The sequence below is a fragment of the Paenibacillus sp. S33 genome, from assembly GCF_053615415.1.
The window spans coordinates 2,798,529-2,913,871 of sequence record NZ_JBSIEZ010000001.1 but is presented as its reverse complement, the minus strand read 5'-3'; the positions used below and the strand labels follow the sequence as shown (position 1 = coordinate 2,913,871).

Annotated in this window: 104 protein-coding genes and 7 pseudogenes (2 of these 111 cut by a window edge); 75 read left to right on the top strand and 36 right to left on the bottom strand. The window is 44.3% G+C overall.

The features are described from left to right. From ACWGXJ_RS13300 to ACWGXJ_RS13270, 7 genes are all read left to right on the top strand, one after another. On the top strand, positions 1 to 165 hold the 3' end of the coding sequence (locus tag ACWGXJ_RS13300) for an ABC transporter permease subunit (protein ID WP_013310465.1). Its footprint begins 804 nt before the window's first position; 165 of the gene's 969 nt are visible here — the last part of the coding sequence; its start codon lies beyond the left edge, outside the window; its stop codon occupies positions 163 to 165. Between the two features lie 34 nt (positions 166 to 199). Further along, positions 200 to 1,120, top strand: coding sequence for a ribose ABC transporter substrate-binding protein RbsB (gene rbsB, locus ACWGXJ_RS13295; protein WP_452566932.1), 921 nt, complete (start codon positions 200 to 202; stop codon positions 1,118 to 1,120). Between the two features lie 218 nt (positions 1,121 to 1,338). After that, positions 1,339 to 2,346, top strand: a complete 1,008-nt coding sequence (locus tag ACWGXJ_RS13290; RefSeq protein ID WP_452566931.1) for an ABC transporter substrate-binding protein — start codon at positions 1,339 to 1,341, stop codon at positions 2,344 to 2,346. A gap of 37 nt (positions 2,347 to 2,383) precedes the next feature. Continuing rightward, positions 2,384 to 4,099, top strand: coding sequence for an ABC transporter ATP-binding protein (locus ACWGXJ_RS13285; RefSeq protein ID WP_025720642.1), 1,716 nt, complete (start codon positions 2,384 to 2,386; stop codon positions 4,097 to 4,099). Between the two features lie 68 nt (positions 4,100 to 4,167). Continuing rightward, positions 4,168 to 5,118: an ABC transporter substrate-binding protein gene (locus ACWGXJ_RS13280; protein ID WP_452567903.1), complete on the top strand. Its 951-nt coding sequence runs from the start codon at positions 4,168 to 4,170 to the stop codon at positions 5,116 to 5,118. A gap of 224 nt (positions 5,119 to 5,342) precedes the next feature. Then, positions 5,343 to 6,407, top strand: a complete 1,065-nt coding sequence (locus ACWGXJ_RS13275; RefSeq protein WP_452566930.1) for a FecCD family ABC transporter permease — start codon at positions 5,343 to 5,345, stop codon at positions 6,405 to 6,407. Position 6,408: 1 nt separating this feature from the next. Next, positions 6,409 to 7,455: a FecCD family ABC transporter permease gene (locus tag ACWGXJ_RS13270; protein WP_061828269.1), complete on the top strand. Its 1,047-nt coding sequence runs from the start codon at positions 6,409 to 6,411 to the stop codon at positions 7,453 to 7,455. Between the two features lie 115 nt (positions 7,456 to 7,570). On the opposite strand, the gene ACWGXJ_RS13265 is transcribed toward ACWGXJ_RS13270, so the two are convergent. Next, positions 7,571 to 7,738 (bottom strand): hypothetical protein, encoded by a 168-nt coding sequence (locus ACWGXJ_RS13265; protein ID WP_007432475.1) that lies wholly within the window; start codon positions 7,736 to 7,738, stop codon positions 7,571 to 7,573. A gap of 970 nt (positions 7,739 to 8,708) precedes the next feature. Beyond that, on the bottom strand, positions 8,709 to 9,464 hold the full coding sequence (gene aiiA, locus ACWGXJ_RS13260; protein ID WP_452566929.1) for a quorum-quenching N-acyl homoserine lactonase AiiA: 756 nt from the start codon (positions 9,462 to 9,464) through the stop codon (positions 8,709 to 8,711). A gap of 170 nt (positions 9,465 to 9,634) precedes the next feature. Here aiiA and ACWGXJ_RS13255 point away from each other — a divergent pair, with 170 nt between their 5' ends. Beyond that, a complete protein-coding gene (locus ACWGXJ_RS13255; RefSeq protein WP_452566928.1) occupies positions 9,635 to 10,042 on the top strand; it encodes a hypothetical protein in 408 nt (135 codons plus the stop codon). A gap of 317 nt (positions 10,043 to 10,359) precedes the next feature. After that, positions 10,360 to 11,316, top strand: a complete 957-nt coding sequence (locus ACWGXJ_RS13250) for a tyrosine-type recombinase/integrase (protein ID WP_061828272.1) — start codon at positions 10,360 to 10,362, stop codon at positions 11,314 to 11,316. A 149-nt stretch (positions 11,317 to 11,465) separates the two neighbouring features. Here the strand turns inward: ACWGXJ_RS13250 and ACWGXJ_RS13245 are convergent, their stop codons facing one another. Then, entirely contained in the window at positions 11,466 to 11,921 is a 456-nt protein-coding gene (locus ACWGXJ_RS13245) for a DinB family protein (protein WP_446674842.1), read from the bottom strand. 201 nt (positions 11,922 to 12,122) lie between these two features. On the opposite strand from ACWGXJ_RS13245, the gene ACWGXJ_RS13240 reads away from it, so the two are divergent. The 5 genes and pseudogenes from ACWGXJ_RS13240 (at position 12,123) to ACWGXJ_RS13220 (ending at position 15,227) form a co-directional block, all read left to right on the top strand. Continuing rightward, positions 12,123 to 13,124 carry an ROK family protein gene (locus ACWGXJ_RS13240; protein WP_452566927.1) on the top strand — a complete coding sequence of 334 codons (1,002 nt, stop codon included), beginning with the start codon at positions 12,123 to 12,125 and terminating at the stop codon, positions 13,122 to 13,124. 41 nt (positions 13,125 to 13,165) lie between these two features. Beyond that, positions 13,166 to 13,400, top strand: a pseudogene (locus ACWGXJ_RS13235) (MFS transporter); the annotation flags it as partial. Between the two features lie 403 nt (positions 13,401 to 13,803). Continuing rightward, a complete protein-coding gene (locus tag ACWGXJ_RS13230; RefSeq protein WP_172828244.1) occupies positions 13,804 to 13,971 on the top strand; it encodes a hypothetical protein in 168 nt (55 codons plus the stop codon). Between the two features lie 115 nt (positions 13,972 to 14,086). Beyond that, positions 14,087 to 14,266 (top strand): annotated as a pseudogene (locus tag ACWGXJ_RS13225) (HAD family hydrolase); the annotation flags it as partial. 58 nt (positions 14,267 to 14,324) lie between these two features. Then, complete coding sequence (locus tag ACWGXJ_RS13220; protein WP_452566926.1) at positions 14,325 to 15,227, top strand: ROK family protein; 903 nt, start codon at positions 14,325 to 14,327, stop codon at positions 15,225 to 15,227. Positions 15,228 to 15,425: 198 nt separating this feature from the next. Here the strand turns inward: ACWGXJ_RS13220 and ACWGXJ_RS13215 are convergent, their stop codons facing one another. Beyond that, positions 15,426 to 17,387: an endonuclease MutS2 gene (locus tag ACWGXJ_RS13215; protein ID WP_250261240.1), complete on the bottom strand. Its 1,962-nt coding sequence runs from the start codon at positions 17,385 to 17,387 to the stop codon at positions 15,426 to 15,428. 731 nt (positions 17,388 to 18,118) lie between these two features. Further along, entirely contained in the window at positions 18,119 to 19,336 is a 1,218-nt protein-coding gene (locus ACWGXJ_RS13210; RefSeq protein ID WP_250261241.1) for an MFS transporter, read from the bottom strand. A 386-nt stretch (positions 19,337 to 19,722) separates the two neighbouring features. Here ACWGXJ_RS13210 and ACWGXJ_RS13205 point away from each other — a divergent pair, with 386 nt between their 5' ends. Next, positions 19,723 to 20,820 (top strand): DUF3900 domain-containing protein, encoded by a 1,098-nt coding sequence (locus ACWGXJ_RS13205; protein ID WP_069289650.1) that lies wholly within the window; start codon positions 19,723 to 19,725, stop codon positions 20,818 to 20,820. Between the two features lie 118 nt (positions 20,821 to 20,938). Here ACWGXJ_RS13205 and ACWGXJ_RS13200 read toward each other — a convergent pair whose 3' ends face one another. Continuing rightward, positions 20,939 to 21,868: an L-lactate dehydrogenase gene (locus ACWGXJ_RS13200; RefSeq protein ID WP_029517496.1), complete on the bottom strand. Its 930-nt coding sequence runs from the start codon at positions 21,866 to 21,868 to the stop codon at positions 20,939 to 20,941. 232 nt (positions 21,869 to 22,100) lie between these two features. Between ACWGXJ_RS13200 and ACWGXJ_RS13195 the strand changes: the two genes are divergently transcribed. The 10 genes from ACWGXJ_RS13195 (at position 22,101) to ACWGXJ_RS13150 (ending at position 31,837) form a co-directional block, all read left to right on the top strand. Beyond that, complete coding sequence (locus tag ACWGXJ_RS13195; RefSeq protein WP_322172280.1) at positions 22,101 to 23,492, top strand: amino acid permease; 1,392 nt, start codon at positions 22,101 to 22,103, stop codon at positions 23,490 to 23,492. 164 nt (positions 23,493 to 23,656) lie between these two features. Further along, a complete protein-coding gene (locus ACWGXJ_RS13190) occupies positions 23,657 to 24,907 on the top strand; it encodes a WD40/YVTN/BNR-like repeat-containing protein (protein ID WP_254325547.1) in 1,251 nt (416 codons plus the stop codon). Positions 24,908 to 25,060: 153 nt separating this feature from the next. Beyond that, entirely contained in the window at positions 25,061 to 25,243 is a 183-nt protein-coding gene (locus ACWGXJ_RS13185; protein ID WP_061828281.1) for a hypothetical protein, read from the top strand. A gap of 189 nt (positions 25,244 to 25,432) precedes the next feature. Further along, a complete protein-coding gene (locus tag ACWGXJ_RS13180; protein ID WP_452566925.1) occupies positions 25,433 to 25,828 on the top strand; it encodes a DUF2500 domain-containing protein in 396 nt (131 codons plus the stop codon). Between the two features lie 136 nt (positions 25,829 to 25,964). Continuing rightward, a complete protein-coding gene (locus tag ACWGXJ_RS13175; RefSeq protein ID WP_452566924.1) occupies positions 25,965 to 26,714 on the top strand; it encodes an SDR family NAD(P)-dependent oxidoreductase in 750 nt (249 codons plus the stop codon). A gap of 119 nt (positions 26,715 to 26,833) precedes the next feature. Continuing rightward, on the top strand, positions 26,834 to 27,256 hold the full coding sequence (locus ACWGXJ_RS13170; RefSeq protein ID WP_061828283.1) for a cell wall hydrolase: 423 nt from the start codon (positions 26,834 to 26,836) through the stop codon (positions 27,254 to 27,256). A 56-nt stretch (positions 27,257 to 27,312) separates the two neighbouring features. Continuing rightward, on the top strand, positions 27,313 to 27,774 hold the full coding sequence (gerQ, locus tag ACWGXJ_RS13165) for a spore coat protein GerQ (protein WP_235309726.1): 462 nt from the start codon (positions 27,313 to 27,315) through the stop codon (positions 27,772 to 27,774). A gap of 388 nt (positions 27,775 to 28,162) precedes the next feature. Then, positions 28,163 to 29,464, top strand: coding sequence for a hemolysin family protein (locus ACWGXJ_RS13160; RefSeq protein ID WP_172828322.1), 1,302 nt, complete (start codon positions 28,163 to 28,165; stop codon positions 29,462 to 29,464). 210 nt (positions 29,465 to 29,674) lie between these two features. Then, the gene (gene bioB / locus ACWGXJ_RS13155) at positions 29,675 to 30,682 is read left to right on the top strand and encodes a biotin synthase BioB (RefSeq protein WP_348619812.1); all 1,008 of its coding nucleotides are present in this window, start codon (positions 29,675 to 29,677) and stop codon (positions 30,680 to 30,682) included. Between the two features lie 36 nt (positions 30,683 to 30,718). Continuing rightward, a complete protein-coding gene (locus tag ACWGXJ_RS13150; RefSeq protein ID WP_165176913.1) occupies positions 30,719 to 31,837 on the top strand; it encodes a glycerol dehydrogenase in 1,119 nt (372 codons plus the stop codon). 439 nt (positions 31,838 to 32,276) lie between these two features. Here the strand turns inward: ACWGXJ_RS13150 and ACWGXJ_RS13145 are convergent, their stop codons facing one another. After that, positions 32,277 to 33,509: an aminopeptidase gene (locus ACWGXJ_RS13145; RefSeq protein ID WP_069289646.1), complete on the bottom strand. Its 1,233-nt coding sequence runs from the start codon at positions 33,507 to 33,509 to the stop codon at positions 32,277 to 32,279. Positions 33,510 to 33,671: 162 nt separating this feature from the next. On the opposite strand from ACWGXJ_RS13145, the gene ACWGXJ_RS13140 reads away from it, so the two are divergent. The 8 genes from ACWGXJ_RS13140 (at position 33,672) to ACWGXJ_RS13105 (ending at position 43,117) form a co-directional block, all read left to right on the top strand. After that, positions 33,672 to 33,968 (top strand): hypothetical protein, encoded by a 297-nt coding sequence (locus ACWGXJ_RS13140; RefSeq protein WP_061828288.1) that lies wholly within the window; start codon positions 33,672 to 33,674, stop codon positions 33,966 to 33,968. 126 nt (positions 33,969 to 34,094) lie between these two features. Then, positions 34,095 to 34,898 carry an MBL fold metallo-hydrolase gene (locus ACWGXJ_RS13135; protein ID WP_069289645.1) on the top strand — a complete coding sequence of 268 codons (804 nt, stop codon included), beginning with the start codon at positions 34,095 to 34,097 and terminating at the stop codon, positions 34,896 to 34,898. A gap of 137 nt (positions 34,899 to 35,035) precedes the next feature. Then, positions 35,036 to 36,055 (top strand): aldose 1-epimerase, encoded by a 1,020-nt coding sequence (locus tag ACWGXJ_RS13130; protein ID WP_013310435.1) that lies wholly within the window; start codon positions 35,036 to 35,038, stop codon positions 36,053 to 36,055. 154 nt (positions 36,056 to 36,209) lie between these two features. Further along, the gene (locus ACWGXJ_RS13125; protein WP_061828291.1) at positions 36,210 to 36,911 is read left to right on the top strand and encodes a FadR/GntR family transcriptional regulator; all 702 of its coding nucleotides are present in this window, start codon (positions 36,210 to 36,212) and stop codon (positions 36,909 to 36,911) included. Between the two features lie 98 nt (positions 36,912 to 37,009). Continuing rightward, entirely contained in the window at positions 37,010 to 38,554 is a 1,545-nt protein-coding gene (locus ACWGXJ_RS13120; RefSeq protein WP_254349604.1) for a 2-isopropylmalate synthase, read from the top strand. Positions 38,555 to 38,718: 164 nt separating this feature from the next. Further along, positions 38,719 to 40,107, top strand: coding sequence for a class II fumarate hydratase (fumC, locus tag ACWGXJ_RS13115; protein WP_025722755.1), 1,389 nt, complete (start codon positions 38,719 to 38,721; stop codon positions 40,105 to 40,107). A 200-nt stretch (positions 40,108 to 40,307) separates the two neighbouring features. After that, a complete protein-coding gene (locus tag ACWGXJ_RS13110; RefSeq protein ID WP_446674849.1) occupies positions 40,308 to 41,774 on the top strand; it encodes a potassium/proton antiporter in 1,467 nt (488 codons plus the stop codon). A gap of 221 nt (positions 41,775 to 41,995) precedes the next feature. Then, on the top strand, positions 41,996 to 43,117 hold the full coding sequence (locus tag ACWGXJ_RS13105; protein WP_452566923.1) for a phosphodiester glycosidase family protein: 1,122 nt from the start codon (positions 41,996 to 41,998) through the stop codon (positions 43,115 to 43,117). A 220-nt stretch (positions 43,118 to 43,337) separates the two neighbouring features. On the opposite strand, the gene ACWGXJ_RS13100 is transcribed toward ACWGXJ_RS13105, so the two are convergent. After that, positions 43,338 to 43,877 carry a helix-turn-helix domain-containing protein gene (locus ACWGXJ_RS13100; RefSeq protein WP_250268463.1) on the bottom strand — a complete coding sequence of 180 codons (540 nt, stop codon included), beginning with the start codon at positions 43,875 to 43,877 and terminating at the stop codon, positions 43,338 to 43,340. Between the two features lie 269 nt (positions 43,878 to 44,146). On the opposite strand from ACWGXJ_RS13100, the gene ACWGXJ_RS13095 reads away from it, so the two are divergent. Beyond that, complete coding sequence (locus ACWGXJ_RS13095) at positions 44,147 to 44,560, top strand: DoxX family protein (protein ID WP_061828297.1); 414 nt, start codon at positions 44,147 to 44,149, stop codon at positions 44,558 to 44,560. 47 nt (positions 44,561 to 44,607) lie between these two features. Then, on the top strand, positions 44,608 to 45,474 hold the full coding sequence (locus ACWGXJ_RS13090; RefSeq protein ID WP_452566922.1) for a VOC family protein: 867 nt from the start codon (positions 44,608 to 44,610) through the stop codon (positions 45,472 to 45,474). Between the two features lie 73 nt (positions 45,475 to 45,547). On the opposite strand, the gene glsA is transcribed toward ACWGXJ_RS13090, so the two are convergent. After that, entirely contained in the window at positions 45,548 to 46,486 is a 939-nt protein-coding gene (gene glsA, locus ACWGXJ_RS13085; protein WP_061828299.1) for a glutaminase A, read from the bottom strand. A gap of 135 nt (positions 46,487 to 46,621) precedes the next feature. Between glsA and ACWGXJ_RS13080 the strand changes: the two genes are divergently transcribed. Beyond that, positions 46,622 to 47,680, top strand: a complete 1,059-nt coding sequence (locus ACWGXJ_RS13080) for a DUF1835 domain-containing protein (protein ID WP_452566921.1) — start codon at positions 46,622 to 46,624, stop codon at positions 47,678 to 47,680. A gap of 107 nt (positions 47,681 to 47,787) precedes the next feature. Here the strand turns inward: ACWGXJ_RS13080 and ACWGXJ_RS13075 are convergent, their stop codons facing one another. Continuing rightward, a complete protein-coding gene (locus ACWGXJ_RS13075) occupies positions 47,788 to 48,090 on the bottom strand; it encodes a hypothetical protein (protein ID WP_254347401.1) in 303 nt (100 codons plus the stop codon). Between the two features lie 292 nt (positions 48,091 to 48,382). Between ACWGXJ_RS13075 and ACWGXJ_RS13070 the strand changes: the two genes are divergently transcribed. The 5 genes and pseudogenes from ACWGXJ_RS13070 to katA all read left to right on the top strand — a co-directional run bounded on the left by ACWGXJ_RS13070 (position 48,383) and on the right by katA (position 53,114). Further along, positions 48,383 to 49,288, top strand: a complete 906-nt coding sequence (locus tag ACWGXJ_RS13070; protein WP_452566920.1) for an NUDIX hydrolase — start codon at positions 48,383 to 48,385, stop codon at positions 49,286 to 49,288. A gap of 28 nt (positions 49,289 to 49,316) precedes the next feature. Next, positions 49,317 to 49,799 (top strand): NADAR family protein, encoded by a 483-nt coding sequence (locus ACWGXJ_RS13065; RefSeq protein ID WP_452566919.1) that lies wholly within the window; start codon positions 49,317 to 49,319, stop codon positions 49,797 to 49,799. A gap of 5 nt (positions 49,800 to 49,804) precedes the next feature. Continuing rightward, positions 49,805 to 50,703: pseudogene (locus ACWGXJ_RS13060) on the top strand (TIGR02452 family protein). A gap of 61 nt (positions 50,704 to 50,764) precedes the next feature. After that, positions 50,765 to 51,367, top strand: a complete 603-nt coding sequence (cysC, locus tag ACWGXJ_RS13055; protein ID WP_452566918.1) for an adenylyl-sulfate kinase — start codon at positions 50,765 to 50,767, stop codon at positions 51,365 to 51,367. Positions 51,368 to 51,656: 289 nt separating this feature from the next. Then, positions 51,657 to 53,114, top strand: a complete 1,458-nt coding sequence (gene katA, locus ACWGXJ_RS13050) for a catalase KatA (protein ID WP_452566917.1) — start codon at positions 51,657 to 51,659, stop codon at positions 53,112 to 53,114. Positions 53,115 to 53,236: 122 nt separating this feature from the next. On the opposite strand, the gene ACWGXJ_RS13045 is transcribed toward katA, so the two are convergent. The 7 genes from ACWGXJ_RS13045 to ACWGXJ_RS13015 all read right to left on the bottom strand — a co-directional run bounded on the left by ACWGXJ_RS13045 (position 53,237) and on the right by ACWGXJ_RS13015 (position 61,198). Next, positions 53,237 to 54,547, bottom strand: a complete 1,311-nt coding sequence (locus ACWGXJ_RS13045; protein ID WP_348619798.1) for an MATE family efflux transporter — start codon at positions 54,545 to 54,547, stop codon at positions 53,237 to 53,239. After that, positions 54,514 to 55,356 carry an ABC transporter ATP-binding protein gene (locus tag ACWGXJ_RS13040; RefSeq protein WP_452566916.1) on the bottom strand — a complete coding sequence of 281 codons (843 nt, stop codon included), beginning with the start codon at positions 55,354 to 55,356 and terminating at the stop codon, positions 54,514 to 54,516. The genes ACWGXJ_RS13045 and ACWGXJ_RS13040 overlap by 34 nt, the downstream gene beginning before the upstream one ends. Beyond that, the gene (locus ACWGXJ_RS13035; protein WP_452566915.1) at positions 55,349 to 56,185 is read right to left on the bottom strand and encodes an ABC transporter ATP-binding protein; all 837 of its coding nucleotides are present in this window, start codon (positions 56,183 to 56,185) and stop codon (positions 55,349 to 55,351) included. Before ACWGXJ_RS13035 ends, ACWGXJ_RS13040 begins: the two co-directional genes overlap by 8 nt. Positions 56,186 to 56,192: 7 nt before the next feature. After that, positions 56,193 to 57,047 (bottom strand): nickel transporter permease, encoded by an 855-nt coding sequence (gene nikC / locus ACWGXJ_RS13030; RefSeq protein ID WP_452566914.1) that lies wholly within the window; start codon positions 57,045 to 57,047, stop codon positions 56,193 to 56,195. Next, entirely contained in the window at positions 57,044 to 57,988 is a 945-nt protein-coding gene (gene nikB / locus ACWGXJ_RS13025) for a nickel ABC transporter permease (RefSeq protein WP_452566913.1), read from the bottom strand. The genes nikC and nikB overlap by 4 nt, the downstream gene beginning before the upstream one ends. Before the next feature lies 1 nt (position 57,989). Continuing rightward, a complete protein-coding gene (gene nikA, locus ACWGXJ_RS13020; protein WP_452566912.1) occupies positions 57,990 to 59,525 on the bottom strand; it encodes a nickel ABC transporter substrate-binding protein in 1,536 nt (511 codons plus the stop codon). 209 nt (positions 59,526 to 59,734) lie between these two features. Further along, positions 59,735 to 61,198: a DHA2 family efflux MFS transporter permease subunit gene (locus tag ACWGXJ_RS13015; RefSeq protein WP_069291982.1), complete on the bottom strand. Its 1,464-nt coding sequence runs from the start codon at positions 61,196 to 61,198 to the stop codon at positions 59,735 to 59,737. A 136-nt stretch (positions 61,199 to 61,334) separates the two neighbouring features. Between ACWGXJ_RS13015 and ACWGXJ_RS13010 the strand changes: the two genes are divergently transcribed. Together ACWGXJ_RS13010 and ACWGXJ_RS13005 are read left to right on the top strand one after the other, a co-directional pair. Continuing rightward, positions 61,335 to 61,904: a TetR/AcrR family transcriptional regulator gene (locus ACWGXJ_RS13010; RefSeq protein WP_061828312.1), complete on the top strand. Its 570-nt coding sequence runs from the start codon at positions 61,335 to 61,337 to the stop codon at positions 61,902 to 61,904. A 201-nt stretch (positions 61,905 to 62,105) separates the two neighbouring features. Further along, positions 62,106 to 62,357: a YolD-like family protein gene (locus ACWGXJ_RS13005; protein WP_061828313.1), complete on the top strand. Its 252-nt coding sequence runs from the start codon at positions 62,106 to 62,108 to the stop codon at positions 62,355 to 62,357. 206 nt (positions 62,358 to 62,563) lie between these two features. On the opposite strand, the gene ACWGXJ_RS13000 is transcribed toward ACWGXJ_RS13005, so the two are convergent. After that, a complete protein-coding gene (locus ACWGXJ_RS13000; RefSeq protein WP_061828314.1) occupies positions 62,564 to 62,893 on the bottom strand; it encodes a DUF3817 domain-containing protein in 330 nt (109 codons plus the stop codon). Positions 62,894 to 63,400: 507 nt separating this feature from the next. On the opposite strand from ACWGXJ_RS13000, the gene ACWGXJ_RS12995 reads away from it, so the two are divergent. After that, positions 63,401 to 65,455 (top strand): stalk domain-containing protein, encoded by a 2,055-nt coding sequence (locus ACWGXJ_RS12995; protein WP_452566911.1) that lies wholly within the window; start codon positions 63,401 to 63,403, stop codon positions 65,453 to 65,455. A gap of 86 nt (positions 65,456 to 65,541) precedes the next feature. Here ACWGXJ_RS12995 and ACWGXJ_RS12990 read toward each other — a convergent pair whose 3' ends face one another. From ACWGXJ_RS12990 to ACWGXJ_RS12970, 5 genes are all read right to left on the bottom strand, one after another. Next, the gene (locus ACWGXJ_RS12990) at positions 65,542 to 65,718 is read right to left on the bottom strand and encodes an aldo/keto reductase (protein ID WP_250261262.1); all 177 of its coding nucleotides are present in this window, start codon (positions 65,716 to 65,718) and stop codon (positions 65,542 to 65,544) included. Further along, positions 65,675 to 65,860, bottom strand: a complete 186-nt coding sequence (locus ACWGXJ_RS12985; protein WP_452567958.1) for a hypothetical protein — start codon at positions 65,858 to 65,860, stop codon at positions 65,675 to 65,677. The genes ACWGXJ_RS12990 and ACWGXJ_RS12985 overlap by 44 nt, the downstream gene beginning before the upstream one ends. A gap of 112 nt (positions 65,861 to 65,972) precedes the next feature. Then, positions 65,973 to 66,185 carry a hypothetical protein gene (locus ACWGXJ_RS12980; protein WP_452566910.1) on the bottom strand — a complete coding sequence of 71 codons (213 nt, stop codon included), beginning with the start codon at positions 66,183 to 66,185 and terminating at the stop codon, positions 65,973 to 65,975. Between the two features lie 12 nt (positions 66,186 to 66,197). Beyond that, positions 66,198 to 66,338 carry a MerR family DNA-binding transcriptional regulator gene (locus ACWGXJ_RS12975; RefSeq protein WP_452567902.1) on the bottom strand — a complete coding sequence of 47 codons (141 nt, stop codon included), beginning with the start codon at positions 66,336 to 66,338 and terminating at the stop codon, positions 66,198 to 66,200. Positions 66,339 to 66,394: 56 nt separating this feature from the next. Continuing rightward, positions 66,395 to 66,583, bottom strand: a complete 189-nt coding sequence (locus ACWGXJ_RS12970) for a helix-turn-helix domain-containing protein (protein ID WP_452567901.1) — start codon at positions 66,581 to 66,583, stop codon at positions 66,395 to 66,397. 284 nt (positions 66,584 to 66,867) lie between these two features. On the opposite strand from ACWGXJ_RS12970, the gene ACWGXJ_RS12965 reads away from it, so the two are divergent. Then, positions 66,868 to 67,041 (top strand): hypothetical protein, encoded by a 174-nt coding sequence (locus ACWGXJ_RS12965; RefSeq protein WP_452566909.1) that lies wholly within the window; start codon positions 66,868 to 66,870, stop codon positions 67,039 to 67,041. Positions 67,042 to 67,252: 211 nt separating this feature from the next. Here ACWGXJ_RS12965 and ACWGXJ_RS12960 read toward each other — a convergent pair whose 3' ends face one another. From ACWGXJ_RS12960 to ACWGXJ_RS12940, 5 genes are read right to left on the bottom strand one after another with little or no spacing between them, the layout of a single operon-like run. Continuing rightward, a complete protein-coding gene (locus tag ACWGXJ_RS12960) occupies positions 67,253 to 68,641 on the bottom strand; it encodes a HAMP domain-containing sensor histidine kinase (protein WP_452566908.1) in 1,389 nt (462 codons plus the stop codon). Then, entirely contained in the window at positions 68,632 to 69,291 is a 660-nt protein-coding gene (locus ACWGXJ_RS12955; protein ID WP_452566907.1) for a response regulator transcription factor, read from the bottom strand. Before ACWGXJ_RS12955 ends, ACWGXJ_RS12960 begins: the two co-directional genes overlap by 10 nt. A gap of 37 nt (positions 69,292 to 69,328) precedes the next feature. Continuing rightward, positions 69,329 to 70,087 (bottom strand): lantibiotic immunity ABC transporter MutG family permease subunit, encoded by a 759-nt coding sequence (locus ACWGXJ_RS12950; RefSeq protein WP_452566906.1) that lies wholly within the window; start codon positions 70,085 to 70,087, stop codon positions 69,329 to 69,331. A 1-nt stretch (position 70,088) separates the two neighbouring features. After that, positions 70,089 to 70,820, bottom strand: coding sequence for a lantibiotic immunity ABC transporter MutE/EpiE family permease subunit (locus tag ACWGXJ_RS12945; protein WP_452566905.1), 732 nt, complete (start codon positions 70,818 to 70,820; stop codon positions 70,089 to 70,091). Between the two features lies 1 nt (position 70,821). Next, a complete protein-coding gene (locus ACWGXJ_RS12940) occupies positions 70,822 to 71,529 on the bottom strand; it encodes a lantibiotic protection ABC transporter ATP-binding protein (protein ID WP_069289620.1) in 708 nt (235 codons plus the stop codon). Between the two features lie 149 nt (positions 71,530 to 71,678). Between ACWGXJ_RS12940 and ACWGXJ_RS12935 the strand changes: the two genes are divergently transcribed. Beyond that, the gene (locus ACWGXJ_RS12935) at positions 71,679 to 72,806 is read left to right on the top strand and encodes an NAD(P)/FAD-dependent oxidoreductase (protein WP_452566904.1); all 1,128 of its coding nucleotides are present in this window, start codon (positions 71,679 to 71,681) and stop codon (positions 72,804 to 72,806) included. A gap of 81 nt (positions 72,807 to 72,887) precedes the next feature. Here ACWGXJ_RS12935 and ACWGXJ_RS12930 read toward each other — a convergent pair whose 3' ends face one another. Continuing rightward, a complete protein-coding gene (locus ACWGXJ_RS12930; protein ID WP_452567900.1) occupies positions 72,888 to 73,754 on the bottom strand; it encodes a MurR/RpiR family transcriptional regulator in 867 nt (288 codons plus the stop codon). 182 nt (positions 73,755 to 73,936) lie between these two features. On the opposite strand from ACWGXJ_RS12930, the pseudogene ACWGXJ_RS12925 reads away from it, so the two are divergent. Beyond that, positions 73,937 to 74,956, top strand: a pseudogene (locus tag ACWGXJ_RS12925) (Gfo/Idh/MocA family oxidoreductase). A 1-nt stretch (position 74,957) separates the two neighbouring features. Further along, positions 74,958 to 75,983, top strand: coding sequence for a Gfo/Idh/MocA family protein (locus ACWGXJ_RS12920; RefSeq protein WP_452566903.1), 1,026 nt, complete (start codon positions 74,958 to 74,960; stop codon positions 75,981 to 75,983). Positions 75,984 to 76,166: 183 nt separating this feature from the next. Here the strand turns inward: ACWGXJ_RS12920 and ACWGXJ_RS12915 are convergent. Then, a pseudogene (locus ACWGXJ_RS12915) lies at positions 76,167 to 76,661 on the bottom strand (helix-turn-helix domain-containing protein); the annotation flags it as partial. A gap of 199 nt (positions 76,662 to 76,860) precedes the next feature. On the opposite strand from ACWGXJ_RS12915, the pseudogene ACWGXJ_RS12910 reads away from it, so the two are divergent. Further along, positions 76,861 to 77,677: pseudogene (locus tag ACWGXJ_RS12910) on the top strand (aldo/keto reductase); the annotation flags it as partial. Between the two features lie 25 nt (positions 77,678 to 77,702). Here ACWGXJ_RS12910 and ACWGXJ_RS12905 read toward each other — a convergent pair. Next, positions 77,703 to 79,937 (bottom strand): alpha-galactosidase, encoded by a 2,235-nt coding sequence (locus ACWGXJ_RS12905; protein WP_452566902.1) that lies wholly within the window; start codon positions 79,935 to 79,937, stop codon positions 77,703 to 77,705. A 244-nt stretch (positions 79,938 to 80,181) separates the two neighbouring features. Here ACWGXJ_RS12905 and ACWGXJ_RS12900 point away from each other — a divergent pair, with 244 nt between their 5' ends. The 11 genes from ACWGXJ_RS12900 to ACWGXJ_RS12850 all read left to right on the top strand — a co-directional run bounded on the left by ACWGXJ_RS12900 (position 80,182) and on the right by ACWGXJ_RS12850 (position 91,719). Then, positions 80,182 to 81,021, top strand: coding sequence for an AraC family transcriptional regulator (locus ACWGXJ_RS12900; RefSeq protein WP_452566901.1), 840 nt, complete (start codon positions 80,182 to 80,184; stop codon positions 81,019 to 81,021). Positions 81,022 to 81,158: 137 nt separating this feature from the next. Next, positions 81,159 to 82,016 carry a GRP family sugar transporter gene (locus ACWGXJ_RS12895; RefSeq protein ID WP_254349579.1) on the top strand — a complete coding sequence of 286 codons (858 nt, stop codon included), beginning with the start codon at positions 81,159 to 81,161 and terminating at the stop codon, positions 82,014 to 82,016. 119 nt (positions 82,017 to 82,135) lie between these two features. Continuing rightward, positions 82,136 to 83,191: a LacI family DNA-binding transcriptional regulator gene (locus ACWGXJ_RS12890; protein ID WP_250268437.1), complete on the top strand. Its 1,056-nt coding sequence runs from the start codon at positions 82,136 to 82,138 to the stop codon at positions 83,189 to 83,191. A 52-nt stretch (positions 83,192 to 83,243) separates the two neighbouring features. After that, positions 83,244 to 84,416 carry a Gfo/Idh/MocA family protein gene (locus ACWGXJ_RS12885; RefSeq protein ID WP_322160987.1) on the top strand — a complete coding sequence of 391 codons (1,173 nt, stop codon included), beginning with the start codon at positions 83,244 to 83,246 and terminating at the stop codon, positions 84,414 to 84,416. Positions 84,417 to 84,452: 36 nt separating this feature from the next. Then, the gene (locus ACWGXJ_RS12880) at positions 84,453 to 85,181 is read left to right on the top strand and encodes a ThuA domain-containing protein (RefSeq protein WP_254325582.1); all 729 of its coding nucleotides are present in this window, start codon (positions 84,453 to 84,455) and stop codon (positions 85,179 to 85,181) included. Between the two features lie 49 nt (positions 85,182 to 85,230). After that, the gene (locus ACWGXJ_RS12875) at positions 85,231 to 86,337 is read left to right on the top strand and encodes a Gfo/Idh/MocA family protein (RefSeq protein ID WP_452566900.1); all 1,107 of its coding nucleotides are present in this window, start codon (positions 85,231 to 85,233) and stop codon (positions 86,335 to 86,337) included. A 298-nt stretch (positions 86,338 to 86,635) separates the two neighbouring features. Continuing rightward, on the top strand, positions 86,636 to 87,673 hold the full coding sequence (locus ACWGXJ_RS12870) for an aldo/keto reductase (protein ID WP_452566899.1): 1,038 nt from the start codon (positions 86,636 to 86,638) through the stop codon (positions 87,671 to 87,673). Between the two features lie 100 nt (positions 87,674 to 87,773). Further along, positions 87,774 to 88,346, top strand: coding sequence for a TetR/AcrR family transcriptional regulator (locus tag ACWGXJ_RS12865; RefSeq protein ID WP_061828333.1), 573 nt, complete (start codon positions 87,774 to 87,776; stop codon positions 88,344 to 88,346). Positions 88,347 to 88,654: 308 nt separating this feature from the next. Beyond that, entirely contained in the window at positions 88,655 to 89,407 is a 753-nt protein-coding gene (locus tag ACWGXJ_RS12860; RefSeq protein ID WP_322160991.1) for an SDR family NAD(P)-dependent oxidoreductase, read from the top strand. Positions 89,408 to 89,454: 47 nt separating this feature from the next. After that, on the top strand, positions 89,455 to 90,540 hold the full coding sequence (locus ACWGXJ_RS12855) for an alkene reductase (RefSeq protein WP_341161347.1): 1,086 nt from the start codon (positions 89,455 to 89,457) through the stop codon (positions 90,538 to 90,540). Between the two features lie 180 nt (positions 90,541 to 90,720). Then, positions 90,721 to 91,719, top strand: a complete 999-nt coding sequence (locus ACWGXJ_RS12850; RefSeq protein ID WP_250261282.1) for an NADP-dependent oxidoreductase — start codon at positions 90,721 to 90,723, stop codon at positions 91,717 to 91,719. 251 nt (positions 91,720 to 91,970) lie between these two features. Here ACWGXJ_RS12850 and ACWGXJ_RS12845 read toward each other — a convergent pair whose 3' ends face one another. Beyond that, positions 91,971 to 93,578 (bottom strand): mannitol dehydrogenase family protein, encoded by a 1,608-nt coding sequence (locus ACWGXJ_RS12845; RefSeq protein ID WP_452566898.1) that lies wholly within the window; start codon positions 93,576 to 93,578, stop codon positions 91,971 to 91,973. After that, the gene (gene uxuA / locus ACWGXJ_RS12840; protein ID WP_452566897.1) at positions 93,579 to 94,655 is read right to left on the bottom strand and encodes a mannonate dehydratase; all 1,077 of its coding nucleotides are present in this window, start codon (positions 94,653 to 94,655) and stop codon (positions 93,579 to 93,581) included. It abuts the gene before it with no gap. Between the two features lie 162 nt (positions 94,656 to 94,817). On the opposite strand from uxuA, the gene ACWGXJ_RS12835 reads away from it, so the two are divergent. The 3 genes and pseudogenes from ACWGXJ_RS12835 to ppsA all read left to right on the top strand — a co-directional run bounded on the left by ACWGXJ_RS12835 (position 94,818) and on the right by ppsA (position 99,530). Then, positions 94,818 to 95,471: a GntR family transcriptional regulator gene (locus tag ACWGXJ_RS12835; protein ID WP_165176826.1), complete on the top strand. Its 654-nt coding sequence runs from the start codon at positions 94,818 to 94,820 to the stop codon at positions 95,469 to 95,471. A gap of 610 nt (positions 95,472 to 96,081) precedes the next feature. Then, complete coding sequence (locus ACWGXJ_RS12830; RefSeq protein WP_165176824.1) at positions 96,082 to 96,453, top strand: hypothetical protein; 372 nt, start codon at positions 96,082 to 96,084, stop codon at positions 96,451 to 96,453. Between the two features lie 465 nt (positions 96,454 to 96,918). Beyond that, a pseudogene (ppsA, locus tag ACWGXJ_RS12825) lies at positions 96,919 to 99,530 on the top strand (phosphoenolpyruvate synthase). 326 nt (positions 99,531 to 99,856) lie between these two features. Here the strand turns inward: ppsA and ACWGXJ_RS12820 are convergent. Continuing rightward, positions 99,857 to 102,022 (bottom strand): amidase, encoded by a 2,166-nt coding sequence (locus ACWGXJ_RS12820; RefSeq protein WP_452566896.1) that lies wholly within the window; start codon positions 102,020 to 102,022, stop codon positions 99,857 to 99,859. 438 nt (positions 102,023 to 102,460) lie between these two features. Between ACWGXJ_RS12820 and ACWGXJ_RS12815 the strand changes: the two genes are divergently transcribed. Beyond that, positions 102,461 to 102,829, top strand: a complete 369-nt coding sequence (locus ACWGXJ_RS12815) for a monooxygenase family protein (protein WP_452567899.1) — start codon at positions 102,461 to 102,463, stop codon at positions 102,827 to 102,829. A 517-nt stretch (positions 102,830 to 103,346) separates the two neighbouring features. Here ACWGXJ_RS12815 and ACWGXJ_RS12810 read toward each other — a convergent pair. After that, entirely contained in the window at positions 103,347 to 104,345 is a 999-nt protein-coding gene (locus tag ACWGXJ_RS12810; RefSeq protein ID WP_250261287.1) for a methyltransferase domain-containing protein, read from the bottom strand. A 666-nt stretch (positions 104,346 to 105,011) separates the two neighbouring features. On the opposite strand from ACWGXJ_RS12810, the gene ACWGXJ_RS12805 reads away from it, so the two are divergent. The 7 genes from ACWGXJ_RS12805 (at position 105,012) to ACWGXJ_RS12775 (ending at position 110,625) form a co-directional block, all read left to right on the top strand. Then, positions 105,012 to 105,476, top strand: coding sequence for an IS110 family transposase (locus tag ACWGXJ_RS12805; protein WP_250261289.1), 465 nt, complete (start codon positions 105,012 to 105,014; stop codon positions 105,474 to 105,476). Positions 105,477 to 105,611: 135 nt separating this feature from the next. Further along, positions 105,612 to 106,912, top strand: a protein-coding gene (locus ACWGXJ_RS12800) for an IS3 family transposase (RefSeq protein WP_452566895.1) whose coding sequence is annotated in 2 segments (ribosomal slippage) — positions 105,612 to 105,882 and positions 105,882 to 106,912 — 1,302 coding nt in all. Because the reading frame shifts where the segments join, the coding sequence is not laid out codon by codon here. A 1,013-nt stretch (positions 106,913 to 107,925) separates the two neighbouring features. Beyond that, a complete protein-coding gene (locus ACWGXJ_RS12795; RefSeq protein ID WP_452566894.1) occupies positions 107,926 to 108,390 on the top strand; it encodes a hypothetical protein in 465 nt (154 codons plus the stop codon). Beyond that, positions 108,387 to 108,611 (top strand): hypothetical protein, encoded by a 225-nt coding sequence (locus tag ACWGXJ_RS12790; RefSeq protein WP_452566893.1) that lies wholly within the window; start codon positions 108,387 to 108,389, stop codon positions 108,609 to 108,611. Before ACWGXJ_RS12795 ends, ACWGXJ_RS12790 begins: the two co-directional genes overlap by 4 nt. Before the next feature lie 134 nt (positions 108,612 to 108,745). Further along, positions 108,746 to 109,090 carry a GH32 C-terminal domain-containing protein gene (locus ACWGXJ_RS12785; RefSeq protein ID WP_452566892.1) on the top strand — a complete coding sequence of 115 codons (345 nt, stop codon included), beginning with the start codon at positions 108,746 to 108,748 and terminating at the stop codon, positions 109,088 to 109,090. Positions 109,091 to 109,333: 243 nt separating this feature from the next. Then, the gene (locus tag ACWGXJ_RS12780) at positions 109,334 to 110,356 is read left to right on the top strand and encodes a hypothetical protein (protein WP_452566891.1); all 1,023 of its coding nucleotides are present in this window, start codon (positions 109,334 to 109,336) and stop codon (positions 110,354 to 110,356) included. A gap of 2 nt (positions 110,357 to 110,358) precedes the next feature. Then, positions 110,359 to 110,625, top strand: a complete 267-nt coding sequence (locus ACWGXJ_RS12775; RefSeq protein ID WP_250261291.1) for an acyl carrier protein — start codon at positions 110,359 to 110,361, stop codon at positions 110,623 to 110,625. Here the strand turns inward: ACWGXJ_RS12775 and ACWGXJ_RS12770 are convergent. Beyond that, positions 110,600 to 111,445 (bottom strand): PIG-L deacetylase family protein, encoded by an 846-nt coding sequence (locus tag ACWGXJ_RS12770; RefSeq protein ID WP_452566890.1) that lies wholly within the window; start codon positions 111,443 to 111,445, stop codon positions 110,600 to 110,602. The two genes, ACWGXJ_RS12775 and ACWGXJ_RS12770, sit on opposite strands and share 26 nt — an antisense overlap. A gap of 113 nt (positions 111,446 to 111,558) precedes the next feature. Here ACWGXJ_RS12770 and ACWGXJ_RS12765 point away from each other — a divergent pair, with 113 nt between their 5' ends. The 4 genes in view from ACWGXJ_RS12765 to ACWGXJ_RS12750 are tightly spaced (at most 1 nt apart) and all read left to right on the top strand, a layout consistent with a single transcriptional unit that may run on beyond the window. Continuing rightward, on the top strand, positions 111,559 to 111,807 hold the full coding sequence (locus tag ACWGXJ_RS12765; protein WP_061828348.1) for an acyl carrier protein: 249 nt from the start codon (positions 111,559 to 111,561) through the stop codon (positions 111,805 to 111,807). Between the two features lies 1 nt (position 111,808). Further along, positions 111,809 to 113,125, top strand: coding sequence for a hypothetical protein (locus tag ACWGXJ_RS12760; protein WP_452566889.1), 1,317 nt, complete (start codon positions 111,809 to 111,811; stop codon positions 113,123 to 113,125). After that, positions 113,118 to 114,227, top strand: coding sequence for a hypothetical protein (locus ACWGXJ_RS12755; protein ID WP_452566888.1), 1,110 nt, complete (start codon positions 113,118 to 113,120; stop codon positions 114,225 to 114,227). The genes ACWGXJ_RS12760 and ACWGXJ_RS12755 overlap by 8 nt, the downstream gene beginning before the upstream one ends. After that, on the top strand, positions 114,199 to 115,343 hold the 5' portion of the coding sequence (locus tag ACWGXJ_RS12750; RefSeq protein WP_322172235.1) for a radical SAM protein. 25 nt of this gene lie beyond the right edge of the window; 1,145 of the gene's 1,170 nt are visible here — the first part of the coding sequence; its start codon is at positions 114,199 to 114,201; the stop codon falls past the right edge of the window. The genes ACWGXJ_RS12755 and ACWGXJ_RS12750 overlap by 29 nt, the downstream gene beginning before the upstream one ends.

Genomic DNA, 115,343 nt, shown 5'->3' with positions numbered 1-115,343 from the left:
TCGGGAGGACGCGGACGAATCGTAGGTACGTTAATTGGTGTGCTTATCATCGGTACACTAAACAATGGCTTGAACTTGCTGGGGGTTAACTCATTTTATCAAATGGTAGTAAAAGGGATAGTCATCGCTATTGCTGTATTGATTGACCGTAAAAAATCCGCATAATACACCTAATCTGCGTAGAAGGAGACACATAAATATGAAAAAGCTTACATTAATCATGACTGCATTGCTGCTCCTGCTCATGACAGGGTGTTCCTTGGAACCGCCCGAATGGGCGAAACCTAAAGCGGCCGCGAACCTGAAGGACATCAAAATCGGCTTGTCGATCTCAACACTGAATAATCCATTCTTCGTATCTCTCAAAGACGGAGTTGTGGCAGAGGCCAAAAAACAAGGAATGCAGGTCATTGTTGTGGATGCACAAAATGATTCGGCGAAACAAAGTAATGATGTGGATGATCTGATTCAACAGGGAGTAAACACGTTACTTATTAATCCGACAGATTCGTCGGCCATCTCCACTGTGGTACAATCAGCGAATGCATTGAACATCCCGGTTATTACACTGGATCGTTCTGCTGACAAAGGCGCTGTAAAAGCACTCGTCGCTTCAGACAACGTAGAGGGAGGACGAATGGCTGCCAGATATGTGGTTGATCAAGTTGGAAAAGGTGCCAAGGTGATTGAGCTGGAAGGTGTTCCAGGAGCATCCGCTACCCGTGAACGCGGAAAAGGATTTCATGAAGTAGCAGATAAGGATCTGAAAGTCATAGCCAAACAATCGGCCGATTTTGATCGGACCAAAGGTTTGAACGTGATGGAAAATCTGCTGCAAGGCAACCCGGACGTTCAGGCAGTATTTGCCCACAATGATGAAATGGCGTTGGGTGCGATCGAAGCAATCCAAAGCTCAGGTAAAAACATTCCAGTCATCGGTTTTGACGGTAACGAGGATGCGCTTAAATCAATTAAGGAAGGGAAACTGACAGCCACCGTAGCTCAGCAACCCGAGCTTATTGGTCAATTGGCGGTGCAGGCAGCCAAGGATGTACTTCAAGGTAAAACCGTAAAAACATCAATTCCCGCTAAGCTGGAGTTAGTGGATCAATCGAAATAAAAAGGGCGCTTGACCCAACATATTAAGCTATTCGGACTGATGCTGTAATGCGCATCAGTCTTTTTTTGGCTATTCTACGATGACGATACATACACATAAATGGAAGTTTTTTATTTTTGTATTGTAAGAAGAGACGGTAAAAGATAGAATAACAATTGTATGATAATGAGAATCACTATCATATTATGAATTATATATATCTAAGGAGGACGTATATTGTGCAACAAAGGTACAGATTAAAATGGGAATCCACGCTTTGTCTTGTAGTTCTTTTGATGGTTGTATTGAGTGCATGTGGAAACGCAGCTAGCAACAACCAGACAAACGACAAGACCAGCACTAATGATCCTTCCGGGCAATCCAAGACGGTTGTCATGCGCGAATATACTGATGCCACTGGCAATAAGATCAGTATCCCTGCCAATCCACAGCGAGTTGTCACGACACAATATTTGGATGCTATGCTGGCCTTGGGAGTTAAGCCTGTAGGTGCTGCTTCCCATTTGTTGGAAGGCGACTATTTAAAAGGTAAGATTGACGGAGTTGCGGATATTGGGAACCCGACAAATGTAGAAAAGGTGCTGGAGTTACAACCGGACCTGATCATCACAACAGAATATACCACGCCCGAAGTAAAGGAGCAGCTAGAGAAAATTGCTCCAACCGTAGTCGTTTCGTTTGGAGAAGGCGATGTATTTGAGCAACTGCGGAGTGTCGCAGCCGTGCTGGGTAAGGACAAGGAAGCCGAGCAGTGGATCACTAGTTTCAACAAAAAGGCTGAGGAAGGTCGAAAGAAGCTGGTTGGAAAATTCAAAAAAGATGAAACGGTTACGATTTATATGGCCTACGATAAGAATGTGTTAAGGGTATACGGAGCGCGGAATGTAGGACATGTTATTTACCGTTCACTGGAATTGAATCCTCCTGAGTACATACGCCAGAAGCTGGCGAAGGACCCGAGATTTAATTATGTTTATGATGTTATTTCAATGGAAAAGTTACCTGAACTATCAGGAGACCGAATTATTATGCTGGTTTATGATGAAGCGAGCAAGGACGGAATGCTTAAGCAAATTGAGCAAAGTGCATTGTGGAGAAATCTCCCGGCTGTCAAAAACCACAAAGTGTATTTCATCAAAGCCGATCCGTGGTTTACCTACTCACCGCTAGCCGTTGACCAATCACTCGATGAGGCTGTTAAAATGTTTTCCGTTGATCCGAAGTGATCAGTTCAATTGAAATAAGAAAGGAGAAGTCATAACCATGCTTAGACGATTTTTTGAATACTACCGTCCTTACCGGACTTTGTTCATCATTGATTTCTCTTGTGCCTTGCTGGCTGCACTGCTGGAGTTAGCTTTTCCGCTTGCAGTCAACCGGGTGGTCGATGATTTGCTGCCCAGCGGGAACTGGAAATGGATTTTATATGCCTGTCTGGCTCTACTCGGTATTTATGTCATAAGTGCTGCGCTGAATTACGTGGTTACCTATTGGGGACACAAGCTGGGCATTAACATCGAATCGGACATGCGTAAAAAGCTGTTTGATCGGGTACAAAAGCAATCGTTTCGGTTTTTTGACAATAACAAAACAGGGCATCTCGTTTCACGTATGACCAACGATCTAATGGATATTGGGGAAATTGCCCACCACGGACCCGAAGATTTGTTCATCGCGTTGATGACACTGGGGGGAGCCTTTGGTATCATGCTCGGTATTAACTGGAAGCTGGCTGTACTGACTTTCATCATTGTACCCCTCATGATTTACTTGTCTCTTTATTTCAGCCGTAAAATGTCTGCTGCTTTCCATCGTATGTTTTCTGATATTGCGGATTATAACGCTCGTATTGAAAATAATGTAAGCGGGATTCGTGTTGTTCAAGCGTTCTCCAACGAAGCACATGAAATGGAACGGTTTGCTGAAAATAATGGGCGTTTCCGTAAAACGAAGCTGATCGCGTACCGGATTATGGCCTGGAATTCCTCGATTAGTTTTATACTAATGAAGCTGGTTTCATTGTTTGTGCTAGTATGTGGAACATGGTTTGTTATTGAAGGACAGATGACCTACGGGGAATTTATCGCATTTGTAATGCTGTCTAATGTATTCCTGGGGCCGATTAAACAAATTAATTCTGTCATCGAAACGTATCCAAAAGGGATTGCCGGCTTCCGACGATACCTGGATTTGCTGGAAAGTGAATCGGATGTAGAAGATCTGCCTGGGGCCAAGGCGGTTAGCCATCTTAATGGAGATATTCAATTTGCAGGTGTAACGTTTGGTTACGAAAACAAAGATAAGGTATTACGCAAAGTGGACCTATCTATCCATGCGGGTGAAACCGTAGCACTTGTGGGTCCTTCAGGAGCAGGTAAAACGACACTTTGCAGTTTGTTGCCTCGCTTCTACGATGTCGAGGAAGGTAGCATTACTATTGATGGAATGGATATCCGTGAAATGAAGCTGGAATCGCTGCGATCCATGATTGGTATCGTACAGCAGGATGTATTCCTCTTTGATGGAACGATTCGTGAAAATATTGCTTACGGTAAGCTCGATGCTTCGGAAGAAGAAATCTGGGATGCTGCTCGTCGAGCTCAGATTGAAGACCTTGTTCGCTCATATCCGGATGGTCTGGATACAATGATCGGTGAGCGAGGTGTGAAGCTCTCCGGTGGTCAAAAGCAACGTTTGTCTATTGCCCGGATGTTCCTTAAAAATCCGCCAATTCTCATTTTAGATGAAGCAACATCAGCATTGGATACAGAGACAGAAGCCGCGATTCAGCAAGCGCTGACAGAGCTATCCCAAGGCCGTACGACACTCGTTATCGCGCATCGTCTGGCAACGATCAAAAATGCTGACCGCATTATCGTAGTTGCAGATCAAGGGATTGCCGAGCAAGGCAGACATGAAGAGTTATTGGCAGTAAAAGGGGCATATAGCCGCCTGCACCAAGCTCAATACGGAACGTAAATAGGCCAATATGACACCGTAAATAGAGAGAGGAATGAACAGGTTTGACAAAGAAAATGTGGATTGTAATGATGCTTCTGTCAGTCATTTTAGTTCTAACCGCCTGTGGTGGAAATGTAAAGCAACCAGATGAAAAGCAGAATCAAACATCTAGCGAACAAAAGTCAGAGGAAATGAAAACAGTCAAAACGATTCATGGAGATATTAAAATACCGGTTCACCCTCAGCGGATTGTAGTAGATATGTACCAGAATGATTTATTAGCACTAGGAATTAAACCTGTGGGTAGTGTTAAATATTATCTGGATAATCCGTTTTCGAAGGAGCTTGTGCAGGGCATTGCAAGCATTGGAGATCGCGGCAGCGTATCCATTGAGAAAGTATTGGCTCTGGAGCCTGATTTGATTCTGATTGGTTCCAAAGATGCTCATGATTATGAAAAATATAGTAAAGTTGCTCCGACCATCGTCATTCCATATGGAACGTACAAGAATGTGCATGAGGAACTGACAGCTTTTGGTGAACTGCTCGGAAAAGAACAGGAAGCCAAAACATGGCTTGCGCAATACGATCAGCGGATGCAGGCTGCACGTGACAAGCTAAAGGGAATTGTTCAGCCTGGAGATACTTTCACCGTAATGGAAGCTTCGGAAAAAGAATACTATGTATATGGCGATAATTTTGGCAGAGGAGGACAGGCGGTATACAAAGGACTGAATTTGACACCTCCGCCGCTTGTCCAAAAAGAATTATTTGGTGAGACTCAATGGAAATCGGTGTCAAAAGAAGTCATTAATCAATATGCTGGCTCTTATATCTTTCTGACGGTTAACAAGGATTTGAGCGGTTACGAAGGAGACAGCATATGGAAATCACTGAATGCAGTCCGGCAAGGCAAGGTTTTTGAGCTCCAGGAGGATCGATATTGGTACTTCGATCCCATTGCCATTGTAGGGCAAGCTGAAGAAATCGCAGATTTGATCGTCCAGCGGAATAAAGAGAACGCCACACAGAAGTAGTCGCTTCGGTGTTGTTGGCAGCCCTTTGGTATTTATGCCGAAGGGCTTTATTTGTCCACAATAGGGCAGAGTATTAGGCATTCCTCGAAATTTGCTATTGATGCCGTTGCCACATTAATTTACAATAGTAAAGATTGCATGATAATAATTCTCATTATCAACATCATCTTCAACACAGTTCGTGATAGCTACATACTATTCAACAGTAAGGGTGAACAATAGTTATGAAATTATCAGAATCATCGGATAGCCTCGCTCAAAGTAATCATAACCAGTCGCCGACTCAATTCCACTCGCGACCATGGGCGGCTTCGCTTATCCTGACAGTTGGGCTTGGACTTTTAGCGTTCGGTATCGCGCTATCCCTATCTTTTGGTGCAGCCTCAATTAGGCTGGAAGAGGTATGGAACGCTGTTTTCCATTTTAATCCTGAGTTGCAAAATCATCAAATTATTTGGGAAATCCGTCTACCTCGGATTCTAGGTGGGGTTTTAATTGGAGTTTGCTTTGCCGTAGCAGGTGCAATTATGCAAGGAATGACCCGGAATCCGCTTGCTGACTCGGGCTTGCTTGGACTGAACTCGGGAGCCAGCTTGGCGATGGCGATTTGCTTTGCCCTTTTTCCTGGTTCTTCCTTTTTACAATTAATGTTGTATTCCTTTGTTGGTGCAGCTCTGGCTGTTGTGATGGTATATGGTACAAGCTCCATATCCAAATCAGGTCTTACGCCAGTTCGTCTTGTATTGGCGGGTGCAGCTGTCACAGCATTGCTGTCTGCCTTAGGAGATGCGATCAGTTTGTACTTTGATGTTGGACAGGATTTGGCCTTTTGGTATGCCGGAGGGCTTAGTGGAACCAAGTGGGTTCAGCTCGGTATAGTTTTGCCTTGGGTTGTGGCAGCTTTTATCGGTGCTCTCATGTTGTCGCGCTCCATTACGTTGCTCAGTTTGGGAGACGAAATTGCGTTGAGCCTTGGTCAGCGAACTGGGGTGGTAAAGGTAGTTGGAATGATTCTTGTTCTGATTTTGGCGGGTGCAGCGGTGTCGTTGGTGGGTTCTATAGGTTTCGTGGGATTGATTATTCCCCATATAACCCGCAAGCTGGTTGGCGTCGATTATCGCTGGATTATTCCATGCTCGGCCATTATGGGAGCTTTACTCATTGTGTTTGCCGATCTGGCAGCCCGTATGATTAACGCACCTGAGGAAACACCGGTGGGCGTACTTATTGCCTTAATTGGGGTTCCGTTCTTCCTTTATCTGGCGCGTAAAGAAAGGAGGGCACTGTAAGATGAATAACGTTACGAATGGGGCTATTGCCAAAGCTAGTCATCGTAAAAAAATCCATGATTGGATGGTTGTAGTCATTCTACTCGTATTGCTCATTGCTGCGTTCACCATAAGTGCGAATACGGGAACCATCCGGCTTTCGCCAATGGAGCTATTTAGAACCTTGTTTGGACAAGGGACTCCACAGCAGGAATTAATCCTATTTGAATTCCGATTGCCACGAATGGTTATTTCCCTTCTTATCGGTGCAGGTCTCGCTGTTTCTGGCTGCATCATGCAGGGGGTTTCGCGTAACGGCCTAGCGGACCCTGGTATTCTAGGCATTAATGCAGGCGCCGGGTTGATGGTCATGCTGTTTGTATTGCTTTTTCCATCTATGCAAACTACGAATTCATTGTTTTTACTTCCCGCTCTTGCACTGATTGGATCAGGAGCAGCTGCTATTCTCATCTACGCGCTTTCTTACAAGAAAGGTGAAGGAATTTCTCCGACAAGGCTACTGCTGAGCGGAATTGGCGTAGCGGCGGGTATCAGTGCTGCGATGATCATTATGACTCTTAAGCTGACACCCGAAAGTTACACGTTTGTAGCTAATTGGTTAGCAGGAAGCATCTGGGGCTCAAACTGGAAATTCGTGATGGCTCTGTTGCCTTGGCTGATTGTATTGCTTCCTTTCGCATACTACAAAGCAAATGTGATGAATGTGCTTAATCTGGGAGATCAGACGGCATCGGGGTTGGGTACAGCTATCGAAAAGGAACGTATTCTCCTTCTCGCTGCTGCGGTTGGATTGGCCAGTTCTAGTGTTTCGGTTAGTGGCGGTATCGGCTTTGTCGGTTTGGTGGCTCCACATTTGGCGAGAAAGCTGGTGGGGCCGAAGCATAAAATGCTGCTGGTAACCTGTGCTTTAGTCGGAGCACTCCTGGTACTTGTAGCGGATACGATCACACGATCCTTACCTTTACAGAAAGAAATCCCGACAGGTTTAATTGTAGCCATCATTGGTGCGCCATACTTCTTATACCTGTTGAGTCGCTCCAAAGGGTAACGTCACGAAAGAGTACCACCTGTCAATTAAGGCTACGCAAACAAATAACCTTCAACACCACTAAGGAAGTGGGGCTGAAGGTTATTTGTTTCATTTAATTTAGCAGCCTTTCATCTCAACGGGAAGTATTCAAGGCATGAGAGGTTTGATGCAGCTCTCTGATCATTTTATGCAACGTGTAATTTTCCTGACGTGTCACGCCGTGTTGATTTTCCTGAACCAGCAACTGATGGATGTTTCGTTTTAGAATTTCACTTCGACGTTCCAGCATTTCGGTACTCATAAATAAATGAACACTCCCTTTGTCATGAATAAACCTACATTTTTGAAATGAGCATAGGCTGATTTTAAGTTTGCCTTTCGACTTCTTTAAGTATATCGTGCTGGATGATCAAGGGAAAACGGAGCGAGACAGCAAATTGCTTTTTCTCATCATCCATGCCGTATCGACAGCGACTCACCCCATGAGTTCTTAGATATACTTCCTGATGCTAGCGATAACAGGGGATTAGGCGTAATTAACTTCATGTATATAATTGTTTTTTTGATATAAACGGATTAAGTGTATTAATCCATTTGAAATATTTGTAAGTAAGGGGCGTATTGGATATTGCTCAGGCTGTTCTGAACAAGCAGGGGCTTAATAGCGAGTTAATACAAAGGATCAATTGTGTATTTGCAGAAAATCAACTTGTGCGCTTAAAAGTTAGCTAGGTTTCTGAAGATCAGCATTTTACATACAGAATTTATAGATGAACCCGACCAGTTAAAGCGAATGTATATGGAATCACTTATCAGTTTGCTGAAAGCTATGGGGGGGGAGCAACTAGAACTGCAAAGTTGTATCAATGCAATCATTGGTTTATTCCATATTAGCGAGCTCAGTTAACCAAATTTTGCAGTTCTAAATGTCGGAGTCATTACAACTACCTAATGAAAAGAAAAGAATAAGAGGCTATAACATTTTGGAAGTGAGGAGATACAATAATGATTATTTAAAAATCGGATGAAGAAATTGAGATCATGAGGGGAGCTAGCCGAATTACGACTATTCTGCCAGTCCGCACCGCTTGCCTTTGAGGCTGAACTTTTCAAGTCCTGTGTTGTACGGTCATAGACGTATACTGGTAGCCATGATCCGAATGAAGCACGGCTCCGGATACGTCTATTTTGTGTGCATTCATAATACCAATTTCATCATACCCCGCACCGAAAAGATCCGGAATGGTGGAGAAATAGCTGCTTTATCAACATTATTTGTATTGTGGATATACCGGCTGAACGACTACCTGCTCAGGATCATGACCGAAGAACAACAGATTCGGCTTAACCTCCTGCACAATCTGCTGAATGCGGGCGATTGACTGGCGTGCCTGTTCACGGTTAAAGCTGTCAAACGGCACGTCGTTTGCGTAATTCTCCTGCGTGTAGGCAACATCAATCGTCAGCATGACCGGACCCGATTCCTTTGTTGTGACCAGCGCGGACTGATGACCCGGCGAATGCCCCGGAGTATAGAACAGTTGCAAACCTGGAACCAGCTCATGATCCCCTTGAAGCAGTCGGTAATTCAAGTCCGCCTGCACGCATTCCGGTGGCGCATACTCCAGATTACCGATCGCAGCGTCTGCTTCGGTCTGCTGCACATAAATCGGTGTATTCGGAAAATGCGGATTGCCTCCTGCATGATCCATATGCATATGAGAGATTACGATGGCATGGATATCGTCCGGGTGATAGCCGATCCGATCCAGTACAGCCACGATACTATCATCGGCTGACATATGGGGAATGAAGCGCCCTTCAAACGGTGTACTTTTAAAATAATTTGGATTGTCGATAAACGAATCCGGCATACCGGTATCAATGAGAATCGGACCGTGATCTGTCTCCAGCAGATACGACCAGATTTGCAGGCGCACCAGTTCACCGGGCTGTGCATGATGGTTGAGTGAGGAACGATCAATATCAAGCTGACCGATCGGTAACCAGTACAATCTGTTAATCATACAATCATCCTCCAATCGTAGTTTACATAATAATTATTATGTAGTTATTAATCAGGGTTTCGGCTGACGGAAAGTGATGTTTGTATTTTCGTTTGTAAGATCCGGGTGCTGGAGCCTCGTGCTGTCGTTGTAATCTCACTCTTTAGAAAATTAATTTTTTAATAGTTTAAATGAAAAGGCATGTAGGCGTCCAGCAGAAATTTGCCGTCAGGCAGGCCAGTTCATGCTTTTCCTGTGAACAAGACTGTTTCTACGCTCTGCTCGAAATTTGCCCAGAAGCTGGATCACACGGTCATCATCTCGAAATCGGTGAAATTCTTGGTGATCCACTGCTGCTAGTGGGTGAAAATTACAATCAGCTAGCAGGCTATCATATGGAGATGGTGCACGCACCGGAAGGTGATCCGGATAGCGAGTTGGAAGCTGCGCATGATATTCATGTTTTGGCCACTATGGCGATTTTGACTGCTACCGATCGAGAGCAGCGCCCCCAACTTGCTGATGAAGTAGAGAAATGGTGCCGCATGCAAGACTATTGGCTATTTAGTTTTGTTTTGGATATGAATGAATTACATTAGGTGAACTTTTCTTGAGCGTGTTTTAATTTGTCTACATTGTGGGATCGACCCCCTCTGACCCTATGCCACGCCGTTAAGTGCTTTGAAATGTCTGCTTGAATGCAGATACTAGGCTGGACAAGAGGAAAAACGCTCTATTTGCCCTTGAAAAGCGCTAAAAAAACAGCGTATAATATAAATTATACGCTGTTTAGGTTTAAAACGACTTTTAGAATCCCTCCTGCATAAGATGTCGATTGGATTGTCGATAAAAATCAGACGAAAATGATCGTTTTACAGTATATTTCGGAATATGAACTGAATTGGAGGCGAGCGAGATGAAAAAAGAGATGAGACATGTGGAGCTCGATACAACTGAAGAAATTGATGAAATATATACTGAGGAGCTGGAAGCTTTTTTGATCTGGATGAAGGATGCAGGATATACGATACATACGCAAAAAAATTATATGGGGGATGTGAAGCAATTTTTACGGACGTTGCGTGAAAAACCACTCGATCAGGTGAAGAAGATTCATGTTATGTCGTATTTGTCTAAAGCGCGGGAGGGAGGCGCCGGAGATAGTACGCGGAACCGGAAGCATGCAGCGGTGAACAGTTTTTTTAAAGCGCTACAGGAATTTGAGTTATGCAGCACAAATCCGGCAGCGGGAATTAAAAAAGCAAAGACTGAAAAGAATCGTATGCCCGTCTATCTGGATGAAAAGGATATTCATCCGTTTTTGCTCGCGGTGGAGGGGAAATATGCAAATCGTAATATGGCTATTTTTCTGCTGATGGTCTACATGGGATTGCGGGTGGGGGAGGTTCATTCATTGAATGTCTCGGATTACAGCCGAGAAAGACGTACCTTAGATGTGTTCGGTAAAGGGCGTAAATGGCGTACTCTCCCGGTACCGGAAGCCGTGTGTGATTTTGTAGAGCATGCGTTGGAGGAAAGATTGACGCCGTGGAGAGGTAAAGAGGATGCGATGTTCGTATCCCAAAAAGGCCGCCGTCTGGCAGTGCGCACCATTCAACAGATCGCTACAGAAACGTTCGAACGATTCCAGCAAGATAAGAGTATGGAACGCCGGGAGGCATATTCCAGCCATAAGCTGAGACATACATTTGCGACAATGCTATTACGTAAGGGAGCAGATCTGCGTACCGTGCAGGAGCTACTGGGGCATTCATCCATTCAGACAACCACAGTATATACACATGTCACTGATCGGGAAAAAGAAAAAGCAATGGATAAGCTGGATATTCAGATACCAATATCAGGATTGTGAGTATAACATGAAAGTTGAGATTAAATAAAAATGAGTTTACATAATAATTATTATGTAAACTCATTGGGCAGAATTACATCCTGACTTGAAAATCACATCAACGGCTTTAGGTCATTACGATCATGAACGTAGTATTCTTTTTCATAGCGTTAGTCTTGTTTTTGAATGATTTGCTCCAAATGATGCCGCAAATGCTGAATATAATCGTCGACTAGCCACTGTAATGTTTCGGTGGAGTGGTCATCTTTTTGAAATCTTTTCTTAGAATCGAATGATGTACATGAGTTTAATACATTTATGATTTGCTTATTTAATAGTTTCCATAGATGTATGACATCCACGTAAGAGAACACTTCCTGATACTGATTAGCTGCCACCCATTCATTTTGCGCATACGATTCAATTTTGATAGGGGATGTTGAATGCTTAATCATGATAAATCTTCGCTGATTATTAGAAGCGGAGTCGCACAGATGTCCCAGTATTTCTTTTTTGGACCATTTCTCCGAGAACGGTTTGGCATTAAATTCATGTTCTGTGATCGAAAAAAATTCTTTTTCATAATCCTCGATGATCCTTGCCAGTTCTTCAACAGCATTCTTCAATTGATTAGCCTCCTTATTTTAGCGATCGTCTTATGATTAGCATTAGAATAATTCAGAATAAGCTGGAAAGCAATGGTGAAATAAAGGCTAGTACGATATTGCCTTGACTAAGGTAATATTTTGCTGCAAAATTAGTAAAAGTACTTTATAAACATGGTTTATGAAGTGCTTTCATGATTTTATAGAAAGAAGGTGCTATGTATGGAAAAAGCTAATACAAATTTAATTAAAGAAATAAATCTGAACCTGGTTCGAAAAGTATTGAAACAGATCAATAAGACAACAAAACCCCAACTAGCCGCATTAACTGATTTAAGTGTGGTAACTATCAATACCCTTATGCAGGAATTGCTTAATAATGGAGAAATATTTGAAGATGAAATTGTCCCTTCAAACGGAGGCAGGCATGCGTTAACCTATCGTTTTAATTATGAGTATAGTCTAGCACTGATCATACATATTAATGAAAAACAAGGGACGGATGTTGTCAATACCACGGTAGTTAATTTAAATGAGGACGTTCTAATGAAAGAAGAGCATCCCTTTCAAATTTTTAATGCTACACAATTTTATTCCACGATTCAAGACATCATTTCTCACTATCCCTCCATCAAAGTTATTGGTATAGGAATCCCGGGACAATCTGTAAATGGAGAAATTACAGTCAGCAGTCATGAAAGGTTAAATGGAATTCGGTTGGCAGAGGATGTGCAAAGCAAATTTGGTTTGCCGGTTATTGTGGAGAATGACGTAAATGCCGCTATATGTGGATACGTCTATAGAGAACAAATAGATGAAGATCAATGTGTGCTGGCTATTTATTTTCCTGAGAATTCTCCACCAGGGATGGGAATTTATTTGCGAAATGGGGTGTTAAAAGGCAAACATGGATTGGCTGGTGAAATCAAATTCATTCCGTCGATAGTTTGGGATGAAAGCAAAGGAACGGAAGTTTTCTTTAATAGTATATGTGAAATTATCCGAATATTACAATCTGTATTTGATCCTGACCGAATTGTGATCTATAGAGAGAATACAGAAGAAGTGTCTTTCTTTCATTTTTTAGAATCCTACAAATCTAAGCATAAGATGCCTTTGTATCCTGACGTTATACTCTCAGATTTATTTTATGAAGATTTTAAAACAGGGTTGAGAGGGTTAACTCTAAAAGAATTGGAACGTCCGATCAGTGTCTTTAAATAATGTATATATGTGTAGTGAAGAGAGGAGAGGAGGAGAGAAATGGGTTTATTCTTATTGGGTTAGGACTTGCACCGATTTACCCTGAACTTCTTCATGAAACGCCAACTCGGTTTGGTAAAGAGAGTTCTTCCAAACTCATGGGATATCAAATGGCAGTTGCTTATACAGGAACAACATTACTCCCTCCCGTTTTTGGGGTTATAACTTCTCAGGCAAGCATAGATTTTCCCCGATTGCCGTCATTGTTTCCTTCTTTTTATGCTGTTCAGTTCCTAGCAAGTGAATCGTACATTGAAAAAGAGAATTATGAAGGGTTAATAGAAATTATCACTTGACCTGAAACGCGTTTCATCAGCTAAAGTAAACGTGTAACCTAAAAGAGAAAGCGAGGGCACTCTATGATCTCACTGATTTTACTTTGCTCAGTTATATGGGTTGGTACTTATTGGTGCTTAGTATTATCCGGGCAGCCTAGGGAAGTAAAACCTTACCGCTCCATCGATGATTTTTTTGAATAACTTTCTATGTCCACTTAATAAAGAAGCTTTTTTTACTCGCTTTATTAACATGTTTAATTAAATAATTTAATAAGTTTGCAGAATGCAGAATATGCAATGCACCTATTAAATGGATCAAGTTCTGGCACTAAGTTGGATTTACGGAATAAGGAGGTGCGACTGTGTGGGCGATAGAAGGTATCTCATGTATCATAATTTTAATTATTATGTACTTCATGATCAGTAGTTTGGCTCATTCTCCTCATGTTCAAAAGCTTGCAGCACGAATGTTTGAAGATTTTAATAGAGATTTTGATGTTGATCCATGGAAAGAAAATGAAAAGCCGTAAATTAAACTTGGCTAATAAAGAGCTTATATATTAAGGGAGGATTTATATATGTTTAAACTGGTGGTAAGTGATCTGGATGGTACTTTTCTGAATAATAGTGGCACTTTCGATGTCGACCATGTCTTTTGGAGATGATGAAAATGATGTGGAACTTATGATTATAGCAAAATATAGTTTTGCTATGAAAAACGCATGTGAGAACACTAAAAATGCAGCCAGTTTTATCACTAAATCCAACGAAGAAAACGGTGTCTTATTAACGATAAAAAAAATGATGGATTTACAAAAGCAATAATGTTAATTATCGTTATTGAGAAGACCCCAAATTGCATCATGAAAGGACTATACGTAGCATGAAAAATAAAATACTGGTTTTTGATATTGGTGGCTCTTTTATTAAATTTAGTTTGTATTTTCAAGGTGAGTTTATGTGTAAGGGGAAAGTTAAAACTCCATTGGACTCACTTGAGAATCTACTTATAGCTTTGAAGCAAATTCATAATCAGTTTATAGATGAATGTGAAGGTATAGCTGTCAGCATGCCAGGTATTGTGGATTCGGAAAGCGGTCACATGGTGCATGGCGGTTCATTAAGATATATAAATGATATAAATATGATCGAAGTTTTTAAGAAAGCGTTTCATTTACCCGTAGCAATTGAAAATGATGGAAAATGCGCTGCTCTGGGAGAAGCATGGTGTGGTTCATTACAGGGAATCGCTGATGGTGTTGTTCTGGTCGTTGGAACCGGAATGGGCGGTGGAATCATCTCTCAAGGTAAATTGCTGAAAGGCCATCATTTATCGGCTGGGGAATTCTCCTTCATCAGAACTAACAATGAGTATGCAGACAATGTTGATTATTTGCTTGGTATGCAAGGGAGTAGTTCTGTATTATCTAAAACCGTTACCAAAGCTAAAGGGCTTCCTGCAGATTCTATGACAGGTGAAAAAGTATTCAAGCTCATTGAAGAAGGTGATCACACGGTCCAAGCGATTTTTCAAGAATACTGTAGGAACATCGCAACACAAATTATTAATTTGCAAACGATTCTTGACCCTGAAAAGTTTGTAATTGGGGGAGGCATATCTGCAAATCCTTTACTGGTTATTACTATTAAAGAAGAACTAGAGAAACTTTATCTAGATTCTATCTTAAATTTTGTGCGTGCAGATATTGAGCAAAGTAAATTAGGCAATGAAGCGAATTTGCTAGGTGCTATATATAACTACAAACAAACCTATCATCTTGATTGATAACAAAAGTTATATTTCGATGTCTGATTTATCTTGTCCTGTCTAATAAAGAAGTATAAAGTTTACATAATATATATTATGTTTTTAGTGTGGTGAAATCTGCAAGTGAATCACTCTTATCAAGTGTCCACTTGCAGATTCAAGTTTCACTGACAATATAAAATAGCTTATTTTTCAGTTGAGAATATACGCATGCGTCTATATTTCATTTTCCGGGGGAGATTCAATCATCAGTCCTTCGACATGCTTACGTCCCAGCAGTTTTCGTTTTTTGCGGTTTTCCTTGGTTTCTAAAACAATATCCAGATCATAGTCGTCAGGATACAATTCAGTAGCAGCGATGTGAAGGACGAGCCTCTTTTTGTTCATGGTTAGCTTCTGTCCTTGGATCAAAATCCCGACATTACCCCGTTCATCCTCGGTTTTGTATACAATTCCAGTTCGATCCAGATAGCCTACATAAACACTATCGCCAAGGGCAAAAGGCTTGGTTTTGAGAGCAATTTCTTGTTTACCCCGTTTTGTGACTGTCTCGTCTAAAGCCTCTTTTTTAGGGAAAGGCTTATTTGCATCATCAGACTTTTCATCATCTACAGAAGGGGGAATAACAAACGATTCCTGTGTATTCCGAGACGCTCTGCCTGCAGAAATGGCCTCAGAACGCTCGATAATACGTGTCCACATGCCCAGCTTCAAGGCAATTGCATATGCATAGCTTTCTCCGGCCTCTCCAATGCGAAGTCGGTACAAAGGTTGTAGCGTTTCGGTATCAAACTCCATACGAGCATTCTGAAATCCCGGTGTGTTTTCAGCAAAATGCTTGATTTCGCTAAAGTGCGTTGTAGCCACTACTGTCGCTCGGCGGCGATGGAATTCTTCTAGCAACGCGATAGAGAGGCCTACTCCTTCTCCTGGATCGGTGCCGGATGCCATTTCATCAATCAGAATCAGAGTAGAGTTTCCTGTTGTTTCTAAAATGCTAATCATGTTGCGGATGTGTGCAGAAAAGGTGCTCAAAGCATGTTCAATGCTTTGTCCATCCCCGATATCTACCACAATTTCCTCGAATACAGCCATTCGGCTACCATGCAAAACAGGTACCAGTAGCCCAGATTGCACCATTAGTGTTAATAGACCGACGCTTTTAAGGGCCATCGTTTTTCCGCCTGTGTTCGGTCCAGTGATGATGAGTGAGGAATATCCTTCACCAATTGAGAAATCAAGCGGCACCATGGTATTGGACATCAATGGGTGACGTGCACCTTGGATGTCTATAATCCCGTCAAGGTTAAGTTCGACAGGAACAGCATCCAGAGTCATGGCGTATTTGGCTTTTGCCAATAAAAAATCCAGTACACCTACAGTCTCTGTATTGATGCTTAGTTCCCGGTTGTATGACTCAGCCATTGCCGTCAGGTCTCCCAGCACTTTCATTTCTTCTTTAGATTCTTCTGCCATGTTTGCGCTCTGATCGAATTGCAGATTCGTGATTTCGGCAGGTTCAACGTAAACCGTCTGACCACTTCCCGATTCATCCAGTACATTGCCTTTCACTTGTTTACGGAATTCTTTTTTGATTGGAAGCACGTAACGGCCATTGCGCTGACTAATCATATTTTCCTGCATAATGGATCGGTGACGGCTTGTGAGAGAGTCAAGTTTTCTCTTGATGCGTTCTTCAGTAACCGCAATTTTTTTGCGAATTTTAGCTAGTTCTTTACTGGCGATATCCGTCACACGTCCCGAATGAATACATCTTTCGATTTCGGATAGAAGTGGCTCCATGCTATACATGGAAGATGCATAAGCGCTGACGGTTGGAGCAGCGTCCGCCTTGGAATGCATATATTTTATGAGTTGAATGCAGCTTCGAATGAATTGAGCCATATGAGAAAAATCACGCTCGCTGAACATATACCCGGTTCCGAGCAGTTGAAGAATGTGCTCCATTCCTTCCAACGAAGGAACAGGGACGCTTGCTCCGTGGCGAATGATCTGTAACGCTTCGTTGGTTTCGTCAAGACGAATCTTAATGGTACGGATATCAGTAATTGGGCACATAGAAGCAGCGTGATGCTTACCTAGGTAAGAAAAAGCACATTCGGAAACTCTTGTTTTAATTTGATCATATTCCAAACGCAGCATTGTAGTTTCGTTCATGAATAAATCTCTCCTTTAGTTGTGTAGTCAGGATTTTGGAAAACTTGCTATTAAAATAAAAAAGGGCGGAGAATGAACAAAACGTTCATTCTCCGCCCTTAAGGAAAGAGGGAATTTATCAACAAATAAGCCTGTAATACAGCTTTTGTAGTTCCGAGTTCCGTGTTTCCAATTCATTCACGCAACAGCTCTTTGCTAAGCTATTTGGATCGAATGGAAACGTTAAAAGGGAAGTTACAAAATCTGAAAACAAAAAACCGTGCTGAACACAGCACGGAATAAGGCCTGGATGAAGATAATCCCGAAGGCGATTTATGATATCCGCATGTTCTTAACTAATATCAGGATAACAACACAGCAAGAAACAAACCTGTCCCCGAAGGGTGCAAGCGCCTGGTGTTACTCCCTGAATATGCAATTGCTTAGTTAAGAACGTTCACCGACATCAAAATCTCTCCCTTAATTGAAGATATAACCATACTATACGATTGGACAGGCGTTGAAGTCAAGGCCGACTTCTTTAATTCGATACAATGAGGATCATAAGATTAACATAATGTATATTATGTATACCCAGTATCAATGTTTTTAAATGAGAATGATGATCCTTATAATTGTAATCAAGAGCATGAAGAAAGAGAGTCATAATCCGTATGAAATCATGATACAAACATTAAGAAACCGCCCCGGAGGATGCCATATCATCTCTCCAGGGGCGGTTTCTTGTGCTGTTATTCAGAATCATCGGCTATGACAGCTTGTACAGGCTGTCTGTCACGAAGCAATGGTAACAACAGCATCGCTCCGACCAAAAACAAACCGGCGCTCACGGTATATACAGTGTTCAGGGAGGATTCGTGTTTGAGTGTTCCGCCGATACTCATACCGACGACCATCATCCCGGAGAACAGGGGAGAGAGGGCACCACCGACGCGGCCGATAAAAGCAGCTTCGGCATTTTTCATCATCATCGTGTTGATACCGATATGAATGCAAGGATAAAATAGGCCGCTGAAAACTTGTAGTGCCATAGTCAACCCAATATTGTGCGACCATCCGACACCACAGGTTGTCAGTGTGCTGACCAAGAGTCCGGCCACCAGCAGCAATTGCGGCTGTACTTTTTTGGCAACCCCCATAATCAGCCCGCCTCCCACCAGCATAGCCGCTCCGTTCGCCATTAATGGCCATTGCAGGAATTCCTTGTTTTGTCCAAGGTTCTCGATGGCAACAAAAATCATTAATGGTTGAATAAGTCCAACCGCCAGTCCAATTACAGTAAATGTTCCCCCAAGCGTGCGAAGTGTGCGGTTATTCCATACATAACGTATTCCTTCTTTAAGCTCTTGAATGAAATGAGTGGGTTGATCATCTATCTCAAGTGCTTGTTCATCTTGGGGAATACGAGTCAAGACAAGTGCCGAAACGAGAAACAATATTCCTGTTATAGACATTGAAATGAAAATTCCAAAGTGTTGATAAATAAATGTACCGATAACAGGACCGATAACCATAAATAATGCCATGAGAGATTGAAAAAGGGCCATCACTCCCTGAAGCTGGTCTGGTGCTACATGCTGCTTAAATATCTTCATTGCAGACGGCTGAGAAAATTGAGATAGAATGGCCGAAAAGAAAGTAGACAGCAAAAGCATCTGCCATGACCCGTACCATAATGCCAACAAGACAATAAAAATAGAGGCCGCGGATAGCAAATCGCAACTAATCATAGTCCGTTTGGGCCGCCAACGGTCCGCAAATGTTCCTCCAATGATAGCGAACAGAAAAATAGGCATGAATTCAGCAACCGAAATGAGCGATACGTAGACGGGATCATTATGAGTCAAATCTGTTACATACAACAGTATGGCAAAGTTGCGCACCCAAATGCCCAAATTTAGCAGCGCATTGGAAGCGATAATGGTCCTTATATATGGATTTTTAAACAACAACAAACTCTCCTTTCCTGTTTTCAGGGCGCAAACCCTTTGAAAAACATTTTAAATAAACAAAATTTATTTTTGTCTAGATAATAATAGATAATATAATAAATTAACTATTGTTTAGTCAAATGTTTTTTTGAAACCAAGAAGAAAGTAGAGCATGAAAAAAAAGAGGCCAATGATCCTTAAGGACGTGAATTAGAATAGTGATAAAAGTACTCACTTTAAACTTGTGAGTTGGTAATAATATCTAATCAAAAAAATATTAACATAATATATATTATGTTAACTAAATACTTATCTAATAATAGGGCTCTGAATCCGATGTACCTTTTAAAATCATAGTGATATAATTACGCGTACATGCCTGAAAAGGAGCGAATGGAACATAAATGAACTTTCAAGTGGATTTTTTATCTTTTTTTGTAATTCAGGTAGATGGAAAAGAAGGACAGGGTGGTAAGTCCTATAAGCATTACGCTACAATGGACGACTACGATTATGACGAAAGCGATGTTAAAAAATTTCTGGACGGGGAATTTACTCGTATTAGCAAGCGGAAGGTTGAAAAAAATCCCAGCACAGAGCAGGCACCGACCAAAATCGGCCGCTTTATCGTCGAACCGGAGCATGAATTGAGCAGTAATCCGAATTTCAATATGTTCGCCCGACTGCGGGCAGCAGAGGATAAGGAAGATTTTAAAAATGCTTGTGACGATCTGGTGCGGATGTATCTGGATACGAGCGCAGTACGCGGCGGAGCGCTGATCATTGTACAGGCTACCTTGAATACACACTCGGATGATCCGTTTATTTTTGTGCTTAAATGTGATTTTGAACCTAAAATTGCCAGAATTACTGAAAGCAGTCTGGTGAGTGAGGTCGAAATGGCTATTTCTGCCCGTAATATGAAATCCATCATGTATCCTTACATGCTTGAGGAGGGGATGAACGATGAGTGGGAGCTTAAAATTCACCAGTCTTCGCATGCCCGGTATTTTGAAGATTTTTTGAAATTCGTGACCTATGAGCAATCCATGCCCGAAATTGTCAATGAGCATGTCATGGGCTTCGTTCAGAACTATGTAGAAACCAAATGGCCGGATGCATCTAATGAGGAAAGACAGCAGGAAGAGCGTGATCTGGAATTGTGGGCGGCTAGCGAAAAACGGGATTTGCAAGGGAAATGGGAACCCCTTCAGGTCGTAGAGGCTGCACAGCATATTGTCGAGCTGAAACCAGAAATTGAAGTTCGTTTTAAACTAGATGATACGGCCGTGCGTGGGCTACTGTCCGACTTTGGCGCCAAGCTGCACATCACGAAACTTCATGATAGATATGCACTTATTATTGAAGGCGATGCATTTACGTTTGAAAAGGGATTTTCACCGATTGAGCTGCTCCAACCTGAATCGTTTGAAACGGTGGCTGAGCGGCTAAAAGAGAAACGCCAGCATGAAAATGAGGATGGCGATACGCCACCTTGGTAATTCGAATGCAAAGCAAGACGACCAATTGAACTTTTACATTATAATGACTAAAAAACTGGCCTCTCAACGGATATTACCGCTGTGGAGGCCAGTTTTGTTTAGCTTTTATGTTCCCGATCTACATATGAACTTTGCTAATTTGATCTTTCAGCTTGTCCGCAGATTGAAGCAATCTGGCACGTTCCTCGTCATTGAGCGGAAGATCCAAAATTTCACGTACCCCATTGTGATCTACGATACTTGGAACACCTAAATATACGTCAGATACTCCGTTATAATCTTCCAGCAAGGTGGACACATTAAGTACCGACCCCTCGTCACCGAGAATGGCGGCTACGATTCGGTCGAGAGCCAGCCCTATAGCATAAGAAGTTGCGCCTTTAGCATCTATAATTTCATAGGCAGCATTCTTGGTATTTTCAAAAATTTCATTTTTCGTTTCTTCACCCAGTTCCAGCGGAGTTCCAGCTACGTTGGCAGTGCTCCATACAGGTAACTCGGAGTCACCGTGTTCTCCAATAATATGGGCGTGGATGCTTCGTGGATCGATGCCCTTTTGCTTCCCGATCAAATAGCGGAAGCGTGCGCTGTCCAGCAACGTTCCTGATCCAATGACTCTGCTTGAAGGCCAACCACTGCGTTTCCAAGAGATGTAGGAGAGAATGTCCACTGGATTGGTTGCGATCAGCAAAATGCCATGTGTATTGACCTTGACGATATTATCAATAATACTTTCAAAAATTTCGGCATTACGCTTCAGTAAATCAATGCGCGTTTCTCCCGGCTTTTGTGAAGCGCCCGCTGCAACAATGATGATATCTGCATTACGGCAGTCTTCATAATCACCCGCCCATACTTTGACACCGCCGAGAAAAGGAAGCCCATGATTCATATCGAGCATTTCCCCCTTCGCCTTTTTGACGTTGACATCAATAAAGACAAGTTCTTGCATGCGTTGGCGCAGCAGCAGGGTGTAGCCGGTTGTTGTGCCAACTGCTCCCATGCCGACAATAGCCACTCTACTTCGTTTGTAAGGTTTTAAGCTCATAAAATCCTCATCTCCTTCTCGGGTTGTATACCTTTTCATTTTGGGATATTACTTAAAAATTTATCTTTCCAACTTAGTGTACCCTATATACTAACCCACCGCAAAGAAATATGACATTTTTCCTTGACTTCAAAGGCGAGCTCGCTAATAATTAATCGAATGATAAGAACACGCACTAAAGCGTTGCAGCACCGATATTGACGCATGAAATTATGGAAAGAGGATTCGGCATATGGACTTATTTCGAAAAAAAACAGGACTGCTCCCGCATGAGGAAAGCGGATCTACAGGTCACTTAAAGAGAACAATGGGTGCCTTTGATCTCACCATGCTAGGTGTAGGATGTATTATCGGTACCGGGATTTTTGTTATTACTGGCAAGGCAGCAGCAGAAAATGCAGGTCCTGGATTGATGCTCTCCTTTGTTATTGCAGGTATTGCCTGCGTACTAGCAGCCTTATGTTATGCGGAGCTATCATCTACAGTTCCCGCAGCTGGGAGCGCTTATGCGTATAGTTATATTGTATTTGGAGAAATTTTGGCCTGGGTACTGGGGTGGGACCTAATTCTGGAATATGGAGTGGCGGCCGCCTCTGTGAGTAGTGGATGGTCTGCTTACTTTCAAGGCTTGCTGGCTGGATTTGATGTACATTTACCGCTGGCTTTAACCGCAGCCTTCGATTCGACCAAGGGGACCATTATTGATCTACCAGCCGTGTGCATCATTATGCTCATCACATTGTTACTGAGTCTCGGAGCCAAGGAGACGGTCCGATTCAATTTAATAATGGTTTGTGTTAAAGTCGGAGTTGTATTGCTATTTATTGGGATCGGTATCTTTTATGTTAAGCCTGACAACTGGACACCATTTTTGCCTTATGGATTTTCTGGTGTTTTGAGTGCTGCGGCAATCGTATTTTTTGCTTATCTGGGTTTCGATGCCATCTCAACTGCAGCCGAAGAGGTTCGCAATCCGCAACGGAATATGCCCATCGGCATTATTTCTTCTCTAGCGATCTGCACAGTACTGTATATTGCGGTTTCAGTTGTACTAACGGGAATGGTACCTTATACGCAGTTGGGGGTAAGTGATCCTGTTGCGTTTGCTCTCCGCTTTATTCATCAGGATTTCGTAGCCGGATTGATTTCAGTCGGTGCGATTGCGGGGATGACGACCGTTTTATTGGTGCTCTTGTATGGCCAAACGCGGTTAATTTTCTCCATGTCACGTGATGGCCTTTTACCCGTTTTTTTATCTAAAATAAATGCTAAAACTCAAACGCCAATTCGAAGCACTTGGCTGGTGGGCAGCATTATCGCATTGGCTAGTGGATTGTTCCCGTTACATGCACTGACCAATCTGACGAGTATTGGAACCCTATTCGCTTTTGCTGTGGTATCGGTAGGAGTTATCGTTCTGCGCAAGAAACGCCCTGATTTGAAAAGAGGCTTTACCGTGCCGTGGGTTCCGTTGCTCCCACTTTTAAGTGCTTTGGTTTGCATCGGTCTGATGCTTCAGCTTCATATTAGCACCTGGATTGGATTCATTGTGTGGCTCCTGCTTGGATTGTTGATCTATTTCTTCTATGGATACCACAAAAGTTTGTTGAACCGTAAATCTTAATAAATTCTAGTATAAAAAAAGCCGGCATCCTGCACTTTTGTGAAGGGTCCGGTTTTTTTTTGACATTACGCGAAAAGTGTCACATAGAGGCGTTTATGGTATAATTCTGTTTCAGATAAGCTTTTGGCACGTGATTACAGCATGCCATCGAGGGAGGATTTTATATGAAACTGCGCTGGCGTGCGCTCTTGGGGGGAGTACTGCTGCTGACGGGCATTCTACTGACTGCCTGTTCTGCTGAAGCCCCAGATACGTTAACTAAACCTCCGATTGAGGAACCTGATGACCAGGGTCAGACGATTACTATTAATCCACCAGTGACTCCAAAGGTGGGCGATCCCAACGCCAAATATGTAGTACAGACGCGAATAGCGGATTTTCATTTAATTGATAACAATAAAGGGTTAGTTTGGGGAGTTACCCATAATGAGCTTCGGCTTTATGATACTCATGATGGCGGAAAGACATGGAATAATATTTCCCCCTCCGAAAACGTCCAATTTCAAGACAAGCTTGAATATGGAAAGGACATCAGTTTCACTGATTCTCGTCACGGTTGGGTTGTCCGTCAAAATTTGGACAAAACAGCAACCGTCATTCTGAGAACAGCAGATGGAGGACAGAGCTGGGATGTTTCAGCGCTTCCAAGCGGGGACCATGTGAGCTCGATTCAATATGTAAATCCAACTACTGGCTGGATCATGGCATATGTAAATCTGAATGAGCAGGATCAACAAAAACTGTTGTATCACACCACTGACGGGGGAGCCACATGGAATAAAGTTGCGCAAAGTTCGAGTATGACATCCAATAAATCAGGCTCAGGTTTACCCGATCGGGGCAGCCTGGCGGGGATGAGCTTTTCTTCCAACAATCAGGGGTTTGTAGCGATCAATCTGGATAACAGTGTTAAGTTGTACAAGACTTTGAATCAAGGGAAAACCTGGACTCCGGTAGCTAACAGAATACAGGGCTGTCCTCAGGCAAAAGCAGAAGCCCAGCAGTCTCTGAAAGGGAGCAGTGCCTCGTACTGGATTCCGGTTCTTTGCTATGGGGATAAGGCCATAAAATATAACGGACTGTTTACAAACGATACAGGGACACAATGGAACGGTGTGCCTTTGGGTCTGAGTAGCAACATTAATTCTATTATCCCTGGCCGTACGTTTCTAAATGAAAAGGAAGGGTGGATCATAACCGAGACCGGAATGAGCCGTACAATGGATGGGGGGAAGACGTGGACAAGTCTCACAGGCAACAAAGTGCTACCTTTGAAGCTAAAAGACTACCCACGATCGGTTAAGCTCCGTTTCGCTTCTTCTTCGGTGGGTTGGCTTCTTTTGGAACGCCTTGATGACAAAAAGTCACTGCTGCTGAAAACGACGGACGGCGGTGCGAACTGGAGAATTTTATAATCGCTATAAAGGTGATTGCCCTGGGGTGTTTTTCCCAGGGCGTTTTATTTTTAAAAAATTTAAATTTTATATGACTATATGTGAAAAAAATCACAAACTAACAAATAAGCCGCTGTTATACTAAACCTGTAAACAACGATAGGAGTGATAATCATGAGAGCGAATCAGGATCATATGTTAACCCAATACTACCTTCAATTTTGTTATACTTGCCAGGATGCCTATGGTTGCACGACTGAAGAGGACTGCAAGCAGTGTGCAGAGCGTTACGCTGAAGACGAAAATCATGAAGTTCTGGATGAAACACAACGTTATCTCCAGCTTGTACATGTGTAAATCGATGCATCATTCTGATATCGCCATATCTTGAGCCCTCCCGGATAATTCCGTGGGGGCTCTTGGCGTTCTTAAGGGTTGCTATCAAATTTGGGCAGGAACATACATATACTGTTATAGAAAGCTTAGGTTAGGTCAGGATGCCCGGTAGTTTCCCTGTGAAATGCCTGGCGGAGAGGAGTGCGGTGCATGGCTTTTGAGTCATTATGGATGTTCGATTGGCTGGGCACGGTACTGCCCGTATTTTTCGTTGTCGTGTTGGGTATTGTCGTGTTGTCTGCAGGCAGGGAAGTCATGGAATGGAGTCGGAATAAAAGGCAGCCTGTATTGACGGTCGGTTCCCGAATTACAGCCAGAAGGACACATCTCCAACAGAGGCGGCAGGAGGAACAAGGGACTCGTACCTATACTTTCTATTACGTAACCTTCGAGGTGGAAAGTGGCGACCGGATGGAGTTTAAGGTATCTGGGGAAGAATATGGTCAATGCGCTGAAGGGGATGAGGGACGGCTTACTTTTCAGGGTACAAGGTATATCGGGTTTCAGCGTCTTAATCGCTATAGCTTGGAACAGGTTAAAATGTAGAATTCAGTCTAATTATTTTTTGGATTCATTTACAGCCTTCTGCGAGATGCCAGGGTAGGGGGCTGTAGATGTTTCTTGTACAGTACATTTTGGTACATATATACTAGAACAGTGTAGTTCAGAGGAGGAATGATTTGTGTCATTTGAGGGACAAGTTGTTATTGTAACAGGAGCGGCGCATGGCATCGGGAAAGAAGTCGCTTTTGCCTACGCTGCTCAGGGTGCCCATGTTGTATTTGCCGACTACAATGAGGAGGAAGGTGCAGCAGCCGCTGCAGCGGCCCGGAACGAGGGCTATCAGGCCATTTTTATTCCTTGTGATGTGCGGAAGGAAGAAGATATTGTAGCGCTAATCTGTGCCACGGAAGAAGAATACGGTACGATTCATACGCTAATTAACAACGCTGGCGTGTCCAAATGGAAATCTCCTTATGAGTTAACGATAGCAGAATGGGATGACATTCTGAATACAAACGTACGCAGCTGTTTTATTGCCACCAGGGAAGCAGCTAAGGTGATGAAACGAAACTCAGAAGGTGGCTCTGTGGTCAATATGACCTCTACACGAGCTTTCATGTCAGAGCCGGATACAGAAGCCTACGCAGCATCCAAAGGAGCGATTGCGGCCCTTACACACGCGATGGCCATATCGCTAGGAAAGGACGGGATTCAGGTCAATTGCATCAGTCCAGGGTGGATTGAAACCGGGGATTATGAGCAACTGCGTGCAGAAGACCATCAACAGCATCCGTCTGGGCGAGTAGGAACCCCTAAGGACATCGCACGGGCCTGTCTGTATTTGACACAACCCGGCAATGATTTTGTAACAGGCACGAATCTGGTAGTAGATGGTGGCATGACGCGTAAAATGATTTATGAGCCATAATAAAAGCCTAATGAGTAGTCCCAGTCTTGGGGCTATTTTTTTATTTTTCTGGACTGTCACCCATTGGGCATTTGTACCATACGATAGGGTATGTGATGGAGAAGCGAGGAGGGGACGCGGTGGCTGTAATCAAGACCAACTCAGAAGATGTAAGGACCCTCGCCCGGCTGATGCGGGCTGAGGCTGAAGGTGAAGGCGAGATGGGGATGCTCATGGTTGGCAATGTCGGTGTGAACCGAATTTTATCCAATTGCCTAGATTTCCGGGGGATACGTCTCATGAATGACATGGTGTTTCAAAGCCCCGGAGGTTTTGAAGCCACTCAGAAGGGGTATTTTTATCAGAAAGCCCGTGATCGGGACATTCGACTTGCCCAGCGTGTAATCAATGGAGAAAAGCTACATCCGGCATCCAATGCATTATGGTTTTTCAGACCAGCAGGAAACTGTCCGGGCACTTGGTATGACCAGACCAATACCGGACGTTTTAAAGCCCACTGCTTTTTTAGCCCGTCTGTACAGGATTGTCCTAATGTATATTAGACACTTTACAGAATGGCTTGAAGAATTAAATTAAAACCATTTTAGGAGGAATTTACATGATTTCACAGCAAGCTTACCGTCCCGTATCTTATGCTTCCGGCAACGGATATCCCGAATGGCCAAGAGGGATGGCTCCAATGGGAACCATGCAGCCGCAGCCTATGACTGGCTTTCCACCTCAAGTAAGTAGTGGCAGCCCTATGACACCAACGGGTACTGTAGTGCAGGTTCAGACTCCGCAATACGAGCAATCATACATCGAAAATATTTTACGCTTGAACTTAGGCAAAACGGGAACCTTTTATATGACCTATGAAAATAACCGGGAATGGAATGCGAAAATATTCAAAGGCATTCTGGAAGCAGCAGGTCGGGATCACATTATTATTAGTGATCCGGCGACAGGCAAACGGACCATTCTGCTGATGCTAAACCTGGACTATGCAACGTTTGATGAGCCATTGTTGTACCAATATCCCGGCGTCATCGGGAATCCGGGTGCATCCCCGGTTCGCTGATGCCTTCATATATATGAGTCTACATCCTCTGCCAGACGGCAGGGGATGTATTTTGTTTATAATCTTTCTCAAATATAGTAGCTTTCTTGATGGTAAGCGGCGAAAACGAGAGCTTTATGACCTAAATGATAGGGGGGCTGTTTTTTCTGACATTGCTTGTGGTTTGACTGTATAGAGTATAGTTATATAATTAAATATAAGCTGATGAATGATCTAATCATTTATGCGGAATATGGCTTTAGAAGCCGGAAGGAGTGAATGTGTTGGGAAGTTGACGCTGCTTATGATGTGTTATCGTTCTGTCTATGATGAAACTATCCGAAGGAGGTGCGCCTGTCTGCCGTAATGACGGCTGATGGGGAGCATATTGAGTGACCCTTTACCGAGTATGTTTAACTTATTTATTGTTTTTGCATTAGTACTATTGAATGGTTTTTTTGTATCTGCGGAATTTGCCATGGTGAAGGTCAGAGGCAGCCGTATTGAAACATTGGTGGAAGCGGGCAATAAAAAGGCCGTGTACGCCGCCAATATGTTACACAACTTGGACGCTTATTTGTCTGCCTGCCAGTTGGGTATTACACTAGCATCGTTGGGACTAGGATGGATCGGAGAGCCGGCCATCGCACATTTGATCGAACCTGTATTTACAGCCGCTGGATTAGGAGCGGTATATGTGCACGGTACTGCCGTGGTTATTGCATTTATTGTTATTACGATTCTGCATATTGTGTTGGGTGAATTGGCGCCCAAAACGATAGCTATTCGTAAATCTGAGACCATTACGCTGTATTCAGCCATGCTGATGACTTGGTTTTACAAGTTGATGTATCCATTCATATGGGCGTTAAATGGAATGGCGAACAGCCTGCTGCGTTTATTCCGTCTGGAGCCGGTATCTGAAAATGACGATTCCGCGCATACCGGAGATGAAATACGCATTCTGATGAAAGAAAGCAATAAGAGCGGACTAATTGATAATACGGAATTGGCGCTTGTTGATAATATATTTGATTTTACCGACACGACCGCCAGGGAAATCATGATTCCGCGAACTGAGATGATCTGCTTATACAGTAATGAGTCCACAGAAGAAAATCTCGCGATTGCGACGGAAAGCATGAGAACCCGTTATCCAATCTGCGCCGAAGATAAGGACCATATTATCGGCTTTATCCATATTAAGGACCTTCTACGGGCGAACACACTGGATACCCGTACGATGATTCGACCGATTCTTGCTGTCCCGGAATCTACGCAAATTAGTGATCTGCTCAAACGCATGCAGCGCAGCAAGACGCAAATCGCCATTTTGATTGATGAATATGGCGGGACATCGGGTATGGTAACACTGGAAGATATTATGGAAGAAATCGTTGGTGAAATTCAGGATGAGTTCGATCAGGAACGTCCGAGTTGTGAGCAGATTAATGACGAGGAATTTTCCATTGACGGCATGTTATTAATTGATGAAGTGAACGATCGCTTTGGACTGGATCTGGATCATGAGGATTATGATACGGTAGGGGGCTGGCTATACTCACATGTCGAGGTTATTCCTCCACAGCCTGGCCAGACTGTATTGTTTGAGGGATGTATGTTCACGGTAGAAGAAGTTGAAAACAAGCGGATTTCACGTATTCGGCTGATAAAACAGCCTATTATCGTGGAAGAAGCAGGAGTCTCATAACGGAATACGGAATAAATCTTGAGAGCGACCTTGAACGATGTGGGGTCGCTTTTTAATTTGCCTCCTTTACAGAAAGGACATGAATTGATATGATGTTCGTGTTATTGTCAACCTAAAAATAATCGATTGGGTTGACAATAAAAAAGGAACTTCCTCTACGTTGAAAATCTTATCCATTTACATGATCATTAATTTTGGGAGGCAAGAAGTATGAATTTACTAAACGAGGTTATAGATTGGGGCTTGTTGGCTGAAAAAGCGATCCAAGGCAGCCGTATATCGCTGGAAGAAGGTATGAAGGTACTGGAAGCCGACGATGAGGAATTATTACCGATTATGCAAGCTGCATTTCAGGTGCGACATCACTTTTATGAAAAAAAAGTAAAGCTCAACATGATCATCAATGCCAAAAGTGGCCTGTGCCCGGAGGATTGCGGTTATTGCTCACAATCTATCGTATCCACGGCGCCTGTGAGCAAGTACAGTATGCTGGACAAGGAATCACTGTTGGCTGGAGCTAGGGAAGCAGTAGCGCGGAGAGCAGGGACGTATTGCATCGTAGCTTCCGGCAAAGGTCCAACAGATCGAGAGCTGGATCAGGTGATTGAGGCAGTACAAGAAATTAATCGCACGATGCCGCTCAAAATTTGCGCCTGCTTAGGGATTCTCAAGGGAGATCAGGCACGGCGGTTGGCAGAGGCTGGGGTACATCGATACAATCATAATTTAAATACAAGTAAGGCCAACTATCCTTCGATTACAACCACACATACATACGATCAACGCGTCGAAACTGTGAAAATGGCTCAATCTCACGGAATGTCTCCATGCTCTGGCGTTATTATCGGGATGGGGGAAACGAATGAGGAAATCGTACAAATGGCTTATGCCTTACGGGAGTTAGATGCTGACTCTATTCCGGTTAACTTTTTGAATCCAGTCCCTGGAACCCCGTTGGAAGGAGCAAAGCGAATATCACCTATCCAAGCTTTGAAGGTGCTGGCACTGTTCCGCTTCATCTGTCCATCCAAAGAAATACGCGTTGCAGGTGGACGAGAGTTGAATTTACGCTCGTTACAACCGCTATGCCTGTATGCAGCGAATTCAATTTTTGTAGGAGATTATTTAACGACAGAAGGCCAGGAGGTCACATTTGATCATCAAATGATTGAAGATCTTGGTTTCGAAATTGAGATGTGTGCCCTTTCAACCGTATAATAGAAATTGTACAAACTTGGAAGGGAGAGTTAAACGATGAGCGAAAAAGTATTTATTAGTCCAGGTAAATATGTGCAAGGGAAAAATGTGATTGATAAAACAGGTGAGTATGTTAAGCCATTAGGTCATACTGCCTTGGTTATTGCGGACAAGCTGGTTTGGGAGATTGCAGCTGACCGCGTAGTAAAAAGTCTGGAACAGGCTGATATTACGGCGGTTAAAATTGAGTTTCAAGGGGAAGCATCGAAAAATGAAGTCAACCGTATTGCGGATCAGGGACGAAGCGCCCAGGTCGATATTGTCATTGGTGTAGGTGGTGGTAAAACGCTGGATACGGCCAAAGCCGTTAATGAACTACTCGGTTCCTCAGTTGTGATTATTCCAACGACTGCTTCTACAGATGCCCCTACTAGTGCACTATCTGTTTTGTACACCGATGAGGGTGCATTTGATACGTATACCTTTTTCAGTAAAAATCCGAGCCTGATCCTGGTGGACACGAAAGTCATTTCTCAAGCGCCGCCCTTGTTCCTCTCCTCAGGCATTGCAGATGCCATGGCAACGTGGATTGAGGTCCGTGCGGTCATTGAAGCTCGCGCAACGACAATGGCTGGTGGTTTGCCAACCTTGGCGGCAGAAGCCATTGCGTCCAAGTGTGAGGAAGTTCTTTTCGATTACGGTCTGCAGGCTTATGAATCCGTGAAACGCAAAGTCGTCACACCTGCGCTTGAAGCGGTAGTCGAAGCCAATACGTTGCTAAGCGGTTTGGGCTTTGAAAGCGGCGGTTTGGCAGGCGCACATGCGATTCACAATGGTTTTACCGTTCTGGAAGGGGATATTCATCACCTGACACATGGTCAGAAGGTAGCTTTTGGCACCTTAGTCCAGCTTGCCTTGGAAAAAAGACCTTTGTCCGAGGTGGAGCGGTATATTGACTTTTATCTAAAACTCGATCTGCCTGTCACGCTCGAAGACATTAAGCTACAGGAAGCTTCCCGAGAGGATTTATACAGGGTAGCCCAGGCTGCTACCAAAGAAGGCGAAACTGCTCACAATCTACCATTTGCTGTCACAGCGGATGATGTGCTTGATGCGATTTTAGCGGCTGACCAATATTCACTTGTCTACAAGGCTAAAATTGGACATAAAAGCTAACCTCATACGAAATAAAGTAGATTCAAAGGTCGCTGATCAGCGACCTTTTTTCCATTTTTTAACTTGCAACTTATGTTATAAGGTGTATATCTTGGGTCCAATCAACCTTATGTTCCTGTGAGTAAAGTTCCGGGCTGGAGTTGGGCTTTTGTCGTGGTCAGCTTGGTTATAGGATTGCTATTTTCGGGGATTTTCGGTGTGTGTATAGGAATATTGGGCAGCATGTTTTACGTGAAATCATCTTTATCCATGCATCAAACCACCAATCGAAGAGTTGTAAATTGCCTTATTGTCTTTTTCATCATCAGCGTGATACAAATTGTTTTTGGAGTTGCAGCGAATTCTTGGATTAACACGTTGTAAAATAGATCTAACATAGCCTATAGGAAGAAGCAAGAAGGCTCTCACGCATAAAGCGGTGGGAGCCTTTTTTGCCGTGTTAGATCGCCCAATTTCCTTTACGGAAGATAGGTTCCTCAGTACCGTCCTCGGTAACGCCGTTAATGTCCATTTCAGCTGAACCGATCATAAAGTCGACGTGAGTCAGGCTGGAATTCAGGCCGTTGGCAGCCAACTGCTCTTGAGTCATATCCTTGCCGCCTTTAAGGTTAAATGCATAAGCATTACCGATGGCCAAGTGGTTAGAGGCATTTTCATCAAACAACGTATTATAAAATAAAATATTTTTATCAGAGATAGGTGACTTGTGAGGTACGAGAGCAACCTCCCCCAGATAGTGTGAACCTTCATCCATTTCTACGAGATGCTGAAGAGTTTCCAAACCGGTTTCTGCCTGTACATCGACAATACGTCCATTTTCAAAAGTCAATGAAAAGTTGTCGATGATATTTCCGCTGTAGCTAAGTGGCTTGGTGCTGCTGACTTTACCGTTCACTCCCGTTTTGAGCGGAGCTGTAAACACTTCCTCGGTAGGCATATTGGCTACAAAAGTATGTCCCTGTTGGTTGACGCTTTCGGCTGCTACCCACAGATGATCTTTTGCCAATTCGATGGTGAGGTCTGTGCCTGGAGCCAGATAATGCAGCTTTTTATAGCGTTTGGCATTTAAAATATCAGCTTTGCTGGAAAGGGTTTTCAAATGCTCTTTCCACGCCTCCACAGGGTTATCCAGATCCACACGCACGGTGCTGAAAATGGCATCCCACAGTTTATCCATTTGCTCTGAAGCTGGCAGATCAGGGAATACTTTGGCAGCCCACTCTGCTGAAGGATAAGCAATCAGAGACCAACTGAATTTGTCGGCCATTTGATATTCACGATATTGACGTAATTCATGTGACCGCACACGCTGGGCAGCAGTAATTCGGCTGGACGGAATTCCCTGAAGCAAATCCGGATTTTCTGCAATGACATGCAGTACAGCTGCGCCATTTTCGACCTCTTCAGTCATTTCGGCTGCGTACCATTTGGGAGCAATATTAAAAGTTTCATCAGGAGCTAGTTCATACTGTAATCGAGTAATAGTCTCATCACTCCATTTTACTGTAACCAGCTTGGCCCCAGCAGTATACGCTGATTTGACGATAAGTCTCACGAGTTCGGCGGACAAAATTGGTGCATGAACGATGAGTGTCTGCCCAGGATGGACATTGGCGCCGACCCGAACGGCTAACTCGGCATATTTTTGCAATTTTTGTTGAAAATCTGACATGTAACTTTCCTCCATTTCACGAAAAGCCTTAAACAAGGCTTGGGTAACTTGCACAGTTTTTTTGCAAATTCCACACATAGCTTATATATTGTACAATGTAACGAAAAGGTTCACAAATCAGTTTTGGTACTATTTAGTGAAAATGAAAGGGCGGATAGATGAATGACAGAGCAAAATTCACCTCAGGAAGTGAAAGAAGTACATATTCAACAGGCACAAATGACAAAAGATGAGAATGGTGCTTATCTGGGCCAAGTGGTATTTAAAGTAGAGGGACAGAGTTCTGTATATGAAATCACATTCCACAGCAAAAGGGGAAAGGAATGGGATTACAGTCTCCATTTTGCGGGAGAGCCACGGGTGGAGGAAGAGATGCTGCAAATGGATAGCTGGATTGAAGAGAACGATGATTTGTTCGACTATTTGCTAGATACGGCATGGAGCAAATTACCCGAGTAATGTAAACATGGTCTATTTTCGTGACAAGCGGATTATATTTAGCAGTGTCCGCATAATCTGCTGACATGGGGGAAGCCTAAAGGTCGATGTTAACAGGAAATTCCATGTGAATAGGAGGGTGAAGCTTTGGCAAATCATCTGTTCACCGAAGGAATGACGGCAAATGAAGAGGCTGCTCCCGATCTCCTGAGCTTACGGACGCTGTTTGTAAATATGTGTTTTATTGGGGAGCCGGGAAGCCGTTCCTGGGTGCTGGTGGATACGGGGATGACAGGATTTACAGACTCGATTATACGCCTGGCAGAGGAACGGTTCACTGGCCCTCCGATCGCTATTGTGCTTACACATGGTCATTTTGATCATGTAGGTTCGGTTATTGAGTTGGTACAGCATTGGGGTACACCTGTTTATGCACATCCTTTGGAATTACCTTATTTGACGGGAATGAAGGATTATCAAAAACCTGACCCTAGTGTAGGGGGAGGTTTAATGTCGAGCATTTCCTTCTTATACCCTAATGATGCTATAGATCTCGATGATCGCATCACATCACTGCCCCTAGATGGCAGTGTCCCCGGTGCCCCTGGTTGGAAGTGGCTGCATACGCCAGGACATACACCTGGTCATGTATCGCTTTTTCATGAGCGAAGAAGGTTAATGGTGGCCGGTGACGCTTTTATTACGGTGAAACAGGAATCGGCACTGGCCGTTATTTTACAGGAAAAAGAAATACATGGGCCTCCTGCGTATTTTACGACAGATTGGCAAGCTGCGCAGCGTTCGGTGGAAATGCTGGCCAAGTTAAAGCCTGAGATTGCAGTCACAGGACATGGTCATTACATGCATGGTGCTGAGCTGACAGATCAGCTGGAGCGACTGGCGGGAGATTTTGAGCACATGGCTGTACCCAAACAGGGCCGTTATGTGTAGTGATGTGTGAAGGACGATGCCTTGCGGGGCATCGTTTTTTGTGTGGACGTGGAATTTTTTTGCTCAGCATGGTATAGTCAAGCCAAAAGCTAAACGCTTTCATTAAACATCGTCATTTCATCAAGGAGGATTTTTTGATGACACAACAACATGCTGCAATTGGTGATCTTTATTATGGAATACCGGCGATTCGTCTTAAATTTGGACGATATGAAGCAGTTGCCCTGCCGGGAAACGGCGCAAATCTGATTTCTTTTCGTGACAATGAAACGGGATATTCTTTTCTGCGTGAGCCAGATGCTGAGAGCATAGAGGCTTTTAAGCAAAGTCCGTCCGTTTACGGAATTCCTTTCCTGTTTCCTCCGAATCGGTATGAGGATGGAAAATTCCTGTGGAATGGTGTTACATATGAGCTGCCGATAAATGAAGAGGCGACCCACAACCATCTGCACGGCTTTTTACACACTGTTCGGTGGGAGGTTGAGGACTACGGTTCTGGGGAGCAAGGTAGCTATGTGGTAATGAATCAGCATGTAAGGGAAGGACATCCCATGTTCCGCTATTTACCCTTCACCTTTACCATGAAGTTAACGTACAGCCTGGACGAATTTGGCCTGCATCAGCGTTATGTGATCCATAACGAGGGCGATCAACCGATCCCCAACTTATTTGCCTTTCACACAGCGATTCGCGTTCCGTTCGTACCCGATAGCTCGCCTGAGGATTACAAGATTAAGGTCACAATCGGTGAGCGTCGTGAGCTGACGGAACGGTTGTTGGCCACAGGTCAGTTCCAGCCTTTATCTCCGGAAGAGGAACTGCTGAAGACGACGGGAGTTAGTCCTTATTTTGCCTCTATGGATAATCATTACACGGCAGCTCCGCAAAATGGACGCAACTACATGGAACTGACACACAGTAAGACAGGTGCTACCCTCGTATACGATGTAGGCACAGCTTATAAGCATTGGATGATCTGGAATAACAAAGCGAACAAGGAATTCATCTGTCCTGAGCCGCAAATGAACATGATCAATGCACCGAATCGTCCGGACCTGCCAGCAGAGGAGATCGGATTGATTGCACTGGCTCCAGGCCATATTTTTGAAGCAACCAGCCGTTTGTATTGTATTACACCTAATAAATCGAAATCCTAACATTTAAATTTATCCTTATAGGCCTGTATCGTGTCCAACGGTGCAGGCTTTATTTGGGTATATAAGCATAGGTAAGGACCAATGGGGAAGGAGGACGAAAAAGGTTGCAGAATGACAAGCATTCGTAGTATGATACGAAACAGGAGATGATCAGATGAATTTTCCTTTTCAAGCCGTCAAACGCAAGCAAATCGCCGATGAAGTGGCTGAACAGCTGCAACGAAAAATTGCTGCTGGTGAATGGAATGTGGGCACTAAGATTCCAACCGAGCCTGAGCTCATGAAGCTATTCGGAGTCGGGCGATCTACAGTACGTGAAGCGGTTAGCGTTCTGGTGCATGCCGGTCTATTAGAGAAAAAGCAAGGACACGGAACTTTTGTCTGCCAACCGACGACTTCTCAAGAGCCATTGGATTACCGTCTAAGCCGTGCTGAAATTATTGAGGTTTATGAAGTGCGGAGTGTGTTGGAACTAGAGATTGCCAGATTGGCTGCATTACGTCGTAATGACGAGGATTTACGCTTAATGCGTGCGGCGTTGGACCGTCGTGCTGCAACTTTGGCCGCTGGAGATTTGACTGGGTACCTAGATGCGGATATCACTTTTCACTTGGCTGTTGCCGGAGCTACACGCAATAAGGTGCTTACAGACGTATATGGCAGCTTTGTAGAGGCCATTCGCAAGGCATTGAACAATCTCATTACCGATCCAGCGATGCAAAATCATTTTACTCTGCAGCATGAAAAAATATATGAAGCAATCCGGGATCAGGATGGCAAGGCTGCCGAACTTTATAGCATTCAACATTTGGACGGCACCAAGCTGGAGCTGCAAAAGCATATGGGAAGTTCATAATTTTTTTATCCTTAAACATCAGATGATCAGATGAATATGATGATCTTTGAGCCTTTTACTTGAGCATCTCCTAAAATCAAACCAAAGGTGGTATCTGTATGCGCAAAATATGGGTGTTGGACACAACGTTAAGAGATGGAGAGCAATCACCAGGAGTTAGCTTAACCAGCACAGAAAAGGTGGAAATTGCTCTTCAGCTGCAAAAATTAGGCGTAGATCGGATTGAGACCGGCTTTCCAGCAACCTCGCCTGGTGAGATTATCAGCATGCAGGAGATTGCCAAACAGGTTACCCAAGCAACACTGGTTGGTTTTGCACGCTCGAAAGAACAGGATATTGATGCAGTCAGAGAGGCGCTACGAGGAGCTGAGGATACCTGTCTTCATTTGTTCCTGGCTACCTCACCCATTCACCGCCAACATAAGCTGCGAATGGATAAAGCGAAAGTATTAGAGACCGCTGCTGCTGCCATTCGTTATGGACGCAAGTATTTCAGCAAGGTAGAATTTTCAGCAGAGGACGCCAGTCGTACCGAGCTGGACTTTATTTGTGAAGTCGTGGATATGGCGATTCGTGCTGGAGCGACGGTCGTCAATTTACCGGATACGGTGGGATATGCCTCGCCGGATCAGTTCGGTGAAATGTTTAGAATTGTAAAGCAACAAGTGCCCGGTATCGAAAAAATACAACTCAGCACACATTGTCATGATGATCTTGGCATGGCAACAGCTAACACGCTGGCGGCCATCCGTAATGGTGTAGATCAATTTGAAGGTACCATCAATGGAATCGGTGAGCGAGCCGGAAATACACCTATCGAGGAAGTTGCACTGGCCCTTGATACCAGAACTGAGCTTTATGGTGCACAAACGAGTCTGGTTTTGGAGGAGCTGTATGCCACCAGTCGACTGGTGAGCAAACGTACGGGGATGTCGGTACCGGGAAACAAGGCCATTGTTGGAGCCAATGCGTTTGCTCACGAGTCCGGTATACACCAGGACGGAATGCTTAAAGAGCGTACAACGTATGAGATCGTGTCCCCTGAGCGTATTGGGCTGAAGACGAGTAAACTTGTGTTGGGCAAGCACTCGGGTCGACATGCATTTAAAGAAAAACTGGCGGACATGGGGTTTGATGCTTTGACGGAGGAACAGCTGCAAGAGGCGTTCCGCAAATTCAAGGCCTTGACGGATAAGAAAAAACAGGTGCTAGATGAAGATTTGCACGTCCTGATGGACGAAAGCCGCAATGCCTCACCTCAAATGTACACACTGGATTCCATTCAGGTGTCTTATGGCAATCAGTCGGTTCCAGTCGCATCCATTCGGTTGAGTAAACAAGATGGGACAGCAATTGATGAAGTAGCAATGGGTAACGGTTCTGTAGATGCGATTTTCCATGCTATAGACAAGGCCAGTGGTGAAGAGGTGGAGTTGGAGGATTATTCGATCCAATCTGTAACATATGGTAAAGATGCGTTGGGGGAAGTACACGCTATTTTGAGGCAAGGTGAGTACACAGCTCTGGGAAGAGGCACAAGTACTGATATTTTGGAAGCTAGCGCCAAAGCTTACATCGATGCGCTGAACAAGCTACTGGGCAGAAAAGAAGTCCATGGCAAAAGCAATATCACCATTAGTTGAACCTAGTAGCCATGCTTGTAAATTAAATTTCCTTTCGCCTCCTCTGGCCGCATCGTAAAAAAGCGCTTGCAAAATAAATGATAACATTTGAAATTTAATGTATAATAGGCAAGAGAGAGCACCATATTTTGTCTGAATTACATAGGCCAAGAGGAGGAAATGAGTTGAACTACCGCATCGAAAAGGATACGTTGGGCGAAATCAAGGTACCGGCAGACCGTCTGTGGGGAGCGCAAACACAGCGCAGCAAGGAAAATTTTCCGATTGGCTCGGAGAAAATGCCATTAGAGGTCATACAGGCGTTCGCGGTGCTTAAAAAAAGCGCGGCGATCAGTAACTATAAGCTGGGTAAGCTATCACAGGAGAAGCAGGACGCCATTATTTATGCAGCGGACGAAATTCTCGCAGGGCGGGTTGATGACCATTTCCCGTTGGTTGTATGGCAGACAGGAAGCGGTACGCAGTCCAATATGAATGTAAATGAAGTGATTGCTCATCTGGGAAGCCAATGGTTACAAGAGCAGGGAAAAGATACGAAGCTGCATCCCAATGATGATGTAAACATGTCGCAAAGCTCAAATGATACGTTTCCTACGGCGCTTCATGTAGCGGGTGTCATTGCAGTTGAGGACCGTTTGTTGCCTGCCATTGATAAGCTGAAAGAGACTTTTCAACAGAAGTCAGAGCAATTCAAGGATATTATAAAAATTGGACGAACCCATTTACAAGATGCGACACCGCTGACGCTGGGGCAGGAAATAAGCGGCTGGTATGCCATGCTGGACAAGAGCAAGCGAATTATCATTGACACGGTGCAATACATGAAGGAGCTGGCGATTGGCGGAACCGCGGTGGGGACAGGAATTAACGCTCATCCAGAGTTCGGCTCCCGAACCTCTGCGGAAATTTCTAGTTTCACTGGCAAAACGTTCACTTCCGCACCCAATAAATTTCATGCACTGACCAGCCACGATGAAGTGGTGGCCGTACATGGAGCAGTCAAAGCGCTCGCGGCCGATTTGATGAAAATCGCCAATGATGTTCGCTGGCTGGCAAGTGGTCCGCGTAGCGGCTTGGGCGAAATCACGATTCCTGCTAACGAGCCAGGTAGCTCCATCATGCCAGGTAAGGTGAATCCGACTCAAAGTGAAGCACTGACGATGGTCGTTACGCAAGTAATGGGTAATGATGCAGCTATCGGTTTTGCTGCGAGTCAGGGTAATTTTGAACTGAACGTGTTTAAGCCAGTAATCATCTACAATTTTTTGCAATCTGTTCATTTGCTGGCCGATTCCATGATTGCTTTTAACGACAACTGTGCGATTGGCATCGAGCCTGATCTCGCTAAAATTGAGCACAATTTGAATAATTCGCTGATGCTGGTGACGGCATTGAATCCACATATCGGATATGAAAATGCCGCTAAAATCGCCAAACTTGCACATGCAGAAGGGCTGTCCCTAAAAGAAGCGGCACTCCGCAGCGGACTGTTGACTGAAGAACAGTTCGATCAATATGTTGTACCTGCGCATATGATTCATCCTAAAGCCTAAAGCACGACGATAGTCTCTGCTTAAGCCTTATAAAAAATATACAAACCAGCTCATGGAGTGCGATTTAGCACAAACCATGAGCTGGATTTTTTGATTTTATTATATAATTTTTTATTTAGGATTAGTATTCTGTGTGATTTGAGGGTATATAGATAGAAGGCGAAAAATTGAACATCTATTTTCAAGATAGGAGAAGCCGTATGGAACAGACAACCGTTATTAATTTGATTGTACTTTTGCTGTCCGGCTTGCTGCTGGTCGGCGTGCTGACTACCAAATTTTCCAGCCGTTTCGGTATGCCTGCGCTCGTTTTGTTTATTGCGGTAGGTATGGTGCTCAGTCAGTTTATTTATTTTGATAATGCCTTTATCACACAGCTAGTTGGCATTCTCGCGCTCATTGTAATCTTGTTTGAAGGCGGGATGCAGACAAAGTTTGCAGACGTTAAACCAGTTATTCGACCTGCGTTATCATTATCAACGTTAGGGGTCATCATTACGACCGTAGTCATTGGCGTATGCGCCAAGTTTATTTTAGGCGTAAGCTGGATGGAATCCATGCTGTTTGGCGCTATTGTCGGATCGACCGATGCGGCGGCCGTGTTTTCCGTTCTAGGAGGTAAAAACATCAAAAAACGAATTACCTCAACGCTCGAAGCGGAATCCGGCAGTAATGACCCGATGGCTGTATTTCTCACGATAACATTGATTGAGCTGATACATCACCCTGAGCAATCCATTTGGATACATATCTTGTTATTTTTATGGGAAATGGGTTTCGGTTTAGTCGTTGGTTTTGTACTCGGACGCATAGGTGTATATGCGATTAATAAAATGAATTTTGATTCATCCGGTTTGTATCCTGTGATGGCGCTGGCATTTGCGGTCTTGACGTATGCGGCGGCATCGTTACTGGAGGCAAGCGGATTGCTGGCGGTTTATGTCATGGCCATTGTCTTGGGAAATTCCGACTTGACCTACAAGCGATCCATTATCCATTTTAACAATGGTTTCGCCTGGATGGTGCAGATTATGATGTTTGTCCTGCTCGGGTTATTGGTCTTTCCCGATCAATTGCTGGGCATTGCGTGGCAAAGCTTGGCGCTCTCCTTCATCCTCATGCTCGTGGCTCGTCCAATAGGCGTATTCCTAAGCTTACTTTTTTCCAGATACTCTGTGCGCGAGAAGACACTGTTATCCTGGGCAGGACTGCGGGGGGCGGTACCTATTGTACTAGCAACCTATCCTTTACTGGATGAGATGGATGTAGGACCCTTGTTTTTTAATGTTGTATTTTTCGTCGTGCTCACTTCTGCGATTATTCAAGGTACCACTATTTCGTGGCTAGCGGTGAAGCTTGGCTTGATGGACCCTAACGAGACGTCATCTCCTTCACTGCTGGAATTAGTTTCTCTGGGAAAAACCACTTCGGAAATTAACCACATTCAGGTACAAAAAGGGATGTCGATTGCGGGCAAAGCGATTCAGGATATACAGCTGCCTGAAGATATTTTATTCACAGCTATAATTCGGAACGAGCAAATTATTGCCCCGAGAGGTACGACGGTGATTGAACCGGGCGATACATTGTATGTGCTTAGTCCCAAACTCAAGCGACAGCAGATGAAAGAACTGTTCATGCTGCTCGAACCAGAGGCTGCTCCGTAAAAAGCGTAGAGTACCCTTAATTACAGTCCTTCACATTCATGTGGAGGACTTTTTCCTGTGTTTTTTTCAGAGTGGATGAATCTGTTAAAAAATTGACACTATCATTCTACAAAATTAGTTTATGATATTGTCGTTAGATGTCGCTGCCTATCGTTACGGATCATTTGATGGGCCATAGTGATGAATAAGATAGAAGTCACCAATAACAGGAGAGATGATGAATGAAACCGGAAGTCTTGCCAAAGCGTGCAGTAGCTCGCAGGCAGAAAAATAGAAAAAAGAAACGAAAAGGAAAATTCGGTCGTTTTATACTGCGACTGTTTATTGTATTCCTGGTAGCAGGAATAGGGGGTGGTGCGTGGTTGTTCTTAACGTCATCTGGCAAGGACATGCGCTATTTGGCTGCGGATACGCTGATCACGACCCAACATCGTCACTGGGCGAAGTACTTTATCGGTGAAGCAGAGGCGAAAAAACGTGTGGCTGAATATTCGGCCCGTTTTGAAGCGATGGGTGAGGAGAAGGACAGACATACAATCAATTTGCCTGATCTGATACCGACCAAAGTACAACAAACGCCGCTGGTTGAAGTGGAAGAGGTATCGGGCCGTAACTATCATGGCTATGTTATGACGGTGCATGACCCTACTAAAATTCGGCTCGGGGTTCCTGCCAAGGTCGGCCGGGGAGAAAGGGTATCTAGTATGGTCGAGCGTTTAGGGGCTGTTGCTGGCGTAAATGGCGGTGGCTTTGCCGATCCCAACTGGAATGGGAATGGTTTTAAACCGATTGGCGTTGTCATTTCCCAGGGCGAGATATACTACAATGACATGGGCAAAAATGCCTCTGTTCAAATCGTAGGTATTGATAAACAGGGAAAAATGATAGCCGGTCACTATTCGTTGTCAGAGTTGTCCAAAATGAATGTACAAGAAGCGGTTACTTTTCAACCACGCCTAATCGTGAATGGGAAAGGTTTGATTCGCAATGCAAGCGAGGGGTGGGGAATTGCTCCCCGTACCGCAATGGGGCAAAGAGCAGACGGGGCCATTATATTCGTGACCATCGACGGTCGTCAGCCTGGGTACAGCATTGGTGCCAACTTGTATGATATGCAAAATATTTTGCTTAAACATAGAGCGGTTATCGGTGCTAATCTGGATGGAGGTTCTTCAACGGTGCTCGTCAAGGATAATGCCATTGTGAACAAGCCTTCTTCTGAATACGGAGAGCGGTATTTGCCGACTGCGTTTCTCGTATTTGAGCATCCAGAGACTGTTAGTATCCCAAACATATGGGAAGGTCTGAATCCTGGAGACATTGACGCAGCCAAAAAGAGATAGATCTGGAATGATTCCCGGCCGATACCAAACAAATTATGAAAACCTTCAAGTTACCGTGGGAATCGCGTACAGATGTCCAACAAGCGATGGAATAAGTTAAGAACAGCAATAGCAAGTGAAAATATAAGAAGCGCGGATCGTTGAAGTAAAGATACTTCCGGTACGCGCTTTTGTTGATGGAATTTGTACTTTTGTTACTTCGTGCTTGCGTAAATATCGATTAAGCGTCATTATCTGCTTCGAGAAACACGGAGATCAGAATTCGGGCGTTGCTATCTCCCACATTTTTGGCATAGTGGGGGATAGCTGCTCTCCAGCTAAAGGAATCCCCTGCTTCCAGAGTAGCCGAATCCTCGCCTTGCTCCACGTATACCGTGCCCTCCAAGATAAAATGAATCTCATCTCCCCCATGAGCATGCTCCTCTTCTGTAGACGAGCCTGGCGGCATGTCCACCAGCATCATTTTAACGTTTCCTTGCCCTCCCAAATGATCAACCTGGAGGTTGTTTTTACCATATAAGGTTTTACGGCGCTCGTCCTTGCGAATTACTTGCATCCGTTCCTCATCTTTAAGAAGCAGAAAAGCGAGAGGGACCTTAAGCGCATTAGCGATACTGTCCAATGTAGCGATGGAAGGGGAGGTTTTATTATTTTCTACTTGACTCATAAACCCTTGCGATAGTCCGGTTCGTTCGCATATTTGCTGAATGGATAAATTTTTACGTTTACGAGCAGCGCGTATGTTGCATCCTATACTCATAGAACGTTCCTCCTTTAAGGAAATATAATGTATACTAATTTAATATTTATCATACCAAATAATTTGTTGACAGACTACAGTTTCTTATGATAAATTCACATTACAAAATAATTATTTCTATTACTAATAATTCGAGTTTGATTCACACTAATGTGTTGCGGCATAGATTCAGACAGGATTATTTTTTTAACCAAATTATTAGTAATATAAATTAATTATTCATATGCACTTGTATGAGTGTAATAAACAAACAGAATGGAGAGATAAACATGAGTTCAGCAAGCAGAAACATTTCTACAATTATGCGGGTGGCACTGGGAATTTTGTTTTTGGCACACGGAATTGCTAAATTCCAAATGGGGTTGGGTAATGTAGCAGGCTGGTTTGCCAGCATTGGCGTTCCAGGATTTCTAGGTTATGTCGTTGCGGTGATTGAGTTGGTCGGCGGGATTGCATTGATTCTTGGATTGCTTACTCGTTATGTATCTGGGCTTTTGGTTATTGTTTTGATCGGCGCCATTTTTACAGCAAAACTGTCCGGCGGGTTGATGGGGAATGGTCAAGGCGCTGGCTATGAGCTGGATATTGCTTTTATTCTGGTAGCTCTTCATCTGGTATTTGCACCAACGACTCGCTTGTCTCTGGACTCTTTGTTCGGGCGTCGTGAGTCAACAGAAAAGTAATTTTTGATTGTTTAGTCCTCCAATCCATGTAGAAAGAGGGAAATCTCATGACAGCACATATACATGACAACACCAAAATTGGGCAGGTTTCATTAAAAGTTAGTAACTTGGAGCGTTCTATTCAATTTTATACAGAGGTGGTTGGTTTTCAGCTACTGCGTCAAACGGCGAATACCGCCGAATTGACTGTCGATGGGAAGCATGCGCTACTGATCCTTAACTATATTGAAAATGCAGTTATTCTGCCGCGTCAATCTGCTGCCGGGTTATATCATTTTGCTATTCTTTTACCAAACCGTGTAGCTCTGGGCCTGACCTTACGTAATCTGCTGGCTCATGAGATTGAAATCGGACAGGGAGATCATGATGTAAGTGAAGCCCTCTATATCCATGATCCCGATAATAACGGAATTGAAATCTATGCAGATCGTCCCCGTGATCAATGGAAAAAGGATGCTAATGGATTTTACATGATGGGAACAGATCCCGTGGATGCAGAAAACTTGGTTGCGATTTCCGAAAATCTACCTTGGCAGGGACTACCTCAGGGAACGGTAATTGGGCACGTCCACTTCCATGTGTCTAATTTGCTCAAAGCACAGCAATTTTATTGCGATGTGCTTGGCTTTGACATTACGTGCCGGTATGGCTCTTCAGCCTTGTTCGTTTCCGCAGGTGGTTACCACCACCATATGGGCTTGAATATATGGGCAGGTGAAGGAGCCCCACCAGCTCCTGAGCACGCTGCCGGATTGGATTATTTTGAATTGATCGTACCAGATCAGAAGGAATTGGATGCCATTGTCGCTCGTTTAGAGGCAGCAGGCTATGGAGTGCAAGAACGCGAGGGCGCCAAGTATGTAGCTGATCCGTTCCGCATTCAAATTAAACTGATTAACGGTCAAATCTCGTAACAAAGAAGGCACGTAACAAAAAAGGGTATTCCTATTAAGCCGTAAAGGCTGGGAATACCCTTTTTTCGTATACTTAGAACAAGCTCCAGTCCAAATCCCGAGACATCTTCTCCAGCAAGTGTACACCAGCTGTACTGTTGCCCATACGGTTCAGAGAAGGTCCAACCAGTCCAATGCCATATCGTCCGGGTACCATCGTCATAATACTGCCTGATACGCCGCTTTTGGCAGGTAGTCCGACTTGAATGGCGAATTCCCCTGAGGCGTCATACATGCCACATGTCGTCATAAATGTTTTGGCGATCTGTACATAGCGGCGGGGAATCAGCGGTATACCTGTCACTGGATCTCGACCATTGTAAGCTAATACAAGTCCCATACGAGCTAAATCAGTACAGTTCAATTTGACAGCACAATGTCTGAAATAAACTTCAAGCACATCCTCCACATGACCTCTTAAAATTCCTTTTTCCATTAGAAAATAAGCAAGGGAACGGTTCAAATGGCCTGTAGCTGATTCTGAATCGTAGACATCCTGATCATATTCCAATGTGTCATTGTGGGTAAGCAGGCGGAAAAATTGGAGAACACGGGCAAATCTCTCTTCTGGACTGTTCCCGCGAATCAGAGAGGAGACTGCGATTGCTCCGGCGTTAATCAGTGGGTTAAACGGAATGCCCGGTTCAACTAGTTCTAGCTTTAGCATGGAATTAAAACGGTCTCCGGTAGGCTCCATACCCACTTTAGAGAAGACAACGTCCTCTCCATTATCCATCAAGGCCAGAATGAGCGTAAATACCTTTGAGATACTTTGCATCGTAAATTGGATTTCCGTATCTCCGGCTACCACAGTTTCACCCGCACCGTTCATTACAACAACACCCAGCGCGTCGGCCGGGGCTTTGGACAGCTCAGGAATATATGCTGCTACCTTGCCATGAATATACTCATGACGGCTTTGTTCTACCCATTCCGGCAGTTTGGTCTGTAATCTCTGCCACTCCGATGTCATTTCTTTTCCTCCAGTCGAGTAACCAATCTGTGGTATTTTATTGTAGAGTAAGAAGTGATAGCTATACGCCTATTCTAAAGATATTTCTGGTCGAAAGACAAGTTTGAATTGAATTTGATAAGAGGAGGTAGTGATTTGTTGTTAGCTCATAATGAACCGAATTTTGATGAAGACTATGATGAGGTTTTTAAGGGTCGAAGACTTAGAGGTTTTGTACGTAGTGTACTGGAGCAGGCTGCAGCCTTATCAGACAAAAATCCTGAATGGGCTATTCCTATATTGAAACAGTGGGCAAATGATGTGGAAACGAGCCGAAATGAGCGCCTGGAGCATGAACGCACCCGGGAGAGGCATGTGCATCTATTGTTTTCTCAGTCTGCCGCAGGCTCGATGAAGGTAGGACTTTCGGGTGCAGGATTGCGGCTTGAGAGTATCGTGCTGACTTTTAATGATCAGTTTTCCATAGGACCATTGTGGAGGCTGGAAACACCAGAAGGACAAGAAAACCGTCACAGCTGGTTGGCTGAACGGATGATGCATTATGAGTTTTTTCATTACGCCAATTGGGAGCAGCGTATTGAACAGATGATGGTTACCCTTAGTGAGATTCCGGATGATAAGTCGATCACAATCTGGTGTGGATCTAATGCTGACGAGCAGGTTGGATTACGCTTTGCATTATATCTCTTGCGCAACAGAGCTACACCTATTCGGGTCATTAATGTCACGGATACCTTGGAGCGGGAACCGGATGATTATGTATATAATGAGAGTCCATTCCCTTTATCCATGGGCGTGGTGCATTCGAAAGAAATCGAACGGTTCATTAAGCGAAGTGAAGATGAACTTTATGTGGTGTGTATGGAAGACCGACGTCGATACGAACGGGAGTGGTTGGAGCTTAGCGAGCAAGAGAGTGTCCTGAGATTATGGGACAATGACCGTATTGTTCATGTGCCGGAGGATTATTTGGATCAGGCCTTGCTGGCTATGATTAGCCAGATACAGTTAGCTGATAATCTGGAATTTGTGAACACCGGAAAAATAATAGGTCAAGCTTTAACGCAGTGGTCGCAGCCAAGAAGCGATACTTTTTTGGAATACCGGATTCAACAGTTGATCGCTTATGGCAAACTTGATTTTCAGGGGATGCCGGGAATGATGAATCGTTATGCTGTGAAAATAAAAGAGTAAAGCGAAAAGAAATCAAATAAAACTGCCGACGAGATCGGCAGTTTAGTTTAAAGATCTTCTGATGATCAGGTTATTCATCGGAAGATTATTTTGCTATGTAATTAGAATCAATAGTAGCTGCTTGAATTCAATGAACTTATGATAGCAGGCAACAGAGCAACAGCCATAATGATATAGATCACAATTACAATAGCGGCCCAAAGAAGGCCTGCTTTAGCATAGTTAGCTTTGCTCGGATTAGTCGAGCCGCTAAATGCCCACACAAACAGCATAATAAGTCCAACTACCGGTATAGCCATCAGAAGTAAACTGATCATCCACTCCTTGAATGATACAGGAGGCGGGTAAACAGGGGCTGGTCTGGATGGTGCTCCTTGCTGATTGAATTGCGGATTAAACTGGTTAGACAATTAGATCTTCTCCCTACGTGATTAGTATGTTGTGTTTCCTATATTGACCAAAACATCATACATGATATGACAATAAGCAACAAGTGAAATTCAGTAAACAGTCTAATAGTACTATCAAATGATTAAAAATAGGACTATACACCCTATTGACGAAGTAGTTTTTATATATTACTGTATTGATATTAACATTTTGTTTTTATCAATTAATTCAAATTAAAAGTTACATAGAGCATTCGTCACTTTTGAATTAAAAGCGACAAATGACCCATATATGAACAGGTAGGTGAGGCAAGTGACAGATGGATCGAAACATAATCACAGTGGCTTGACGGAAGAGGAGTTCTTGGCCCTGTATGATGCGAATGAATATGAGCGCCCATCCGTAACGGTAGATATGCTGCTATTTACGGTAATGGATCAGCTCCAACAAAATTACCGGAAGCTGCCGGAGAAGACCCTTCAGCTTCTTTTGATCCAAAGAGGGGAGCATCCCTATATAGGGCAATGGGCGTTGCCGGGTGGTTTTGTAGGTATAGATGAAAGTCTGGAAGAGGCTGCACGACGCGAGCTTAAAACGGAAACGAATGTGGATCAGATTTATATGGAGCAGCTATATACTTGGGGAGATGTGGCACGTGATCCTCGTATGCGGGTAATCAGCTGCGCTTACATGGCATTGGTGGATCACGATTCCTTGGAGGTACAGGCGGGGGATGATGCCGATGATGCCCAGTGGTTTGAGCTGGATTACAGCGTAGCTCAGGAAACGCGGACGAAGCAGCTGGAAGGTTACACATGGGAACAAGACATTGATATCACATTGAAGCATGGGGACATCCATCTATCAGCCAAAGTAAAAATAACTGAAATTCTTAAGGGAAGAACCATTGAAATCAAGCGAGAGGTGCTGGAATCACAAGGAATTGCTTTTGATCATGCCAAAATTATTGCGTACGGTATAGAGCGTCTGCGCAGCAAAATAGAATACACAGATATCGCGTTTCACCTGATGCCAGCTCTATTTACACTGAGTGAGCTTCAGCAGGTGTATGAAATTATTCTAGGTAAGGAGCTGTTGGCCGCAGCTTTTCGTCGCAAAATAGCTGATCTCGTGGAAGAAACCAATGAGTATAGAAAGGCGGCTGGACATCGTCCGTCCAAGTTATACCGATTTAAGCCTCGGTCGCGTTTTATGTAGCATAAGGAATATGAAATGAGGAATCTTTATGGAAAAGTTTACGTTTTTTTATCGTAGTCATTCGCCATTTTCACAATGGTATCCTTCTGATTTTGTCGTGGATGGATTGGAGTTTAACTGTGCCGAGCAATATATGATGTTGAAAAAAGCACAGCTTTTTGGGGATGAAGAGGCAGCCTTGAAAATTATGCAAGCACCTACCCCAAGGGAGCAAAAAGCCCGGGGCCGCAGTGTGCGCGGATTTGACCAATCCTTGTGGGAGGCCAATTGCCGGCAATTTGTATATGACGGTAATTACGCCAAGTTTACACAAAATCCGAATTTGCTCAAGCACCTGCTTAAAACGAAAGGAACCACTCTGGTTGAGGCTAGTCCAACCGACACCATTTGGGGTGTAGGCTTAGCTGAGAGCGATACTCGTATACGGAACCGCAAGCTATGGCGTGGTACGAACTGGCTTGGGGAAATATTGACGAATTTACGTGAGGATGTATTGCAAAAGGAGGAATAGTCACCATGAGAAATACAATGAATTCCCGGAGTAGCCGGGATGCACGATCACATATGGCGCAGGAGACACTATCCATTTTGGAGAATGGATATTACACGAATACCAAACAGATTCAAGTAAATATGACAAAAGAGATAGGAAATGCGGTCACAGGCTCGAAGTTATATACACCTTCTCAACTGGTAGCTGTAAAGCAAGAAACAGAGCAAAGAATAAAAAGTATATGGGGCCTTCTTCCCGCATAGAAGAACAGACGATTATTGCAAAATTGGAAATTACGGGAGAAAGCACGTTACAGGCGGCATACAGACTCCAGGTAGAGGAGAAGCTGACCCACGTGGCGTGTTTGAATTTTGCATCAGCTAAAAACCCGGGAGGTGGATTTCTCGGAGGCAGCCAGGCTCAAGAAGAAAGCTTGGCTCGTTCGTCAGCGTTATATCCTTGCATTTCACAAATGGAAGAGATGTATGGACATAATCGGAAGCTGCGGAGCTGTTTTTATTCAGATTATATGATTTATTCGCCTGAAGTTCCGGTATTTCGGGATGATCAGGGAACATTGTTGGAGAAGCCATATCAAGTCGACTTCCTGACCGCACCTGCTGTAAATGCTGGAGTTGTGCGAGAACGGGAGCCAGAGCAGGTGAATCGGATTGGGGAAGTGATGCTGCAGCGGATCCGTTACGTTCTTGGAATGGCTAAGCAAAACGGCGTAGAACATCTTGTGCTGGGAGCCTATGGTTGCGGAGTATTTCGCAATAAGCCAGAAGAGGTTGCCCTCTGGTTCAAGCAAGTGCTTATAGATGAAGGATATGGTTTGCTGTTTGACCGGATTGTTTTTGCAGTGTTGGATCACAAAGCAGACCAACATACTTTAAACAGCTTTAAAAATGTTCTTTCTTGAAGTGAAGGCAGTGCATAAAAACTGTTTTACTATAATATTCCATGAAAAAGGAAGGTGCTGAATGAATCCATCTTCGAATATAACCTGGCATGTGTCCGATATTGATAAGCAAGCGCGTCAGCTTTTGAATGGCCATAAAAGTCCGGTGCTTTGGTTTACAGGGCTGTCTGGTTCGGGAAAATCAACGGTATCCTCCACACTTGAAAAAGCGTTATACGCACGAGGCATACACACGTTTATTTTGGATGGAGATAATGTTCGGCACGGTTTAAATCAGAATCTAGGTTTCCTGCCCGTTGACCGTAAAGAAAATATCCGCCGTATTGCTGAAGTTGCAAAGCTAATGGCACATGCGGGTGTTCTAACGATTTGCGCCACCATTTCCCCTTATCGTGAAGATCGTGAAATGGTAAAGGAGATTTTACAGCAGGAAGGTTGCTATGAGATTTATATACAATGCAGCCTGGAGGAATGTGAGCGACGCGATCCAAAAGGAATGTACAAGAAAGCGCGTGCCGGAGAAATTCATCATTTTACGGGGGTTGATGCTCCCTATGAAGCACCGCTGGAACCTGATCTAATCGTATCTACTGAAGGTCGAGAGGTAATCCAGTCGGTTCAGGATATCTTGGATTTTCTTGATAGGAAGCGGCTGCTATTATGATTTTATGATGAATTCTACATGAATATTGTCTGAAAGCCTCAATGGCAAAACTTCGAGAAGTGATCAAAGTAATCATTATAGAAAGTAAAAATGAAACATATATATTGGTGAATAAATACAGTACTGCATTTACGGCAAGCCTTATGGGGCTTGCTTTTTTATTTATGATTTTAAACTAATTCTAAATCCTAGATTATAATAATTATAAAAAAGTATTGATTTTTGTTTGTGCACAATTTATAGTGAAAGGCACATAGTTAACCAATTCATTCAAGAGGTGATTTCAATCATGAGTAACCAACCAACGAACCTGACTACAAGCTGGGGCGCTCCTGTTGGAGATAATCAAAATTCGATCACAGCAGGCTCACGGGGTCCCACAGTAATTCAGGATGTGCATCTGCTGGAGAAGCTGGCGCATTTTAATCGGGAGCGTGTGCCGGAACGTGTCGTTCATGCAAAAGGTGCAGGGGCGCACGGATATTTTGAAGTCACTAATGATTTGTCTGCATATACAAAAGCAAGCTTCTTGTCTGAAGTGGGCAAGCGTACACCGATGTTTATCCGTTTTTCTACTGTGGCGGGTGAGCTGGGCTCGTCCGATACTGTACGCGACCCACGTGGTTTTGCGGTGAAGTTTTATACAGAAGAAGGCAACTATGATCTCGTGGGCAATAATACCCCTGTGTTTTTTATTCGGGATGCCATTAAATTTCCTGACTTTATTCATACGCAAAAACGTCATCCCCAAACCCATCTGAAAAACCCGAATGCGGTCTGGGATTTCTGGTCCTTATCTCCTGAATCGCTGCATCAGGTAAGTATCCTTATGTCTGACCGCGGTATTCCAGCTACACTTAGACATATGCATGGTTTCGGTAGTCACACGTTCAAGTGGGTAAATGCCGAAGGACAGGCAGTATGGGTGAAATATCATTTTAAAACAGAGCAAGGTGTGCAAAATCTTGATGTGGATTTGGCTGCGAAAATTGCCGGTGAAAATCCGGATTATCATACAGAAGACTTGTTTAATGCCATCAAAAAAGGTGATTTTCCTGCATGGAAACTTCATGTGCAGATTATGCCTGTAGAAGATGCAGATACGTACCGCTTTGATCCATTTGATGTGACAAAAGTATGGTCTCAAAAGGATTATCCGCTGATTGAGGTTGGGCGCATGGTGCTGAATCGTAATCCTGAGAACTACTTTGCTGAGGTAGAGCAGGCGACATTCTCTCCGGGTTCATTTGTTCCTGGAATTGAAGCATCCCCGGATAAAATGCTGCAAGGACGCCTGTTTGCCTACGGCGACGCACATCGCTACCGTGTAGGTGCAAATCATAATTCGTTGCCGATCAACCGTCCGCATGCAGAAGTACACAACTACCAACGCGATGGTGCATTACGTAGTGACAGCAATGGCGGAGGATCTGTTTATTACGAGCCTAATAGTCTCGGTGGACCCAAAGAATCACCTGCGCACAAAATTGCTCCTTTTGAAGTGTCTGGCGAGGCTCAAAGTGTAGCCTACGATCATCACGATCACTACACACAGCCAGGGGATCTGTACCGCTTGCTCAGTGAAGAAGAGCGTTCACGTCTGGTTCGAAACATCGTAAATGCGATGAAGCCCGTAGAAAGTGATGAAATCAAACTGCGTCAGATCGGTCATTTTTATAAAGCTGATCCTGAATATGGACGTCGTGTAGCGGATGGTCTGGGCTTGACCGTTCCACAAGGCGAGTAAAAGGATTTTGCAAACTTCTAACCTGAAAGCCGTATGAATATATAATAAAAGGATGTCCCAACATCACGTACATGGTTGTTGGGACATCCTTTGTTTTTGAGAGCGATGTAAATCAGGTGCTGCTATATCCTCTGCAAGCGAGGTAAATAGATTACAAGAAACAGTGACCGTCCTAGTGCAAATACGATAAAGGATAGCCAAAGTCCGTGATTCCCATAATAGGGAACGCACCAGAAGAGAGCGATCAAAAAGCAGAGCAATGAGATCAGCATCGAATTACGGATCGGATACGTTACCGTCATCCCCGTAAACACACCGTAGAATACCAGTCCCAGCCCGGCTGCCAGCGGAAAGACCACAAGCCATCCATTATAAGGACCTGTAAGACTAATCACTGTGGCATTATCCGTAAATAGCGAGATAAGCGGCTCTTTCAGTGCGAAATATAATCCTCCCGTCACTACGCTGGTCACCAGTGTCCAGAACCAGGACAAGTGAATAACCCTTTGCAGCATTTTACGATCCCCGGCACCCCGAGCCTGACCCGTCATAATGCTACTGGCGTTAGCGAACCCATCAAAAAAGTAAGCCATAATATAGTGGATCTGTAGCAAAATAGCGTTCGCCGCCAACTGATCGGTCCCAAAGCTCGCACTGCGCGCCGTAAACAGATTAAACATCGTCAGCAGACAGGCTGTGCGGATCATAAGATCAAGGTTTGTTGCCATGACACTTTTCAACTCTGAAGCTCCAAACCATCCTCGCCAATTCATCTGTCCGCTTTGCTTCCATTCTCTCCAAATCGATGAGCGGAACACCAGAACTAGACCCAATATACATGCAAGAGCCTCCGCAATCAGAGTAGCGCTTGCTACACCAGTGACATTCCAATGCATCATCTGTGTAAATACAATAGCTAATACCATATTGATTACGTTCATTGTAATTTGCAAAAATAATGTAGCCTTCACACGGGATAATCCCATCAGCCAGCCGAGCAGCACATAGTTCACCAATGTAAGAGGGGCTCCCCAAATACGAATGTTAAAATAAATTGCTGCCTGCGCCGCTACATCCTGAGCCGGATGGATTAGCTGAAGAGAAGCTAGCAGAATTGGCTTTTGTAACACAATGAATACCGCACCAATGAGTAGAGCAATGGCCAGTGGGCGCATGAGAGCAGCTATGCTCTGGTCGTTATTTTGTGCCCCCGCGGCTTGTGCCGTGAAAGCCGATGTGCTGACTCGCAGGAAGCCAAACAGCCAATATAAAGTATTGAAAATAAGAGTGCCCACCGCTACACCGCCTAAATACGCGGAATGGCTCAAATGACCGATTACAGCTGTATCCACCGCACCGAGCAGCGGGGTTGTAATCGTCGAAATAATTAAAGGGATAGCTAAAGCAAGATAGGCTCGGTGGGAAGGCAACATGTTGAAAAAACCTCCAGTAATGATTGTGTATAAGGATGGCGATCCGAGTGAAATAATGCTTCTTTGGGAAAATGCTCAACCACACTGCCTTCTTTCATGACCATGATTCGATCACTCATAAAGTGCACAGCCGCCAGATCATGTGAGATAAACAGATAAGCCAGTCCTAGCTCATCCTGCAAATCCTTGAGCAGATTTAAAACGGTGGCTTGTGTAGTCACATCCAAACTAGCCGTTGGCTCGTCCAATACGATAAAATCCGGCTCTGTGCTGATGGCACGTGCGATGGTTACACGCTGCTTTTCCCCACCGCTGAGCTGATGTGGAAACTTGTCCAGATAGCTGGCTGGAAGCTTTACCATATCAAGCAAATGTTCTGCTATATCCCGACGTTCTAAGGACATACCCGCCATAAAGGAAGGAACATAGTACTTAAGCTGGTCCAGTGGCTCCAGCAGGGAGTGCAGGATGGTTAGTCTGGGGTTCAAAGCCGCAGATGGATGTTGAAATACTGCACCCAGCCTGCTGCGAATCCGTTTTAATTCGCTCCGCTTTAGCCCTCGAATAGACTGTCCATCCAGTCTAAGCTCACCTTGATCAAATGGGTCCAATGTCAAAATACAGCGAGCGAGTGTACTTTTCCCACTGCCGCTTTCCCCGACGATGCCCAGACATTCTCGGGGGGAGATCGTCAGAGCAACATCTTGTAGCACCGTTTTGCCTCCAGCGTAAGCCTTCGTCAAACCGGAGACGGTCACGACAGGATTAGAAGTGTCTTGCCGCTGAGCGCAGGTGGCTTGGTTATCCATGTAAAGCGCTCCTTTCCATTGCGTTCTGTTCTTCAGTGCTGTTGTAAGGTAAACGTGCTGGAGCGCCCGGAGACAGCGGCGGAATAGCCGCCAGTAGACGACGAGTATACGGGTGGTCCGGATGGTTCAGCACCGCTTGCGTGTCACCTATTTCAACCAGTGAGCCTTCGCGCATCACTGCGATTCGATCTGCATACTTGCGTACATGACGCAGGTCGTGAGTGATCCACAAGACGGAAATACCCGTCTCCGTCCGGATTTGGTCAATGAGTTGGAGCACCCGATGAGCTGTGAGCGTATCCAGCGCTGTTGTAGGCTCGTCGGCAATAAGCAACTTCGGCTCCAGCAGTAGTGCAGCCGCAATAGCTGCCCGTTGCAATTGACCGCCGCTGAGCTGGAACGGATAGCTGCGGTACACACGCTCGGCGGGAAGCTGTACGCGCTCCAGCACCTCGATACAGCGCTGTTTGCGCGCCTTGCGATCTTGTTTGCCATGGGCGCGCATCAGCTCGTCCAGTTGGCTGCCTACACGCAGAAAGGGGGTGAAAGCCCCGTGGTAGTCTTGAAAAATGTAAGATATTTCACTACCCAGCAAAGAACGTCGTTGTTTAACGGATAGGGCTAGCAAATTATTGTCCTTCCACGCAATGATTCCTTCCGCTGTAACAGAAGAGGGGAGAAGGCCGCCGATAGCGAACGCCGTCATGCTTTTGCCGCTACCGCTTTCGCCGGCTAGAGCACACCATTCCCCCGGACGAATGGCAAGCTCCAGTTGCTCTACAATCGTTTTTACATTTGTCCGAATCGTTAAGCCTTCAATAGTCAGCATATACAGCTCACTCCTCTGTCCGGGTTTTAACATCATAACGGTCGCGCAGTTTGTCTCCCAATACGTTCGCCAGTAGCACTGTTAGCACGACAGCTATCCCTGGAACCAGCATCAGGTGGGGAGCCATTTGAAAATACGCTCGTCCTTCATTCAACATAGTACCCCATTCGGGAATTGGCGGCTGTGGACCTAAGCCCAAAAAAGATAGGGAGGCAATCATTAAAATGATTTTGCCGATATCCAGCGTAGCCAACACAAGAACATTCCCAATTGCATGGGGGAGAATATGCCGCATGACAATCCGCAGGGAGGAGGTACCCGCCAGTATGGATAACGAAATGTAATCCTTTTGCTTTTCTGCCAGAACGGTACTACGCACCAGACGTGCATAACCAACCCATTTTACCGCAGTCACCGCGAAAATAAGATTTACTAAGCCTGGTCCGAGCAAACCGCTCAGTACAATGGCAAAAATATAATCAGGTAATGTCATGAAGGCATCGACCACCCGCTTGAATACACGATCCATCCAGCCTCCAATAAATCCTGAAAGCAGACCTAGAGGGACCCCGACAACCAGCGAAACGGCCAAAATCAATAAACTGGTTCCGACAGTCGTCCGAAGTCCAGCTATCACTCTCGATAGTACATCTCTGCCCAAATGATCCGTTCCCAGCCAGTGTGTAGCGCTGATTGATTGTAGTCGATTCCCCATCTGGATACGATACGGATCTTGCGGTGCAAGAAACGGAACGACTGTAATTGCTGCAAGAATAAGCAGGATGGAGAGCGACACGATCCATGTTTTGGACAATCGTGTTCTAGTGAGCAGCCCGTTTTCCGCATGTACGGATTTTATCATGATAAACGTTTCTCCTTCAAAGCGATTTCAGGATTGACCCAACGGTAGGACAGCTCTACCAAAATATTGATACATACAATGAATGCAGCCATAAATACGGTATAGCCCTGAATTATGGGGTAATCCCTTGCAGCGATGGCATCCACAATCCATTTGCCCAGCCCCGGATAGGCGAATAGCACTTCAATTACGACTGTACCTCCCAGTAGGCTGCCTATACTCTCACTGAATACCGTAATAAGCGGAACTAGACTGTGACGAAGCATGTGTCTGAAAAAAATGCGGATGGGGCTGATTCCACGCGCTTGCGCCGCTTTGATAAAGTCTTGCCCCGAGCTTTCAATCAGACTTGCGCGGATCATTCGTACATAAACGGCTGCCATTGCCAATCCTAAGGTAAGAGAAGGGAGTACCAAATGAAAAGCGGTTCCTTCACCCATAGATGGAAAAATGCGCAATTTAACTGCAAACCATTCGATAAACAAAAGCCCCAGCCAAAAGCTGGGAATCGAGGAGCAGATTAAGGCAAACACACGACTGGCTCTGTCAATCCAGCGGTTACGGTAGAGCGCTGCCATCGTTCCGAGCGGGAGAGCTATCAGCAGCATAATGAACAGGGAGCCTCCGGTCAGCAGAAGTGTATAAGGCAGTTTTTCCATAAACTCTGTGAATACCGGACGATGGGTTAAATAAGATTGTCCAAAATCAAACTGAAGCAACTGCATCAGCCACTTCCCATATTGTACAGGTAATGGCTGATCAAGCCCCAGTTGGCTGCGCATATCTGCAATTTGCTGATTGGACACAGCTACATCGTCGACTCGGAGAATGCTCCGGACGGGATCGCCCGGAACAAGCTTAAGCAGACAAAAGCTCACAAAGGAAAGAATAAGAAAGAACAAAACCAGTTCAAGAAACTTTTTGGCGATGGATTTAAACATGCTAGTTCACATCCAGGTCCTGGGTCAGCAAGTAGTATTCACTTTGGCTAGTTACCCAGTTATGTACGTAATCGCGATAGGCCACTACGTTGTTAGGATGGACCAGAAAGGATTGCAGATTTTGTTGGTCAATCAGCGTGACAGCCTTCAGCGCCAGCTTGTTGCGTTGTTCCTCATTCACGGTTGTGTTCAGCTGTGAAATCATACCCGTGAGTTCTGGTACATGCACACGCCCATAATTCAGTGCTCCTTCAGGCATGTAAGCCGCATTCAGAAAATAGCTTGCATCGCCGCGCGGGGCTGTAATGCTACTATAAGTCGCTAAATCCCAATCCTGATGTGCGGCGAGATATTCGTCAATATTATCAACCTGACGGATATCAATCGTAATGCCAAGTTCTTTAGCGTTAGCCTGAATCAGCTGGGAAATGAGTGGAAGCTCCGCTCTCGACTGGTAAGTTAGCAATGTAAGATGAAGCGGCTTGCCGTCGGGGTTCGCAACTTTTCCGTTCTGCACTGTATATCCAGCTTGCTTGAAGCCTTCTCGTGCAGCATTCAAATCAAACTGTTTCGTAATATATTTCGGTGAAAAAGGAAAGTCGGACAAGAACGGGCCTTGAGCAGGGGTTCCCTGACCAGACATGATACCACTGGCAATCTCATCCCGGTTGATCAGGTTATCGAATGCTTTACGCACAGCCGTCTTTTTCAGATCGTTATTGTTCATATTGTAAATCAGTTGATGCGTTCGCAAACTAGGAAGCGAGTCTACCTTAACAGTAGAATCAGCTTTCATTAGCTCCAAGCTTTCAATTGGCGGGCGATACACAATATCAGCTGTTTTGGCTTGAAAAGCAAGCTGACGCGCATTGGCGTCTTCGTTAAACATGAATTTGGCATGTTTCAACTTTACTTCACCGTTCCAATATTGTTCATTGCGATCTAAATTCAGTTCACTTCCAGCACGGAAGCTGGCAACCTTGAACGGTCCCGTCCCTGATGGGAGGTCACCTGTAGCTGTGGTGTCTATAATAGCCGTATTCGGATGAACCAGCTCAGACACAAATTCCGGGAAAGGCTTGTCTGTCGTAATGGTCAAAATCTGTCCATCCGCATGAATATCACGGATATGCAGCCCATTTTTGACCGATGGATTGAGCTTTAACGCTCTTTCCAAAGAGGCTTTGACAGCAGCAGCATTGACGTCTTTACCGCTGTGGAAGTTCACACCTGGTCGGATGTTGAAGGTCCAGTGCTGTCCGTCCTTGCTGTCCCATTTCTCTGCAAGCCAAGCTTCCAGCTTAAGATCCTTGTTCACTTTGATCAGTGTTTCACTTACTCCAGCACGAACAGCTGTGTAATTTACATCTGAATGAGGGTCTATAGAAGGGCTTTGCACGTTAAACAATAAGGTGACACTTTTATCTTGTGGTGCAGCAGATGGAGAGGGTGAAGCTGACGGAGATGAAGCGCAGGCTGCCATCATCACCGCCATTACCGCAGGTATAAATAGATTAAAATACGAACGCTTAAACAACAGGGAGTCCTCCTTAATAGTAATCGTAATTTTTACGCTTTAATTCATAAACCATATCGTAACCAAATGAAGGAGCTTTGTAAATATGTAATTGATGAATGTGTATGTAAATTCATATGAAAAAAGGCTGCATAACCAATAGTGAGATGGTTAGCAGCCTTTAAGTATATTTAGAAATGTTTAATTTGGAATGGCTAAAAATTTATGAATTAATGCATGGGTGCTTTGGCAGTGCCATGTTCAACATGAACTCTACGGATGAAAAACGCAAGGATCAACCCGATCACACTGATGATCATCGCAAAGAAAAATGAATTTTGTGATCCGATTGCCATGGCATTGGCCATTTCATTTACGGATTCAGGCATACTGGATTGGCTCAAATAGCTGTCCATGCCCTTCGAGAGAATGCTTACCGCTACGGCTGTACCGATAGCACCAGCAACTTGTTGGAGCGTGCTCATAATGGCCGTTCCGTCTGGGTATAAATCCATAGGGAGCTGGTTAAGTCCGTTTGTCTGAGCTGGCATCATAATCATGGAAATGCCGATCATCAAGCAACTATGAAGCACAATAATGAGTACGAGAGTTGATGTTGTTGTAATGCCAGACAGGAAAAATAAAACAGCGGCCACGATCACAAGCCCTGGAATGACAAGCCATTTGGGACCGAATTTATCGAATAGGGAGCCCATAATGGGAGACAAGAGACCGTTGATAATCCCACCAGGCAGAAGTACCAAACCTGCTGTTAGAGCAGACAAAGCCAGCCCTTTTTGCAAAAAGAGTGGAAGAATCAGCATCGTAGAAAGGATCGTCATCATACATAAGAACACCATAATAACGCCGATCACGAACATAGGATATTTAAACACACGCAAGTTCAACATAGGCTGCTTCATCTTCAACTGACGTACAGAGAACAGTATCAACGATACCAGACCGACAATCACAGGAAGCAGAACCATCAGGCTAGCCCAACCTTCGCCACCTTCTCCGGATTTACTGAAACCAAACACAACACCGCCGAAGCCAATGGAAGACAGGAGGATAGATAAAAGATCAATTTTAGGCTTGGTCGTTTCTGAAACGTTTTGCATAAATAAAATACCGCAAATCAGCGAGAGAACCAAGAACGGAAGGGAAATCCAGAAGATCCAGTGCCAAGACAGATTTTGCAGTACCAGTCCTGCAATGGTAGGTCCCACGGCAGGTGCAAACATAATTACCAATCCGATGATCCCCATAGCCGCGCCTCTCTTTTCAGCCGGGAAAATGATCAAGATGGTGTTAAACATCAACGGCAATAACAACGCTGTACCAATGGCCTGAAGAATACGTGCGATCAATAGCACTGAAAAAGTAGGTGCAAGTGCAGCAACGAGACAACCAGCTATTGAAAACAGCAACGATGTCACAAACAGCTGTCTTGTCGTAAAGGTTTGAATCAGCAATCCCGATACAGGTACTAAAATACCGAGTGTAAGCAGATAAGCGGTAGTCAACCATTGGGCTGTTGCAGTTGTAATATGCAAAATCTGCATCAAATCATTCAGTGCAATGTTAAGTGCCGTTTCACTGAACATCCCAATAAAGCCGCTAAGGAGCAGGGCAATCATAATAGGTAGCACCTTGAACGTTTTGGGTTCAGAGGGTGAACTCGATTGACTCATTGTATTCATGTTGTTTTTGTTCCTCCAATAAATTAATGGTGTTGAATTATAACGATCGGTCTATATATAATAAACATGTTGTTATTTTTTTGTCAAAGTATAAGTTATAACTACTATATAACGAAGGATGCTGTATATGGCTGCTAAACCCGAATCATACGAGAATATCGTACAAACCGCATCGAAGCTCTTTTTTCATCAGGGGTATCACGCGACCGGACTGAATCAGATTCTTGCGGAGAGTGGATCACCGAAAGGGTCACTTTATTATTATTTTCCGCGTGGTAAAGAAGAATTGGCTTTGGAGTGCATAAGAAGAGGGAATGAGTTTATAAAGCAAAAATTAAAACAGACACTGAACGGGAATGATAATCCAGTACTAGCCATTCAGGATTTTATCCGTAATACAGCTGAGGAGGCAGACCGTACCGGCTTTAACGACTTCATGCCGATTGGCTTCTGGGCTGCTGCGGAAACTTCCTGTATTAGTGAATCGCTACGTCATGCTTGTGTGAATACGTTTACAGATTGGCAGCACATCTACATGGAGCGCCTTCAGGATTCGGGCTGGGAAGAGGAAAAGGCACATAGTCTGGCGGTACTTATTATTTCGATGCTCGAAGGTGCATTGATTTTGGCCGTTACGCAACAGAGCAGTGCTCCTATTTATAATATCGTGGATTACATTCCACAGTTGGTCAAATAATCCTGTCTCTTCGATTTTCAATCGCTCCTAATGAGCTCCAACAAGCAACTTTAAAAAGCCGGTGTTTTCGGTTTTGAGAACTCGGCTTTTTTGTGGTTCTGAGACGTAATTTTACTCACATTACCAGCACCAAATGATGAAAAGTATGGTAAAATAGAATGAATTTGATTTTGATTTTGCACGAAGGAAGGGTGATAGCAAGTGGCAAAAGCGAAGGTACCCAAACGGCCTACTCGGGATGAATTTGTACTGGAGGAAATCGGGAATCAGCTTGTAGAAGCACAACGAGAGCAATCCGAAGTTGTATTGACCGTATGGGGACGCGAAGAAACAACCCGTGGACAAATTGTTAAAATGGACCCGAGAACAGGAAAGGTTCATGTAGAGAGTAATGGAGAAACGGATAAAGTTCCTTTTATGGATATTATGAGTGTAAATTACCCGAGAGATTAGTTGTTGTGATTACATAAATATAGCAGATAGGGAAGAAAAGAATGACAAAGTTAGAGTCTCCCTTACTGCGTGGGAAAGTAACAATTTACAATTCGCGTATACAAAAACAACCGAGTGGTTTAGAGCCATCGGTTGTTTTTGTATACTGCTGCATGAGTGGGAAGAGAAAGCAACGTTATTGTGTTGGCACTTTCCCTTGTACATGCTTATGTAGCTTTTATCGGGCTGGTATGACTGGCCCGTGCTTCGGCTTTCTTAAGCACCTTACGATCAAAAATGAAAGGACCAAACGGCAACAGCGATGCAATCAAGGCTGCAAGACTTTGCAATAGCGTTATTTTTCGCAGAATCAGCATGACCACAGTGGCTACAACATAGGCCACGAACAGTACCCCATGGATCATACCCACCCAGCTTACCATTTGTGGCATTCCAGCTGCGTATTTAAGTGGCATAGCGATACACACAAGCAGCAGATATGAAATCGCTTCAATATTGCCAATAACACCAAACATCTTAAAGGCATTTTTGAACATAATACACCTCCTTCTCCTATTGCTTAAAATTTAATATATCCTATAATGCAATGTTATTAAACGGTAGAAAGTTACGATATATCGAATATTTATAGCTGAATCCAAAGGTTATGTCAGAGCTTTCACATGATTGAAGTATCTCCCACCAATGCTTCATTTCGTTGCTTCCAACGTCCCACAGCTTAGCGTGCTCGGAAACGATAATCGTAATTTCGTTTAAATTGTTGAAACAAACAATGGGGCTTAGAAAGATGGCTTGGAGTAAGAAAAAACACTAAGCTGGTGTAGTTCGAAGGCTTAGCATATATTGTTTGCGCGACCCCTATCTGTAAAAATGCTAGTGTGAAGCCTAAACATTTTGTATGGAAATTCCGATAACAGTTAAATGAATGTCTGTACATTTTAGTGTGAATTTTAAAAGCTGGATTGCAGCAGAAGGGTTTGTAAGCTTGACTTATTAGTTTTGACAAATAAAATTTCCATACTGGTACAAGGAGAGCATAGATTATGAATAAAAAACGTTTGCGTCAATGGATGGCTCCGTTCGCAACGGCTACACTGATTTTGAATACGGGATATGGCATTTTGGCACCCGATGCAGTGGCTAGCGCGTTGTCGACTGAAAGGCATAACTCAAATCCGACAGGCCTGAATACAGCACAGTTACATACCAAATTAGCAACCGCTCAAGGCCGTCATGTGCCTGTTACTTCGGGCACGAAAGTGACTACGTTAACAAAAGGTTATAGCCAGAATACCTATCTTAACCAAATGCTAAAAGTAATGTCGAGTCAAATGGTTACTGCGAATATCGCACCGGCAGAGGTCGGCAATCTGACAGCGGTTCCTACAGAAACAACAAAAGTAAATTTGTCCTGGACCAATCCGTCGGACATTAATTTTGACCACATAAAAGTGGTAAATGTCACTAACGCTGTATATGTAGATAACATTCGAAGTAACTCTTATATGATGAGCGGTTTACAGCCGAACACGACATATACCTTTCGCGTGAAAACGGTGAATAGGAGTGGAGATGAATCTCTAGGTACGCCAATACAGGCTAAAACGGCTTCCGTTGATGGTCCTGTGGATAAGACACCCCCAGGAGAGGTAAGCGGGCTGACAGCTACGAATGTAGGATATAACGCTTTTACCGTAAATTACATATTGCCTAAGGATGCTGACCTGAGCCAAGCGATCATCTATTTAAATGGTAAGGAAGTGCAGCGAACTACAGGGACGTCCTATTCATTCAGTGGATTGATTGCTTCCACAAACTATACAGTACTGGTCAAGACTATTGACAAATCCGGCAACATATCTGGAGGAATCAGTATTCCGGTTACGACCTCAGCGCTCACCGTTGATACAGTGCCCGAAGTGACAGGAGCTTCAGTGACATCAGTTAATAACTATAGCGTTACTGTTTCCTGGACAAGACCTAGCGGAATTAATACGGTCAGTCTGTATAAGGATGGGCAACTGGTAACTGATTCAACAGGATCATCCTATACATTCAACAATCTTTCGGCAAGCCAGACCTACACGTTCACGATTAGGTCCAAGCGAAGCACAGGTGCATTGTCCTCTGGTGTGAGATTGACTGCCACAACGGACAGTACGTCCTCCAATTCGTCAGAAGTGTCCAATCTTGAAGTAGATAGTAAGAGCGACACCTGGATCAAAATCACCTACGATATGCCGAGTAAAGCCGACAAGGTAAAGATATATGTTGATGGTGATTATGAGGGAACTACAAGCTCTGAGTCCTATAAAATAACGGATTTGCGAGAAGGACGCTGGTATGAGATTAAGGTCGTGACTGTCAATAGTAATGGAAGAGAATCTAGTGGTGTTAAGATATCAGAACGCACGGATTCGGATGGTTACTACTCTTCTTCGTCATCTAGTTCATCGAACTATGAGAAAGCGAGAGATTTGATGCGAATTGCAGAAAACAGTCTGAATGCCTCCGATTGGCGTTCTGCCAGAGATGCAATCAGTGATCTGCCGAGCGGAACCCGTAAAAGTGATTTGCTGGATCGGTTAGAAGCTATTCGCAATAGAGCAATTGGGACCAGTAGTTCATCATCCGGGACGAGTTCTACTACAACAACAACTTCTGGTACAACGTCCTCCTACCCTAACAATGCGGTTTCCTCATATTCAACTTCGTTCACCCTGACACCAGGAGCTAAATCAGCTTATGTCGATGGTCGTGCTACGACGATGGCTCAGGCTCCGCGAATCATAAATGGGGCGACGATGGTCCCGCTGCGCTTTATCAGTGAACGGATAGGTTACGAGGTAAATTATGAAAAAGCGACCAAAAAGATCATTCTGACTCGACCTACAGACGGCAAACAAGTAGTGCTTCAGGTCAAGAATTCTACCCTTGCCGTGTATGAGTTGAACAACTCCCGGAGTTATTCGACGAACATCACAGCTCCGGTTATTGTTAACGGCTACACGCTGGTTCCATTACGAGTGATTAGCGAGCTTTCGGGGTATCAGGTGAACTATAATACTGCATCCAAACAAATTACGATTACAAAATAAATACTTCTGCAAAAAAGGGTTCTAAAGTTTTCACTTTAGAACCCTTTCTGTGTATTAGGAAGTGTATGTAGAACAATGACAATCTGTTACTCTGTAAACAAGTTATTTTGATTGAAAAGAATATCGAGTTGCTTAAGCTCGCCACTTGTTAGTCGAACACCCAGAGTTTGAAGATTGGACTCGATTTGATCAGGCTTGGTTGCACCTGGAATAATTAGATCAACGGCTGAACGCGTTAATAGCCAAGCTAGCGCCTTTTGCAAGGGTAGTTCTAATTAATTGTCGGCTTAGAGTATCATCGACTTTTGGATACATCATTGAATTACCTACCACACCTGCTCCAAAACCAAGTTTAAATGCTTTTAATCCTGTTTTTCCTATTGCTATTGCTATTGTATTGTTCATGTTTATAAGCTTCCTTTTGTATGATGTGGAATCCTTGGAGGGAATCTAATGCACATCTTACAACCTGGTGTAAACACTAGGTCAAGCAGAGCAATTCAGTTTTAAAAAAAGATTAAGTTTGGGTCTCAAGCGGCAAAAAGTTATGGCCAAATTTTTGCCCGGTTTGCAATTTCAATTCAATCATATCCTTAATTTCCTGAAGTTCTTGCAGCTGCTGATCTATCTTTTTTTGGTAATTGTAAAGCCTATCATACCATTCATTATTTGATATGTTGCTCTCATCTAATTGAAGCTGGATAATAGGTTTTAACTCCTTCAGCGACATTCCGGCTTTTTTTTAACACTTGATCATTAAAAGTGCCTCTTTGTGTGAATTGTTATATATCCTGTGCCCATTATTTTTGCGGGCCACGGGAGGAAGAAGACCTATTTTCTCATAATACCGTAAGGTATCCTCACTGATTTGGAATTGATCCATAAGTTCTTTCATTTTAAAATTTGTTGTCATCTCTCGTCACCTTCGTAAGGGAATCTTTAACGCTTAATGATATTCGAACAGGCATTAAAACGAAATTCATGCGGGGTCAATCCACATCGTTCCTTGAAGATTCGATAGAAATATTTCATATCATGAATCCCGACTTCAAGTGCGATCGTTTGAACGCGCCAACTAGTATCTAATAGTAAGCTACAACTCTCGTGAATACGAATATCCTGTAGCATTTTTGTATAGGTCATTCCGCTAGCTTTTTTAATTTGCGTTGAAATTGACGTGAGCTAATTAAAAATTGCTTACAAATTTGATCAACCGACAATACTTTGAACACCCTGCTACAACGATGAATACGTTTTCCGAGAATCACATGACTGAAGCTTCCAAATAGAGCAGACATTGTATTCCTTCAAGATGTTGTTAAATGGGGAGAGTATAACTTACCCGAAGGAAGCCATAATCCAAGAAGCGTAGCCCCTTATGTTCTGGAAAATGGAGAGGGCGACCGATTACAATGGCAAACACCATTTCTCGAACATTAAGTGGCAACCAAACCGGAGTTGGTATGATTATCTATATGATGGGAAGCTTTATGGCGGGGGCTATCGGAACGTCTATTCTTGGTTCCGTACTTGATCAAGGAGTACAAAGCAAAATTATAGCATCATCCGTTCAGCAGCACATATAGTAATGCAATAACCCATGTTCCTTATAATAATCGCGAGTCTGTGTCAGGAGTGTTTTCATTTCGATGGCAAAATGATAAAACGCTACTGACCTTCATATGTCAGTAGCGTTTTAAATTGTTTCAATAACAAACGAGGAACAGGTGTGTGCCTTATGAATCGAACCAAGCTTAAGAGCAAATTATTTATTTCGGTAATTTTCTCATTATGTCGCTAATGAACTGACGGAATCTCAATGCTTACCTGTCCGCCGCCTGTCTGGGTGGAGTTGGTGATGATCAGCTTTCCGCCATGTAGATTGACAATGGATTTTGTTATATACAGACCCATACCGTAATGTCCATTTATTCTTCTGGACGAGTCACCCATATAGAACTGCTCGGCGGCCTGTTTGAGGCCTTCTGGAGAGAAGCCTGGGCCTTCGTCTAAGATGCTGAACCGAATGCAGTCTTCCACAGACTCTACGGTCAGCTGGATCTCGCTATATTCAGGCGCCTGATCTACCGCATTAGAAGCAACATTCATAATGGCTCGCTCAAGTAGAACTGGGTCTGCATACAGCGTCTTAGGGAGGTTATATGCAGCGAATGCTACAGATATTTTTTTGACAGCAGCCAAGGCCATTATCTGATCTTTCACTTTCGTTAAATAGAAGTCAGCATCCATCGTTTCCGCCCGCAGGGTGACAAGCGTTTCCGCTTTTGAAATTTCAATAAGAGTCTTAATATACTGCTCCATCTGTCTGGTGCTTTCCGATATATAATCCGTATAGTTCTTTTGCTCTTCGGACTGATCGGTCTCGGACAGCAGCTCTACGTTTCCACGAACGATAGTGAGTGGTGTTTTGACATCGTGTGCTAGGGCGGATATTTGCTCGTGGCGGGATCTTTCGAGATTCCACTGTTTCTGAAGCGAAGTCTTTAACGTTTCTTTCATTTTATCCATGGAATGCAGCACCTGATCGATCTCCATCACGCCACTGAATTCGATTGAGAAGTCCAGATCCTGTGCTTGAATTTGTTTGGTGGCCTGCTGCAACCCACTCATCTTACGTGCCAGCCTTCGTCCGAAGGAGGAAGCCAGCAAGGCACCTCCCCCCAGAAAGGCGATACAGAACACGGCAAAAAAGGACAATTCCGCGTTCGGCAGGTATTGACGCAGGATAGGAAGTTCAAACTGAGCCGAGACAGAATAGCGCATCACAGTAACTTTATCATTATGTGAGACTTTTACATAGTTATAGGGAAATTGATAAGCAGTATCGTTCTGCTGCGTAACACTCCAAGCAGTTTGAGCCTGCTTTTCAGAAAGGTTTCCCTCATTGAGGCGGCCTTCCGAAGTGAATGATGCGTATTTATACAGTTTCTGCCGAGAATCCGGCTGTAGGGTCTTGCCAGCTTCAATGATTGTCTTGTCCTCCCGCACCTGATTCTCAGCATAGTTCGCGGGGAGAATGGTCCCCCAAGACATCAGGACATAGAAGATGAGAACCAGGAACAGAGCGAGCGCAATCGTCCCGATACAGAACATAACTAAATAACCCAGAAAAATGGTTCGTAGTTTGGTTGTCTTGCGTGCTTGCTGTACTTTGGTTACTTCCATCGGTACCCGATCCCCCAAACCGTCTCCACTGGCGAAACCTCTACTTTGCCAAGCTTGGCTCGGATATTTTTAATATGCTCCACGATGGTGGCGGAATCGCTGTCCCCATCCAAGCCGAAGACAGCTTCGTAAATCTGCTCTTTAGAGAACACCTGTCCCCAGTTCAGGGCTAGAAACTTACATATCTCATATTCGCTTTTGGTAAACGGGACTACAACATTCTGAACGGTGATTTCCTTACCGGACAGATTGAAATGAACTTCCCCGATGCAGAATACATTACGCCGTTCACGATTCTCCCGTCTGAGATGGGCGTTGATTCTTGCGCGCAACTCTCCAGCACCAAACGGCTTGACAATATAATCGTCAGCCCCTTCCCCAAGCCCTAACATCACATCGTTCTCCATGGATTTTGCGGTGAGGAACAGGATCGGGCAGTCTATTTTGCTTCGAATTTCCCGACAGAGTGTGAACCCGTCCATGGTAGGCATCATCACGTCAAGCAGGATGAGGTCAAAGGCTCCAAGCTGCATGGTGAGAACCTGTGGGGAGTCGGAGACCACCGTGACAACATGGCCATCTTTCTGCAAAATATTTTGAAGGAGTGCCAAAACGGCGGGTTCATCATCAACGGCCAACAAGTTTGCCATGCTTAATTCACTTCCCTTGCTTTCTTTACTCTGGTCTTTATTCCGACGAATTGTGTCCTTCCCAACGACAAGTCCATAATCCTAATAATACCATGATGACTACGGTCCCTACTACGCAATAGCTGACTCCCGAATCAAGCCGTATAGCTTCAGGAATAGATACTGCTGAGTTTATATCGTATTGCACCCAGATCGTGATGAACCGGGCAGCCCAAGCAGAGGGGATGAATATCCAATTATGATCACCCAGCCCTGTAAGAAGCAAAGCGGACAATAGACTCTCCATAATGCCTAGACCGATGGAAGCTCCCTTGCCGAACCGCAAACTAATGAAAAAATGCAGAAAATAGTGGAATACACTGGACATAAACAGAATGCAGGCAGCCAACACATAAAACTTCAAGCCATACGGTGACTCTCTCATAAGATATATATAGCCAGCCCCAAAGCCTCCGGAGGCAAGCAGCACACTGCCAAATCCCAAGATCAGGAGCAGGCTGAGCTTGCTCAGGAAAGGTAGCAGCTTCACTGGCGAGATCAATAGCTGCTGGAAATTGCCAGCGACTGCCTCCTGCTCAACAGCAATGGAGCAGACAATACCAATCATGGTAGGAAGAACCACGGCTAGAACCTGTAAATAGCCGTCCACCTTTGAAATCGGTGAATACGGAGTAAAGGAATAGTAGGCTAGAAAGATTGCTATGCCTAAAAGCGGCACAAACAGCTGCACAAGCAGTAAGGGCTGCCTTCTAAGTTTAAGCATATCGGATTTCAGATAGCGGAAAAAAGAAATCATCTTATTTAGCCTCCCGCTTGTGGAAGGACATCGCCGTCAGTATCGACAGAATTATAAACAGGCAGATTGTGATCACTAGGCCGGGCACAATCACGCCTTTATCCAAAAGCGGATCTCCTGAAGGAACGGCAAGCCCATTAGGTAGCACTTTAATGACGGCGCACATTAATCGGGCTGGAATAGCATAAGGGACCGCCCACCACACAGAGGACGTAGCGAACAAAATGGTGCAAGATACGTTGCCCAGCATGTTAATAATTAGAGTGGCAAACATGCCTATTCGGTCCGTCAGGAACAGGCAAAGTGGAACTTGCCACAAAAAGGTGATGAAGAGGATTAGAGTTGCAGCAACGCTTCCTGCTAGTGTTACAGAAGTTGAGAATACGAATCCGCCAAGAGTTATCCCTATAAATAGGACAATAAAGGAAACTATTAAGAGTCTTACGCAAACCCCGATTTTACCGTACCATACCTGAGCCAAATCTACAGCCATGCCGAGGACAGCACGGTATTTCAGCTTCTTGCCATCCTTTTGGATCACTCCTGAGCACATTAAGGTGAGGGTACCTGGCAGCAGCATGAAATACCACCAATTGTAGCTGGCGCTTTGGAGCATACGTCCCCCCATGAGTACGGTACACAGAAGAAGAGTAGCGATGGGGGCAAGCCAGACCAACTTTTTTGTGAAGGTGAGCTTTAATTTTAGATGTTCGGCGGCTATATATTGCTGCATCCTACTCATCCCCTTTTCGGTATTCCTGTGCAATCTGCATGAACAACGATTCCAGGTTTTGCCCTGGAGTGACCGCCTCTTGATAAGCTAATACGCCGCCGGCAATGATACCGACATGGTCAACGATTTGTTCGACTTCAGATAAAATATGGCTGGAAAGAATTACGGTAATTCCTTGCTTCGGGAAGGAGCGAATCAACTCGCGTTGCTCCTGAATACCAATGGGGTCTAGTCCGTTGGTTGGCTCATCTAAGATCAATAGCTTGGGATGATTTAGGAGAGCAATGGCAATGCCCAGCCGCTGTTTCATACCCATCGAGAACTGGCCAGAGCGCTTTTTCCCGGTATGGGTCAAATCAACCATGTTCAGCACTTCATCAATCTGCGAATCAGGCAATCCGAGCAACGTTGTACGAACTTTGAGGTTCTCTCTAGCTGTCAAATTTTCATAGAGTGGAGGGGATTCGATCAGTGCGCCGATCTGAGCAAGATCTTTTCGGGACCAGGGTTTTCCTTGAAATAAAATCTCACCGGATGTCGGGCGTAGCATACCGGTTAACATTTTCAAGGTGGTTGATTTTCCAGCCCCATTTGGGCCAAGTAATCCATAGACGGAATTCTCCTGAATAGACAGTGTGACGTTGTTCACCGCCTGTTGTCGTCCGAAGGTTTTGCAGAGATTTTTAGTCTGTAAAATAATGTTATCCATATCAGTTCATCCTTTTCATTTGTTCTGACAACTACTTTAAAGATCAATTCTAAGAACTTTATAAGGATTTAAAATATTAATTTCAAACTTTATGCATTCATGCACTATTCGCTATAATGGATACAGTGATGTAGGAAAGGGACGTAATTATGAAGAAGGTCATCGTAATCGGATCAGGAATTCTGGGGGCATCGACAGCATACCATCTAGCAAAAATGGGTGCTAATGTCATTATTGTAGATCGTAAAGATAAAGGACAGGCTACTGATGCCGCTGCTGGCATTATCTGTCCCTGGCTATCACAGCGACGCAATCAGGCTTGGTACCAGCTAGCCAAAGCGGGAGCACGTTTTTACCCTGGGTTGATTGAAGAACTCAAAAGCGAGGGAGAAACAGAAACTGGCTATGCTCAAGTGGGGGCTCTCAGTATTCATGATGATTTGGAGAAAATCAAAAAAATGGAGAAGCGGGCACACTTACGACAAGCGGATGCACCGGAAATCGGTGAAATTACCCGGCTAAATGAAAAAGAAACCCATGAACGGTTTCCTTTGTTAGTAGAAGGTTATCATTCTGTTCATATTAGCGGTGCCGCCCGAATAGATGGGCGTGCGCTGCGGGATGCGTTGGTCCGATCAGCACAAAAAAACGGGGCGGTCCTTATACAAGGAAATGCTACACTTCAATATGAGTCCGACCATGTAACGGGAGTAGTGGTCGGTGCAGAAAGCTTCTCGTCTGATAAGGTCATTGTTTGTGCAGGTGCATGGGCAAATCAACTACTGTTGCCTTTGGGCATTCATTTTAAGGTTAGTTATCAAAAAGCACAAATTATGCATTTGCAGGTTCCTAATAGGCAAGACACAGGCACTTGGCCTGTAGTCATACCGCCTTCTGATCAATATCTGCTGGCTTTTGATAAACAGAAGATCGTAATAGGGGCGACTCACGAAAATGAAATCGAAGGTTACGATACGAGAGTAACAGCAGGGGGGATGCAGGAAATTCTGGATAAAGGTTTAGAATTGGCCCCTGATTTAGCAAACAGCACTTTTCAGGAGGTAAGAGTTGGTTTCCGTCCTTTTACACCCGGTTTTCTACCAGTGATCGGAGCTGTTCCAGGCTGGGATGGTCTTATAGCGGCCAATGGGCTTGGAGCATCCGGGTTGACCATGGGCCCCTTTATTGGAAATCAGCTGGCAAAGTTGGCACTTGGAATGAATGTAGATATCGATATCAATGATTATGATATTCGAAAAGCAATAGATGAAAGTTGAGCCTTGACTGAGGAGAACAATATATATACTTACTGAAAAAGTCGCCATATTGGCGACTTTTTGTTTTAGTGCATATTTATTTTATACGTCATTCATCATGTCATTGAGATGCGCATTCTCCAACGATTGTGTTAGGGTTTGCATGTTTTTCAAGTAGTCGATTTTATAGATACAGGAATAGATCACATTTAGTACATAGTCAAAAGCAATTTGCGACGAAAATGTACCAATCTTGGCATGTTTTACTTCATCATTAGGTACCTGGATACAGATATTACTGAGTTTGGCCAATTCACTTTGATTGGTTGCTGTAATTGTGATAAAAGGGATATTTTCATGTGCGAAATGCCGTGCTGCTTTTAAAAAAATCGGCGACTTTCCGTGGTAAGTTAAAAACACAGCGCAGTCCTGTGTCGTAAGATTAGCCGTATGGTAAGCCCATTCAGACAGCTCCGTAGCTATAACCACATACTTGTTTATTTTTACCAATTTATTTTGGAAACTTTTCGCACGGATTTGTGAATCGCCCAACGCATATATAAAGATCCTTTTCGCTTGATTCAGCAATAGGGCTGTTTGCGACAATGAATCATCATCCATGAATGTAAAGTTTTTTTCAATCGTTTCTTTCATTAATTCTGCAATTTCTTTCGCCACTTGAAGTGGGGATTCATCATAACCGAAGGGATAGTTGGGGTCTACATTGGAAATGTTCTGGGTGTTCTGCTGAAACTCCCGAGCAAGTTTGATTATAAACTCCTTGAAGCCCGATAGCCCAAGTTTATGTGTTAATCGATTAATTGCGGAATGCGAAGTATACGTTGCCTTTGCAAGCTCCTGAATATTTAAGTGCAGGATACTTTCCTTATGAAGCAAAATATAGGATGCTATGCTTTTTTCGTTTGGTGTAAAGTTTTGCATTTCTGATAATTGTATCAGTATTTTCAACAGGTTCACCCCGGCTCAATTGAATAAAACGTTCGAAAAATAATATGAAATAAACATTTTGTTTAAAAATAAACAACCATTTTTAAAAATAATCGGTTGAATGTACCATTTTGGTGGCGAATCCTTTACGATCAACGTTCTTCTTTTATAATAAATGAAAAAGAGCTTAAGGGGGAAATAATATGCTTACCATCGGTTATATTGGAAATGGGAAAAGCACGAACCGTTATCATCTTCCTTTTTCATTGAACAGAGCTGCATAGAAAGTGAAGACGATATATGCCCGTAATCTAGATAAAAGGGGATGGAAAAAAATCCCTGAAGTGCTGTATACAGATAATATAGAATCTTTAATGAACGATAAGGAGATTCAGTTGATTGTTATCTGTACACCTGTAGAATCCCACTACTCTTATGCGAAAATGGCGCTAGACCACGGGAAAAATGTACTTGTTGAGAAACCTTTTATGTTAACCAAAGAAGAAGCCGTGTCGATCTTCCAATATGCTAAAGAGAAAAATCTGGTTATACAATGCTATCAGAATAGACGTTACGATTCGGATTTCCTCACTACCCAGAAGGTTATTGAATCAGGAATGCTTGGAGATTTACTGGAGGTGGAGATGCATTACGATTATTATCGCCCTGAGATCCCAAACTCCACTTCTCATTTTTCCAGATATAACAGTTACCTATATGGACATGGCGTTCATACCATTGACCAGGTTCTTTCCTATTTTGGAAAGCCGGACACAATCCATTATGATGTTCGTCAATTGCTGGGTACTGGGAGAATGAATGATTACTTTGATCTGGATTTTTATTATCCCTCGCTCAAGGTATCCATCAAATCCAGCTTTTTTCGCTTAAAAGAGCGGCCGGGTTTTGTTGTATACGGCAAAAAAGGCGTTTTTATAAAGCAAACGAAGGATCGTCAGGAGGAGCATCTGAAATTATACTATCTGCCTAAGGGACACTCCGATTTCGGCATCGACCAGCCCGAGCATTACGGCATCTTAACATATCTGGATGATAAAGGCGAGTATCATGAAGAAAAAGTCGTTTCTGAAAAGGGAGACTATGCTCGAGTATATGACGATATCTATCAGTCGATCGTACTTGGTAAAGAAAAAGTGATTAAAGATGAAGAGACGATAATTTGTATGGAAATACTTGAAAAAGCTATAGAGGAGTGCAACTAAAATGAAGTTGGGAATTGTCGGAGCAGGGATGATCGTAGGGGATCTATTGAGCTTTATTCAGGATATCCCGACTATTTTATTAAAGGCAATTTGTTCTAGACCTAGTCATGAGGAAAAATTACTGAATTGGCAACATAGATATGGAATCTCTCAGATTTATTCGGATTACAGCGAGATGCTGATGAATCGTGAAGTGGATACAGTTTATATCGGGCTGCCTAATCATCTTCATTATTCATATGCCAAAGAAGCATTATTGAGTGGCAAACATGTCATTTGTGAGAAGCCGTTTACTTCCAATTTGCAAGAATTCCTAGAGCTAAAAGAAATTGCTCAGCAAAGAAAACTGATATTGGTGGAAGCCATAACAAATCAATATTTGAAAAATTATTTGTCCATGAAGGAGTATCTACCTAAACTTGGTGAGATCAAAATCGTTGAATGCAACTATTCTCAATACTCATCTCGGTATGAAGCTTTCAAAGCGGGAATAATCCAGCCTGCGTTTAATCCAGAAATGTCTGGTGGAGCCTTGATGGATATTAATTTATATAATATTCATTTTGTTGTTGGATTCTTCGGGAGCCCTAAGAAAGTGGAGTATTGGGCGAACATGGAGCGTGGAATTGATACTTCAGGTATGCTGCTGCTTGATTATGGTGATTTCAAGTGTGTCTGCATCGGTTCAAAAGATAGTACGGCCCCCAATGCCGTGAACATTCAAGGCAATAAGGGCTATATACACATGGCAAGTTCAGCTAATATATGCGACTGCTTTGATTACACTGCGAATAAGGAAATGCCAATTCGGGTGGATCTAAAAGATCATTCGCATCGAATGTATGACGAATTCGTTGAATTTGACCGTATCATCCGAGAAAACGATTTGGAAAAAGTTTCGGATATGCTTAAACATAGTGAAATGGTTATGAAGGTCATCGAGGAGGCCAAGCAGTCCGCCAATCTTGTATTTGGCCCTGATCCACTTACACTGTGTCCAACCCCTAAATTTCTAAATGATAATTGAATGTTTTAACTTATATGTCTATTAATGAAGAAATCAAGCGTATTTATCAATGGCAAGCATTCTGTATCAGCCATTTCTGCTAAGGAGGAGCGGGCACACTCGCTGCGAAGTTAAACGAAGCATACCGAAAAAGGTACGGCCCAAGGCCGTCTTTTTTTCTTCTTCACCGATCGGTACAGATACTCAGTCATTCATGACCTGGTCGTATTTTTCCTTCAATCGCTTAATATCCGCTCTTGGAGGAGCCCCAAACATTCGGGAGTATTCGCGGCTGAATTGGGAGGAACTCTCGTATCCGACCCTGAAAGCGATGTCTGCGGCGTCCGCCGATTCAGCTAATAAGAGGCGGCGGGCTTCCTGGAGTCTCAGCTGTTTTTGGAACTGAATTGGGCTCATGGCGGTTACCTCTTTAAAATGCCGATGGAACGAAGAAACACTCATGCTGGCGGTGTCTGCAAGATCTTCGATCCGAAAAGACTGGTCCCAATTCCGGACAATATAGTCAATAGCTTCTCGGATTCGATAGGTGCTGCTTCCTTCGACTGCAATCTGAGCCAATTCGACTCCATAAGGTCCCTGCAACAGCCTATATAAAATCTCCTTCGTGTAAAGAGGAGCGAGAAACGGAATTTCTCCCGGGGTGTCCAGCAGACGGGCAAGCCTAGAATCAAGCAAGGGGGAGGAGATGAATTATTTGAATCGTTGGTTTAGGAACTTATTAGTTCAAAGGCTTATCACATTAATAGAGTTTGAAGAGCATGAATGTTTTAAACAAATGTATAATAGCTCTCTTGATAGGATCGTAAGCCAATTAACTAAAGAAAAATAATGAACATTTATCATTCATTACAAACCCTCCTACTAGATAAAGAAAAAATACGGACCTTACACGAATGAAGAACTCTTGGGCGAAGCTCTTCTGCCTGTTCGAGATCAAGTCGTGATTGCCACGAAGTTCGGCTTCAATATCCAGGATGGCAAGCAGTACGGGATGAACAGTCGCCCTGAGCATATCAAGAAAGTTGCCCGAAGAATCGCTTAGTCGGCTCAAGATTGAAGCCATCGACCTGTACTATCAGCACCGGGTCGATCCAGATGTGCCGATCGAAGAAGTAGCGGGAGCCGTGCAAGATCTGATCCAGGAAGGAAAGGTGAAGCACTGGGGATTGTCTGAAGCAGGAGTGAAGACCATTCGTTGGGCACACGCGGTTCAGCCACTCACTGCAATTCAGAGTGAATATTCCCTGTGGTGGAGACGCCCCGAAGAGGAACTCCTCCCTCCCTAGAGGAGCTCGGTATTGGCTTCGTTCCGTTCAGTCCTTTGGGCAAGGGGTACCTGACGGGGAGTTTTAATGCAAATACGACATTCAATCATGGCGACTTGCGTAGCGTTCTTCCACGTTTTACTCCAGAAGCACTGGAGGGCAATCAGGTGCTGGTCGACCTGCTTAATGAGATGGCTGAGCAGTTAAAAGCAACGCCAGCCCAAATCGCACTCGCCTGGCTGCTAGCCCAGAAGCCGTGGATCGTTCCAATCCCGGGCACACGAAAATTACCGTCTGGAAGAAAATCTAGGCGCAGTAGACATTGAACTCACATCCAAAGATGTGCGCAATATTAACAGCGCAGCCTCGCAGATCACTTTGATGGGCGCCGGATATACGGAGGAATTGGAGAGAAGAACGAGTCTTTGATCTAATTCTTCAAGTCATAATCCAATCATGAGGAAATCTCTTTTGTTAAAGTAAATAATTGAGATGAGAAATCGTATTTCTCCGCAATATTAAAATCCTGTCCCGCCTTATGAGGCGGGGTGAGTATAAGTCCAATGTTCATTAACTCGCTGCCGGTAAAACGTTGGCCCAGCTCTTCCACAAAATATACTGCCATTTCGTCCAGCCCGACTAACTTTAATCGTAAATAAGCTTGATTCGGACGCGAGAGCACCTGGTACCAACCGACGAGAGCATGCTCACATTCTGCATCAATGACCATCCAGGCAGTCTCATTTTTTTCAAAGGGACTTAGCAGACGGTAAAAGGTTCCCTGTGTAATTAATCGTCGGTGACGTTTATACACTTGTATTTGTTTTTTAATTACATTGCACTCTTCTTCGGACAAAGCCAATGGGTCAAGTTCATAACCGAATATACCAAAGTAGGCGACATTGGATCTGGTTTGCAGCGGTGCGGTTCTGCCTACCTGGTGGTTCGGGATGGTTGACACATGAGCCCCCATGCTGCTAAGCGGATAGGCCATGGATGTACCATACTGAATCTTCAGACGTTCTATAGCCTCACTATCGTCGCTTGTCCATGTTTGCGGAGCATAATAAAGCATCCCTGGGTCAAACCGTCCTCCACCGGAAGCACAGGACTCAAACAAAATCTCAGGATGTTCGGTAATCAGCTTCTCATATAAAGCATATACACCCAAGACATAGCGGTGAAAAAATTCGCCCTGTCTTTCCTTGCCCAGAGATAACGAATAGGCTTCTGAAATACAGCGATTCATATCCCATTTTACGTATTCGATCCGAGCAGAAGAGAGCACGTCATTCATTAACTTAAACAGGTAATCCACAACAGGCGGTTGGGAATAATCAAGAACATATTGATGGCGTCCATGCTTGCGTTGACGGCCGGGTGTTCCCACAACCCAGTCTGGATGCTCCCTCATAATATGAGAGTCGGAGTTAACCATTTCCGGCTCGAACCAAAGACCGAATTTCATCCCGAGCGCATTGATCTTCTTTGCCAAATTCGAGATCCCGTTCGGTAGCTTTTCAGGATTTTCAAACCAGTCACCGAGGGAAGAGGTATCATTGTTTCTTCGACCGAACCATCCGTCATCCAAGACAAAGAGTTCAATCCCCAGTTCACCTGCTTTTTTTGCCATATCAACTATTTTCTGCTCAGTAAAATCAAAATAGGTCCCCTCCCAGTTATTGATCAATACAGGTCGTTCCCGCTCGGTCCAACTGCTGCGAATTAAGTGTTGATTGTACAGGCTATGGTATGCTTGGCTCATGCCATTTAAACCGCTCTCAGAATAGACCAGAACTGCTTCAGGCGAATAAAAACATTTTCCTGGCTTCAGGGTCCAGCAGAATTTGTCAGGATGAATGCCGATCATCAATCGGGTAGTTGAATAGCTGTCCACTTCCGCCTGAGCAAGAAAGTTCCCGCTGTAAACGAGATTAACCGCATATACTTCTCCTTGGTGTTCCTGTGATCCGGGTTTGGCAAGCGCCAGAAATGGGTTGTGAACATGACTACTAATTCCTCGTGTGCTCCCAATCGACTGTAGCCCAGGTCTCAATGGTGTACGCTCCACATGACGTTCCCTACCCCAAGCCCCTGATAAATGAATAATTTCATATTCGGAGTCAGGGAGATCAAGACTCAGACTCATTAGACGGTTGACTCTCAGGGGATTATTCCCGGAATTCGTTATGGATACGGATCTCGTGATCACGGGCAGTTCGCTGAAGATGGTGTAAGCAAGCACGGCCACCGCTCCTGTAAGAGAATCGGTCAGCGTTATGAGGAGTGTCTCTGCTTCATGTGCTTCCTTACAAAACGTAGCTGGAAGATGGGGGATTTTAGGCTTCCCAGTGATTACCTCGTAACGATCATAAGTGAACTCCATTATATGAGATCCGTCCTCCTGTATGATCTCAATTGCTGGCTCTCGAAAATCTCCACTTCCCGCAGAAGGAAATTCCTGCTTAATACTTTCCAACGATGTCACCAAGTCACTATCAAACTCACCGACAGACACGGGACGGTAGCTTCGCTCGGTAAAACGGTCATATTGACCCAGGTACTCTATTTTTTTGCCGTAATATAAATGCTCCAATTGCCCGTTCTCCATGACACGGAAAAGATAACTGCAGTATTTGTTCGTTAAGTGAAATGTCCGTTCCTTTTGGTTAACTTGTAGACTAGCCATGTACATAGCCCCCTTCAAAATATGTCGAAGCACTTGAAAGCGTTATTATTGAATCAGCATAACAAAGGTAGTGATAGAAAATACATGACTTTTTTTAAGTCGAATATAGGAAAAACAAAGAACCTTACAAAAAAACTATAGTTTAGAGCTAAACCTTTTCTGGATATTTGTCATCCTTAACTTATGCTATACTGATAAATTAACAAGCATAGGTTCTTTATTTGGGAAAGTGGGAAGGATGCCAATGGGCGAGAATATGATTCAATATGTTGATACGTATACCAGTTCAGAGCATAAAAATATATCAGATTTGATTTTATATAACTGTGGCACAGAGCTCTGCTTATCCAATCAGGATTTTGGACCCATCGCCCGCGATTTTAATCTGGTTCATTTTGTGCTAAAAGGACGAGGTAGGTTGGTGATTGACAACAAAAATTACGATATAGGAGAAGGACAGGCTTTTTTAATTCCAGCCAATAGGGTAGCTTATTACCAGGCGGATGAAGCCGAGCCTTGGGAGTACTGTTGGGTCGGCTTTATGGGCATTAAATCCGACATCTACCTGCAGAACATATCACTTCCAAACCAGAACCCTTATGTAATCGATATTGAAGATATTACGTTCTTTCATTCCACGATTCTTGAGATGTTGCGGATCGGAGATAACACACTTTCTTCATCGTTGGCTATACAGGGGTATTTATTCCATATTCTCGCCAAACTTGTGCACGACTTGGGAGAAACGATGTCGGTAAAGGAGCAGCTTCCTTATTCGGTTCAAGCGATAAACTTTATTGAGAAAAACTACATCAGCGGCATCCAGATTAGTGAAGTAGCGGAGTACCTCGGTCTACATCAGAATTATCTGACCTCCGTTTTCAAACTTGAGACTGGTGAAACGCCTAAACAATATCTGATAGACCTTAGGATTAAAAAAGCGTGTGAACTGCTGCAACATACAGACTATTCGATTCAGGTCATATCAAATTCGGTCGGCTATACCGATCAATTGACCTTTTCGCGAGCTTTTAGAAATATAATGAGTATATCTCCCAGTGCGTATAGAAAACAATTTCTTTGATTTTGCTATATTAATCTATAAAAATATTTGTATTTAGAAGCGGTTTTTTTTGCTATCGTAAAACTGTAGTTTTTTTCCTGCATAGCTTATTTAACAATTGTAGGAAGAGTACTTTTTACGAGAGGAGAATTCCGCGCGTGGATTTCATTATTGCTTTTATTCCAGCCGTTGGCTGGGGAGTTATGCCGATATTGGCACATATAACAAAAGCCAGTCCCCGAGAACAGCTGACAGGTACCGTTATTGGTGCTGTGCTGTTTGCCCTGTGCTTGTATATCATTCACCCTACCTCATTAGCACCGATTCATTTTGTGGTAAGTTTTATATCTGGTATTTTCTGGGCTGCTGGACAATTGCTTCAGTTTCAAGCTTTTCAAAAAGTAAGCGTATCGATCGCCATTCCTGTGATTTGTGGTCTGCAGTTGATAGGGACGACGCTATTTGCCGCACTTATTTTGGGTGAATGGATAACAGGGTACCAATATGGGATAGGCGTTGGTTCTCTTCTGTGTATATTGGCAGGGGTTCTGTTAACCAGCTATCAGGGCAAGTCTGCTGGGTTGTCCAAGCCTTTGCCGGTACCCATTATCATAATGTTGGTTTGCTCGGGGTTAGCGTTAAGTAGTTATGTCGTTATTAATCAGTTCTTTCATATATCGGGACTATCCGTCATTCTGCCGCAATCGCTCGGTATGCTATGCTCAGCCATGGTCATGAACCTGAAGGGCAAAAAGCGGCTACGATTCTCTCTGGTGGTTCGCAATTTACCTACAGGATTGGTTTGGAGCATCGCGAATCTAGCATTATTTATTTCCAACGGGCTGATCGGCATGGCGGCTAGTTTTCCAATCTCTCAAGCGAGCATTGCGATTGCTTGTGTTGGCAGCATTTTAATATTTAAGGAAAAGAAGAGTCCAAAGGAATGGATAGGCATACTTGCGGGAATTACAGTACTTATGATTGGAGTAGGAATGATTAGCTTGCTCAAGCCTTAAGGAATCGAGACCCTTTCCTTTGAGTAACGAAAAGAGCTTATCCATCTATGGGGTACGCTTTTTGGGGATTGACAGAGGTATGGCTGCATGAGAAAATGTACGCGCGTACATAAAATGATTTGGAGGTGGGTAATATCGTTTCGCGCAAGGAAGTAGCAGAACTTTCCGGCGTGTCTGAAGCGACGGTATCTCGGGTCTTGAATGCAGTAGGTCCTATCAAAGAGGATACGCGGAGAAGGGTTCTGGACGCAGCTAATCAGCTTGGATATGTACCCAGTGCGCTGGCTCGTAACTTTGCCCGAAGTAAGAGTGGCCATCTTGGTGTAGTTATGCCTTATGTCCCGAAGGCGCACCTGTTCTCAGCCTATTTTTTCTCTGAGATGCTGAGCGGTATCGGAAACAAGGCCAGAGACAGCGGGCTCGATCTGCTTCTATTGTTCCGAAAGCCGGGGGAACGGATTGATTACAGTAGTCTTTTCCGCCAGCAAAGAATCGATACCTGTATCATCCTTGGAGCCAGGGATGACCACGATGAGGAGGAAGCTCTAAAGAGACTTCAGGAAGAAGGACGTCCGTTCTGCGTCATGAATCACCATTTTGAAGGGCAATCGTTCTGTGAAGTGGATGCAGACCATGTAGAAGGCAGCCGGGCGGCTGTAAGTCACCTCATCGAGCAGGGATACAAACGGATTGCCTTTCTCAACGGCCCGGACATCTATTCCAACAGTACTGAGCGATTGAAGGGTTACCGTAACGCGCTTCAGGAGGCCGGTATTGAATATGACCACGATCTACTTCTGGAAGGCAATTACAGCCGTCGAAGCGGGCTCGAAGCCTCAGCTACAATCGCAGACAAATTGAATGATATTGATGCTGTATTTGCGGCGAACGACCGGATGGCCCTAGGGGTAATGCAGGGTCTCCGTGAGCGCGGACTGGCAGCAGACCGGTTTCCGGCGTTTGTAGGCTATGACGATTCGGATGCGGCTGAGATGGCTGTTCCGCCGCTAAGCAGTGTCCGCGTACCTTTTTATGAGATGGGGGAGCTTGCAGCCTCGAAGCTTATACCCGATTCTCTGAATCTTATTCCAGCCCTGGAACTAACCGGGCGCGACTCGATAAGAGAACTCCTGTCCACAGAGCTGATTATCAGGGCGTCATCCATTCGTCCATAACACCATTCGTCAAAAATTCGTTGAAACTCAGACCCATAAGGAGGATCACGACATGTCTAATCGTCTTCGTATCGGAATGGTTGGCTACAAATTTATGGGCAAGGCTCACAGCAACGCTTACCGTAGTCTACCTATGTTCTTCCCAGATGCCCCGCTGCAGCCAGAGATGTCCGTTATCTGTGGACGCAACGAGCAGGGGGTTCAGGCAGCTGCCCGCCAGTACGGCTGGACCGAAAGTGTTACGGATTGGCGTGATCTAGTGAAACGTAACGATATTGACCTCATTGACATTAACGCCCCGAGTAATGCCCATAAGGAAATTGTCGTTGAGGCAGCCCTCCATGGCAAGCATCTATTCTGTGAGAAGCCACTTGCGCTCTCGCTGGCGGATTCACGTGACATGCTGCAGGTAGCAGAGGAAGCAGGGATCAGACATATGGTAGGCTTCAACTACCGTTTTTCTCCGGCTGTCCAGCTGGCTAAGCAGCTAGTCGAGAGCGGACGCCTAGGCAAAATTTATCATTTCCGTGCCTTCTTCCTTCAAGACTGGATCATGGACCCGTCCTTCCCCCTGGTATGGCGGCTGCAAAAAGAAGTGGCCGGTTCTGGCTCTCATGGTGATCTTGGCGCCCATCTGATTGATCTCGCTCGCTTCTTGGTCGGCGAGTTCCATGAAGTGATCGGCATGAGCGAGACATTCATCAAACAGCGCCCGTTGGCTTTGGAGATGAGCGGGTTGAGCTCCAAAAGGAGCGCTGAAGCAAATGCTCCGATGGGAGAAGTGACAGTCGATGATGCCACGTTGTTCCTGGCACGCTTCGCCGGAGGAGCGTTGGGCAGCTTCGAAGCCACACGTTTTGCTGCCGGACATCGGAGCACAAATTCATTCGAGATCAACGGTAGCATAGGCAGTGTACGGTTTGACTTTGAACGAATGAACGAACTGGAAGTGTATTTCACACAGGATGAGGAGGACGTTCAGGGCTTTCGCCGCGTACTCGCCACCGATCCGGCACACAAGTACTCCGAAGCCTGGTGGCCTGCAGGACATACGATTGGATTCGAACATACCTTCACCCATGAGATGCTTGAGATGTTGAGTGCCATCTCTGAAGGACGGCAACCGTCGCCGAATTTCCACGACGGTGTTGCTTGTCAGGCTGTGCTTGAAGCGGTAGAACGATCCATAGAGGAACGCCGCTGGGTATCCATTGAAGAAATGTAGTATAACAATACATTCCGAAAGGTGAGTGGATTACAGATGCGCAAGGCACTGATTGTATGGGGTGGATGGAACGGACATGAGCCGGAGCAGGTGGCGGCCATTTTTGAACGCATTTTGAAGGAAGAGCAGTTCGAGGTGGAGGTGTCTAATACCCTGGAAGCCTACCAGGATGCTGAGAAACTGCTTGACCTGGACCTGATCGTTCCAATGTGGACCATGGGACAGATTGAGCAGGAACTGGTCAATAATGTTTCAGCTGCGGTTCAAAGCGGCGTAGGTCTCACAGGCTGCCATGGCGGCATGTGTGATGCCTTCCGGAACAACGTGGACTGGCAGTTTATGACAGGCGGGCAATGGGTGGCGCATCCCGGCAATGACGGCGTAGAGTACATGGTGAACATGAAGCGCGGCTCCAGCCCACTTCTAGACCATATTGAGGATTTTCAGGTCAAAAGCGAGCAGTATTACCTCCACGTAGACCCGGCAGTTGAAGTGTTGGCAACCACACGCTTTCCGATCGTACCAGGCCCCCATTCAGCCAATGGGCCAGTGGATATGCCCGTTGTATGGACGAAGCGCTGGGGGAACGGCCGCGTCTTCTACAATTCGCTGGGCCATCACGCAGATATCATAGATATGCCTCAAGTGACCGAGATGATGCGCAGCGGGTTTCTGTGGGCAGCAGCAGGCAAACAGGCGGTGGCCACCCGGGGCAACTCTCTGGCAGAGGCTTATACAGGCATGACAGACAACCAACAGCGGTAATAAAAGAATGCCATTATCCATTTTTTCTGAAGAAGAAGGGAGTCTAGGCATGAACAAAATGAAAGTAGGCATTATCGGGTGTGGTAAAATTAGCGGAATTTACATGGAAAATTGCCATCGTTTCGACATTCTGGAGCTGTACGCTGTAGCGGATCTGGACCAAGGTCGGGCAGAGGAGCAGGCGGTAGCGTTCAACGTCCCGCATGTATATTCGGTAGATGAGATTTTGGCTGATCCGGAGATCGAACTCATCATTAATTTGACCATTCCGGGCGTTCACGCCGACGTATGTCTCAGAGCTCTTGAGGCAGGCAAGCATGTCTATGTGGAGAAGCCACTTGCCGTCACCCGTGAGCAGGGGCAGGCTGTCTTGGATCTTGCTCATCAAAAGGGACTGCTTGTCGGCTGCGCACCAGAGACCTTCTTCGGTTCCGGTATACAGACATCATTGAAGCTGATTGAAGACGGAGTCATTGGGAGTCCGGTAGCCGCTACGGCTTTTATGATGATCCGTGGACATGAACATTGGCATCCTGATCCTGAATTTTATTATGCAGTCGGCGGCGGTCCAATGTTTGATATGGGCCCTTATTATTTGACGGCTCTGGTGCAATTGCTGGGTCCGATTGCTTCCATTTCGGGCATGACAAGCAAGGCGATGGATCAGCGAACGATTACGAGCGAGAAAAAGAGAGGCCAGACCATCCCGGTCGATATACCGACCCATGTGGCCGGATTGCTGCGTTTCAAGCAGGGGGCTGTCGGTACGCTCATTACCAGCTTTGACATCTTTGGTGGAAGCACTCTGCCACCGATCGAGGTATACGGCACTCAGGGGACGCTACAGGTGCCTGACCCGAACACGTTCGGAGGACCAGTTCGCTACAGGCTGCTAGGCGAGCAAGAATGGACAGAGGTACCGCTGCTGCCGGGCTACCAGGAGAATACACGGGGCATCGGTGTTGCCGATATGGCCTACGCTATCCGCAGCGGACGGCCTCACCGCGCCAGTGGTGAATTGGCTTATCATGTGCTGGAGGCGATGTGGGCGTTCCACGATTCCTCCGATCAGCAGACCGTCTATCCAATGCAGAGCACATGTCCGCGCCCGGCGGCTTTACCGGAAAACCTGCCCTTGTATACGTTAGATGCGTAAACTAATGTAATTTTACATCCCGCTTTGAATGTTCATTTCTATTGAAAAGAAGACTTCAGCTCCGTTTTGACCGCGGCTTTGGAGTCTTCTTAGTTCATTTTCAGGAAGGATCTTAATTTCGGGCATAAAATCATTCTTTACCGATCATTCTAAATATGTTATATTGTTGGCGTAGGAGGAATACACGGATAAGAAGCCAAGAGTTATGAGGAGTGGTGTGAGATCTTGCCGTGGACTCTTCTACGAATATTAGAACGACCATTCTAATTATAGCAGATGGAGAAGGGATGGATTGAACATGGAATATCGTGTATTAGGAAATACAGGCCTTAAAATAAGCAGTTTTGTATTAGGTACAGGTACTTTTGGTTTTTGGGGCAACAATACGGAGAAAGAAGCTGCAGTCATGTTAGATGAGGCTTTGGCTGGAGGCATTAATCTGATCGATACAGCGGATGTCTATTCAAGTGGTCAATCCGAAGAAATTCTGGGTCACATCCTAAAAGGACGCAGACAGGATGTTATTCTGGCCACGAAAGGCGGAATGCCCATGGGCACTGGGCTTAATCAATCCGGTAACTCGAAATATTGGATTAAGCGTGCAGTAGAGGGAAGCTTGAGAAGGTTGCAAACGGACTATATCGATTTGTATCAACTACATCAGCCAGATCTCCATACTGACATTGAAGAGAGTCTTGACGCACTTACGGACCTGGTTCGTGAAGGGAAGATTCGCTATATTGGTACATCCAATTTTCAGGCATGGCAAGTGACCGAAGCACAATGGACTAGCGAACGCAAAAATACCGCACGCTTTGTATCCGAGCAAGCCCCGTATTCCATATTGAATCGAAGCATCGAATTCGATTTGCTTGCTGCAACCGCTAAATACGGAATGGGCGTAATGGTTTGGAGCCCACTTTCGGGTGGTCTACTAACGGGAAAATACCGCTCGGGAGAAGCTGTTGCCCCAGATTCAAGAGCAGCAAGTTCTCTAGGGAAACTTTCAACTGTTGTAGATCCGAATCGAGAAGAAAATCGCATCAAGTTCGAAGCCGTTGCTAAGCTCCAAACCCTTGCAAATGAAGCAGGATTAACTTTGCCACATCTTGCCATGGCATTTACACAAGCTCATTCGTCAGTTACTTCTGCTATAGTGGGGGCAAGAACAATTGAGCAACTTCGTGAAACGTTAAAAGGCAGCGACATCCGATTAAGCACTGATATCCTGGATGCGATAGATGCTATCGTTCCGCCAGGAGTAACCCTGGATGCCCTGGAAAAAGGATGGACGCCTGATTGGTTACAAGCAGACAAACGAAGAATCCTGGGTTAAATATATAGATAGACCTCATACCTGTAATGTATTCACTTTTTTTAAATCTAGTTTGCCGATCCTTCACTACATTGTATAATGATTATTCGAGGTGATGACGATGGCAAGATCAAAAGAATTTGAAGTTAATGAAGTATTAGATAAAGCAATACACCTGTTTTGGGCACAAGGATATGAGAAAACTTCAATGCAAGATTTGGTTGAGTTTATGGGCATTCACCGAAGAAGTATCTATGATACCTTTGGGGATAAGCATGCCTTATTTATGAAGGCTCTCGAACGATATGAAACGAAGCAGACCAGCAAAATGAGGTTTCTGATTGAAAAACAAAAACCGATCAAAGAATTAATTCGGGAGTTGTTTGAGGCGACAGTAAGAAATGAAGGAGAACCTCTAGGGTGTTTTCTCGTGAATTCAGGCGTGGAACTCGGCGTGTTGGATCCTGAAGTTGCATCCTTAGTTGATGAGAGTTATTCGCGAACTGAGGAACTCTTGACTAACCTTGTTCTGAAGGGTCAACAATCGGGTGAGTTCAAGGCTGACTTGGATCCTGTAGTTATTTCTCATTATTTAATGAATGCGTGGTTAGGGCTACGTACGTTGGTTAAGACAACAACGGATCAGCAAAAATTAAAGAATATTATTGATGTGACACTGACCGCTTTAGATTAAAAGTGGAATTACAGCATGACAGGCAAAAGGAGTCACCTAAATGGAGGACTGTTTGTTTCCGTGATACAAGTTTTTTCTTGTCCCTTTAATGAAAGAAAGAACTTGTATCTTATGCCTCATACAAGTCAAGGAATACCGCTCCAAAATTAAAATTTTGGTCATAAAAAAATTATTTACTGTTCGTTCTAAAATTGATATGCTAATAGCAAGTTAAATCTAACTTTTTTCACCCTAATAAGAATGATCGTTCTAAAATCATCTTTAAAACTCATTTACACTAATCTGCATGTTATGAAGGAGAGAATATTATGAAGTATACAGTTATTACAGGAGCAAGTTCAGGGATTGGATATGAAACGGCATTGGCGTTTGCTGCACGTGGCAAAAACTTAATCTTGGTAGCTAGAAGATTGGATAAATTAGAAGAACTCAAATCAGCAATTCTGGATATGGATCCTACTATAAATGTTATTGTTCGTACAAGTGACCTGTCTGTTACAGACCAGGCCTACACACTATATAACAATTTAAAGGAATACCAAATTGAGACCTGGATTAACAATGCGGGGCTCGGTGAAGCTTCTTTTGTAGCAGAACAGAATTTAGATAAAGTTGAAACTATGCTACGTGTTAACATTGAAACCTTGACGATCCTTTCTACACTATATGTACGAGATTATGCTGATGTAGAAGGAACTCAGTTAATTAACGTCTCATCCGCACTCGGATATGCCATTGCTGTTGGGAGTGTTGCTTATTCTGCATCTAAATATTACGTTAGTGCCTTCACAGAAGGCCTTGCAAAAGAACTAGAAATGAAAGGTGCAAAACTAAAAGCAAAGGTTTTAGCACCATCTATAACGGAAACGGAATTCGTGAAGAAATCATTAGATACTGAAGAATTTGATTACAAAGCAAACATGCCTAAGTACCACACTGCCAAACAAATGGCGGGCTTCATGGTGGATCTTTATGATAACAACGAAGTGGTAGGTATTGTAGACCAGAACTATGATTTCAACCTGAGAGGCCCAATCTATCCAATCATTTCAGAATTTTAAATTGAATTCATATATCCTTGAATACATTAAAAGAGGAGAGTATCCGAATGAAAAAGTTGTGGAGTAAAACAAACATTGGAACAATGGAATTACCTCATCGTTTAGCCATGGCACCAATGACACGTAGTAGATCGCAAGAAGATGGTACACCGGGAGAGCTAACTTCCCTTTATTATGCTCAGCGTGCATCAATGGGACTCATTATTACGGAGGGTACACAACCTTCTGATGATGGCCAAGGGTACTTATGGACACCTGGGATTTATACGGATAAACATATTGAGGGATGGAAAAAGGTGACCGATGCAGTGCACGAAGCAGGTGGATATATGTATATCCAGTTAATGCATGCTGGTCGCATGTCGCACCCTGATAATACACCACATCATCGCCAACCTGTTGCGCCATCTGCAATCGCGCCCGGTGTAGAAATGTTTACTGCTAAAGGTATGCAGGACATCCCCGTTCCTCGTGAGTTAAGTAAAAAGGACATACAAACTACCATTGCGGATTTCCGCAAAGCAGCAGCAGCGGCTATCAAAGCAGGCGCGGATGGCGTTGAAATTCATGGAGCCAATGGTTATCTGATTAATCAATTTATCGGAGAAAACTCGAATATACGGACAGACGAATATGGGGGATCTATAGAAAATCGTGCTCGCTTCGCGATTGAAGTAACGAAAGCCATCGTCGAAGAAATTGGAGCTGATAGAACAGGCTTCCGTATTTCGCCAGGGACACCTCTTGGTGGGATTCAGGATGGTGAACAAGGCCCTGAACTTTATCGCTACCTTGTAACGGAATTAGCTCAATTGGATTTAGCTTACCTTCATGTTATGCATCTTGGAAATGAAAAGCTGCTCCAAGACATTCGCTCAATCTGGACGAATCCATTGTTAGTCAATCGTGCTGGACGGGCTCTGGAAGATCTTAGCTTGGATATAGAAAGTGGCCTTGCTGATTTGGTGCCTGTTGGTGTATGGTCATTAGCCAATCCAGATTTAGTGGAACGACTTCAAAAAGGTGCGCAACTAAATGAAGCAGATCCGTCAACATTCTTTGGTTTGGGGAGTAAAGGTTACACGGATTATCCTACGATGGAAGAATTAGAATCGCAAGAGGGTCTACAATAACATAAAGGCCGAAACATGGGCGTACAACTGAAAATTGTACGCCACGTTTTTAGTCTAAGATGTTTGATGTTTTCAAAAAAACGCATTTAGTAAATAATGGTATAGCGAGCGGGTCAACCTAAAAACTCGATTGCGTTCATGGTTATGCTATCTCCAAATTAGCAAAGGAAGAGGATGAATATGAGAGCAGCACAAGTACAGAGATATTCAAAAATAATCCATGTGGAATTAAATGATGTAAACATACCACAGATCAATAGCCGTGAGGTACTTGTCAAAGTAAAAGCTGCAGGTGTAAATCCACTGGACATTCTTAATCTGAATGGCAGTGTTCGGATGATTGCCGACTATAAGTTGCCATTAACTTTAGGGAATGAACTATCTGGGGTTATTGAAGCTGTTGGTGATGATGTTTTGAATTTTAAGGTTGGTGACCCTGTTTATACGAGGTTGCCGCTTAATAAAATCGGTGCTTTTGCTGAGTATGCGGCCGTAAATGAAGATGCTTTATCCATCATGCCTGAAAATCTATCTTTTATTGAAGCTGCTGCTGTACCCCTTACTGCCTTGACTGCTTATCAAGCATTGCACGATGTACTCCATGTCCAGCCGAATAAAAAGCTATTCATTCCTGGAGGAACCGGAGGATTTGGCGCTATGGCAATCCCCATTGCCAAATCACTGGGATTATTTGTTATTACAAGTGGAAGTGAAAGAGGCAGATCACGTATACTGTCGATCGGGGCTGATCAATTCATAAATTATAAGGCAGAGAATTATGCTAACATACTGTCCGATATCGATTATGTGATCGACACCTTGGGTACCAAAGAGATCAAAGCTGAACTGGGTATTTTAAAACCACAAGGGAAATTGGTATCATTGAAAGCCGGACCTAATTATCGCTTTGCGGTTGACAATCATTTTCCGATGTGGAAAAAAGCATTGTTTGGTCTAGTGGGTGCTCGCTTAGATTCTTTAGCACGTAAGAATCAAAATGAATATCGCTTTTTATTTGTGCAAGCCAATGGAAGTCAATTACAAGAAATCACTAAACTTGTTGAAAAAGAAAATATCAAGCCCTCTATAGATTCAACTTATACGTTTGATGACATTAACAAAGCGTTGATTAAAGTGTCAACGGGCCACTCCCAAGGTAAAGTGATTGTGACCTTCTAAGTAATATTACATTTTTCATGATACTAGAATGTTCATTCTACTATTTGTTTCTAAAACGTGCATTCTAGCGAGTTGAAAAACGTATTCGCGGGTGGAGCAACCCGGGATTTGATATTACTTTGCGAACCCAAAAAAGGAGAGAAGAACAGATGATTAGTCATGTGGGATTTGATTATTTAGAGAATTGGTTCTCATTAATGCAATCCCCCTGACTAAAGTTTCTGGCAGTGGGGATTGCATTAATGTAAGTTCTAATTCACATACTTTTCTATCGTGCTTCGGACTGCTCCGGGACCTGCCAGCATTTCATAAAACATAGCTTCAATCTTGTCGCCCAGACCAATTTCATATAATCGGACACCGAACAGTTTGTCATCCTCGAGGAGGCAGCGAACCTCGGAGGTCTGATCGCCCAGCTTCGTATTCTGCAAATATCCCTGCAACGTATCCAGTAACGGGTCCGGACTGAGTGTGAAGGGTTCTCCTTGATCATCCACTCCCAGCAAATAGCGACACCAGATCGCAATGGTCAAGGGGATAGCAGTCAAGTTCGTAGGATCAAGCCCTGCTGTGCTAGCATAAGACTTTATGGTTTCCCCAAAACGGATGCTCATCTTTTGAGACGTATCTGTTGCAATCCGCTGTGGCGTATCCGGAATATAGGGATTGGCGAAGCGTTCCTGCAATACCTCGTCAATAAATGGTTTCGGTTCGATAATTCCGGGATCAATTACAACAGGTAAGCCTTCCTTGTAGCCGATGGTTTCCACCAGACGACGTAATGTCTGATCCTTCATTTCATCTGCGATGAGCTCGTACCCAAGCAGACACCCAGCGAGGGCCAGCGCTGTATGCAGCGGATTGAGACAAGTAGTGACTTTCATCTTCTCCACTTTGTCCACCGTATCCCGATTCGTGAAGATGATGCCAGCTTCCTCCAGTGCAGGTCTCCCGTTCGTAAACTTGTCTTCAATGACCAAATACTCGCTAACCTCAGCATTGACAAAGGGAGCCGTATACGTATGCCTAGAGGTAACGATCATCTCCATGTCAGCTAACCCCAGCTTCCGAAGAACAGACTGTACTTGCAAGGAAGGGCGGGGGGTGATTTTGTCAATCATGGTCAAGGGGAAGGTTATTTTCTCCTCATTCTGCAGATAGTCTGCAAATCCTTCCTCTACCAGGCCTCTGCGAGCCCACTCCTTGGCGATGGCAATCATACTATCCTTTAACAGATCGCCGTTATGGGAGCAATTATCCATGCTCACAAAGGTCATTGGATGCCGCCCCCTCAGATAACGCCGATAGGCAAGCGAAGTAGCCATGCTCATCACATGCATCGGCTGTTCAGGACCATTCGTCAAATCCCTCTGCACAACAGCCAGATACTTGCCGTCGGGCCCGGTCAGGGCGTATCCTTTTTCCGTGACAGTAAAGCTGGCCATCTGCAGGGACGGATTCTCAAATATTTCAATCAGACGGAGGTAGTCGTCTGGACGATTTTGCTCTGCTGCGAGTTCCTCAACAATGCTTGCGACCACACTCTTGTGAAATCTTCCGTCTGCACTCATCAACACCAGTAAGGTTAGATTGTCGTAAGGCTTATAGGCTTTGTCGATCATTTCAAAATCAAAGGCTTCGGCCGCAATAATACCTGTATCCGCTTTCAATTTATTCAGCAGTTGTTGCTGCGCATTGGCTATCAACCCACGAAAAATATTGCCTGCGCCGAAATGCACCCATTGCGGTCTAACTCGGGTGTTATTGGCTACAAGCTCCAGATCATATTTCGGCAGCTCAATGCCTGCTGCTCGCCAGGCCGCTTTGTCTGAAAGGCCTTTCCGGTCAAGTTGGAGCATTTATTTCACTCCTTTGCCTTGAGAGAGACTATCCCAGACACCAAGCAAGTACATAACCCCCAGTGCACGGTCATACAAACCATAGCCAGGTCGACAATTCTTTTCTTCCCCCCATAGATGTCTACCGTGATCCGGGCGTACATATCCCTGATAGCCGTTCTCGTGATAAGCTCTAACTACTTCCGGTACATCGACGCTTCCGTCCTTCCCGCGGTGTGACACTTCAATAAAGTCGCCATTCTCAAACACCTTGACATTACGAATATGCGCAAAATGAATACGATCATGAAACTCTCGAATCATGGTTGGCAAATCATTCTCAGGATTGCTCCCCAGTGAACCTGTGCAGAAGGTCAGACCATTATATGGGCTGTTCACTGCATCTAGGATGCGCTGGATGGTCTCACGACTACGGACAATTCTCGGCAATCCGAAGATGGGCCATGCCGGATCATCAGGATGAATGGCCATCTTGATGTCAACCTCCTCGCAGACCGGGATGATGCGCTCAAGAAAATACTTCAGGTTGTCAAACAACTTGTCTTCTGTGACATCCGCATAAGCAGCAAAAAGTTCATCCAGTCTCGCCATCCGTTCCGGTTCCCAGCCAGGCATGGTGAACTTCCCAGCTCCCTTGAGAATCCGATCCACCATTTGGCGGGGATCATCGGTAATGGCAGCCTTTTCATAAAAGAGGGCGTTGGACCCGTCAGGCAGTTCCTTGTACAGCTCTGTTCTGGTCCAGTCAAAGACAGGCATAAAGTTATAGCAAATCACCTTAACTCCCACTTTGGCTAATTTTCGAATGGTGTCGATATAAATGTCAATATATTGATCGCGGGATGGTAGGCCGATTTTGATATCATCGTGGACATTTACACTTTCTACGACCGCCGTACTAAAGCCCTTGCTCGTAATCTGATCAGCTACCTCCTGAATTCGCTCCATTTCCCATACTTCACCGGCTACCTTATCATGTAAAGACCAGACAATGCCCATAACTCCCGGAATTTGCCGGATATGATCCAGTGTAATATTGTCGTTGCCTTCCCCATACCATCTCCAGGTCATATTCATAACGATACCTCCCTGATTGTATTTCATCTGTCTTGTATACAAGATTTAGTTGATCATAAATTATAGGGTTTGTTCTTGTCAATGATAATCTCAGAGGAGTCCGTCACCTCAAAATGCTTTATAATAAGTCTACTAGATTTATAAAGTGAAGGTAGGAATGATATGTTTACAAAAGAAGAAATCATGCAACTGTTGAAAAAAGATATTTTGTCACTAACCTTAAAGCCGGGTACTCTTCTCAGCGAGACGACTTTGTCAGAACGCTTTCAGCTGTCCAGAACTCCGCTACGCGATGTATTGAAGTGGCTTGCGCTTGAGTCCTACATTGATATTTATCCCAAGAAGGGGAACATTGTGTCCTATATTGATCTGGAGTCCGTTGAACAAATTATTTACTTAAGAAGCGCATTGGAAAAGGAGATTATGAAGGAGCTTTCTTCGCAAATTGCATTAAGCGATGTACAGAAGCTGAGCGATATTCTGGACAGACAGAGAGCTGTGATTGAAGAAGATCATGCTACGGATCAATTTCTCAGTTTGGATGATCAGTTCCACCAAACCATGTTCCAATTGGTGGGGCGGGGGTTTCTTTGGCAGCTCATTCAGCAGTCGAATGTCCACTATATCAGATATCGCAAGCTGCATATGCTGGAAACAGGGAAGCTGATAGGCATCTGGCATGAGCACCAAGCTATGCTTGAATACATGCTGAATAAGGAAACAACTAAAATGGATGATCTGGTTCATCATCATCTCAGAGAGGATATCCATTCGCTCGATTTTCTTCGGAAGTTCGCTGATTATATCAAGAAATAAGGCAGCTAGCTCAAATTAACATCTATGAATATTAAAGAAGTGAGGAATTCATGGGGCTGTTCCACAAATTGGATATGTCGGTGAAAGAGCGGGTAAGAAATGCGAGACTGCAGCAAAATTTATGGGCGGAAACGTGCTGGCTGTGTCATTCCGTTTTTGCTCGTGAGTATTGTTATATACCCTCAGGCGGGGTCAAACTGGAGGATCATCATAGGATTTTCGTCCTTGTATACATGATAGGTGAAATCCTCCTTGAATACACTCTATGTATCATGAGCTATCCCGATCTTTTGACAGACTCGCAATTTAAATTCATAAAAAATCAATTGTACATGGAGATGTATAATGTTCCGGTTGTTTACCCAAATTCAATTTAATTTATTTGAGCGATGGAGCATTATAAATAGTTTGGGGAGTAAAAGTTCTTAAGGCTTGATTCGTATAGAATGAAAGAGTAGTCGGGTATATTGTTTTACGCAACCGCTCACCGGGGAACTTCCTAAACTGCTGCATCAAAAGAGAAATTATTTACAATTTAAAAAATACTGAAATATTCCCATGATGTAAGTGAAAAATGCCAGACCGATTCTAGATTATAAGGGGGAACGATATGTGCAGATATGCAATGTACGGCCCATATAAAGATATATTTGCATGCTTTACCTGCAGGAAGGTATATAAGCAGACATCAAGGTTTGAAATGCCGAAGGATGAATATGAACGGATTGTCCATGTCTGTCCGCAATGCCAGGCATCCATGCATGACATGGGTCATGATTTTCAAGCCCCCAAGCAAACGGATATCAAGCAGTGGAAAAAGGTAGAGCTACTATATCAACAAGGATACGCTTACCACTCCTGCGGCTGCGGCGGCCCCGGGTACAGACCCTCTCGGCTGTCGAAGGTACCTGAATTTCTGGAGAACCAGCGAACGTTCGAGAATAAGGGGGAGGCGCTGCTGTACCGGCTTTTGCAAAGCTAGTTGACTCGGGCTAATTATTAACATGTGAGATGAAGTGTATTATAGAAACTTATATGTTTTCCCATTTTCCAAGTGCAAAGAAGAGCAGCCCGGAAAAAATATAAGAGGTTCACTATACGTGCTTCGTTCGCTGAACTAACGGGTAGGTTAGCTCAATAAGAACCTGACGCCACTTCAGGATTTCTTTAGGCTGCATAGAACCGATATGGAACTATGCAGTAACTGAGTTCAGCTCGAGCCACGGTTTTTGATTTGACTAATGATAGTGGAAAATCAAAAAAAGAACCTGGATAGTTTTATCAGGTTCTTTTATATTGCATATAAAACAGACACGATGATATAATTAGATTGTGATTTATTAATTTAAGTGTTCATAAATATCACATCTTACACTTTAACTTTACCATGCCGCTAAACTCTTGTCAAATGTTTTTTTCTCAATTTAATAGTTAGGAGAGATATTGAATGAGTTCTTTGGTTATCGGTTTTCAGGAAATGGAAAAAACGCAGTTTTTGCTCGTTGGCGGAAAAGGGTTGAATTTAGGGGAACTATCAAAAATTGAAGGAATACATGTACCAGAAGGATTTTGTGTTACAACAGTGGGGTATCAAAAAGCCATCGAACAAAAAGAAACGTATTATGCATTGTTGGATCGACTAACAAGGCTAAAAGCAGAAGATCGTGCTCAAATTGGTGAAATCAGCAGGCAGATTCGACAAATCATTATGGAAGTAGAAGTTCCTGCCGATGTTGTGGAAGCAGTTACTCACTATCTCTCCCGGTTTGGAGAAGAACATGCTTACGCAGTGCGTTCCAGTGCGACTGCTGAAGATTTGCCACATGCCTCTTTTGCTGGTCAACAAGACACCTATTTAAATATCATCGGCAAAGAAGCAATCTTGCAGCATATCAGCAAATGTTGGGCTTCCCTATTTACGGATCGCGCGGTTATCTATCGTATGCAAAATGGATTTGACCACAGTCAAGTCTATTTATCCGTTATTGTTCAAAGGATGGTTTTCCCGCAGGCTTCAGGAATTTTATTTACCGCTGATCCGATTACATCCAACCGGAAGCTGCTATCGATCGATGCTAGTTTTGGACTTGGAGAAGCATTGGTCTCTGGCTTGGTCTCTGCCGATTGTTATAAAGTACAGGAAGAGGCAATCGTCGATAAGATGATAGGAACCAAAAAATTGGCTATCTATGGACGAAAAGAAGGCGGAACAGAGACAAAGCAGATCGAGCCTGATCAGCAAAAGACTCAAACCCTTACTGAACAACAAATTTTGCAACTGGCACGTATCGGAAGACATATCGAGGCTCATTTTGGTTGCCCACAAGATATCGAATGGTGTTTGGCCAATGATACTTTTTATATAGTCCAGAGTCGTCCAATCACGACTTTATACCCGATCCCTGAAGCAAATGATCAGGAAAATCACGTTTATGTATCTGTCGGTCATCAACAAATGATGACTGACCCGATAAAACCATTGGGATTGTCTTTTTACCTGTTAATAACTCCTGCACCCATGCGTATAGCCGGTGGAAGGTTGTTTGTTGATGTTACACATATGCTGGCTTCACCTGTCAGCAGAGAAACTTTCTTAAATACCCTGGGACAATCTGATCCGCTCATAAAAGACGCATTTATGACCCTAATAGAGCGAGATTTTATAAAATCGTTACCAGATGATAGAACAGAACGGAGTCCCGGTAATAGCAGTAAAGGTAGGTCGTCTGCAGGTTTTCAAGCACAAATCGAAAACGATCCGACAATCGTTTCTGATTTGATTAAGAACAGTCAAACATCGATAGAAAAATTAAAACAAAACATCCAAACGAAATCAGGAGCAGATTTATTTGATTTTATTCTGGAAGATCTCCAAGAATTAAAGAAGATCTTATTTGACCCACAAAGTTCAAAGGTTTTTATGACTGCTATGAATGCTTCGTCATGGATCAATGAAAAAATGTACGAGTGGTTAGGTGAAAAAAACGCAGCAGATACGCTTTCTCAATCTGTACCAAACAACATTACTTCGGAAATGGGTCTGGCGCTATTGGATGTCGCAGATACGATTCGTCCTTATCCAGAGGTAATTGATTATTTACAACATGTAAAAGATGATAATTTTTTGGATGAACTGGTTAAGTTGGATGGTGGACAGGAAACTCAAGACGCTATCTATGCTTATCTCAACAAATACGGAATGCGATGTGCCGGTGAAATCGATATTTCGAGAACTCGTTGGAGTGAAAAACCAATTATACTTGTCCCCATGATTCTCAGTAATATCAAAAACTTTGAGCCTAATGCTGGCTATTGGAAATTTGAGCAGGGGCGACAGGAGGCTTTGAAAAAAGAACAAGAGTTATTAGATCGATTGAAGCAATTACCGGATGGGAACAAAAAGCCAAAGAAACAAAACGAATGATCGACCTGATCAGGAATTTCATCGGTTATCGTGAATATCCCAAATACGGCATGGTTAATCGCTACTTCGTTTATAAGCAGGCTTTACTAAAAGAAGCCGAACAACTCGTACAAGCTGGTGTTATTCACGAGAAAGAAGATATATACGATCTCACTTTTGAAGAACTTCACGAAGTCGTACGCACAAATAAACTGGATTATCAGATCATCCGTAAACGAAAAGACGACTATAAATTATATGAAAAACTAACTCCCCCGCGTGTAATCACGTCTGATGGTGAAATCATTGCGGGTGAGTACAATCGAGAAAATCTCCCAGCCGAAGCGCTTGTAGGTCTGCCTGTTTCTACCGGAGTTATAGAGGGACGAGCACGTGTCATCTTAAACATGGAAGATGCTGATCTGGAAGATGGAGATATATTAGTCACCGCCTTTACTGACCCCAGCTGGACACCATTGTTTGTATCCATAAAAGGCCTAGTCACCGAAGTTGGTGGACTGATGACTCATGGAGCCGTTATCGCACGTGAATATGGCTTACCCGCAGTTGTCGGAGTGGAGAATGCTACCAAACTGATAAAAGATGGGCAACGAATTCGTGTGCATGGAACAGAAGGGTATATCGAAATATTGTAATGGCTGAATGCGCTAAGTAATAGCCTCTGTCATAATGGACAGTATTAAATGCATCCTGTCATGGATAAAAGGGCGGTTACCCTGTTCGTCCTTTTATCCATGACACAAAATGATGATTTATACATAGCTGACCCGATAATCTAAATCTCTTTTCCTTTACGGCAATAGGTACAAGTCCTTTTCCTCGACAGTATCAGGTGTTAAATACCCAAGTGTGCCCTCAGAGTCGAACCCGCATATTCGCTTCTGAACAAGCCTTTTTCAACCAACTAATGATAATCTTACGGTCAGGGAACCCACAATTATAGTCAGTTCTATGATGTCCTTTATCGTTGGGGTAAAGTGACAGACTTGACTTGAGCAGAGGTATTTCCGTAAATATCCTTGGCCAGCACGAGAATATGCAGCGTATCAGCTTGGGAGGCACCATCCTGTTTGTATTTAGTAGTTGGAAGCGTTGCTGACCAATTGGCTTTATCTTCTGTAATAACGACACGAATGCCATTGACATAAACTTTAAGCTGCGCGATATCACTTTGATCTGTGACTGAACCTTCCAAAGCGAGAACATCATCCGTGATCGAAGCATTCAACTTAAGTACAGGGGTTCCTGTTTCCTTGCGTTTAAAGGGTGGGAGAGTGGTTTGCGGGTTATAGGAAAAGGTTTCATCCTCAAGCGCTGGCGTACGTGCTGCAATAGGACGGTTTTTGGTCGCCTGCTCATAGGAATAAGCGTAACGAAGCAGGTCATTATCGCTGTATGCGGCACCTGCCATCGTCAGATTAACGGGCATACCGGTATCCTTCATAGCGCCCATACTCACAGACACACTTGGGATCCCGTACTCGCGTAGAATGAAATTCGTATTGGAGAAATAGTTGCCATTCTCCCAAGCCTCCTCGTAGGACGTTTCATTCACATCGGAGTCAGCTTTGCCGATATTCGAATTTGCCGGGAATGCAATAAAATCAAGGTTGTTTTGCTTCATCCAATCTTCAAAATCAATCTTTCGTACATTTTCAAGCCCCCTCAGACCTTCCTGAAACTGAGGAATTTGTTCGTAAGGGGTGACGCCTTTCTTTATGGTTTCAATGAATACGTCATAGTGGCCAAGGTCTCTGCCACGTTTGGCATCTACCGAACCGGGCGGATTCGGGAAGACGGTTGCAGGGTCGATATTTGCCCATGACGGGAAATTTGGATCGCCCACACTTTTAAGGAATTCCTCAGCTGCATAAGGATTAAGCAACCCGAATTCCTTTTCAGCCCACTTTGCCGGCATCAAACCACGCTCTTCAGGTGTTTTCGCTGTTGGCCGGTCCTTCTCGCTATTCGCCTGCAAGGGGAAGTCAACTTCCACAACCTCAGCTCCAAGAGCAGTTAAATCCTTAACAGCTTTTTCCCATAATGCCTGTATCGAAGGTCTGAATTTGATCGGAGTTGTGGTTTCATGGTCCTTACCGATATAAATTTTCGGAACGCCAATGCGTTTGCCTTTCAAAGCTTGAATGTCTCGCAGCTCTAAATAGGATTTGGGACGGACACTGTTGACAGAAGGGAGCCGAACGGCTTTCTGCTCTCGCCAGAAATCGCCCTTGGTGATCTTATCTTCTACAACGATCACGTCAAGCAAGCGGAGCATGTCCTCGACAGTCCTCGTATGTGGGACAACGACATCACGTATAGGGAAGAGCGGCCAATTCCCCCGAATGGAGATTAGGCCCCGCGATGGGGTGTAGGCAATTAAACCATTGTTAGATGCTGGTGATCTTCCAGAGGATACCGTTTCTTCCCCCATACCGAAGGCAGCGAGGTTGGCGGCTGTTGATACGCCAGATCCGTTAGAGGAGCCAGAGTACCAGGCTGCAGCCAAATAATCTGGGTTGTACGGACTTTCAGCACGGCCATAAACGCCTCTTTGCATTCCCCCTGCTGCCATTGGCGGCATATTGGTTTTACCAATGAGCACCCCACCGGATTTGCGTATCTTTTCTACTGTAAAGGCATCGTCCTTTGCCATCAGGTTTTTGAAAGCCGGAGATCCAGAAGCGACAGTGAGTTCCTTAACCTTGTAGCTGTCTTTAACCGTGTAGGGGATGCCTTGCAGAGGACCAGTCTTAATACCTTGTGCCCTTAGTTGATCAGCTTGAGCAGCTTCTTTTAGTACGTCGGGGTTCAGAATAGGGATAGAATTCAGTCGAATGCCACTAGAATCATAGGCATATACCCGGTTAAGGTACAGAGCAGTGAGCTCGACACTTGACAGTGCCCCTGACTTCATCGCTTCCTGCATTTGAGCAATCGTAGCCTCTTGCAATTGAAATGTAACTAGGGAAGAGGCGGGGTCACTAGTTTTACTAGGGGATGAGGGTGAGGGAGCGGCGGATGCAAGCGGGCATCCCGTGAAAGTTAAAATCATACCAACTGTGATCCATTTGCAATAGTTACCGATTACATTCCTTGTATTCGCTTTTAGCGTTCGTGCGCACATAGCATTTCACTCCTTAAATTAGGTAGGATCAGGAATTTAAAAAGAGGGGGATGAGAAAGGCCCTATTACTGTATAAATGTTTCTAATTATATTACTTATTTTCATATGAAATGTCAATTTTTGTAATGAAAAACACAAGGAAATTCGCTACTTTTAATGTGAAATCTAGTAATCCATGATTCAGATTGTTGCATCATCGCTGAATACAAAAATCAATCTCATCCGAAAAAGAATTTTATATTTCGTTTAATCCCAGAGGAAGAGATCTTGAAAATTACAGACATTGGATTTCATGTGGACCAACGTACAGGCTTTCGATCCTGCGGGTCACCTCAACAAAGAAGACCTGACGAAGAACGAAGTCTATCACATTGCCAGCAACATCAAGTTTATTGAACAGAGAACCATGTTGGGTGAAAAGGAGAAGTGAAGTGAGGAATTCAGAAGGGAAGATATAAGGCCGAGATCGATGGGGAGTCTATCGTATTTATTATTGGCATGCGAGTAAATCGTCTGTGGGCGATAAATAAGTGGTTACCTGTTTCCAAAGCAATGGGGCCGATTAGAGAACTATACATGAACAAAGATCTGGGGTTTCTCGGGATTGGCTGGCGAGGTGAACCAGTACAACAGCAGCACGTTGATGTCCGCCCACCATCATCTGAAGTAGGAGCAGTTCATGCATATGTTATCAAGGACAAAAAGGAAGTCTATCAAGCGCTGAAGAGGTTTTGGCCAAAAGCACACCGTGCAATAAAAGACATGCGCCCTATCTGCGGAGAAGTAGGCCCCGTAAATATTGTCTAGACAAAACAGCGGTTCTCCGATATTGGAGAACCGCTGTTTAAAAATTGTAGCCGGCTGCGGATCGACCGTCGAATTATACAAAAATGAGGGCTATGATATTAATACAATGCTAAGTATCAACATAAATAAAGGAATTCCACTGTCGGATAACGCTACCGAATTTGCCATGTCAGCTGCCGTTGGGATTAGCGACAATTGTAATTTCATTTTGCAAGATAGCTCTTCTTAAGTCAGTTTCTTATCCGGTCTATAAATAAAACAGGGCGAACGAGTCTGGAACTGTAATCTTGAAAATAAATCGAGTCTTCCTTGTGTTGTCGCTTGCCAGCTCTTTAACCGCCTCCTTCTGCACCTTATGCTCCATCGTTTCTAACGCGTCACTTTCCACAAGCAGACATGGAATCGAGCCAGCGGTCATGAGGTAGCTTTCGCCGCATGACGTACAGTCGAATGAGAACTCCCTCTTCACAAGCGTTTGCTTGCACTGCGGACACGCCCAGTTAACGTCTGTTAATGGTCAAGCATTGCTCACCGCTGCTCCTCCTTCAACCATGGCTAGGCTCTCCTTCGGTGCCGGAGGCATCTTCACCAAATGGACAATTTTGAATACTCTTCTACCTGCGACCATATCGGTATGATTTTGCGTGCCGGGTGCCTCCAGCCATTCCCATACTCGATCTTCCCCTTCTAAGGAGCCTTCAAGCGCATGCAGGCGGGTATCCAGAGCATCGTCTCCCGATTGTAATACATTGCCTGTAATATCCCGGATCAACGAGGTGTGAAAGCCTAGTCTTTGCCACTGCTCTTCATAGCGCGGCACGTCGGAAGCGCTCATAATATCCGCATACAAAAATGTCCCACCTGGCTTTAATACACGGTAGGTCTCCGTAAAGAACAGCTCAATATGAGGGTACAAATGCGAGGACTCGATGTTCAGCACAATGTCGCAGCTTTCCGTTTTAACAGGCAGCTGCTCCGCGTCGCCAATACAATAGTAAGCCTGCTCATATCGGTTATTCCTTTGGCAAAATTGAATATTGGACGGTGTCAGATCAATGCCGACCACGCTGCCGGTCCCATAGTTTTTGCATAGCTCGCTCACGTTGCCTCCCCGTCCACAACCGATTTCCAGGATATCCTTGCCTGAAACATCCAGGCCGCCAATAATTTCGCGAAGCAGCTGGATACTGCTGTGGTTAATACCTTGACGGCCGCCCGGTAGTTCGTTATCGGATGCATAACCCCAGTTAATAAAGGTGGAAAATCTGGACAGTCTTTTCTCCTCAAGCGACCGGTTAATAGAGTCAAACATGCCGATGATCGCTTCCTTTTGCGCCGCGCCTTCGGCAAGCTTCTCCGCTACAGGACGGTCAATTAACATACTTGCGAGGCCCTCTTCCCAGGCGTATTCGAGGCCGCAGGTCTCGCAGATCAAACAGTTGTCCGCCTCATAAAGATCACTCTTGCATTCAGTGCATACCAGGGTAATACCGGACAAAGGCCAAGTCGTTTTCATATCTACATCTCCTCATCGTTTTAGCCGCTTGCGCTGCTATAATTATTTATCGCCTTTCTCCAAATCAAACGGACATTTACCAGAAGAAGGATGGGGACGAGCACCCCCCATAGCATAAGCCCTTCATCCAGCCTATTCATAAAGAAAAGTGGACCAAAATTCGTAATAATTTTCTGCATTCATAATCTTTACTCCCCATTTGTTGCTTTTTCTGATGCGCGATATTTTATCCTTACTTACCTGGCGCTAGGATGAACACTTTACCACGATCAATCCCCCCCTTTAAAATTTAGAATTAATTTCAAGAATATGAATTAAATATACAACTTTTATGCATATGTTTCCAGTTATTTTACAATAGTGATGAATAATCTCTGCCAACGTGTCGAGGGACAAGAACATTGCACCGTTTAAAGTCACTATTATATCGGCTTTTCGTATTATTAGGACAGCCAGAAAGAAATTTTCTGGTTTGCCTATTTTAATGGGTGTTTTACGATGGTGGTAGCCCGGAGAACGAGGGCGGCTTAGGGACAAAGAACCTGTACAAAATCCATCCAACGACCATGTTTGAGCTGGTTGAGGGCTATGACCTCGTATCACAAGCTAAGCTATGGGTTTGGAAACCAGGTGGGAATGCCGGTAAATCGAATTAGGGAGGTTTTTATGCAACCCGTTGTTGGAATTGATGTGGCGAAAGGATGTAGTGTTATTCAGGCCTTCAAAAAGCGTAACGAACCATATGGAAGGATGGAGACCCTCCAGCATGGTGAAGAAGGTTTCGAGCGGCTAGGGGAAGTGCCTAGCAAACTGAAAGAGGCAAGTGGTGTGGAGCCTGTCGTTGTCTTCGAGGCAACCGAACATTACCATCGAGGTTTGGCAGGATATCTGAAACGTAGCGGATGGATTCACTACATCATCAATCCTTTGCAAGCGAAACGATCCAAAGGCACACAACTTCGAAAAGTGAAAACCGATGCAGCAGATGCTTGGCATATTGCCGAGATGTATTACCGTGGGGATGTTAAAGCGCATCGCGAGTGGGAAGAGTCCTACAGTGAGCTTCAGCACTTGACCAGGCAGCATGAGTTTGTGACCGCTATGTACGTGCAGGCGAAGCTAAACAGCTAGAATTATTGAAAAATAAAAAAAGTCCACTCCTAAGTCATGAACTGTGACCCGTAAGATGGACACTTTGAAAAAAGTACCCTCTTACGGGTCCTTTGCGTTTTAATCAGATTATAAAAGTTTGTGGGGATGTAGATTATGAAGAAAATCGGACGGGTTTTTACGGAGAAAGAGATCAAGGTACTGGAGTCGAATCCATCCATTTGGGTATCAGAGAATATCACGTATTCCCCTGCCTTTAAGATTGCGGCTGTACAGGCCAATCAAGCGGGGCATACACCCATGGAAATCTTCGTACAGACAGGATTTTACTTGGAACTGATCGGACAGGAGGCGCCAAAAAGATGTCTGGAGCGTTGGTGGAAAACATATGCTTCTTCAGGTGAAGCTGGGCTGCTGGAAGAGCGTAGGGGAAGGGAAGCTCAAAAAGACCGGTTAGTCGTGAGCTATCGGCTGAGGAAAAGCTCCGTCTTGCCGAGGCTCGTATCAAGCTTTTGGAAGCCGAGAATGAACTCTTAAAAAAAGCTAGAAGCGCTCGAAAGGCACAAAGACACAATGAATTACTAGCGTCTTCCGAGCGCTTTCAGCTCATCAATCAGGTTGTTCGTAAACATGGACTGAAACGCGTGATTTGCTATCTTTGTAAGCTTGCTGAGGTAAGTACAAGCGGGTATTATCGCTGGTGTGCGGCGGAAGAACACCGCCAGCTTCGAGAGGCTGCCGATGAACGAGACTTTTTACTTCTGAAGGCGCACTTTGATGCACTTAGAGGGATGGCTGGCGCGCTGGTCATCAAAATGAGGTTAGAACGGCTTCATGGAATCGTTATGAATCATAAGAAAATTCGCCGTTTGATGCGGAAATTCAGACTCGTTGCTGTGATTCGTCAAGCGAATCCCTACCGTAAAATGGCTAAAGCGACGCAAGAGCACCGCACCTGCCCAAACCTCCTGAAGCGTCGGTTTGACCGGGGAGAGCCTGAAATGGTATTGCTCACCGACATTACTTATATGCATTATGGAAATGGCCAACGGGCTTATTTGTCCTGTGTAAAGGATGGTGCAACAAAAGAAATTTTAGCTCACTACCTGTCCTCTTCATTTGAATTGTCTCTTGTTCAACGAACACTGAAGCGGCTGTTTAATCGTTTGGAAGTACATCCGGAGGCTATCTTTCACTCTGATCAGGGATTCCATTACACACATCCTGAAGTTCGTTCCATTATCGCTAAAGCTGGGTTTAAACAATCGATGTCACGAAAAGGAAACTGTTGGAATAATGCTTCGATGGAGACGTTCTTCGGGCATATGAAGGATGAATTAGAGTTCAAGGATTGCTTATCCCTACAAGAGCTGCGAGTTCGTGTCAACGAATACATCACCTATTACAATACCGAACGGTTCCAATGGACATTAAAAAAGATGACTCCTGATGATTGATGAATAGGGACCCTTTTCAAAAGGATCCACAAATGGGGTCACAGTTCATCACCAATAAAGATATGTTAATTCTATATATAGTAAATATAACTTGACTAAATACATATGGATGGATTTGATAGATAAAAAAATCATGAGTTTTAACAATGAAAAAAATGACCTCTAAATCATTGCGGAGGGTTGGGACTGGCTATAAAAGCATTACAAAGCACAAACGCATAAAGCCAAAAGGCACCTGAAACCGTAATTTGGTTTTTGGTGCCTTTTGTATTAAGACTGTAGTGAGCCACCTCTTCGACGATATCACCTTACCGTAGACGCGATGAACTCCAAAATCAGCGAAGTGTCCACCATGATGGATCATATTGTTTAGTAGACCTCGCACGTGGTGGTAAGCGATCTAGAGATACAACCTGTGTTCTCCAGGAGAATGTCAAAGAGATAATAAAGCTTTAGAAAGCTAAAAGGAACTGCTTTTCCTATTTATTCATTTCAAAAACGAAAAATTATTCAGAGAATTAGTCAAAAAATCCAAATGTCTAAATTTTATTTGATAAATTGGATAGTTTATTGAAAATCATAACATCATTTGGGTATTCAATGGTTTACATTTTATTTACTGAATAATTAAATGCGATAAGGAGAACTCAAATAAAAACGGCCGTTTTCAGATGAAACACTATCAAAATGTGCATATGTAAACTAAAAAGTTTATTTTAATTTAAAAAATAATTCGAATGTAAAAAAAAAGTTTGACATTTGTACACATGTGGTTTATTTTGTTAAATATGGGCATGTTGTTTTGAGTGCTCTTGTAGTTTTTCTTGGTTGCTTCTATAGAAAGATGGACGTAATATGTCCCGAACGAGTTGAATCAATTCTAATATGGATCTTATTTAAACCCAAAGGAGCGTGAGCAACATTAACAAAATGCACTTATCAGATGATATTAGCAGCAGAAAAGGATCAGGAAATCTGTATTACAGGGAGACATATAGCCCGGCAAACCACAGGTGGAGGGCATCGCTTACAGCAGGGATAAAGGTCGAACTTGGATAAAATATGAAGGTAACCCTGTTTTGTTCCCAACGAAAACGCTAGACTTTCGTGATCCGAAGGTGTTTTGGTATGAAGAATCGTCAATGTGGGTTATGGTTCTTGCCGTAAGAGACCGCGTCGACTTTTACACGTCTTCGAATCTGAAGGAATGGTCTTTTGCAAGCGATTTCGTTTCCGATATTCCGGGTATCCATCAAGGGATATTTGAATGTCCTGAGGTATTTAAAATCCAAGTGGATGAGGATCCCAATATCACTAAGTGGGTTCTGTTGCTAAGTGTCGGGGATAGAAATGGTGTGAATCCAAACGATTCAGAACCACCAGCAGGCGGTTCTGGCATGATGTATTCTATAGGCAACTTTGACGGTAAGATATTTACAAGGGATGAAACGTTGGAATCATTCGATACGATCAAATGATAGATTACGGGTCTGACTTTTACGCGGCCGTGACATGGGATGGTATTCCGAAAGAAGACGGACGAAAAATCTGGGTCGGCTGGATGAACAACTGGCGTTATGCCTCTACCCTTCCTTCAAAGGAATGGCGTGGCCACATGTCAATCTCCCGAGAGATTCAGCTTAAGACATATCCGGAAGGAATTCGCTTAATCCAAGTACCTATAAGAGAGTTAAGTTAACTCAGAAGACCGATTATGTCTCTGCAAGACTTAACGATTAAGCCAGGTAGCAACGTCTTATCTGATATTTCTACTGCAAAGGCCGAATTATTGCGGAATTTGAAATCGGTACTGCCGTGGAATTCGGGTTCAAGATGCGTTCCTCTTCTACTCAGGAGACAACCATCGGATATGATGTCTTGAATGAGGAGCTGTTTGTCGATGGGACGAAGTCAAACGCAATTGATTTCCATCCTGATTTTGCTGCAAAGCACCAAGCCCCCATGAAGCCAGAGCATGAACGGATAACCTTGAGCATTTACGTTGATTGGTCTAGTGTCGAGGTCTTCGGCAATAAAGGAAAAATAATCGTTTCAGACATGATTTTCCCGGACTTGGAAAGTAGAGGACTAGAACTCTATACCCTTGGGGGAGAACTAAAGGTCGTGTCGCTTCAAATCAATGATCTGGTAAGCATCTGGGAAAATGAGACGGTTTAGACTTTAGCAATGGCTTGATTCGACGAAATGGTTACAGTCCGGTTTTGGGCACCCGGATCTGAACTTGGTGCCCCAAACTAATTAACGAAGCAATCACTCCTTAAAACGAATAAGGACTACAGCGTTGCGGTGGTCCAGGAAGTTTGACTCTATCTGTGCTGTCAGTCTGTAGTTCTTAGCTAATTGACACTAAATCAAATTCTCTCCCAAGGGGGTGTCTAATTGCGATCCAAGATATTACCGATGCAGTATCCGGCAATCACCTCGTGGCAGTGGCAGGCAAATACGTTTGCCGTCCTAGCCAATTACCCGCAAGCAAAGCCGTGGATAATGACACATTTCATTCCTCTCCAGCTCACCTTAAATGAGGGAAGTTCCTATGTGGACTTCTACCGTACTCCTACCTTTGAATTTTGTCCTTGGCTGCTTCGCCAACATTTAAGTCGTCAGTTGGTCCGAAATTTCAACAAGGATATATGTACTTTTCTGATGGATTGTATAGACATGAATAATTATATTTATTTGCTTCTTGATCAAGCGCAGTTTTTGGATATTGAATCTTTCTTCTCACATGACTCATTTATTTTTGGTTATGACGAGGAGAGGGATATATTTCATATCGCCGATTTTACATTCATGGGGGGGAAATACTCATTTAACGAAATCACATTTGAGCAAATGAGACGTGCCTACGAGGGAATCGATGATGATGGAGATTGGTTGTATGCGTGGAAGGGTGGTCTCTCTCTGTTACAATTCAACGAGCGAGCAGCTTATGACTTTAATCTAAACTATGTTATTGAGCACCTTAAGGACTATTTAAATGGAGAAAATCCCGCCGACAAATACAGAGAGTTGGGTTATATAACAAATCCATGTGTATGGGGAATTCGTGTTTATGACGAGCTGATTTTGGATATAACCCGCATACGCAGTGGACAAATTGAGGAAGATAATCGCCCGTTTCAAATGATCTATGATCACAAGATCTTGATGTTGGAACGAATTGACTTCATGAATCAAACTGGTGTTCTAGGGGAAAGTAATCAGCTCAAGGTTCGCTATCAGACGATTGCCGACGATGCTCTATTAGCGCGAAATTTGATTATCAAATATTCACTGACGAAAAACGAAGATAACCTCAAAAAAGTGGAAGTGTTAATTAGGCGTATTCAAGCCTGTGAGCGCGAGGCTATCGAACTTATGATCTACAACTTGAGCCTTGTGTCAAACATAACTCCAATGGGCGTAGAGGAGGAGGTCTAACGTTGAGAAAACAACCCTGTTTGGAACGCATCCAAAACCTTATTCATCAAAAAATTCCGGACTACGATAAACAACGTATAAACGCTAACACGTTACTTAAAGAGATATGGATCCAAATGAATTCTATGCAGATGATTACATTCGTCGTGGAGCTCGAAACCGAATTCGGTCTAGAGCTCCCGGACGAACTGGTAGGTAACATGGCAGGCAGTCATCTAACCGTTGGCGACTTGGCTGATCTTATTAAAAGTTACCAGGATCACTTATAGCAAGCGGTACTTGATCATGCACACTCACCACATGCAGTCTGAAGCAATATGAGTTTGGATCAGGCTGATGCTCTGGCGGACGGCACGAATGCGCATGTTGAATCACTTGTCTAAGCATCTCCCATCGGGAGTGCCATAATAGACGGATCTGGGAGCGGTATTCCAGGATGGCCGCAGTCTTCTGTTTCAAACTGCACTTGGGAAGTGAAATGTAGACTGGATGTAGATTCCGAGCTAGGTCAATTTCCCATTTTATATCTTGACCATAGTTTAAATACGGTAGATCTTCGTAGTAAATCAAACGGGCAGAGACTTCCAGATCACTAATACTTCGTACAGCCTGTTCGGCCGCAACCCGCACGATACCGTGATCCACATGTCTTCCGATTGCAAGCGGAATATAAATATGATCGTAGTCTGTAAGACAGAGTCGTGTCAAAAGCACTTTTGTTGCCTCAGAAATCACGTCCAGCTCGGTCTCGTAGTCACTACGGAACAGATCGTCCAGCTTTTCATATGAGGGGGCACCGCTGCGATCTTTACGATAGATACATTCCGGCATGTCCAGATGAATCGTGTCCACATCGAGAAAAGCACATGCACTAATGTCCTCTTCTCGCCGTACCTTCATCACGTCGGAGCTTAGCCCGAACTTTTTGTGCAGGATGCGAGCAAGTAGGGATAGATCTGTGCCAGTACCAGTGAAAACAGTTGCTATGGTCACATGATAGCCAGCACGAACAAGCGAATCGATATAATCGCCGCAAGAAATAATAGCATCGTCCAGATGGGCGGAGACAAACAGACAGTGGTTATTCAAGGGTTCAAGCCCTCCCTTTAACAGTGATAAGAAATATATTACTATTATACCCTTTATTTATTTTTTTTGGAATTAAATAAAAATCTAAAATACAACTTGAAAGGATGTCGTTTATGTTTGAAACATTAAAAAATATCATTGCAACTGTGCTCGAGGATGACTCGCTTCGTGAAACTCTCACAATGGAGAGCGACCTGATTAACGACGTCGAGTTAGATTCCCTACAGATGATAACGTTTATTCTCGGAGTTGAAGATGCTTTTGGGGTGGAGATCGTTTACGAGGACCTGGACTTGGCTTGTCTGCGCTCAATCGGTGCCTTCATGGCATTCCTAAAAGGCATGAATCAAGAGGTCGGGTAGTATGTTGGTTGCCAGCACCTTTGATTCGGAAACCTATTGGCGTGAAGAAGGGAGTAGCAGGTTGCCTTTTATTCCTGATCCTTCACGGTCGCGGGTGGTAATGGCTATGGATGAATTGCTGGCTTCCTTATGCGGCCCGGAGGACACACTGTTGACCCGCTTTGAGATGGATGAGGCGCACATGGATTATTTGGCGCACATCGGCTTTCATTTTAAACAGCTTAGTGCGAATGTCCCAAGCCATGAACCAAATCTATTTCGCGCTCTGTACGAAGTTCCAGAGACCGACGAGCGGCTGAAGCAGTTTAGTGAAATGACTCCCTTTTCAGTCGTACCTTACGTTCACGAGCTTCTCGACAGGTACAACTATTCGAACAAGCTGCCCACCCTTCAAGACGTTAAACGAGTAAATTCTAAGTTGTATTCCGCCGATCTTGCTAAGAGACTTCTGGGCAGCTCCTATAGCCAGCCAGTGTTCAGCGCGGATGAATTGGCTGCAGTAGGGCGAGAGCTTATGGGGTTGTCGAAAGGGGTCCTGTTAAAAGACCCCTTTGGCGTAGCTGGAAAAGGCAATATGCTGTTTAAAAACCTATCATCTTTGGAACGTGTAGTAAGCTATTTGCGCAAACAAGAGCAAGCCGGTTCCTCAACGGCGTTTCTTGTCGAGCCGTTCCTTGACGTGGAATATGATTTTTCCTGCCAATTTTCAATTGATGAGAGCGGGTCGTACCAGATCGTCGGCTTGCAGCAAATCATCAATCGACAGTTTGCTTATGTGGGGTCACAAGCGATGCAGGAGGAGAACAGTCATTCGCTAATACGGAACGGTTATTTCGATGTCATTGAGAAGCTTGCTTCCTCACTATACAAGGACAGGTACTTCGGCCATGTTTGTGTTGACTCCATGATACTAAAGGACGGCACAATCGTGCCGATTGTAGAAATCAACGCCCGTCAATCGATGGGACTGGTCAGTCATCGACTGGGCGAACGGCTGGAAAATGGGAAGCACGGGACATTTACGTTCCGAACGGTAGGCAGTCGCCATCGGTTTGATTACGGGCAGTGGCTGCGACAGCTGGATGATGACGGCGTTTTATACCCTAATCATACCGGCGAGGGCATCATTCCGCTTTCCCCGGCGTGCATGTTTGCTGGCTATGGGGAATCAGATTACCCACAGACATTAAGCGAAGGCAGTTTCATCAAGGGTAGGCTTTATCTGTTTGTAATCGCGCGAGATGTGCAGGAGCAGAAAAGTTTAATCGACAAGCTAAAGGAACGTTTTGAAGTCCAGGGAGGCAAGTGGTATGGATAGTCATTTGAAGCCTTGTGTCACTATACTTGGATCCGGTAACTCACTAGGTGTGTACATGCCCGCCGTACAGCTAGGCATTTACCTGGAGCGTTCCGGCATTTCAAACGAAGTCTGTGTGCTCGAAAATGTGTATGTCGACGGCTTAAAGAACAAAGTGCCGGCTTATCGTAAAGCCTTTCATGATAATTTCGCTATCGCTCGGAAGAGTGTGGAGTTGGCTCGCGATATTTCAGATTGCCTGGATCCCACCAAGGTACAGCTGCTGCTGGAAGATTGGTCCCGTGAGCGCCGGACGTCGTTCATTGCGTTGACTGGGTTCTGGATCCCGATTTTGGAACAATATGAACGGTTTGTTGGAACTCGGCTCGAGGTCGACATGCTTCATCTCGATGCTACGCTTTCGCCATCTTATTTGGTCTATGGATCTCGAAGCGAGCGGTACAACCACATTTGGTTTTACGAACCGACCAAGAAGCGTTTTGAATTACAACTTCCGATGACGGACGAAGCACCGATCCCGTTTCGCCAGCGAGAAGAGAGAATGGTGGTCCATGGTGGCGGCTGGGGGATTGGGACCTACCCGCAGGCTGTTAGAGACCTGCTTGAAGGCGGTATGGAGCTGGATGTTCTGGCTTATTTTGACGAGGATATCCAGCCTGATCCACGCATTTGCTATTATCGGAACGACCCATCGTGGAGTCCGTGGCTGAGGAATAGACGGGGGGAATTCGGTTTTCCTCCATTTGCTCAGATTCAACATGGAGAGACTCCCATTTACTTAGACAGCGGAACTACTCCCCTGTTATTTGAACGAATTCGCCGTTGCACAGCCATTGTCAGTAAGCCGGGGGGCTATTCCTTGATGGAATCGTTCGCCGCTGCGACGCCTATGGTTTTTCTTGATCCCTTTGGAAGACACGAAACCGCCAATGCTGAATATTGGATTAAGCAAGGATTTGGCGTGTCCTTTACGGATTGGAAGACGCAGGGATTCAACATCGAGATATTGGAACGTGCTCATTGTAACCTACTACATGCCCGCGAGCGTTGCAAAACTTATGGAGGTGTAAATTATGCAACCCAAAACGAGTCGAAAGTTTGATGAGCGTGTGTTTAACGATCTGAAGCGTACAATTATGAATATGTCCCGGGTCAGTCGGCTTCGAGCGACCGATAGTCGCTATGCGATGGAGATCCCGGAAGATATCGGGATCAAGCTGAACAACGGGTGCAACTTGCGTTGCAAGCATTGCTACGAGTGGAACTCGGACGGCTTTCACTGGGACATGTCCAAGGAGGAGCAAGGTAAAGAAATCGATGTCGCGTTGGTCGATAAGCTCCTTGCCTTTACCCATGAGAAGAAGTCGAAAGTCTATCTTTGGGGCGGAGAACCGCTGTACCATAGCAAGTTCGATCAGATTGCGAATCTGCTGGAACGCGATCAGCGGACGACGACGATTTGTACAAACGCGATTCTTCTGGAGGAAAAGTTAGATTCACTGCTTAAGATCGGTGAGGGACTTGTTGTACTAGCCAGTCTGGAGGGATTCGAGGCTGAGAACGACGCGATTAGGGGCAGAGGGACCTACAAAAAGGTGGTTAGTGCCATAGAGCGTCTGCTGGAGTTGCAACGGCAGGGCATTTTCAGGGGCAGAGTATCCGTCAGCTTGACGATGAATGATCTCATGATTCCCAAAATGTTTGATTTTATGAAGTTTTTCGAGGAGATGGGCGTGGATTCGGTCTACTTTGTATATCCGTGGTATATCGCACCTGAGTCTGCTCAGGAGATGGACAATTTCTTCATTAAAGAGTTTGACTGGTTGGATCCAATCCGTCAGGGTAGCTGCAGTTGGAATTCATTCACTTATCATATCTCCGGCGAGAAGGTGGGGGCACTCAAGGAGGAGGTTCTCCGCATCTCCGAGCAAACATGGGGAAGCCGGGTTCGATTTATGCCCGCATTGGAGCAAGACGAGATAGAGGATTTTGTCACTGGCGTGCAGAGAACCGGGATGAAGCGGAAGGAATGCTTGGCGATCTCCACCCGAATGGACGTATTGCCGAGCGGAAACGTCACTCCGTGCAAGTTCTTTCCTGAGATGGCGGTCGGCAACATTAGTGATGTGGATGTGAAGGAGGTTTGGAAGGGGGAAAATTTTTCCAAACACCGAGAGGTATTAGCTTGCGGACTGATGCCGGTCTGTTCCCGATGCGG

Excerpts from the sequence above, each read along its gene's own strand:
- rbsB (WP_452566932.1), top strand. The coding sequence starts at position 200 with ATGAAAAAGCTTACATTAATCATGACTGCATTGCTGCTCCTGCTCATG.
- ACWGXJ_RS13285 (WP_025720642.1), top strand. The coding sequence starts at position 2,384 with ATGCTTAGACGATTTTTTGAATACTACCGTCCTTACCGGACTTTGTTC.
- ACWGXJ_RS13280 (WP_452567903.1), top strand. The coding sequence starts at position 4,168 with ATGATGCTTCTGTCAGTCATTTTAGTTCTAACCGCCTGTGGTGGAAAT.
- ACWGXJ_RS13275 (WP_452566930.1), top strand. The coding sequence starts at position 5,343 with ATGAAATTATCAGAATCATCGGATAGCCTCGCTCAAAGTAATCATAAC.
- ACWGXJ_RS13270 (WP_061828269.1), top strand. The coding sequence starts at position 6,409 with ATGAATAACGTTACGAATGGGGCTATTGCCAAAGCTAGTCATCGTAAA.
- ACWGXJ_RS13265 (WP_007432475.1), bottom strand. The coding sequence starts at position 7,738 with ATGAGTACCGAAATGCTGGAACGTCGAAGTGAAATTCTAAAACGAAAC.
- aiiA (WP_452566929.1), bottom strand. The coding sequence starts at position 9,464 with ATGATTAACAGATTGTACTGGTTACCGATCGGTCAGCTTGATATTGAT.
- ACWGXJ_RS13255 (WP_452566928.1), top strand. The coding sequence starts at position 9,635 with ATGAAAAGGCATGTAGGCGTCCAGCAGAAATTTGCCGTCAGGCAGGCC.
- ACWGXJ_RS13250 (WP_061828272.1), top strand. The coding sequence starts at position 10,360 with ATGAAAAAAGAGATGAGACATGTGGAGCTCGATACAACTGAAGAAATT.
- ACWGXJ_RS13240 (WP_452566927.1), top strand. The coding sequence starts at position 12,123 with ATGGAAAAAGCTAATACAAATTTAATTAAAGAAATAAATCTGAACCTG.
- ACWGXJ_RS13220 (WP_452566926.1), top strand. The coding sequence starts at position 14,325 with ATGAAAAATAAAATACTGGTTTTTGATATTGGTGGCTCTTTTATTAAA.
- ACWGXJ_RS13215 (WP_250261240.1), bottom strand. The coding sequence starts at position 17,387 with ATGAACGAAACTACAATGCTGCGTTTGGAATATGATCAAATTAAAACA.
- ACWGXJ_RS13205 (WP_069289650.1), top strand. The coding sequence starts at position 19,723 with ATGAACTTTCAAGTGGATTTTTTATCTTTTTTTGTAATTCAGGTAGAT.
- ACWGXJ_RS13200 (WP_029517496.1), bottom strand. The coding sequence starts at position 21,868 with ATGAGCTTAAAACCTTACAAACGAAGTAGAGTGGCTATTGTCGGCATG.
- ACWGXJ_RS13195 (WP_322172280.1), top strand. The coding sequence starts at position 22,101 with ATGGACTTATTTCGAAAAAAAACAGGACTGCTCCCGCATGAGGAAAGC.
- ACWGXJ_RS13190 (WP_254325547.1), top strand. The coding sequence starts at position 23,657 with ATGAAACTGCGCTGGCGTGCGCTCTTGGGGGGAGTACTGCTGCTGACG.
- ACWGXJ_RS13185 (WP_061828281.1), top strand. The coding sequence starts at position 25,061 with ATGAGAGCGAATCAGGATCATATGTTAACCCAATACTACCTTCAATTT.
- ACWGXJ_RS13180 (WP_452566925.1), top strand. The coding sequence starts at position 25,433 with ATGGCTTTTGAGTCATTATGGATGTTCGATTGGCTGGGCACGGTACTG.
- gerQ (WP_235309726.1), top strand. The coding sequence starts at position 27,313 with ATGATTTCACAGCAAGCTTACCGTCCCGTATCTTATGCTTCCGGCAAC.
- ACWGXJ_RS13160 (WP_172828322.1), top strand. The coding sequence starts at position 28,163 with ATGTTTAACTTATTTATTGTTTTTGCATTAGTACTATTGAATGGTTTT.
- bioB (WP_348619812.1), top strand. The coding sequence starts at position 29,675 with ATGAATTTACTAAACGAGGTTATAGATTGGGGCTTGTTGGCTGAAAAA.
- ACWGXJ_RS13150 (WP_165176913.1), top strand. The coding sequence starts at position 30,719 with ATGAGCGAAAAAGTATTTATTAGTCCAGGTAAATATGTGCAAGGGAAA.
- ACWGXJ_RS13145 (WP_069289646.1), bottom strand. The coding sequence starts at position 33,509 with ATGTCAGATTTTCAACAAAAATTGCAAAAATATGCCGAGTTAGCCGTT.
- ACWGXJ_RS13140 (WP_061828288.1), top strand. The coding sequence starts at position 33,672 with ATGACAGAGCAAAATTCACCTCAGGAAGTGAAAGAAGTACATATTCAA.
- ACWGXJ_RS13130 (WP_013310435.1), top strand. The coding sequence starts at position 35,036 with ATGACACAACAACATGCTGCAATTGGTGATCTTTATTATGGAATACCG.
- ACWGXJ_RS13125 (WP_061828291.1), top strand. The coding sequence starts at position 36,210 with ATGAATTTTCCTTTTCAAGCCGTCAAACGCAAGCAAATCGCCGATGAA.
- ACWGXJ_RS13120 (WP_254349604.1), top strand. The coding sequence starts at position 37,010 with ATGCGCAAAATATGGGTGTTGGACACAACGTTAAGAGATGGAGAGCAA.
- ACWGXJ_RS13110 (WP_446674849.1), top strand. The coding sequence starts at position 40,308 with ATGGAACAGACAACCGTTATTAATTTGATTGTACTTTTGCTGTCCGGC.
- ACWGXJ_RS13105 (WP_452566923.1), top strand. The coding sequence starts at position 41,996 with ATGAAACCGGAAGTCTTGCCAAAGCGTGCAGTAGCTCGCAGGCAGAAA.
- ACWGXJ_RS13100 (WP_250268463.1), bottom strand. The coding sequence starts at position 43,877 with ATGAGTATAGGATGCAACATACGCGCTGCTCGTAAACGTAAAAATTTA.
- ACWGXJ_RS13095 (WP_061828297.1), top strand. The coding sequence starts at position 44,147 with ATGAGTTCAGCAAGCAGAAACATTTCTACAATTATGCGGGTGGCACTG.
- ACWGXJ_RS13090 (WP_452566922.1), top strand. The coding sequence starts at position 44,608 with ATGACAGCACATATACATGACAACACCAAAATTGGGCAGGTTTCATTA.
- glsA (WP_061828299.1), bottom strand. The coding sequence starts at position 46,486 with ATGACATCGGAGTGGCAGAGATTACAGACCAAACTGCCGGAATGGGTA.
- ACWGXJ_RS13065 (WP_452566919.1), top strand. The coding sequence starts at position 49,317 with ATGGAAAAGTTTACGTTTTTTTATCGTAGTCATTCGCCATTTTCACAA.
- cysC (WP_452566918.1), top strand. The coding sequence starts at position 50,765 with ATGAATCCATCTTCGAATATAACCTGGCATGTGTCCGATATTGATAAG.
- katA (WP_452566917.1), top strand. The coding sequence starts at position 51,657 with ATGAGTAACCAACCAACGAACCTGACTACAAGCTGGGGCGCTCCTGTT.
- ACWGXJ_RS13045 (WP_348619798.1), bottom strand. The coding sequence starts at position 54,547 with ATGTTGCCTTCCCACCGAGCCTATCTTGCTTTAGCTATCCCTTTAATT.
- ACWGXJ_RS13040 (WP_452566916.1), bottom strand. The coding sequence starts at position 55,356 with ATGGATAACCAAGCCACCTGCGCTCAGCGGCAAGACACTTCTAATCCT.
- ACWGXJ_RS13035 (WP_452566915.1), bottom strand. The coding sequence starts at position 56,185 with ATGCTGACTATTGAAGGCTTAACGATTCGGACAAATGTAAAAACGATT.
- nikC (WP_452566914.1), bottom strand. The coding sequence starts at position 57,047 with ATGATAAAATCCGTACATGCGGAAAACGGGCTGCTCACTAGAACACGA.
- nikB (WP_452566913.1), bottom strand. The coding sequence starts at position 57,988 with ATGTTTAAATCCATCGCCAAAAAGTTTCTTGAACTGGTTTTGTTCTTT.
- ACWGXJ_RS13015 (WP_069291982.1), bottom strand. The coding sequence starts at position 61,198 with ATGAGTCAATCGAGTTCACCCTCTGAACCCAAAACGTTCAAGGTGCTA.
- ACWGXJ_RS13010 (WP_061828312.1), top strand. The coding sequence starts at position 61,335 with ATGGCTGCTAAACCCGAATCATACGAGAATATCGTACAAACCGCATCG.
- ACWGXJ_RS13000 (WP_061828314.1), bottom strand. The coding sequence starts at position 62,893 with ATGTTCAAAAATGCCTTTAAGATGTTTGGTGTTATTGGCAATATTGAA.
- ACWGXJ_RS12995 (WP_452566911.1), top strand. The coding sequence starts at position 63,401 with ATGAATAAAAAACGTTTGCGTCAATGGATGGCTCCGTTCGCAACGGCT.
- ACWGXJ_RS12985 (WP_452567958.1), bottom strand. The coding sequence starts at position 65,860 with ATGAACAATACAATAGCAATAGCAATAGGAAAAACAGGATTAAAAGCA.
- ACWGXJ_RS12980 (WP_452566910.1), bottom strand. The coding sequence starts at position 66,185 with ATGTCGCTGAAGGAGTTAAAACCTATTATCCAGCTTCAATTAGATGAG.
- ACWGXJ_RS12975 (WP_452567902.1), bottom strand. The coding sequence starts at position 66,338 with ATGGATCAATTCCAAATCAGTGAGGATACCTTACGGTATTATGAGAAA.
- ACWGXJ_RS12970 (WP_452567901.1), bottom strand. The coding sequence starts at position 66,583 with ATGCTACAGGATATTCGTATTCACGAGAGTTGTAGCTTACTATTAGAT.
- ACWGXJ_RS12965 (WP_452566909.1), top strand. The coding sequence starts at position 66,868 with ATGGCAAACACCATTTCTCGAACATTAAGTGGCAACCAAACCGGAGTT.
- ACWGXJ_RS12960 (WP_452566908.1), bottom strand. The coding sequence starts at position 68,641 with ATGGAAGTAACCAAAGTACAGCAAGCACGCAAGACAACCAAACTACGA.
- ACWGXJ_RS12955 (WP_452566907.1), bottom strand. The coding sequence starts at position 69,291 with ATGGCAAACTTGTTGGCCGTTGATGATGAACCCGCCGTTTTGGCACTC.
- ACWGXJ_RS12950 (WP_452566906.1), bottom strand. The coding sequence starts at position 70,087 with ATGATTTCTTTTTTCCGCTATCTGAAATCCGATATGCTTAAACTTAGA.
- ACWGXJ_RS12945 (WP_452566905.1), bottom strand. The coding sequence starts at position 70,820 with ATGCAGCAATATATAGCCGCCGAACATCTAAAATTAAAGCTCACCTTC.
- ACWGXJ_RS12940 (WP_069289620.1), bottom strand. The coding sequence starts at position 71,529 with ATGGATAACATTATTTTACAGACTAAAAATCTCTGCAAAACCTTCGGA.
- ACWGXJ_RS12935 (WP_452566904.1), top strand. The coding sequence starts at position 71,679 with ATGAAGAAGGTCATCGTAATCGGATCAGGAATTCTGGGGGCATCGACA.
- ACWGXJ_RS12920 (WP_452566903.1), top strand. The coding sequence starts at position 74,958 with ATGAAGTTGGGAATTGTCGGAGCAGGGATGATCGTAGGGGATCTATTG.
- ACWGXJ_RS12905 (WP_452566902.1), bottom strand. The coding sequence starts at position 79,937 with ATGGCTAGTCTACAAGTTAACCAAAAGGAACGGACATTTCACTTAACG.
- ACWGXJ_RS12900 (WP_452566901.1), top strand. The coding sequence starts at position 80,182 with ATGGGCGAGAATATGATTCAATATGTTGATACGTATACCAGTTCAGAG.
- ACWGXJ_RS12885 (WP_322160987.1), top strand. The coding sequence starts at position 83,244 with ATGTCTAATCGTCTTCGTATCGGAATGGTTGGCTACAAATTTATGGGC.
- ACWGXJ_RS12880 (WP_254325582.1), top strand. The coding sequence starts at position 84,453 with ATGCGCAAGGCACTGATTGTATGGGGTGGATGGAACGGACATGAGCCG.
- ACWGXJ_RS12875 (WP_452566900.1), top strand. The coding sequence starts at position 85,231 with ATGAACAAAATGAAAGTAGGCATTATCGGGTGTGGTAAAATTAGCGGA.
- ACWGXJ_RS12870 (WP_452566899.1), top strand. The coding sequence starts at position 86,636 with ATGGAATATCGTGTATTAGGAAATACAGGCCTTAAAATAAGCAGTTTT.
- ACWGXJ_RS12865 (WP_061828333.1), top strand. The coding sequence starts at position 87,774 with ATGGCAAGATCAAAAGAATTTGAAGTTAATGAAGTATTAGATAAAGCA.
- ACWGXJ_RS12860 (WP_322160991.1), top strand. The coding sequence starts at position 88,655 with ATGAAGTATACAGTTATTACAGGAGCAAGTTCAGGGATTGGATATGAA.
- ACWGXJ_RS12855 (WP_341161347.1), top strand. The coding sequence starts at position 89,455 with ATGAAAAAGTTGTGGAGTAAAACAAACATTGGAACAATGGAATTACCT.
- ACWGXJ_RS12850 (WP_250261282.1), top strand. The coding sequence starts at position 90,721 with ATGAGAGCAGCACAAGTACAGAGATATTCAAAAATAATCCATGTGGAA.
- ACWGXJ_RS12845 (WP_452566898.1), bottom strand. The coding sequence starts at position 93,578 with ATGCTCCAACTTGACCGGAAAGGCCTTTCAGACAAAGCGGCCTGGCGA.
- uxuA (WP_452566897.1), bottom strand. The coding sequence starts at position 94,655 with ATGAATATGACCTGGAGATGGTATGGGGAAGGCAACGACAATATTACA.
- ACWGXJ_RS12835 (WP_165176826.1), top strand. The coding sequence starts at position 94,818 with ATGTTTACAAAAGAAGAAATCATGCAACTGTTGAAAAAAGATATTTTG.
- ACWGXJ_RS12830 (WP_165176824.1), top strand. The coding sequence starts at position 96,082 with ATGTGCAGATATGCAATGTACGGCCCATATAAAGATATATTTGCATGC.
- ACWGXJ_RS12820 (WP_452566896.1), bottom strand. The coding sequence starts at position 102,022 with ATGTGCGCACGAACGCTAAAAGCGAATACAAGGAATGTAATCGGTAAC.
- ACWGXJ_RS12810 (WP_250261287.1), bottom strand. The coding sequence starts at position 104,345 with ATGAAAACGACTTGGCCTTTGTCCGGTATTACCCTGGTATGCACTGAA.
- ACWGXJ_RS12805 (WP_250261289.1), top strand. The coding sequence starts at position 105,012 with ATGCAACCCGTTGTTGGAATTGATGTGGCGAAAGGATGTAGTGTTATT.
- ACWGXJ_RS12790 (WP_452566893.1), top strand. The coding sequence starts at position 108,387 with ATGATAGATTACGGGTCTGACTTTTACGCGGCCGTGACATGGGATGGT.
- ACWGXJ_RS12785 (WP_452566892.1), top strand. The coding sequence starts at position 108,746 with ATGCGTTCCTCTTCTACTCAGGAGACAACCATCGGATATGATGTCTTG.
- ACWGXJ_RS12780 (WP_452566891.1), top strand. The coding sequence starts at position 109,334 with ATGCAGTATCCGGCAATCACCTCGTGGCAGTGGCAGGCAAATACGTTT.
- ACWGXJ_RS12765 (WP_061828348.1), top strand. The coding sequence starts at position 111,559 with ATGTTTGAAACATTAAAAAATATCATTGCAACTGTGCTCGAGGATGAC.
- ACWGXJ_RS12760 (WP_452566889.1), top strand. The coding sequence starts at position 111,809 with ATGTTGGTTGCCAGCACCTTTGATTCGGAAACCTATTGGCGTGAAGAA.
- ACWGXJ_RS12755 (WP_452566888.1), top strand. The coding sequence starts at position 113,118 with ATGGATAGTCATTTGAAGCCTTGTGTCACTATACTTGGATCCGGTAAC.